Annotated in this window: 96 protein-coding genes, 1 tRNA gene, 1 riboswitch and 4 other annotated features (1 of these 102 only partly in view); of the genes, 88 read left to right on the forward strand and 9 right to left on the reverse strand. The window is 34.5% G+C overall.

What is annotated here, in order from left to right; genetic code table 11:
• Positions 1 to 471: 471 nt before the first annotated feature.
• The 21 genes from LC076_RS06505 (at position 472) to LC076_RS06605 (ending at position 24,384) form a co-directional block, all read left to right on the forward strand.
• Positions 472 to 1,197 carry a response regulator transcription factor gene (locus LC076_RS06505; protein ID WP_226667072.1) on the forward strand — a complete coding sequence of 242 codons (726 nt, stop codon included), beginning with the start codon at positions 472 to 474 and terminating at the stop codon, positions 1,195 to 1,197.
• A complete protein-coding gene (pnpS, locus tag LC076_RS06510) occupies positions 1,190 to 2,944 on the forward strand; it encodes a two-component system histidine kinase PnpS (RefSeq protein ID WP_226667073.1) in 1,755 nt (584 codons plus the stop codon). Before LC076_RS06505 ends, pnpS begins: the two co-directional genes overlap by 8 nt.
• 390 nt (positions 2,945 to 3,334) lie before the next feature.
• Complete coding sequence (hflK, locus tag LC076_RS06515) at positions 3,335 to 4,315, forward strand: FtsH protease activity modulator HflK (protein ID WP_226667074.1); 981 nt, start codon at positions 3,335 to 3,337, stop codon at positions 4,313 to 4,315.
• Complete coding sequence (gene hflC, locus LC076_RS06520) at positions 4,305 to 5,234, forward strand: protease modulator HflC (protein ID WP_226667075.1); 930 nt, start codon at positions 4,305 to 4,307, stop codon at positions 5,232 to 5,234. The genes hflK and hflC overlap by 11 nt, the downstream gene beginning before the upstream one ends.
• 272 nt (positions 5,235 to 5,506) lie before the next feature.
• Positions 5,507 to 8,137 carry a DNA polymerase I gene (gene polA, locus LC076_RS06525; protein WP_226667077.1) on the forward strand — a complete coding sequence of 877 codons (2,631 nt, stop codon included), beginning with the start codon at positions 5,507 to 5,509 and terminating at the stop codon, positions 8,135 to 8,137.
• Between the two features lie 224 nt (positions 8,138 to 8,361).
• Positions 8,362 to 9,186: a DNA-formamidopyrimidine glycosylase gene (mutM, locus tag LC076_RS06530; protein ID WP_226667078.1), complete on the forward strand. Its 825-nt coding sequence runs from the start codon at positions 8,362 to 8,364 to the stop codon at positions 9,184 to 9,186.
• Positions 9,187 to 9,708: 522 nt separating this feature from the next.
• Entirely contained in the window at positions 9,709 to 10,353 is a 645-nt protein-coding gene (ytaF, locus tag LC076_RS06535) for a sporulation membrane protein YtaF (RefSeq protein WP_226667080.1), read from the forward strand.
• 22 nt (positions 10,354 to 10,375) lie between these two features.
• Positions 10,376 to 10,978: a dephospho-CoA kinase gene (gene coaE / locus LC076_RS06540; protein WP_226667081.1), complete on the forward strand. Its 603-nt coding sequence runs from the start codon at positions 10,376 to 10,378 to the stop codon at positions 10,976 to 10,978.
• A 560-nt stretch (positions 10,979 to 11,538) separates the two neighbouring features.
• Positions 11,539 to 12,567, forward strand: coding sequence for a glyceraldehyde-3-phosphate dehydrogenase (locus tag LC076_RS06545; protein WP_226667082.1), 1,029 nt, complete (start codon positions 11,539 to 11,541; stop codon positions 12,565 to 12,567).
• Positions 12,568 to 13,025: 458 nt separating this feature from the next.
• Complete coding sequence (gene speD, locus LC076_RS06550) at positions 13,026 to 13,406, forward strand: adenosylmethionine decarboxylase (RefSeq protein WP_226667083.1); 381 nt, start codon at positions 13,026 to 13,028, stop codon at positions 13,404 to 13,406.
• 145 nt (positions 13,407 to 13,551) lie between these two features.
• Positions 13,552 to 13,950, forward strand: coding sequence for a cytosolic protein (locus LC076_RS06555; protein ID WP_226667085.1), 399 nt, complete (start codon positions 13,552 to 13,554; stop codon positions 13,948 to 13,950).
• Positions 13,951 to 14,230: 280 nt separating this feature from the next.
• Positions 14,231 to 14,689, forward strand: coding sequence for a transcriptional regulator NrdR (gene nrdR / locus LC076_RS06560; RefSeq protein ID WP_226667086.1), 459 nt, complete (start codon positions 14,231 to 14,233; stop codon positions 14,687 to 14,689).
• A 247-nt stretch (positions 14,690 to 14,936) separates the two neighbouring features.
• Complete coding sequence (locus tag LC076_RS06565; protein ID WP_226667087.1) at positions 14,937 to 16,385, forward strand: replication initiation and membrane attachment family protein; 1,449 nt, start codon at positions 14,937 to 14,939, stop codon at positions 16,383 to 16,385.
• Positions 16,386 to 16,409: 24 nt separating this feature from the next.
• Positions 16,410 to 17,348 carry a primosomal protein DnaI gene (gene dnaI, locus LC076_RS06570; protein ID WP_226667088.1) on the forward strand — a complete coding sequence of 313 codons (939 nt, stop codon included), beginning with the start codon at positions 16,410 to 16,412 and terminating at the stop codon, positions 17,346 to 17,348.
• A gap of 355 nt (positions 17,349 to 17,703) precedes the next feature.
• Positions 17,704 to 18,528 carry a putative sporulation protein YtxC gene (ytxC, locus tag LC076_RS06575; RefSeq protein ID WP_226667090.1) on the forward strand — a complete coding sequence of 275 codons (825 nt, stop codon included), beginning with the start codon at positions 17,704 to 17,706 and terminating at the stop codon, positions 18,526 to 18,528.
• A 937-nt stretch (positions 18,529 to 19,465) separates the two neighbouring features.
• Positions 19,466 to 21,403, forward strand: a complete 1,938-nt coding sequence (gene thrS / locus LC076_RS06580; protein WP_226667091.1) for a threonine--tRNA ligase — start codon at positions 19,466 to 19,468, stop codon at positions 21,401 to 21,403.
• A gap of 177 nt (positions 21,404 to 21,580) precedes the next feature.
• Positions 21,581 to 21,704, forward strand: a sequence feature (ribosomal protein L20 leader region).
• 83 nt (positions 21,705 to 21,787) lie between these two features.
• Positions 21,788 to 22,309 carry a translation initiation factor IF-3 gene (gene infC / locus LC076_RS06585; protein WP_168714488.1) on the forward strand — a complete coding sequence of 174 codons (522 nt, stop codon included), beginning with the start codon at positions 21,788 to 21,790 and terminating at the stop codon, positions 22,307 to 22,309.
• 20 nt (positions 22,310 to 22,329) lie between these two features.
• The gene (gene rpmI / locus LC076_RS06590; protein WP_098795055.1) at positions 22,330 to 22,530 is read left to right on the forward strand and encodes a 50S ribosomal protein L35; all 201 of its coding nucleotides are present in this window, start codon (positions 22,330 to 22,332) and stop codon (positions 22,528 to 22,530) included.
• Positions 22,531 to 22,561: 31 nt separating this feature from the next.
• Positions 22,562 to 22,921: a 50S ribosomal protein L20 gene (rplT, locus tag LC076_RS06595; RefSeq protein ID WP_226667092.1), complete on the forward strand. Its 360-nt coding sequence runs from the start codon at positions 22,562 to 22,564 to the stop codon at positions 22,919 to 22,921.
• Between the two features lie 104 nt (positions 22,922 to 23,025).
• Positions 23,026 to 23,292, forward strand: coding sequence for a DUF1294 domain-containing protein (locus LC076_RS06600; RefSeq protein ID WP_226667094.1), 267 nt, complete (start codon positions 23,026 to 23,028; stop codon positions 23,290 to 23,292).
• A gap of 495 nt (positions 23,293 to 23,787) precedes the next feature.
• Entirely contained in the window at positions 23,788 to 24,384 is a 597-nt protein-coding gene (locus LC076_RS06605; protein WP_226667095.1) for a TVP38/TMEM64 family protein, read from the forward strand.
• Positions 24,385 to 24,400: 16 nt separating this feature from the next.
• Here LC076_RS06605 and LC076_RS06610 read toward each other — a convergent pair whose 3' ends face one another.
• Positions 24,401 to 24,796, reverse strand: coding sequence for a sigma-w pathway protein ysdB (locus tag LC076_RS06610; RefSeq protein WP_226667096.1), 396 nt, complete (start codon positions 24,794 to 24,796; stop codon positions 24,401 to 24,403).
• A 344-nt stretch (positions 24,797 to 25,140) separates the two neighbouring features.
• On the opposite strand from LC076_RS06610, the gene dut reads away from it, so the two are divergent.
• Positions 25,141 to 25,578, forward strand: a complete 438-nt coding sequence (gene dut, locus LC076_RS06615) for a dUTP diphosphatase (RefSeq protein ID WP_226667097.1) — start codon at positions 25,141 to 25,143, stop codon at positions 25,576 to 25,578.
• A 191-nt stretch (positions 25,579 to 25,769) separates the two neighbouring features.
• Positions 25,770 to 26,855 carry a M42 family metallopeptidase gene (locus LC076_RS06620; RefSeq protein ID WP_226667098.1) on the forward strand — a complete coding sequence of 362 codons (1,086 nt, stop codon included), beginning with the start codon at positions 25,770 to 25,772 and terminating at the stop codon, positions 26,853 to 26,855.
• Positions 26,856 to 27,055: 200 nt separating this feature from the next.
• Here the strand turns inward: LC076_RS06620 and sspI are convergent, their stop codons facing one another.
• Positions 27,056 to 27,265 (reverse strand): small acid-soluble spore protein SspI, encoded by a 210-nt coding sequence (gene sspI / locus LC076_RS06625; protein WP_146949257.1) that lies wholly within the window; start codon positions 27,263 to 27,265, stop codon positions 27,056 to 27,058.
• 116 nt (positions 27,266 to 27,381) lie between these two features.
• On the opposite strand from sspI, the gene LC076_RS06630 reads away from it, so the two are divergent.
• From LC076_RS06630 to pheT, 3 genes are all read left to right on the forward strand, one after another.
• Complete coding sequence (locus tag LC076_RS06630) at positions 27,382 to 28,134, forward strand: TrmH family RNA methyltransferase (RefSeq protein WP_226667100.1); 753 nt, start codon at positions 27,382 to 27,384, stop codon at positions 28,132 to 28,134.
• A 50-nt stretch (positions 28,135 to 28,184) separates the two neighbouring features.
• Positions 28,185 to 28,425: a binding site (T-box leader), on the forward strand.
• Positions 28,426 to 28,539: 114 nt separating this feature from the next.
• On the forward strand, positions 28,540 to 29,574 hold the full coding sequence (pheS, locus tag LC076_RS06635; RefSeq protein ID WP_146949253.1) for a phenylalanine--tRNA ligase subunit alpha: 1,035 nt from the start codon (positions 28,540 to 28,542) through the stop codon (positions 29,572 to 29,574).
• A 16-nt stretch (positions 29,575 to 29,590) separates the two neighbouring features.
• Positions 29,591 to 32,005, forward strand: a complete 2,415-nt coding sequence (gene pheT / locus LC076_RS06640; protein ID WP_226667101.1) for a phenylalanine--tRNA ligase subunit beta — start codon at positions 29,591 to 29,593, stop codon at positions 32,003 to 32,005.
• 269 nt (positions 32,006 to 32,274) lie between these two features.
• Here the strand turns inward: pheT and rnhC are convergent, their stop codons facing one another.
• A complete protein-coding gene (rnhC, locus tag LC076_RS06645; protein WP_226667102.1) occupies positions 32,275 to 33,207 on the reverse strand; it encodes a ribonuclease HIII in 933 nt (310 codons plus the stop codon).
• 120 nt (positions 33,208 to 33,327) lie between these two features.
• Here rnhC and zapA point away from each other — a divergent pair, with 120 nt between their 5' ends.
• The 13 genes from zapA to LC076_RS06710 all read left to right on the forward strand — a co-directional run bounded on the left by zapA (position 33,328) and on the right by LC076_RS06710 (position 49,764).
• Positions 33,328 to 33,585, forward strand: coding sequence for a cell division protein ZapA (gene zapA, locus LC076_RS06650; RefSeq protein ID WP_204955418.1), 258 nt, complete (start codon positions 33,328 to 33,330; stop codon positions 33,583 to 33,585).
• Between the two features lie 9 nt (positions 33,586 to 33,594).
• Complete coding sequence (locus tag LC076_RS06655; RefSeq protein ID WP_226667103.1) at positions 33,595 to 34,137, forward strand: CvpA family protein; 543 nt, start codon at positions 33,595 to 33,597, stop codon at positions 34,135 to 34,137.
• A gap of 551 nt (positions 34,138 to 34,688) precedes the next feature.
• Positions 34,689 to 36,407 carry a DNA polymerase/3'-5' exonuclease PolX gene (gene polX / locus LC076_RS06660; RefSeq protein WP_226667105.1) on the forward strand — a complete coding sequence of 573 codons (1,719 nt, stop codon included), beginning with the start codon at positions 34,689 to 34,691 and terminating at the stop codon, positions 36,405 to 36,407.
• A 135-nt stretch (positions 36,408 to 36,542) separates the two neighbouring features.
• Positions 36,543 to 38,903, forward strand: a complete 2,361-nt coding sequence (locus LC076_RS06665) for an endonuclease MutS2 (RefSeq protein ID WP_226667106.1) — start codon at positions 36,543 to 36,545, stop codon at positions 38,901 to 38,903.
• A 14-nt stretch (positions 38,904 to 38,917) separates the two neighbouring features.
• Positions 38,918 to 39,322 (forward strand): DUF350 domain-containing protein, encoded by a 405-nt coding sequence (locus LC076_RS06670; protein WP_226667107.1) that lies wholly within the window; start codon positions 38,918 to 38,920, stop codon positions 39,320 to 39,322.
• A gap of 450 nt (positions 39,323 to 39,772) precedes the next feature.
• On the forward strand, positions 39,773 to 41,464 hold the full coding sequence (locus LC076_RS06675; RefSeq protein ID WP_226667109.1) for an AMP-binding protein: 1,692 nt from the start codon (positions 39,773 to 39,775) through the stop codon (positions 41,462 to 41,464).
• A gap of 204 nt (positions 41,465 to 41,668) precedes the next feature.
• Complete coding sequence (locus LC076_RS06680; protein ID WP_226667110.1) at positions 41,669 to 42,256, forward strand: TetR/AcrR family transcriptional regulator; 588 nt, start codon at positions 41,669 to 41,671, stop codon at positions 42,254 to 42,256.
• Between the two features lie 319 nt (positions 42,257 to 42,575).
• Entirely contained in the window at positions 42,576 to 43,349 is a 774-nt protein-coding gene (locus tag LC076_RS06685) for an enoyl-CoA hydratase (protein WP_226667112.1), read from the forward strand.
• A 109-nt stretch (positions 43,350 to 43,458) separates the two neighbouring features.
• Positions 43,459 to 44,232, forward strand: coding sequence for an electron transfer flavoprotein subunit beta/FixA family protein (locus tag LC076_RS06690; RefSeq protein WP_226667113.1), 774 nt, complete (start codon positions 43,459 to 43,461; stop codon positions 44,230 to 44,232).
• Positions 44,233 to 44,294: 62 nt separating this feature from the next.
• Positions 44,295 to 45,272, forward strand: coding sequence for an electron transfer flavoprotein subunit alpha/FixB family protein (locus tag LC076_RS06695; RefSeq protein WP_226667114.1), 978 nt, complete (start codon positions 44,295 to 44,297; stop codon positions 45,270 to 45,272).
• A gap of 279 nt (positions 45,273 to 45,551) precedes the next feature.
• Positions 45,552 to 45,866 (forward strand): thioredoxin, encoded by a 315-nt coding sequence (trxA, locus tag LC076_RS06700; RefSeq protein WP_226667115.1) that lies wholly within the window; start codon positions 45,552 to 45,554, stop codon positions 45,864 to 45,866.
• A 419-nt stretch (positions 45,867 to 46,285) separates the two neighbouring features.
• On the forward strand, positions 46,286 to 48,058 hold the full coding sequence (gene uvrC / locus LC076_RS06705) for an excinuclease ABC subunit UvrC (protein WP_226667122.1): 1,773 nt from the start codon (positions 46,286 to 46,288) through the stop codon (positions 48,056 to 48,058).
• 96 nt (positions 48,059 to 48,154) lie between these two features.
• Positions 48,155 to 48,337, forward strand: a riboswitch (Lysine riboswitch).
• A 197-nt stretch (positions 48,338 to 48,534) separates the two neighbouring features.
• Positions 48,535 to 49,764 (forward strand): aspartate kinase, encoded by a 1,230-nt coding sequence (locus LC076_RS06710; RefSeq protein WP_226667123.1) that lies wholly within the window; start codon positions 48,535 to 48,537, stop codon positions 49,762 to 49,764.
• Between the two features lie 424 nt (positions 49,765 to 50,188).
• Here LC076_RS06710 and LC076_RS06715 read toward each other — a convergent pair whose 3' ends face one another.
• On the reverse strand, positions 50,189 to 50,683 hold the full coding sequence (locus LC076_RS06715; protein ID WP_226667125.1) for a YslB family protein: 495 nt from the start codon (positions 50,681 to 50,683) through the stop codon (positions 50,189 to 50,191).
• Between the two features lie 534 nt (positions 50,684 to 51,217).
• On the opposite strand from LC076_RS06715, the gene LC076_RS06720 reads away from it, so the two are divergent.
• The 25 genes from LC076_RS06720 to yihA all read left to right on the forward strand — a co-directional run bounded on the left by LC076_RS06720 (position 51,218) and on the right by yihA (position 81,182).
• Positions 51,218 to 51,826 carry a succinate dehydrogenase cytochrome b558 subunit gene (locus tag LC076_RS06720; RefSeq protein WP_226667127.1) on the forward strand — a complete coding sequence of 203 codons (609 nt, stop codon included), beginning with the start codon at positions 51,218 to 51,220 and terminating at the stop codon, positions 51,824 to 51,826.
• Between the two features lie 32 nt (positions 51,827 to 51,858).
• Complete coding sequence (gene sdhA, locus LC076_RS06725) at positions 51,859 to 53,622, forward strand: succinate dehydrogenase flavoprotein subunit (RefSeq protein ID WP_226667130.1); 1,764 nt, start codon at positions 51,859 to 51,861, stop codon at positions 53,620 to 53,622.
• A gap of 2 nt (positions 53,623 to 53,624) precedes the next feature.
• Complete coding sequence (sdhB, locus tag LC076_RS06730; RefSeq protein ID WP_226667131.1) at positions 53,625 to 54,386, forward strand: succinate dehydrogenase iron-sulfur subunit; 762 nt, start codon at positions 53,625 to 53,627, stop codon at positions 54,384 to 54,386.
• 435 nt (positions 54,387 to 54,821) lie between these two features.
• Complete coding sequence (gene gerE / locus LC076_RS06735) at positions 54,822 to 55,046, forward strand: spore germination transcription factor GerE (RefSeq protein ID WP_003184172.1); 225 nt, start codon at positions 54,822 to 54,824, stop codon at positions 55,044 to 55,046.
• Positions 55,047 to 55,188: 142 nt separating this feature from the next.
• Positions 55,189 to 55,641 (forward strand): MarR family winged helix-turn-helix transcriptional regulator, encoded by a 453-nt coding sequence (locus tag LC076_RS06740; protein ID WP_413465955.1) that lies wholly within the window; start codon positions 55,189 to 55,191, stop codon positions 55,639 to 55,641.
• A 9-nt stretch (positions 55,642 to 55,650) separates the two neighbouring features.
• Positions 55,651 to 56,466, forward strand: coding sequence for a glutamate racemase (gene racE / locus LC076_RS06745; protein ID WP_226667133.1), 816 nt, complete (start codon positions 55,651 to 55,653; stop codon positions 56,464 to 56,466).
• A 285-nt stretch (positions 56,467 to 56,751) separates the two neighbouring features.
• The gene (locus LC076_RS06750) at positions 56,752 to 57,831 is read left to right on the forward strand and encodes a GerMN domain-containing protein (RefSeq protein WP_226667135.1); all 1,080 of its coding nucleotides are present in this window, start codon (positions 56,752 to 56,754) and stop codon (positions 57,829 to 57,831) included.
• Between the two features lie 210 nt (positions 57,832 to 58,041).
• Positions 58,042 to 58,809: a ribonuclease PH gene (gene rph / locus LC076_RS06755; protein ID WP_226667136.1), complete on the forward strand. Its 768-nt coding sequence runs from the start codon at positions 58,042 to 58,044 to the stop codon at positions 58,807 to 58,809.
• Positions 58,806 to 59,405 carry an XTP/dITP diphosphatase gene (locus LC076_RS06760; RefSeq protein WP_226667138.1) on the forward strand — a complete coding sequence of 200 codons (600 nt, stop codon included), beginning with the start codon at positions 58,806 to 58,808 and terminating at the stop codon, positions 59,403 to 59,405. The genes rph and LC076_RS06760 overlap by 4 nt, the downstream gene beginning before the upstream one ends.
• A 13-nt stretch (positions 59,406 to 59,418) precedes the next feature.
• Positions 59,419 to 59,928, forward strand: coding sequence for a metallophosphoesterase family protein (locus tag LC076_RS06765; RefSeq protein WP_226667140.1), 510 nt, complete (start codon positions 59,419 to 59,421; stop codon positions 59,926 to 59,928).
• A 266-nt stretch (positions 59,929 to 60,194) separates the two neighbouring features.
• Positions 60,195 to 60,268: transfer RNA gene (locus tag LC076_RS06770), tRNA-Arg, on the forward strand.
• 715 nt (positions 60,269 to 60,983) lie between these two features.
• The gene (gene ilvE, locus LC076_RS06775; RefSeq protein ID WP_226667141.1) at positions 60,984 to 61,889 is read left to right on the forward strand and encodes a branched-chain-amino-acid transaminase; all 906 of its coding nucleotides are present in this window, start codon (positions 60,984 to 60,986) and stop codon (positions 61,887 to 61,889) included.
• A gap of 12 nt (positions 61,890 to 61,901) precedes the next feature.
• Positions 61,902 to 62,156: a binding site (T-box leader), on the forward strand.
• 113 nt (positions 62,157 to 62,269) lie between these two features.
• Positions 62,270 to 63,988: an acetolactate synthase large subunit gene (ilvB, locus tag LC076_RS06780; protein ID WP_226667143.1), complete on the forward strand. Its 1,719-nt coding sequence runs from the start codon at positions 62,270 to 62,272 to the stop codon at positions 63,986 to 63,988.
• Positions 63,985 to 64,500, forward strand: coding sequence for an acetolactate synthase small subunit (ilvN, locus tag LC076_RS06785; protein WP_226667147.1), 516 nt, complete (start codon positions 63,985 to 63,987; stop codon positions 64,498 to 64,500). Before ilvB ends, ilvN begins: the two co-directional genes overlap by 4 nt.
• 101 nt (positions 64,501 to 64,601) lie before the next feature.
• A complete protein-coding gene (gene ilvC, locus LC076_RS06790) occupies positions 64,602 to 65,633 on the forward strand; it encodes a ketol-acid reductoisomerase (protein ID WP_226667148.1) in 1,032 nt (343 codons plus the stop codon).
• A complete protein-coding gene (locus LC076_RS06795) occupies positions 65,620 to 67,170 on the forward strand; it encodes a 2-isopropylmalate synthase (RefSeq protein WP_226667150.1) in 1,551 nt (516 codons plus the stop codon). Before ilvC ends, LC076_RS06795 begins: the two co-directional genes overlap by 14 nt.
• 22 nt (positions 67,171 to 67,192) lie before the next feature.
• Positions 67,193 to 68,305: a 3-isopropylmalate dehydrogenase gene (leuB, locus tag LC076_RS06800; protein ID WP_226667151.1), complete on the forward strand. Its 1,113-nt coding sequence runs from the start codon at positions 67,193 to 67,195 to the stop codon at positions 68,303 to 68,305.
• Positions 68,306 to 68,461: 156 nt separating this feature from the next.
• The gene (gene leuC, locus LC076_RS06805) at positions 68,462 to 69,889 is read left to right on the forward strand and encodes a 3-isopropylmalate dehydratase large subunit (protein ID WP_226667419.1); all 1,428 of its coding nucleotides are present in this window, start codon (positions 68,462 to 68,464) and stop codon (positions 69,887 to 69,889) included.
• 164 nt (positions 69,890 to 70,053) lie between these two features.
• Positions 70,054 to 70,650, forward strand: coding sequence for a 3-isopropylmalate dehydratase small subunit (leuD, locus tag LC076_RS06810; RefSeq protein ID WP_226667152.1), 597 nt, complete (start codon positions 70,054 to 70,056; stop codon positions 70,648 to 70,650).
• Between the two features lie 464 nt (positions 70,651 to 71,114).
• Positions 71,115 to 72,125, forward strand: coding sequence for a tetratricopeptide repeat protein (locus LC076_RS06815; protein WP_226667155.1), 1,011 nt, complete (start codon positions 71,115 to 71,117; stop codon positions 72,123 to 72,125).
• Positions 72,126 to 72,395: 270 nt separating this feature from the next.
• Positions 72,396 to 73,685 (forward strand): trigger factor, encoded by a 1,290-nt coding sequence (gene tig, locus LC076_RS06820; RefSeq protein WP_226667156.1) that lies wholly within the window; start codon positions 72,396 to 72,398, stop codon positions 73,683 to 73,685.
• Between the two features lie 607 nt (positions 73,686 to 74,292).
• A complete protein-coding gene (clpX, locus tag LC076_RS06825; RefSeq protein ID WP_226667157.1) occupies positions 74,293 to 75,558 on the forward strand; it encodes an ATP-dependent protease ATP-binding subunit ClpX in 1,266 nt (421 codons plus the stop codon).
• Positions 75,559 to 76,080: 522 nt separating this feature from the next.
• Positions 76,081 to 77,760: an ATP-dependent protease LonB gene (gene lonB, locus LC076_RS06830; protein WP_226667158.1), complete on the forward strand. Its 1,680-nt coding sequence runs from the start codon at positions 76,081 to 76,083 to the stop codon at positions 77,758 to 77,760.
• Between the two features lie 516 nt (positions 77,761 to 78,276).
• Complete coding sequence (gene lon / locus LC076_RS06835) at positions 78,277 to 80,598, forward strand: endopeptidase La (protein ID WP_226667159.1); 2,322 nt, start codon at positions 78,277 to 78,279, stop codon at positions 80,596 to 80,598.
• Entirely contained in the window at positions 80,598 to 81,182 is a 585-nt protein-coding gene (gene yihA, locus LC076_RS06840) for a ribosome biogenesis GTP-binding protein YihA/YsxC (protein ID WP_226667160.1), read from the forward strand. Before lon ends, yihA begins: the two co-directional genes overlap by 1 nt.
• 410 nt (positions 81,183 to 81,592) lie before the next feature.
• Here yihA and LC076_RS06845 read toward each other — a convergent pair whose 3' ends face one another.
• On the reverse strand, positions 81,593 to 82,084 hold the full coding sequence (locus LC076_RS06845) for a LiaI-LiaF-like domain-containing protein (RefSeq protein ID WP_226667162.1): 492 nt from the start codon (positions 82,082 to 82,084) through the stop codon (positions 81,593 to 81,595).
• 289 nt (positions 82,085 to 82,373) lie between these two features.
• Here LC076_RS06845 and hemA point away from each other — a divergent pair, with 289 nt between their 5' ends.
• The 8 genes from hemA to ysxE all read left to right on the forward strand — a co-directional run bounded on the left by hemA (position 82,374) and on the right by ysxE (position 91,710).
• Entirely contained in the window at positions 82,374 to 83,732 is a 1,359-nt protein-coding gene (gene hemA / locus LC076_RS06850) for a glutamyl-tRNA reductase (RefSeq protein WP_226667163.1), read from the forward strand.
• A gap of 15 nt (positions 83,733 to 83,747) precedes the next feature.
• Positions 83,748 to 84,581: an inner membrane protein YpjD gene (locus tag LC076_RS06855; protein WP_226667420.1), complete on the forward strand. Its 834-nt coding sequence runs from the start codon at positions 83,748 to 83,750 to the stop codon at positions 84,579 to 84,581.
• Positions 84,582 to 84,611: 30 nt separating this feature from the next.
• The gene (hemC, locus tag LC076_RS06860; RefSeq protein WP_226667164.1) at positions 84,612 to 85,544 is read left to right on the forward strand and encodes a hydroxymethylbilane synthase; all 933 of its coding nucleotides are present in this window, start codon (positions 84,612 to 84,614) and stop codon (positions 85,542 to 85,544) included.
• Positions 85,544 to 86,329, forward strand: a complete 786-nt coding sequence (locus LC076_RS06865; RefSeq protein ID WP_226667165.1) for a uroporphyrinogen-III synthase — start codon at positions 85,544 to 85,546, stop codon at positions 86,327 to 86,329. Before hemC ends, LC076_RS06865 begins: the two co-directional genes overlap by 1 nt.
• A 13-nt stretch (positions 86,330 to 86,342) precedes the next feature.
• Positions 86,343 to 87,326, forward strand: a complete 984-nt coding sequence (hemB, locus tag LC076_RS06870; RefSeq protein ID WP_226667167.1) for a porphobilinogen synthase — start codon at positions 86,343 to 86,345, stop codon at positions 87,324 to 87,326.
• Between the two features lie 37 nt (positions 87,327 to 87,363).
• Positions 87,364 to 88,650, forward strand: coding sequence for a glutamate-1-semialdehyde 2,1-aminomutase (gene hemL / locus LC076_RS06875; RefSeq protein WP_226667168.1), 1,287 nt, complete (start codon positions 87,364 to 87,366; stop codon positions 88,648 to 88,650).
• A 750-nt stretch (positions 88,651 to 89,400) separates the two neighbouring features.
• A complete protein-coding gene (gene spoVID, locus LC076_RS06880) occupies positions 89,401 to 90,597 on the forward strand; it encodes a stage VI sporulation protein D (RefSeq protein WP_226667169.1) in 1,197 nt (398 codons plus the stop codon).
• A gap of 81 nt (positions 90,598 to 90,678) precedes the next feature.
• Positions 90,679 to 91,710 carry a spore coat protein YsxE gene (ysxE, locus tag LC076_RS06885; RefSeq protein ID WP_226667170.1) on the forward strand — a complete coding sequence of 344 codons (1,032 nt, stop codon included), beginning with the start codon at positions 90,679 to 90,681 and terminating at the stop codon, positions 91,708 to 91,710.
• A 174-nt stretch (positions 91,711 to 91,884) separates the two neighbouring features.
• Here the strand turns inward: ysxE and LC076_RS06890 are convergent, their stop codons facing one another.
• Positions 91,885 to 92,076: a hypothetical protein gene (locus tag LC076_RS06890; RefSeq protein ID WP_226667172.1), complete on the reverse strand. Its 192-nt coding sequence runs from the start codon at positions 92,074 to 92,076 to the stop codon at positions 91,885 to 91,887.
• 208 nt (positions 92,077 to 92,284) lie between these two features.
• Positions 92,285 to 92,534, forward strand: a binding site (T-box leader).
• A 148-nt stretch (positions 92,535 to 92,682) separates the two neighbouring features.
• On the opposite strand from LC076_RS06890, the gene LC076_RS06895 reads away from it, so the two are divergent.
• The 4 genes from LC076_RS06895 to LC076_RS06910 all read left to right on the forward strand — a co-directional run bounded on the left by LC076_RS06895 (position 92,683) and on the right by LC076_RS06910 (position 100,490).
• Entirely contained in the window at positions 92,683 to 95,331 is a 2,649-nt protein-coding gene (locus tag LC076_RS06895) for a valine--tRNA ligase (protein ID WP_226667175.1), read from the forward strand.
• 108 nt (positions 95,332 to 95,439) lie between these two features.
• Positions 95,440 to 96,741, forward strand: a complete 1,302-nt coding sequence (locus tag LC076_RS06900; RefSeq protein ID WP_226667176.1) for a bifunctional folylpolyglutamate synthase/dihydrofolate synthase — start codon at positions 95,440 to 95,442, stop codon at positions 96,739 to 96,741.
• A gap of 108 nt (positions 96,742 to 96,849) precedes the next feature.
• Positions 96,850 to 98,559 (forward strand): sensor domain-containing diguanylate cyclase, encoded by a 1,710-nt coding sequence (locus tag LC076_RS06905; protein WP_226667178.1) that lies wholly within the window; start codon positions 96,850 to 96,852, stop codon positions 98,557 to 98,559.
• Positions 98,560 to 98,750: 191 nt separating this feature from the next.
• On the forward strand, positions 98,751 to 100,490 hold the full coding sequence (locus tag LC076_RS06910; protein ID WP_226667180.1) for a vWA domain-containing protein: 1,740 nt from the start codon (positions 98,751 to 98,753) through the stop codon (positions 100,488 to 100,490).
• Between the two features lie 67 nt (positions 100,491 to 100,557).
• On the opposite strand, the gene LC076_RS06915 is transcribed toward LC076_RS06910, so the two are convergent.
• From LC076_RS06915 to LC076_RS06925, 3 genes are read right to left on the reverse strand one after another with little or no spacing between them, the layout of a single operon-like run.
• The gene (locus LC076_RS06915; RefSeq protein ID WP_226667181.1) at positions 100,558 to 102,318 is read right to left on the reverse strand and encodes a hypothetical protein; all 1,761 of its coding nucleotides are present in this window, start codon (positions 102,316 to 102,318) and stop codon (positions 100,558 to 100,560) included.
• Between the two features lie 14 nt (positions 102,319 to 102,332).
• The gene (locus LC076_RS06920) at positions 102,333 to 102,968 is read right to left on the reverse strand and encodes a PilW family protein (RefSeq protein ID WP_226667182.1); all 636 of its coding nucleotides are present in this window, start codon (positions 102,966 to 102,968) and stop codon (positions 102,333 to 102,335) included.
• A complete protein-coding gene (locus LC076_RS06925) occupies positions 102,952 to 103,473 on the reverse strand; it encodes a prepilin-type N-terminal cleavage/methylation domain-containing protein (protein ID WP_226667183.1) in 522 nt (173 codons plus the stop codon). Before LC076_RS06925 ends, LC076_RS06920 begins: the two co-directional genes overlap by 17 nt.
• A 138-nt stretch (positions 103,474 to 103,611) precedes the next feature.
• Between LC076_RS06925 and LC076_RS06930 the strand changes: the two genes are divergently transcribed.
• The 12 genes from LC076_RS06930 to LC076_RS06985 form a co-directional block, all read left to right on the forward strand.
• The gene (locus tag LC076_RS06930) at positions 103,612 to 104,946 is read left to right on the forward strand and encodes a hypothetical protein (protein WP_226667185.1); all 1,335 of its coding nucleotides are present in this window, start codon (positions 103,612 to 103,614) and stop codon (positions 104,944 to 104,946) included.
• A gap of 37 nt (positions 104,947 to 104,983) precedes the next feature.
• Positions 104,984 to 105,769: a PRC-barrel domain-containing protein gene (locus LC076_RS06935; RefSeq protein WP_226667186.1), complete on the forward strand. Its 786-nt coding sequence runs from the start codon at positions 104,984 to 104,986 to the stop codon at positions 105,767 to 105,769.
• Positions 105,770 to 105,781: 12 nt separating this feature from the next.
• Positions 105,782 to 107,131: a VanW family protein gene (locus tag LC076_RS06940; protein ID WP_226667187.1), complete on the forward strand. Its 1,350-nt coding sequence runs from the start codon at positions 105,782 to 105,784 to the stop codon at positions 107,129 to 107,131.
• Between the two features lie 24 nt (positions 107,132 to 107,155).
• Positions 107,156 to 108,817, forward strand: a complete 1,662-nt coding sequence (locus LC076_RS06945) for a GspE/PulE family protein (RefSeq protein ID WP_226667189.1) — start codon at positions 107,156 to 107,158, stop codon at positions 108,815 to 108,817.
• An 8-nt stretch (positions 108,818 to 108,825) separates the two neighbouring features.
• Positions 108,826 to 109,866 (forward strand): type IV pilus twitching motility protein PilT, encoded by a 1,041-nt coding sequence (locus tag LC076_RS06950; protein WP_226667190.1) that lies wholly within the window; start codon positions 108,826 to 108,828, stop codon positions 109,864 to 109,866.
• Entirely contained in the window at positions 109,866 to 111,074 is a 1,209-nt protein-coding gene (locus LC076_RS06955) for a type II secretion system F family protein (protein WP_226667191.1), read from the forward strand. The genes LC076_RS06950 and LC076_RS06955 overlap by 1 nt, the downstream gene beginning before the upstream one ends.
• 94 nt (positions 111,075 to 111,168) lie before the next feature.
• The gene (locus LC076_RS06960; RefSeq protein ID WP_226667192.1) at positions 111,169 to 111,621 is read left to right on the forward strand and encodes a prepilin-type N-terminal cleavage/methylation domain-containing protein; all 453 of its coding nucleotides are present in this window, start codon (positions 111,169 to 111,171) and stop codon (positions 111,619 to 111,621) included.
• Between the two features lie 67 nt (positions 111,622 to 111,688).
• Positions 111,689 to 112,462 carry a prepilin peptidase gene (locus LC076_RS06965; RefSeq protein WP_226667194.1) on the forward strand — a complete coding sequence of 258 codons (774 nt, stop codon included), beginning with the start codon at positions 111,689 to 111,691 and terminating at the stop codon, positions 112,460 to 112,462.
• A 15-nt stretch (positions 112,463 to 112,477) separates the two neighbouring features.
• A complete protein-coding gene (pilM, locus tag LC076_RS06970; protein WP_226667195.1) occupies positions 112,478 to 113,473 on the forward strand; it encodes a type IV pilus biogenesis protein PilM in 996 nt (331 codons plus the stop codon).
• A gap of 4 nt (positions 113,474 to 113,477) precedes the next feature.
• A complete protein-coding gene (locus LC076_RS06975; RefSeq protein WP_226667196.1) occupies positions 113,478 to 114,059 on the forward strand; it encodes a hypothetical protein in 582 nt (193 codons plus the stop codon).
• Entirely contained in the window at positions 114,056 to 114,820 is a 765-nt protein-coding gene (locus tag LC076_RS06980; protein ID WP_226667199.1) for a hypothetical protein, read from the forward strand. Before LC076_RS06975 ends, LC076_RS06980 begins: the two co-directional genes overlap by 4 nt.
• A 119-nt stretch (positions 114,821 to 114,939) precedes the next feature.
• Positions 114,940 to 115,343, forward strand: partial view of a hypothetical protein gene (locus LC076_RS06985; RefSeq protein WP_226667201.1) — the 5' end (the start) only. 634 nt of this gene lie beyond the right edge of the window; 404 of the gene's 1,038 nt are visible here — the first part of the coding sequence; the start codon lies at positions 114,940 to 114,942; its stop codon lies off the right edge, out of view.

A 115,343-nucleotide genomic window follows, 5' to 3' on the forward strand; every position in this document is an offset into this window, starting at 1 on the left:
TTTCAGAGAATATTTTATATATCAAACTGACTCACATTGAGCCAGTTTTTTTATTTTCCTAAACTTTGTTGTTAAAATACTGATGAAAACAACTCTGAATAAATTTCTAGTGATATTTTTCTAAAGATCCCACCTTGTTTGTATGAGATAGAATCGCAGATTTTAATAGATAAAGCTGACAATTAGCAACAATACTTCAGAAAAGAGCATTTCCTAATTTTAATTTATTTATTTAACTGGAATATCTTGTGATTTCTGTTTAGCTTCAAATTTCCTTAAGTTGGTTCTATAGGAATGAACATTGTACTTTGTCATATTGGAAGAAAAAATCTATGTTTCTATTTTTTTGAAACCAATAGTTGCTCTTTTTCACTAAAATTCGCTAGAATAGATATAACACTACACATAGAGAGAAAAAAACATGAACTAACTTGGATCATTCGAAGGGAAATACATTCTTTGGAGGCTTATATGAGTAAGAAAATATTAGTAGTAGATGATGAACAATCTATTTCAACATTGCTAAAGTATAATCTAGAACAAGCAGGTTATAGTGTGACAACAGCGATGGACGGTGAGGAAGGGCTGAATAAGTGTATAGATGAAGATCCTGATTTACTTGTATTAGATTTAATGCTACCAAAAATGGACGGAATAGAAGTCTGTAAGCAGCTTCGTCAAAGAAAGATTATGGTCCCAATATTAATGCTTACTGCTAAAGACGATGAATTTGATAAAGTACTTGGACTAGAATTGGGTGCTGATGATTATATGACAAAGCCATTTAGCCCAAGGGAAGTGGTTGCACGTATAAAAGCTATTCTAAGGAGAAGTCAAGCTCTGATCGAACCATTGGAATCGAAAGAGGCGGATGAGGAAGAAAATCAAGTGGTTATAGGAGATTTAAAGGTTTTACCTGATCATTATGAAGCTTATTATGCTAAGGAACGTCTAGATCTTACACCTAAAGAGTTTGAATTATTAATTTATTTAGCGAAACATAAGGGACGAGTTCTTACGCGAGATCAATTATTGAGTGCTGTATGGAATTATGATTTTGCTGGTGACACTAGAATTGTTGATGTACATATAAGTCATTTGCGTGAAAAGATTGAACGAAACACCAAAAAACCATTATATATAAAAACAATTAGAGGACTAGGGTATAAATTAGAGGAGCCTAAGATGAATGAGTAGGTTTCGCTCAAGGTTTTTATTTGCTCTAACGACTTTAATCATTGCAGTGTTGGTTGGTTTGGGTTTATTATTGGGGCAAATTTTTGACAGTTATTATTTGAATTCATTTAAACAAGAGTTGAAAAAAGAAGCGTTGTTAGCAAAATCAATTTATTTAGATGATGGGTTAACAATGGATGAAAAGGCTAAACTTGTTATTGATCTTAGTAAAAATTTCGGATCACATATTACAATAATTGGTTCTAATGACCAAGTTATTCTAGATGAGGGGAATGACTTTGATCACGATCATAACTATTTGTTAGATGAAATACTTCCTAAGATTAAAGCTGAGGGCAAGAATTTTTATTATACTGATAAAAGCGACAATTTGGCTTATTATAGTGTCCCACTAAAAAAAGAGGCTGTTGACGAAGGTTTTGTGGTCATAAATTCATCAACCAATTCCTTAATAAAGGTCAACCAACAAATGTGGGTTATTTTATGCGGAAGTTTAGGATTAGCATTTATTATTATTTTATTATTAGGTATTAGAATCACAGCACAATTTACACGACCGATTGAATCTGCTACACAAGTAGCAATGGAACTTGCTAAAGGAAATTATAAAGCACGCACATACGAAGACCATTTAGATGAAACTGGAATGCTAAGTCAGTCAATTAATATTCTAGCAAGAAATTTACAAGATATGACTAGGGCTCAAGAAATGCAACAAGATCGCCTTCAAACATTGATAGAAAACATGGGCAGTGGACTTATTTTAATAGATGGTAGAGGATATATAAACTTAGTTAATCTTGCATATAAAGAACTATTTGATGTAGATTCTGCAAAATTCCTTTACCAATTGTATCATGATGCTTTTACACATCACGAAATAATCGAGATTGTAGAAGAAATTTTTATGACTGAGGTAAAGGTAAGGAAACAACTTCATTTACCTATGGGAATAGAAAGAAGGCACTTTGAGGTATACGGAGCTCCTATTATTGGCACGAATGATGAATGGAAGGGTATTGTTCTTGTTTTCCATGATATTACAGAATTAAAGAAACTTGAACAAATGAGAAAAGATTTCGTTGCAAATGTATCTCATGAATTAAAAACTCCTATTACTTCAATAAAAGGTTTTAGTGAAACACTTTTAGATGGTGCTCTTAGTGATCAACAAACAGCAGAATATTTTTTATCTATCATCTTAAAAGAAAGTGATCGTTTACAAACGCTTATACAGGATCTTTTAGACTTATCTAAAATTGAGCAACAAGGATTTGAACTTTCAATTCAGAATTGTGATTTAAAAGAGGTTATTGAGGATATATCAATCATGTTAAGCGGTAAAGCAAAAGAAAAAGAGGTTGAACTATCAGTGTTCTACCCAGAGGGTTTATTATTTATTGAAGGTGATATCTATCGTTTAAAACAAATTTTTATCAATTTAATAAATAATGCACTAACTTATACGTCTAAAGGTGGATCTGTTAAAGTACACATAGAGAAACACAATGAATATGTGAATATTACAGTTTCTGACACGGGAATCGGGATAAGTACAGAAGAAATTCCACGGATATTTGAACGTTTCTACCGTGTAGACCGAGCGAGAAGTCGTAACTCTGGAGGAACAGGACTTGGGTTAGCGATAGTTAAGCATTTAGTAGAAGCACACAAAGGGCAAATAAGTGTTCAAAGTAAAGTAGGAGAGGGAACAACTTTCTCCGTGAAATTATTTAAACAAATTTAAGAAGCTTGGCCTCTATAGAATGAAATTAGTATGAAAATGGCTGAAGATGGTTATTTCGACATAATTTACAATTAATTTACACGAAGTTTATTATAGCTTAATATTTAGTTGGTATGATACAAAGTGAAAACCCCTTCATCCAAGGAGCCAATCTTTTGGACATGAGCATTATGCTCATGTCCCTTTTTTATTGCTCTTTTGAAGCAAAATGTTGTTTCGAAAAACTAAGTTAAAGTAGTCGTACATTTTAAATGAGTGTATAGAATGATAGTAAGAGGAGAATTTAGTGAATTTGTTATAAAACATGAAACTTTTATGATGTATGTTCGTATTAATGGTATGTAAATGAACATCTTAATACATAGATGAAGAGAAAAGGGTGGGGATAAGATGTTAAGTGTAAAAAGAATTTATAGCATAATCGGTTTTACCTTTTTAATTGCTATTTTAGCAGTTATTGCTTTTACTTCATGGTATACCGTTGATGAATCAGAACAAGCTGTCATGATTACGTTAGGAGAAGTTGAAGAGGGAGTTAGTGAACCTGGACTTCACTTTAAATATCCTTGGCCGATCCAATCTGTTGAAGTTCTCTCAAAGGAAACATTCAGTTTACAATTCGGGTATGAAGAATCAGAAGATGGTGAAGTAAAAGATTTTCCTAAAGAAACCAAAATGATCACAGGTGATGAGAATATAGTTTTAGCAGATATGGTTGTTCAGTGGAAAATCACAGAACCTGGAAAATACCTATTTAATGCTGAAAATCCAAAAGAAATGCTTGAAGATGCCACTTCTGCAAGCTTAAGAAGTATTATTGGTAGCTCTACCATAGATAATGCCTTAACATCAGGTAAAGTGGAAATAGAAAAGCAAGTACAAGAATTATTATCAACACTTGTTAATGATTACGATATTGGAATCACTGTTTTGGCTGTGAAGCTACAGGATGTAGATTTACCAAATGAAGAAGTAAGAAAAGCATTTACAAATGTTACTGATGCTCGTGAAACGATGAACACGAGAAAAAATGAAGCAAACAAATATAGAAATAAGCGTACTGAGGAAGCCCTTGGTGAAAAAGATGCAATTATATCCGCTGCACAAGGTGATAAGGCTGCACGTATGCAAGAAGCTCGTGGAGATGTAGCACAATTTAATGCGATTTATAATGAGTACAAAGGTGCAAAAGACATTACACGAAAACGTTTAGTATTAGAAACGATCGATCAAGTATTACCAAATGCTGAGGTTTATATTATGGAGGATAACGGAAATACAATGAAGTACTTGCCGATAAAGAATCCAACATCAACATCAACGCCTGTAGCACCTGTTGAACAGGAAGGAAGTGAAAAGAATGGACAATGATAACGTAGTAAATATGGACGAAAAAAAGCCAGCATTCTCTTTTAAAGGATATCTCCGTGGAGGTATTACTTTACTAATTATTTTATTAATTCTTATCATAACCTTAACAAATTTATATATCGTAAAAGAAAATGAGTATAAAGTTGTTCGTCAATTCGGAGAGGTAGTAAGAATAATTGAAGAACCTGGTTTAAATTATAAAATTCCATTCATACAATCAGTCACAACTCTACCAAAATATCAAATGACTTATAACGTACAAGAAGCAGAGATTAATACGAAAGATAAAAAGCGGCTAATTATCGATAACTATACGGTTTGGCATATTGAAGATCCTAAACAAATGATTTCTAATGCACGAACAATCGTAAACGCGGAAACAAAAATGGCAGAGTTTGTTTTTTCTACAGTTCGATCTGAGCTAGGTCAATTAGATTACGATCAAATTATCAATGATGAAAAGTCATCAAGAGGTAGCTTAAATGATAAAGTGACTGATATTGTAAATGAATTATTAGAAAAAGATGGTTATGGTATAGAAGTTACCGATGTAAGAATGAAACGAACTGATTTACCAGCAGAAAATGAACAATCAGTATTCACTCGAATGATCTCAGAACGCGAATCAACGGCACAAGGCTATTTATCTAAAGGTGATGCCGAAAAGAATAGAATCATTGCTAATACTGACAAAGAAGTAAAAGAAATGTTGGCGGAGGCTAAGGCAGAAGCTGAAATCATCCGAAGTGAAGGGGAAAGTGAAGCTGCGAAACAATATAACACAGCATATTCAAAAGACCCGGAATTTTATGAGTTATTTAGAACTCTCCAATCATATAAACAAACAATTAATGATGAAACAGTATTGATCATACCATTTGATTCTCCATATGCTAACTTACTTAAGGGTAGCGAATAATAACATTTGAGAACCACTGTTTTCCTTTCTATTTAGACTCATGATAAAATAGAGAGGGAAGCTTATGGTTCTTTTTTATTGATTGACTCATCAACATAGTTGTACTTATTTCAAATCTGCTTCTCATTTCCCAAGTGATGATCATACAGTATAACCAAAAAATTTCTATAAGGTATAAAGACTTGACTTGGTAGTAGATTTTTTCCAAGTGAATTTTATCGACAAACTATATTTTTAACATCTTATTACCCTAGTTATTGGAGGATTAAAAATTGACGAAAAAGAAAATTGTTTTAATTGATGGTAACAGTATTGCTTATAGAGCGTTCTTTGCTCTTCCGTTATTGAATAATGATAAAGGTGTACATACGAATGCAATTTATGGATTCACGATGATTCTTATGAAAATTCTTGAGGATGAAAAACCATCACATATGCTTGTTGCTTTTGATGCAGGTAAAACTACATTTAGACACAAAACGTTTCAAGAATATAAAGGTGGACGACAAAAGACTCCTCCTGAATTATCAGAGCAATTTCCATTTATTCGAGAATTATTGGATGCTTATCAAGTGTCACGTTATGAGCTTGAAAATTATGAAGCTGATGATATTATTGGTACGCTTTCTAGACAAGCGGAAAAGGAAGATTATGAAGTTAAAGTGATATCAGGAGACAAGGATTTAACACAATTAGTAACAAATAAGATAACGGTTGATATTACACGTAAAGGAATTACTGATGTTGATTCGTACACTCCTGATTTTGTTCAAGAGAAATATGGATTAACTCCTGACCAAATAATAGACATGAAAGGCTTAATGGGTGATACCTCAGATAATATTCCTGGTGTGCCAGGTGTGGGTGAAAAAACAGCGATTAAGCTTTTAAAGGAATTTTCTACATTAGAAAATGTGTTGAATTCTGTTGAACAAGTGAGCGGTAAAAAATTAAAAGAAAAGCTTGAGGAAAATAAAGAGCAAGCATTGATGAGTAAAGAGCTTGCCACAATTGATTGTGATGCGCCAATTTCGATTGGATTAAGTGAATTAGAATATGAAGGATTTGATCAACAAAAGGTAGCGAATATCTTTAAAGAACTAGGCTTTAATTCATTATTAGATAAAGTTGGCGAAGAAGCAGAGCAAGAAGTAGCGGTAGATGAAATTAGTTTTAGCCATGTGACAGATTTTACGGATGAAGTGTTAACAGAGGAATGCGTACTTTTTGTTGAAGTACTTGAAGAAAGCTACCATCAAGCTGATATTATAGGACTATCCATCGTAAATAAAAATGGTTTATTTTATGTACCTGCCGATAGTGCATTATCATCTGAAACGTTTAAAAATTGGGCTGAAGATGAGTCAAATAAGAAAATTGTTTATGATGGAAAGAAAACAACTGTTGCATTAAAATGGAAAGATATTTCATTAAAAGGAATTACTTTTGATGTACTCATCGCTGCTTATTTACTTAATCCTTCAGCAACTTTTGAAGATGTTTCAAGTGTTGCAAAGACAAACGGATTAACAATAGTTGGATCAGATGAAAGTGTTTATGGCAAAGGAGCAAAACGATCGATTCCTAGTGTTGAGAATTTAAGTGAGCACATTGTTAGAAAAGGACAAGCACTTTTTGATTTGAAAGAAAAGTTAGAAGAACAATTAGCTGACAATGATCAATCTTCATTGCTTTATGACTTAGAAATGCCACTATCTCTTATTCTTGCTGAAATGGAAGCAACAGGCGTGAAGGTAGATGTAGAACAGTTAAAAGCTATGGGGAAAAATCTTGCTGAAAAATTAACATCGCTTGAAGAAAAAATATTTGAGCATGCTGGTGAATCTTTTAATATTAATTCTCCAAAGCAATTAGGTGTTGTCTTATTTGAAAAATTAGGTTTACCTGCAATGAAGAAAACAAAAACAGGGTACTCAACTTCAGCAGATGTTTTGGAGAAACTTGAAGAAAAACATGAAATTGTAAAAGAAATTCTTCACTATCGTCAACTAGGTAAGTTGCAATCAACTTATATTGAAGGATTATTAAAGGTTGTTCATGAAGATACCCATAAAATTCATACACGCTTTAACCAAGTGCTAACAACAACAGGAAGACTAAGTTCAATCGATCCAAATCTTCAAAATATTCCTATTCGCCTTGAAGAGGGGCGTAAGATAAGGCAAGCGTTTGTTCCATCAAATAAGGATTGGGTTATCTTTGCTGCAGACTATTCTCAAATTGAATTAAGAGTTTTAGCTCATATAGCTAATGATCAAAATCTTGTGGATGCTTTTAGAAATGATCTAGATATTCATACAAAAACAGCGATGGATGTATTTCATGTGGAGCAGGAAGAAGTGACTTCTAACATGAGAAGGCAAGCCAAAGCAGTCAACTTCGGAATAGTTTATGGAATTAGTGATTATGGACTTTCGCAAAATCTTGGAATTACCCGTAAGGAAGCAGGAGAGTTTATTAAAAGGTATTTAGAAACTTTTGTTGGTGTTCAAGAATATATGGATGATATTGTTGCAGATGCAAGAGGGAAGGGCTATGTTAAAACTTTACTACACAGAAGAAGGTATATTCCAGAACTCACAAGTCGGAATTTTAATATTAGAAGCTTTGCTGAAAGAACGGCTATGAATACGCCAATTCAAGGTAGTGCAGCTGATATTATTAAAAAGGCTATGATTGATATGGCGGATCGGCTTAAAGTAGAAAAACTTCAAACGAAATTATTACTACAAGTACATGATGAATTAATCTTTGAAGCTCCAAAGAATGAAATAGCCATTCTTGAAAAAATCGTTCCAGAAGTAATGGAGAATGCTGTGGAGTTAAATGTTCCATTAAAGGTCGATTATTCATTTGGTGATTCTTGGTATGATGCTAAATAATTGAATGTAATCAATGATAAGGGGGGCTGTATTTCTGGAATAAAAACGATATCCCCCCTTGGTGAGTTCTCTTTTTTTACGATGGTGAATCAAATGGCGTCATCACAGGAGACCTCACAGTAAGCATCTCATCACGTTCTTTGTACGTCTTAAGTAGAGAAGACTTAACTTGAGAAGAAATCAACAGGTGCTTATAACAGAGCTTAATAAAAGGATGTGTTTCTATGCCAGAGCTACCAGAGGTTGAAACTGTTCGACGAACCTTACTTCAGCTTGTTAAAGGAAAAACAATTAAAAAAGTTACATTACATTGGCCGAAGATGATTAAAAAGCCAGAAGATCCAGAACAATTTGTTGATGCTTTAATTGGACAAACGATCCATGATGTTAATCGTAGAGGGAAATTCTTAAAGTTTATTTTAGACGATTATGTACTTGTTTCTCATTTGCGCATGGAAGGTAGATACGGATTGTATGAACAGAATGAAGAGTATGATAAGCATACACATGCTATCTTTTCATTTACTGATAAAACAGAACTACGATATCGAGATGTACGTAAATTCGGAACCATGCACTTATTTAAAAAGGGCTTAGAAGAAAAAGAACTACCACTATCGCAGTTAGGACCAGAACCATTTTCAGAAATATTTACATCTACCTATTTGGAAGAAAGATTAAAGAAAACAACAAGAAAAGTTAAATCAGCTTTGTTGGATCAAATAATCGTTGTGGGACTTGGGAATATCTATGTTGATGAGGCTCTATTTCGATCAGGGATACATCCAGAACGAATAGCAAATACATTAACGAAAAAAGAGTATAAACTTTTACATAAAGAAATTATTTTAACCTTAGAAGAAGCTGTTGCACAAGGTGGAAGCACCGTACGCTCCTATGTTAATACACAGGGTGAAATCGGTATGTTTCAATTACAACTATTTGTATATGGCAGAACAAATGAGCCTTGTAAAAGGTGCGAAACACCACTTACAAAAACTGTAGTAGGTGGAAGAGGTACTCATTTTTGTAGCAAGTGTCAGAGCTAAATAACTAATTTTAGGAAGGTAAGAGGCATTTTTGTGCTTTTTACCTTTTTTATTTTGGAACTAATCAGAAGACACTAGATTTCTTAGGGTGTTTGAGCAGGATCATGAAGTTACAGAAACTTAAGGAATTTGTTAGATGAAATCTTTTATCAGGAGCGTTATGGTACAACTTCCTTCCTAACAACTTATAAAATTCATTAAAGCTGTTTTCTCAAATCTTGTTTTTTTAATACTTGAAGGAAACGGTACTTTATAAAAACTAGTGGCATCTGAATAGTACCTTTTATGCGGTGAAAACACAGTTTATAACAGAGAATTAGGTCATTTAGCAACAATTTTTCAGAAAGGAGTCTTACATAAAGACAGTTGTCGATTTAATGATGATTTTTTTAGTTACTATTTAAACAAAGTTGAGCATAAAGATATCCATAAACTTCTTCAATGAAAATAAAACCTTCTTTAACATTATATAGGCTATTATCATACACTATGTTAGCAATTAGAAGGAAGGGGCTAGGCTTTATGGTTCAGTATGTATCATTATTGTTGTTAGCATTTGCAGTAAGCTTAGATAGCTTTTCAGTAGGGTTTACGTATGGCATGAGAAAAATGAGGATTCCATTTAAATCAATTATCGTGATTGCCTGTTGTTCTGCAGCAACCATGCTTGGAGCAATGTTAGTTGGTGATTTACTAACAAAGATTTTTCCTGTTTATATAACAGAACGGCTTGGCGGACTTATTTTAGTCCTTATCGGTGCTTGGGTTTTATATCAATTTTTTCGGCCCGCAAAAGATTGTTCAGGAGAAGAAGAAGGAAATGAAGAAAAAACATTAATTAACTTTGAGATAAAAACACTTGGAATTGTAATAAATATTCTAAGAAAGCCGATGTCTGCAGACATTGATAAATCTGGAACAATAACTGGTATTGAGGCCTTCTTACTAGGTTTTGCTTTATCCTTAGATGCATTAGGAGCTGGTATAGGTGCATCTTTATTAGGATATTCTCCAATTATAATGAGCATCCTTGTCGCTTGTATGAGTTCATTGTTTGTTTCCATAGGTATTCGATCAGGAAATATCTTATCAAGATTTAGTTGGATGGACAAATTTTCTTGCCTCCCGGGTATCATTCTCATTATGATAGGGATATGGAAAATTTAAGTACGTACTGGAGGAAAAGTCTGTGACGATTGTTATTGGTTTAACTGGTGGAATTGCAAGTGGAAAAAGTACAGTGTCTAGCATGCTAAGAGAAAAGAGAATTTGTGTCATTGATGCTGATCACATTGCAAGATTTGTTGTAGAGGTTGGAGCACCTGCGTATAACCAAATTGTCCAAGAGTTTGGTGAAGGTATCTTAAAAGAAGATAAAACAATAAACCGTGAAAAGCTTGGAGAAATTATTTTTTCAGATAATAAGCAACGTGAAAAATTAAATAAGATTGTACATCCAGCAGTTAGGAAAGAAATGTTAACACAAGTTGAAGAAGAAAAAAGGAAGCAAGCTCATGCTGTGGTATTAGATATCCCTTTATTATTTGAAAGTAAACTAACCTATATGGTCGATACTATTTTACTTGTTTATGTTGATCGAAAAACACAGATTAAACGATTAATGGAGCGTAACGATTACACTGAGAAAGAGGCTGAAATGAGAATCAAATCACAATTGCCTCTAGATGATAAACGTAAACTTGCCGATCATATTATTGATAATAATGGAACTTTAGAAGAAACAACCCTTCAGTTAAATAAGTTATTGAACAAAGTGCTTTCAACCAGGTGATGATTGTCATAAATGATGTTATGTATTTTGGGACCTGTTACATGCTACATATGCAAGTGAATAGCACGTCCCTTGTTAATCGATAATTAACAACAAGTTATGTTAAGAGGTTGGAACATAAGTATGTAAGTTAATGATAAACCCGAATTATTAGGTGATATGTCAAGTAAACATTCGCCTAATAGTTCGGGTTTTTATTTGCCGTCTTCAATAGCTTTGTGATTTTAAATACTATTTTTAAGAACTTAGTGGAATGGAGCGGAAGACACTAGGGCACCTACGGGAAATGAGGAAAGGCTGAGACCCCGCAGGCTTGCCGAGGAGGCGCAGATTCCTCCCCGTGGAAAGCGAGTGTCTGCAGCGCAATGGAACGAACCTGTTTCTTTCAGCTTAACTGATTTAGATTTATTCATCTTTATGTATGTTTTCTTAAATTGTGTCCCAGACTCATTTTTTTGAATATAAACAAGAAAATCATCGCATATCTCGATATATGTGTTATACTTAATAAGAAAATAATTGTTAATAGTATAACGTATATAAGTGAGAGGGGTAATATGATGAGAGCCAATATTGCAATAAATGGTTTTGGTCGTATTGGGAGAATGGTCTTTCGTAATGCAATGATGCAAGGTTTGAATATAAAAGTAATAAATGCAAGTTATCCACCAGAAACACTTGCACATTTAATTAAGTATGACACAAATCATGGAAGATTTGATGGCAGTGTACTTGTAGAAAATAATCACTTAATTGTAAACGGTAACAAAGTGACTCTTATTAATGAAAGAAATCCTGAAAATCTCCCTTGGGAAAAATTAGGTATTGATATTGTAATCGAAGCTACAGGGAAATTTAATCATAGAGAAAAAGCAATTCTTCATATTTCAGCTGGTGCAAAAAAGGTGATTTTAACTGCACCGGGTAAGAAAGAAGATTTAACTGTCGTTATGGGGGTAAATGAAGATATCTATAATGCAGATCATCATCATATTATTTCTAATGCATCATGTACCACTAATTGCTTAGCTCCTGTAATGAAAGTACTCGATGAAAATTTTAAAGTAAAAAATGGATTGATGACAACTGTTCACGCTTATACAAATGATCAAAACAATATTGATAACCCTCATAAAGATTTGAGGAGAGCAAGAGCCTGTGGGCAATCAATTATTCCTACAACAACAGGAGCTGCAAAAGCACTAGAATTGGTGTTACCTCATCTAAAGGGAAAGCTACATGGAATGGCATTACGGGTTCCTACACCAAATGTATCATTAGTTGATTTAGTCGTCGATGTAGAAAGAGCAGTTTCAGTTGAAGAGGTAAATAGTGTTTTTCAACATGCGGCAAAAGGTGATCTAAAAGGGATTATCGAGTTTACAACTGAACCATTAGTGTCAATTGATTTTAATACAAATCCCAATTCAGCAATAATTGATGGTCTCTCTACAATGGTAATGGAAAAGCATAAAATTAAAGTTTTAGCTTGGTACGATAATGAATGGGGCTATTCATGCAGAGTAACTGATCTTACACAAATGATTGAGAATAAAATGAGTCATATGTTGGAAATTTCAAGAAGATAATTTATTACATCCTTTTAGTGTGGTACTGCTGCTTCGATCAGAGACTATTATGCTCCGCAAGCTGTATCACCATTTGAAAAGGACGCCTCATGCTGTAACGATGGATGAGTGACTAAGTTTATAGTGTAATCCGCACACCTAGTGATGAGAAAATCACAACGTTGTGCGGTTTTTTATTGTGGTTTTATCATGGAATATTATATAAGGAAATGAGGAAAATATAAAAGGAATTCCCCTTGACCTTTTACGAATAACAAATTTTTTTGAAAAAGTTTGTTGCAAAACATATATAAACAAAGTATACTATTTTTCGTGAACTTCTTATGAAAAGCCAAGGTGTTAAAGGCTACTTAAAGGGTTAGGACCTCTCTGGACTAACTTTCCCCCGTGGTAGTTACACATATACCATTAAGCAGAGAATTCATGTAAAAAAATAGTTAAAGGGGGATCCATTAAATATGGAAACAATGGGTAGACACGTTATCTCAGAATTATGGGGTTGCGATTTTGATAAGTTAAATGATATGGATTACATTGAAAAAACATTTGTGAATGCGGCTTTAAAGTCTGGTGCAGAAATTAGAGAGGTTGCTTTTCATAAGTTTGCTCCACAGGGAGTGAGCGGAGTAGTTATTATTTCTGAATCTCACCTAACAATTCACAGCTTTCCTGAGCATGGTTATGCAAGTATTGATGTTTATACATGTGGAGATTTAAATCCTAATATTGCTGCAGATCATATTGCTGAATCTTTAGGTGCTCAAACTCGTGAGAATATCGAGATTCCTAGAGGAATGGGGCCTGTTCAAATTAAGCAAGCTCAAGCAAAAGTTCTTTAATTTTCGATTGAAATTGAACAATTCGTTAAGAGGTGTGGATTATTTAATCCCCACCTCTTTTTATTATTGCAAAATTTCAGTATGATAGTAGATAGAATAACTTTCGACACTAAAAGTAAAATATAAGCTAAAGGGGATAAAAATAATGAGTTTTGTTAATAAACTAAAAGACATTTTTAGTACACACCAAGAAACGCGAGAAAATCATTATAATCCAGATTTGAAAAGTCATTATTATAAAACAACCTATAAAAATGCGTTGCAATCTGTTAAATCTATTATTGAAGAAACAAAAGGTATGACGATAACGTCTGTATCAGAAGATCGCGGGGAAATGAGTGTTAACATCGACCGTCCGAAGAAGGGATTTCTAATTGTAACAATTATATCTGTCCGACCATATGAAACAGCAGTTGATTTTACAGCTACAACAAACACTGTGTTACCGACCGATTTTGGGTATAGTAAAAAGGTGATACTAGAGCTTTATAAAAAGCTTGATAAAAAAGAAAATTTTATAGGAACAGGTAAAAGTGGTAAATAACAAAGGCTGTTTTCGCAAACTTTGTTGATTTTAAATACCTGAAGCAATCAGCACTATATTAAATCTAGTGGCATCTTTTCTTCATACGATAGAACCCTTATAGTGAAATTACACTGTTTTCACTATAAATTTTGGTTACATAGCAACAATCGTTCAGGAAAGAGCCATAACAAAAGTGCCTTTGCATTATTCTAGTACATAGTAAAAGTATTTCGTTATTCCAATGAATGGCAAATAAATAGTTAAATCATATTTGAGATTTTGATTGGAGTTGGATTTTATGAAATGCCCTTCATGTCAACACAATGGGACAAGAGTGTTAGATTCTAGACCTGTAGATGAAAGTAAGTCTATTAGACGTCGACGTGAATGTGAAGAATGTCAATATCGTTTTACGACGTTCGAGAAAGTTGAAGAAATACCTTTGATTGTGGTAAAAAAAGAAGGAACACGTGAAGAATTTAGCAGAGAAAAAATCTTAAGAGGGCTAATTAAAGCATGTGAAAAAAGACCAGTTCCATTGCAAGTATTAGAAGATCTTGTCCATGATATAGAAAAGGAATTAAGAAACCAAGGTGTATCAGAAATAAATAGTGAACATGTCGGGGAGATGGTGATGAGTCGTCTAGCAACAATTGATGAAGTTGCATATGTACGGTTTGCATCAGTATACCGACAATTTAAAGATATAAATGTTTTTATTGATGAATTAACAGATTTAATCAAAAAAGTAAGATAAAAGAGAAAGAGCTAGTAAAGAATATATTCTTATAGCTCTTTTTTCAGTGAATATGAGAACAATTTGCAAACAACCTGACTAGAAAAAGAAATCACGCCCCATTCAGGGAGTTTATATCAGCTTAGGATATGTCTTGATCACTGAGGTGGCAGGATTCGAACATGAATCAACTTTAGAACGTGTAACAGAAGCTTCTCGTTAATGATAATAGAAAGAAAACAATTATGTCATGAAAGGTTTGAAGGGGATGGATCAGCATCATTGGAAAGAAATTCTTGCAATAGATCGTTATAAAGTGAAAAGTAATTCAGTTCTTAACGATCTTGATCGTAAGATTTTAACACTATTATATCAGCCTTTAATTGGATCAAAATGTTTTAGTCTTTACATGACACTTTGGGGAGAGCTTGAACAAAGTCGAATTTGGAGTGGTGAAAAAACACACCACACGTTGATGACGATTATGCAAAGTAATCTTCGTGATATTTATCATGAACGTATAAAACTAGAGGGATTAGGCTTATTGAAAACTTATGTGAATGAATTAGATGATTCAAAACGATACATTTATGAACTTCATGCTCCTTTAAAGCCAAATGAGTTTTTCCAAGATGGTGTGTTAAATGTTTATTTGTATAATCGGGTTGGCAAGAATACATTTCTACACTTGAAGAATTTTTTCTCAGATGATCGAATTGAATTAGAAATGGATGAAATCACAAAATCCTTTGATGAAGTATTTGATTCTGGCCAATCTGCAGGTATGATCGCTAAAATAAATAATGAGACGATGGAAGATTTAACATTACAATTAGATAAAGAATATATGCAAACTGGTAACCATGCGTCAATGGAAGTATCCGATGATGCCTTTGATTTCGATTTGTTTTTATCAGGTCTTTCTACTGCCATTATCCCTTCAAAATCAATTACAGCAGCTGTTAAAGATGTTATCAAAAAACTTTCATATTTATACGGGATCAGTGCAATTGATATGAAAAATGTTGTCATGAACAGTATTGATCAAAATGATCATATAGATCTTGAGCTTTTACGTAGATCTGCACGTGATTGGTATCAATTTCAATACGGAGATGAGCTTCCGGGATTGGTAGATAAATATCAACCTCTGCCGTTAAGGTCAGAAATCAAAAGTAAAAACTTGTCCAAAGAAGAAGAGTTAATTTTACAATTGGAATCTATCTCACCAAGGAAATTTTTAATTGATGTTTCTGGAGGTGTAGCACCTACTGCTAGTGATTTGAAAATCATTGAAGATGTTATGATTAATCAAAAGTTACACCCAGGAGTTATAAACGTATTAATCTATTATGTGATGTTAAAAACAGATATGAAGCTTACTAAAGGATATGTAGAGAAAATCGCTAGTCATTGGAAACGTAAAGAAATTATGACAGTGAAAGCAGCGATGGAATTAGCGAAAAACGAGCATCGCCAATATCAACAGTGGGCAGAAGAAAATGCAACTAAGAAGAAAACAAATTATAAAAAAGCGCCAGTTCGAAAAGAATTGTTACCTTCCTGGCTTGATCAAGACCAAGAGAATTCAACTAAAAAAGTTGAAACAACAAAAGCGGATGAAAAAACAGATCTTGAACGTGAGCAATTTGAACGTGAAAAGAAGAGATTATTTGATCGAATAAAAAACTACAAAGATAATAAAACAAAAGATTAGTAAAAGAACAGAGGTGAAAAAAGAATGGAGCATATGAGTAAATCCCTAAAAAAGTTACAAAGTAGACCAGATTTTAAGGATCGTTATAATGATTTAAGAAAACAAGTACTGAATGATCCGGATGTACAAGCTTTTATCACAAATCATTCCGCTGACATTGAAAGTGGAATGATCGATAGAAGTATAGGTAAACTATTTGAATTCACCAATCAAAGTAAAAATTGTAAGAAATGTCCTTCTTTATCACAATGTAAAAATTTATTACAAGGTTATCACCCAAGATTAAAAATTGTAGGAAGAATGATTGATGTTCAATATGACAAATGTCCAACAAAGGAAACACATGATGAGCGAAAGAAACATGAATCGCTGATAAAAAGTATGTATATTCCTAAAGATATTTTGGAAGCTCAATTTCATAATATTGATGTAGATGTAGAGGAAACAAGTAGATTAAAAGCAATAAGTATCGCCCAAGACTTCGTAGAAGAATATAATAACGGAAAACGCCCAAAAGGATTATATTTATATGGCTCCTTTGGAATCGGTAAAACCTATATATTAGGAGCTATTGCAAATGAATTAGCTTCACATCGAGTATCATCGATGTTAGTTTATGTTCCGGAATTCATGAGAGAGTTAAAAGGATCGTTCCAGGATTCATCATTAGATGAAAAGTTAGACGCGGTAAAGAAAATACCTGTTTTAATGTTAGACGACATAGGTGCTGAATCTGTATCAAGTTGGATGCGTGATGAAATTTTAGGAACCATCTTACAATATCGGATGCTAGAAAATTTACCAACATTCTTTTCTTCTAACTTTGATTTAAAACAACTACAACATCATTTAGCTGTATCACAACGTGGTGAAGAAGAACCAGTTAAGGCAGCAAGAATTTTAGAACGAATCAAACATATGTCAATTCCAATTGAGCTGATTGGGAAAAATCGAAGAGGGTAATGACTCTTATAAGAGAAGCTTCAATAAAGTGAAAAGCTGCGACCATACAGGATTAGTTGCTGTTTCCTTGGAGTTGTAAAAAGCAACAAAGTTTACGAAAAAGCCTAAATAAATAAGATATCAATGAGAAGGCCAGTCAGTGGAGATTGGTCTTTTTGATGCTGAATGGTTATCACAAGAAAGCTAAAGATTATTTGCTTTCTGATGAGATCTAACGTTATTCATAATTTTCATAACTCTTTAACTTTCCAGTATCGACTTATGACTAATTTTGTTTAAAATCTTTCTTTACTTCTATTTTTAAAAGTTCCCCCATATACATAGAACCAGGTATTGGCAAATAGGGGGGACAAACATGCTTGAGATTTTATTTGCGTCTCCGAAAGAGGCAAGAACGATCTACACGATATTTCGTTCAATTCGTAAAGAATTCCTTTCAGAACTACAGCTTATTAATGACGAACTTATAAAAATTAGCCCTAAATCTTGGGATGTATCATTAGAGCAATTCGTAATACCAGGGATGATTGAGTTTATTCTGGAATACAAAGAACATCAACTTATGGTTTCGATGCTTAAAGAAGATTATTATTTTGTTGAAGAAATTGAGCAACAACAGATACTCCAAATTGCCAGCTCAATTATTGAAGGTGAAAGGACAGATATTCCAAACATTCAGGGGTTACGACATCGTGACGAGGTACTTAAGGAAACTCTATGGCAATTCCTAAGGCCCAACTTGAATTTTTCTTTTTCTTCCTTTCAAAAATTCCGCCTGCATCAATACAATGCAAGATTAAGAGAGTATGTCGAAGTGGCTATCGAGGAGTACAAGCTAGAGCAAGAATATCAAACCTTCATTCAAAGTTTACGAGATTATCATAATGAACAGAAAAGTAAATTAGAGGTGGTTTCAATTGTTCATAAAGAAGGATATGTTGTTTATGATGCAGATGAAAAAAGAATAAGTGAAGATCAATTAAAAAATTATGTTGATAAAAGCTTTATTCATCAACATACAATGTACGTTGATTCTAATTTGTTAGCTCCCTTAGTATCCATTTCACCAAAGACAATTTTAGTTTATACAAATAACTCATTAGATGGTATGATCCAAACGATTCAAAATATTTTTCAAGAAAAAGTGTCAATACATAGCTTAGCTGAATTTACATATTGATCATCGATTTTCCTAACAACAAGGTTAAGAAAGCCCCCATTCTGATGACTAATAGCTAATTAACCTAATTTCCTAATAGTAACCAGGTTTTTATCACTATTAGATAGTATTCTAAGAAGAAAAGATGCCACTAGACTTTATTCATGTTGTTTTCTTCATATGGAAAAATAGTCTTAAGAAATTTAGCTATGTTAAAGCATAATGTTGATTTTTAGCACTTTGTTGATTGGAGTGAAGGGCATGAGACTCCTGCGGGAGAAGCGTGTCAAAGGGAGACCCCACAGGCGCTTGCGCCGAGGAGGCTCCCGGACCGCCCGCGGAAAGCGAATGCCTGTAACGGAAATCAACAATAAAATTTAGCAGAGCCAAGAAAAAAAAGTCAGCTTGATTTTAAAGTCGAAACAATTTATAATACGAATTAATTGAAAAATTATCAGTATTGATAAGGACATGAGCTTGTTTGTACGGTTCCCAGAGAGGGAAGGAATTGCTGAAATCTTCCTAACACGATAAACAATCTTACCACCTTTAAACTTCAGCTGTGAACACGTTGTATAGTAATAGCTGACGGTCTTCCCGTTATCGATTTTAAGCCATATCTATTTTTACGTTTACTTACGAACGTAAAATTCATGAGTTAATTAGATATTGGGAATAAGGGTGGAACCACGATCCATTGACTAGAGTATAACTCGTCCCTTTTTTAGGGGCGAGTTTTATTTGTTTTCAGGGATTTTTGATAAATATATGTGATAACAATTGGCATTGATATGCTATATGAATGATCCTACACTGCATTTGAAATGTAATGAATATGAGCCACTTATAAATAGAATGTAAAGATGTTGTTACTTTCCTTTCTATTTATAAGTGTCTTATACTAACGGATCAAATCAAGAGGCACAACTAATTATAGGTAATAGAGGAGTGAACAAGGATGTCAGACGTTATAAAAATTGCGTTTCCAGACGGAGCTGTTAAGGAGTTTGAAAAAGGTACAACAACTGAAGATATTGCGGCATCCATTAGCCCTGGTCTAAAAAAGAAATCTTTAGCTGGAAAGTTAGATGGACAAATCATTGATTTACGTACACCTATACAACATGATGGTGCAATTGAAATTGTTACACAAGATAGTGGTGAAGCACTTGAAATCATGCGACATTCTACTGCCCATTTAATGGCCCAAGCGATTAAAAGAATCTATAAAGATGAATCTGTTAAGCTTGGCATTGGTCCTGTAATTGAAAATGGTTTTTACTATGACATTGACATGGAGCATGCCATAACACCTGAAGATTTACCAGTGATTGAAAAAGAAATGAAGAAAATTGTAAATGAAAACTTAGATATTACGAGAATTGAAGTAACTCGTGAAGAAGCTAAGCGTCGATATGAAGAATTAGAAGATCCTTTAAAACTTGAGCTACTAGATGTGATTCCTGAAGGTGAAGCAGTATCGATTTATGAGCAAGGTGAATTTTTTGACTTATGTCGTGGAGTGCATCTTCCTTCAACAGGCAAAATCAAAGAATTTAAATTACTTAGTGTTGCTGGTGCATATTGGCGTGGAGATAGTAATAATAAAATGTTACAACGTATTTATGGAACTGCTTTTTTTAAGAAAGCTGATTTAGATGAACATCTACGTATTCTTGAAGAAGCAAAAGAACGTGATCATCGTAAACTTGGTAAAGAACTAGGTTTATTTACTACATCTCAAAAAGTTGGACAAGGTTTACCATTATGGTTGCCAAAAGGTGCAACAATTCGCAGGATCGTTGAGCGTTATATTGTAGATAAAGAAGAGCGATTAGGCTATCAGCATGTATATACTCCAGTTCTAGGTAGTGTTGAGCTTTATAAAACATCAGGACACTGGGAGCATTACCAAGAAGATATGTTTCCGAAAATGGAGATGGATAATGAAGATCTAGTCCTTCGCCCGATGAATTGTCCTCATCATATGATGATTTATAAAAATGATATTCATAGCTATCGTGAATTACCTATTAGAATTGCTGAATTAGGTATGATGCATAGATACGAAATGTCAGGTGCTTTAACAGGTTTACAACGTGTTAGAGGAATGACATTAAATGATGCACATATCTTTGTTCGTCCAGACCAAATCAAAGACGAGTTTATCCGTGTTGTTCGTCTAATCGAAGCGGTTTATAAAGATTTTGGTATCGAAAAATATTCATTCAGATTGTCTTATCGTGATCCAGAGGATAAAGAAAAATACTTTGATGATGATAGCATGTGGGAAAAAGCACAGAGTATGTTAAAAGGTGCAATGGATGAGTTAGGTCATGATTATTTTGAGGCTGAGGGTGAAGCTGCATTTTATGGTCCTAAGCTTGATGTTCAAGTAAGAACAGCACTTGGTAAAGATGAAACTCTTTCAACTGTTCAACTAGACTTTTTACTGCCAGAGCGCTTTGATTTAACTTATGTAGGTGAAGATGGTAAGCAGCATCGACCAGTAGTTATTCATCGTGGAGTTGTATCAACAATGGAACGTTTTGTTGCCTTCCTAATTGAAGAATACAAAGGAGCTTTTCCAACTTGGCTTGCTCCGACTCAAGTTCAAGTCATTCCAGTGTCTCCTAGTATCCACCTTGATTATGCAAAACAAGTACAGGAAGAGCTTCAAGAAGCTGGCTTACGTGTTGAATTAGACGCTCGTGATGAAAAAATCGGATATAAAATCCGTGAATCACAAATGCAAAAAATTCCTTACATGCTTGTTGTTGGTGATAACGAAATTGCAGAAAAAGCTGTTAATGTTCGTAAATATGGTGAGCAAAAATCAGAAACAATTGCGTTTACTGAGTTTCTAAAGAACATTAAGAATGAAGTGAAAAGATAAGAAATACAGAGTTAAGTTTCTTGGCATTTCTCACCAATCTAAACAAAGATATAATAAAAATGTTGCAGAATGATTCTTGGTCTGATAGAATAACATATGTTGTTAAACATATAGTACCAACTTGCAATATCTTTGGATTGGTGTTATAATGTTCAAGGTAATTGAATAGTCTTTCATAAATACAAGTAGAAGCACCCGCTTCTCACCTGATTGACACATCCGTTTGTAGTTGACAGGTTGCGATGAATTTTTATATACAATCGTAGTGTGGGTGTTTATACATCCGCACTTTTTTATTTTACAAATAAAAAAACCAAGATCTATCTACAATTAAACGGATTTGAAAAACTACTATTCAGTTTGATAAAACCTTGGAGGTGGCTAATTATTAGCAAAGATATGATGGTAAATGACGGAATCCGCGCACGTGAGGTTCGTCTGATCGGTGCCAATGGAGATCAGCTTGGAATTAAATCTCGTCAAGAGGCGTTAGAAATTGCTACTAGAGCTAACTTAGATTTAGTTTTAGTTGCACCAAATGCAAAGCCTCCTGTATGTCGCATCATGGATTACGGAAAATTCCGTTTTGAACAGCAAAAGAAAGACAAAGAGGCGCGTAAAAATCAAAAAATCATCAACTTAAAAGAGGTTCGTTTGAGCCCAACAATTGATGAGCATGACTTTAACACTAAGCTTCGAAATGCACGTAAGTTCTTAGAAAAAGGCGATAAAGTAAAAGCTTCTATCCGTTTCAAAGGGCGTGCCATTACACATAAAGGAATTGGTCAAAAGGTGCTTGATCGATTCTCAAGCGAATGTGCAGACTTAAGTACAATTGAGTCTCATCCAAAAATGGACGGACGTAGCATGTTCTTAGTATTAGCACCGAAAAACGAAAAGCAATAATTCTTAAGGAGGAATCCCTTATGCCAAAAATGAAAACACACCGTGGAGCTGCGAAACGTTTCAAAAAGACCGGATCTGGTAAACTTAAACGTTCACATGCTTACACTAGTCACTTATTTGCTAACAAATCTACAAAAGCTAAACGTAAACTACGTAAATCAACTGTAGTAAGCAAAGGCGATTTCAAACGCATTCGTCACTTATTAGACAATCTTAAATAATCGGAACATCGTAATATAGGAGGGAATTTACATGCCAAGAGTAAAAGGCGGTATCGTTTCACGTAAACGTCGTAAAAAAGTATTAAAATTAGCTAAAGGTTATTTCGGTTCTAAACATACATTATACAAAGTTGCTAACCAACAAGTAATGAAATCATTAATGTATGCTTACCGTGACCGTCGTCAGAAAAAACGTGACTTCCGTAAGCTTTGGATTACACGTATCAACGCAGCTGCACGTATGAATGGTCTTTCTTATAGCCGTTTAATGCATGGCTTAAAGCTTGCTGGTATCGAAGTAAACCGTAAAATGCTTGCTGACTTAGCTGTAACAGATGAGAAAGCATTTGCTCAATTAGCAGACGCTGCAAAATCTCAACTAAGCAAATAATAGATAAACAAAAAAGAGTTGATTCCATAGTGGATCAGCTCTTTTTTTGCCTACATAAGGGGAATTCTAATGATAATATATAGAGAGGAAGGGAGAGATAGTAAATGATCTATTTATTCTTATACTACATAATCATAAATGTTATTGGTTTAGTTTTAATGGCAAAAGATAAAAGGAGAGCCAAACGCCAGGAATGGAGAATCAAAGAATCTACCTTGTGGTCTGTATCATTAATAGGTGGTGCACTTGGAAGTTATATTGGAATGAGGTTATATCGTCATAAAACAAAGCATACTTCGTTTAAGGTTGGCTTGCCTTTGCTAACTTCTTTGCATTTTGGTCTAGTTTTATATCTAGCTGTATTTTGGTGACTTGATTTGATAATCTGAGCAATTTTCATGGTGCGGGAGTGACTTCCCGACCAGGTTTGGAAGATCTTACACTCAAAAAAGCTGTAATAGTATGTGAAGCAACAAGGAAGGTTGAGTACTATCTTTGGAAAACGTGTTCATCTATGTTTTTTAGCGAACATATGGGGGGTTTTTGGCTAACTAGAGTTATAGAAAAAAATTTATCGGCGATTTTTTGAATTTATCAGCGATTTTCTCGATTTATCGGCGATTCTGCAAATTTATCAGCGATTTTTCGGATTTATCGACGATTATACATTTTTCGACAAAATCCGCATCAGTTGAGAAAAATCCCATTTACAAAGAAAGCCACGACATCCTTCGATTGCCACCTTCTGCAAACTGATCTCAAACACACAAGAAGTTATTCATCCAATGAATTAGCATAAATCACAAAAAATTATCGTAAAATGTATAAACACTACTAACCTGCCAGAAATGCCAAATAAGAAAGTGGTGATTAAAATCGAGCTTGCGACCTCTACTGTTTTAACTGTTATTAAAACTACAGGATTATTTGCACCGCTGTTCTTTATTTTATTTCATATCATTAGACAATTTTTGTTTATTCCAGTTGCTGTTGTTTGTGTTGCTGGTGGTATCTTATTTGGTACTGAATTAGGATCGTTATATTCAGTTATTGGCCTTACTTGTGCAAGTATCACCTTTTATTTGTTTTCAAGGATTTTCCCTAACTTGATACATCGATTTGTGAAGATGAAAGAAAAATGGATAGGTGCGTACACCTATTTTTCAACGGGGCAAATTATGATTTTACGCCTGATTCCACTTGTAAACTTTTCACTTATCTCTCTTTGCATTTTAGAGAAGACAAAAGGATTTATGAGATATGTAAGACTTTCATTTATCACCCATATACCTTCATCACTGTGTTTCACTTTTCTAGGGGCATCACTTCAAAAATTATCACCAATATTAGTAGCCGCTCTATTATTAACCTTGCTATTTCTTATCTATTTTCTAAGAGAGAAACAAGTATTTATCAAATGGGAAGATTTCTTTTTAAAAGAAAAAGGTACAGCTCGACAATGAACTGTACCTTGGTATCTTATTTTTCTCGTTTTTTTACTAGCAGCTCTTTAATTGGACTTTTCCAATCAATCTTCGCATGTGGATAACGTTTTTTTATTTGGTCCTCTACATATGAAAAATCCTCTAATGTTAATCCTTGTAGTGAACTTGTAGCTTTTGCCCATATGAAAATGGAGACAACCTCAAACGAATGTGTTGTTGTGCCTAAGTATTTTTCCCCTTCAAATAATACACCTTTGTAGGTTAATAAGAAATTTTTACGGACATTTTCTTTATCATCTAAGAAATGAAATTGCTTTTGTTCATGAGCTAATTCAAGTTTACGCTTTGGATTAAATAAATATTTGAATCCGGAATAGATAAGAAATAGAATGAAAATGATTAAGAGCAGCCTTAATAATATGACAAACATGTTTAACCCCTCCTGAGGGTATTTTTCCTTATTTACGAATAAAGAACCTAAAAGGTTTCAAGTTTTTTTCAATTTGTTATAATTTTTTTGTAGGATTATTTTAATTAGGGACAAAATTGATGGATTTATCAAGTTTAGTTCAAATGCAAAAACAATTAGATCTAAGAAATGAAACCACAGCATTAGTTAGAATAGGTAAAACAATGGAGTGAAAATACTGATGCTAATAATTTCAAAACTTTAATCATTAATGAAAAAATGATAGATCAATAATAAGAGTCAGGAATATTTTCCTCAAAAACAGAAGTGATTAAAGAAATACGAAATTAAAGGAGAGCTAAAAATTGAAATATAAATTGAAGGTAAAGTTATTAAATAAAGATGCTTTATTACCGCTTCAAGCTAATGAAGGAGATGCTGGGTTAGATTTGTATTCTAATGAAGAAAAAGTAATTATGCCTGGGGAGGCTGAGTTGATAAGTACGGGTATTAGTATAGAGCTTCCTGAAGGAACTGAAGCACAAGTTAGACCTAGAAGTGGTTTAGCATTAAAGCATTCAGTAACAGTATTGAACAGTCCTGGAACAATTGATGAGGGCTATCGAGGAGAAATGAAAGTGATCTTAATAAACCATGGGAAAAATGAGTTTAAAGTAGAAAAGCACGCAAGAATTGCACAAATGGTTATTGCTCCAGTTCCGAAAGTTGAATTAGTTCAAGTTGAAGAATTATCTAGCTCTGTAAGAGGTGAAGGGGGATTTGGTTCATCTGGATTGAAGTAAATGTATTCAGGTATTACCGGGCTGAATAAATTATGTCACCTCAGGAAGTAGAAGAAGCGTATGTTTCTAAAAATGAAGTAAATCATATAAGAAATAACATGATTAATTAAGGCAAGCAAATCAGAAGTTCGTAAAGGTAAAGTGCTTTCATGTATAATAAAGATGATTGTTAATTAAGGAGGATATACATAATGACTAAACTAGATGAAACGTTAACAATGCTTAAAGATTTAACAGATGCAAAAGGAATTCCTGGAAACGAACGTGAAGTTCGTGATGTAATGAAAAAATACATATCGAGTTATTCTGATGAAGTTTACACAGATCATCTTGGTAGCTTAATTGCTAAAAAAGTAGGTCAAGAAAACGGACCTAAAATAATGATTGCAGGTCATTTAGATGAAGTTGGATTTATGATTACTCAAATTGATGACAAAGGGTTTCTACGTTTTCAAACGGTAGGTGGCTGGTGGTCACAAGTTATGCTTGCACAACGAGTGACGATTGTTACAAATAAAGGTGATGTAACGGGAATTATTGGTTCAAAGCCACCACATATTTTACCTCCCGAAGCTCGTAAAAAACCAGTTGATATTAAAGACATGTTTATTGATATTGGGGCATCAAGTAAAGAGGAAGCCATTGAATTTGGTATAAAACCAGGAGATCAAGTTGTTCCATATTTTGAATTTACGGTTATGCAAAATGAGAAGATGCTTCTTGCTAAAGCATGGGATAATCGCATTGGGTGTGCAATCGCAATCGATGTTCTTAAAAACCTTAAAGCAACTGATCATCCTAATGTTGTTTACGGTGTTGGAACCGTACAAGAAGAAGTAGGGCTACGTGGAGCTCGTACATCTGCAAACCTTATTCAGCCAGACATTGCATTTGGTGTTGATGTTGGAATTGCTGGAGACACACCAGGAATATCTGAAAAAGAAGCGGCAAGCAAAATGGGGAAAGGTCCACAAATCATCCTTTATGATGCGTCAATGGTTTCTCATAAAGGGTTACGTGATTTAGTAACAGATACAGCTGATGAATTAGATATACCTTATCAATTTGATGCGATTGCTGGTGGGGGAACTGATTCAGGTGCGATTCACATTTCAGCTAATGGTGTGCCAGCTTTATCAATCACAATAGCTACACGCTATATTCACTCACATGCTGCAATGCTTCATCGTGATGATTATGAACATGCTGTAAAATTAATTACTGAAGTTGTAAAACGTTTAGATCGAGATACTGTGAATAAAATTACATTTGAATAATAAAGGCTGTTTTCGTTTACTTTGCTTTTAACAACTCCAAGTAAACAGCACGGTATCAAGCAAAGTGGTGTCTTTTCTTCATAGATAAGTACCTATTATGTAATAAAAACAATGTTTTAACTGAATTATCAACAACACTTCAGAAAAGAGCCATAAAAAAATGCTGGGACATAACTGCCCAGCATTTTTTTAGTTTCGTATTATTTTTTTAATCCTTGTTCTAAAGTTGCCAACATTTCTTGTTTATCCTGATCATTTGCATTTTGCCAAATAACCTCAAAAAGTACCCCTAAACCTGGTAGCATTTTTTCCTCACCACTTTGAATGGCATCAACAATTGTATCTTGTAGCTGGCCTTGATCGTTTCCAGAAACATTTGAAATCACAGCATGACGAAGATTTAAATTCATTCATATCAACTCCTTTGCAGAAATGTTACTACTTATCCTATAGCATTTGTTAAACGATAAAATATTATGTATGATGAGAAAGAGAAATTGTAAATGCACTTAAAAGGAGTATGAATGTGGACCGAATTGAATCAGTAAAAAACTCTAAAGTAAAACAATGGCGTAAGTTGCACACAAAAAAAGAACGTGAAGCAACAGGCACATATATTATAGAAGGATTACATTTAGTTGAAGAAGCATTAAAAACGAAAGATATCATTAAGGATTTAATTGTATGTGAAGATATCACGATGCCAACACATTGGAATGTAGATGGATTAAATATCATTTTAGTGACAAATGAGGTCATGAAGGCTATAAGTGATACTGAAGCTCCACAAGGTGTAGCGGCAATTTGTGAATTTCAAAATCAGTATACACCAAACACATGGAAGAAAATTCTTTTAGTTGATAGTGTTCAAGATCCGGGTAATCTGGGTACAATTATTCGTACAGCTGATGCTGCTGGAATTGATGGTGTTATTTTAGGAGAAGGAACAGTTGATCATTATAATTCAAAGGTTATACGATCTAGTCAAGGTTCCATTTTTCATATGCCAGTTGTAAAAGCAAATTTGGTAGATAAGGTAATGGATTATAAGGAACGGCAAATTCCTGTTTACGGAACTTCCTTACAAAATGCGATAAGTTATCAAGAAGTAGATTCAAGTGAGCAGTTTTGCTTAATTATTGGTAATGAAGGTAGTGGTGTAAACACTGATTTACTTGAGAAAACGGATAAAAACTTATTCATTCCAATATATGGTGGTGCTGAATCATTAAATGTAGCTATCGCAACAGGAATTCTTCTATATCATTTACGTGGGTAGCCTTGCAGTAACATTTTGTTTTGATTATAATAAGATAGAAATTACATATGAAACAAACGATGACAGAGCATAGTAATTTATCATTCGTTCATTCAGGGATAAAGTGCCTTAGACTGAAAGCACTTTTATGATAGAGATAAATGAATTCACCTCTCGAGTTGACACTTAGACCATATAATAAATATGTAAAGGTGTTCCGGTTTTTACCGTTATGGAAATGAAGTGAGTCGTATGAGTTTTTCTATGTACGATTAACAAGGGTGGTAACGCGAATTCAAACTCGTCCCTTTCTGGGATGGGTTTTTTATTTTGCAAAAAAAAGACTACTTTTAGTTTTTAAAATGGCTTTGCTAACTCAATAAGTTAAGTTTAAACAAAAAGCCTAAAAATAAGGAGGAAAAAATGATGCAGGAGCAATTAAAACAGCTGCAACAAGAGGCGCTTGAAAAGATTGAACAAGCGCAGGAACTAAAAGCGTTGAATGATATACGTGTTGCATACTTAGGAAAGAAAGGCCCTATTACAGAAGTGTTACGTGGAATGGGGAAATTATCTGCTGAAGAACGACCAGTAATGGGAGCTCTAGCAAATGAAGTTCGTGAAGTGATTGCAAATGCTATTTCAGGTAAACAAGAGCATTTAGAACAGCTAGCAGTAGAAGAAAGACTAGCAAACGAAACAATTGATGTTACTTTACCGGGGAGACCTGTAAGAGTAGGAAATCATCACCCAATAACAGCAGTTGTAGAAGAAATAGAGGACCTGTTCCTTGGCATGGGGTATCAAATTGCAGAAGGACCTGAAGTTGAAACAGATTATTTCAACTTTGAAGCATTAAATCTTCCAAAAGGTCATCCAGCTCGCGATATGCAGGATTCCTTTTATATAACTGAAGAATTGCTTTTACGTACACATACTTCTCCAGTACAAGCTAGAACAATGCAAAAACATGAAGGTCAGGGACCCGTGAAAATCATTTGTCCTGGTAAGGTGTATCGTCGGGATAATGATGATGCAACACATTCACATCAATTTACACAAATCGAAGGACTTGTTGTTGATGAAAACATTAGCATGAGTGACCTTAAAGGTACTCTTGAAGTGTTTGCGAAGAAAATGTTTGGTGAAGAACGTGAAATTCGCCTACGTCCAAGCTTCTTCCCATTTACAGAGCCTTCAGTTGAAGTGGATGTGTCTTGCTTCTCATGTGGAGGAAAAGGCTGTAATGTATGTAAAAAAACTGGCTGGATCGAGATTTTAGGAGCAGGAATGGTTCATCCTAATGTTCTAGAAATGGCAGGCTTTGATTCTAAGAAATACAGTGGTTTTGCATTTGGAATGGGTCCTGAGAGAATCGCAATGTTAAAATATGGTATTGATGATATTAGACATTTCTACACAGATGATGTGCGTTTCTTAAAACAATTTAAACGAGCGTAAAGAGGAGGATTTAAACATGTTTGTTTCATATAAATGGTTAGCTGAATATGTTGATTTATCAGGCATAACTCCAGATGAATTAGCAGAAAAAATTACACGTAGCGGAATTGAAGTTGAAGGTGTAGATGTCTTAAATGAAGGCATGAAGGGTGTAGTGATCGGGCATGTTGTCGAAAAAGAACAACATCCGGATGCAGATAAACTGAATAAATGTCAGGTTGATCTCGGTGATGGTGAGCTTGTGCAAATTATTTGTGGAGCAAAAAACGTTGATAAAGGTCAAAAGGTAGCTGTTGCAACAGTTGGGGCTGTCTTACCTGGCAACTTTAAAATAAAAAAAGCTAAGCTTCGTGGTGAGGTTTCTAATGGAATGATTTGTTCACTACAAGAACTTGGTATTGAGTCAAAATTAGTTGCAAAAGAATATTCTGAAGGTATTTTTGTTTTTCCTAGTGATGTTGAAGTTGGAAAAGATGCATTAGCAGAATTAAACCTTGATGATGCGGTTCTTGAGCTAGGATTAACGCCTAATCGTTCAGATGCATTAAGCATGTTAGGTGTTGCTCATGAAGTGGCAGCCATTTTAAGTCGTGAAGTTAAATACCCTGAGATTTCTTATGACAAATCTTCAGTAAAAGCTTCATCTGAAGTAAGTGTTAAAGTTGATGCAACAGAAGATAACCCATTATACATTGCTAAAGTCATTAAAAATGTAACAGTTGCTCCATCTCCACTATGGATGCAAACTCAATTAATGGCAGCAGGAATTCGTCCACACAATAATGTTGTCGACATCACAAATTTTGTTCTTTTAGAATACGGTCAACCACTACATGCGTTCGATTATGATCGTTTTGGTTCAAAAGAAGTACTTGTTCGTCGAGCTAATGATGGTGAAAAAATCGTTACATTAGATGATCAAGAACGTACATTAATAACTGACCATTTAGTGATAACAAATGGAACAGAACCAGTAGCTTTAGCTGGTGTGATGGGTGGAGCAAATTCAGAGGTTCAAAATGATACAAAAACCATTTTATTAGAATCTGCATTATTCAACGGACAACGAATTCGAACAGCTTCAAAAGATCATGGTTTAAGAAGTGAAGCTAGTGCTCGCTATGAAAAAGGTGTAGATCCGAATCGTGTTCAAGCTGCAGCAGAGCGTGCAGCACAACTGATCTCTTTATATGCAGGTGGAGACGTTTTAGAAGGGTCTGTAGAAGTTCAGTCAGCTTCTTTTGAACCTGCTGTTGTGAAAACGACAGTTGAAAAGGTAAATAGAATTTTAGGAATGAATATTTCTGCTGAAGAAATGAAATCTATCTTTGACCGTCTTCAATTTGGTGTTGAGCTTGATGGATCTACATTGACTGTAACTGTTCCAACTCGCCGCGGAGATATAACAATTGAAGAGGATTTAGTTGAGGAAGTAGCAAGACTATATGGTTATGACAATATTCCAACTACATTACCAGTAGGTCAAGCGATTCCAGGTAAATTAACTTCTTATCAAGAAAAACGTCGTAAAGTACGTCGTTATCTAGAAGGAACTGGTTTATATCAAGCAATCACCTATTCACTAACAAGTGAAGAAAAAGCTGCTAAATATGCATTAGAATCAGCAGAATTAACAAAGCTTTCATTGCCAATGAGTGAAGAACGAAGTGTTCTACGTTTAAGCCTTCTTCCTCATTTATTAGATGCATTAAGATATAATGTAGCAAGACAAACTGATCAAGTTGCTTTATATGAAGTGAGTTCTGTTTTTCTATCACAAGGAAAAGATACTCAACCACTTGAAAAAGAAAGATTATCAGCTGCAATAACAGGATTATGGCACTCACATTCATGGCAAGGTGAGAAGAAGCCAGTTGATTTTTATGTTGCTAAAGGAATCGTTGATGGACTTGTTTCATTATTAGGCTTAACAAATCAAATTGAGTATAAACAAGCAAAGCGTGAAGGCATGCACCCTGGACGAACAGCAGAGGTATATTTAGCTGATAAACTTGTAGGCTTTGTAGGTCAAATTCACCCTACTGTTCAAAAAGAATTAGATTTAAATGAAACATATGTGTTTGAATTATCTTTAGAAGATTTATTAACTTTCGAAGTTGAAGAAACACGCTTTGAGGTTATTCCACGTCATCCATCTATCACAAGAGATATCGCTCTTGTTGTAGATAAAAATGTTATCGCAGGTGATATTGAGAAGGTGATCACTGAAGCTGGTGGAAAAATGTTAAAAGGTGTGTCTGTTTTTGATTTATATGAAGGAGATCGTCTTGAAGAAGGTAAAAAGTCAGTTGCTTTCTCATTACGTTATTTCGATCCTGAAAGAACATTAACAGATGAAGATGTGACAAAAGTTCATGATAAAGTGCTAAAAGCTGTTGAAGAAAAAGTGAATGCTTCTTTACGTGGATAAAGGTAATTAAAAAGAGGAATCATCTCAATTATAGAGATGATTCCTTTTTGTAAACTTGCTTTATTATATAGCTATGATTTGTCGAATTTTGAAGAATCGAAGATAAATATCAAAAATCGATGATAAATTCTGATAATCGAAGATAAATGTGAAAAATCGTCGATAAATCTTAAAAATCGAAGATATGCTGGACCAACCCTTTTAGATGGCTGAAAATTAGCCTCTATTTCGTGATTGCACCCTTATAAAGACCTCACAAGGTATTATTTTTACCTTTTAGCAATCTTTAGTGCTTTTTCCGTATTAGCAAAATGCTTTTTCGTAATCGATTCTAAAAAGTCCCTACCGTTTCTTTTTAAAATCTTCGCAGCTGCTAGATCGACCTGGGCACCTGCCCCTTTTGGTATCTTCAAACCAGCAATTTCTGATAACCGATCAAACTCTTTTACAAATGAATACCTTGCGATAATGGAAGCTGCTGCAACTGCTAAATGTATGCCTTCAGCTTTTGTTGAGAAATAGGTTTTTTCATTAGGCAGTTTCTTTCCCGTTAGATGTTTAAAGTAAATATTGGGATCAACAAATTGATCAATTAATAATCCGTCAGGTTTTTGTGGGGCAATTTTACTTAATAAATGATTAATTGCTTGATTATGTAGTAAAGCTTTCATTTTTCCTTGTGACATACCTTGTTGTTGAAGTTCATTATATTTTTCATTATGTAATACAAGAAGACTATAAGGAATTGTGTTAATAAGATCCTTGGCGATTTCAATAATTTGAGGATCTTTTAGATTTTTTGAGTCTTTTACCCCAAGTTCTTTAAGTAAAGGAATTTGTTCTTTCTTCACATATGCAGCAACAACTGTTATAGGACCGAAAAAATCTCCTGTTCCTACCTCATCTGAACCAATAATTGATAAATCGGCAATATTTGCAGGTGGTTGATAAGTTGCAGGAGTTTTATTAGATGAAGCTGGCTTATCTTTTTGCTCTAATTTCCTTCCCCATTTTGTTGATTCCGCTTCTGCAGATCCACCTTGAAATAAAACCTTACCCGATTTATAAGCAGTAATGGTACATCCATCTATTTTCGCAGAGAATACAGCACCAGGAGGAGTTTTCCCTGTTTTATAAGCGGAGTAATGAGTATTCATTTGATCTATAATAGATTGATTTACTTTAATAACTGAGTTTGCCAATAGAGACATCCTTTCAGATAAGAAATTTACTCATTTAAGAGTCTATTGAACTTCTTCCCATATCATAAAGCTTCGTGTTATGATAAGGAATAGGATTTGCAGGAAATGGAGGATTTATCGTTGTCAAATCGCCCTAAATCGAAAACAACAGTAGATATATATGGACACCAATATTCAATTATCGGTTCAGAAAGTACAAGCCATATTCGAGCTGTTGCTTCAATTGTTGATGATAAAATGCGAGAGATTAATAGTAAAAACCCTTCTCTTGATATAAATAAGCTAGCTGTGTTAACAGCGGTAAATGTTGTGCATGACTATCTGAAACTAAAAGAAGACTACGAAAAATTAGAGAAACAATTAATAGAAAAGGATTGAAGCCAAGAAATGCTAGATTTCGTATTATTTATTATTTTAATGTTTGGGATACTAGTCGGCTTAAAACGCGGATTTATCCTTCAATTTATCCATTTAACTGGGTTTGTTGTTGCCTATATAGTAGCATACCAGTATTTTGATGATCTTGCACCGAAATTAAAGCTCTGGATTCCATACCCTGTAACAAGTGAGGGACCAGCAATACTCTCATTATTAAATGGTGACGACCTTGAGGGTGCTTTTTATCGTGCCGTAGCGTTCGTTATACTATTTATTGGGACAAAGATTGTCATGCAAATTATTGGCTCCATGCTAGATTTTGTAGCATTACTTCCAATTTTAAAGCAATTAAATAGATGGGCAGGATCCATTTTAGGTTTTCTGGAATCATATTTAGTTTTATTCATTCTCCTATTTATAGGTGCATTATTACCTATTGAACAAATTCAACTTGCTTTAGATCAGTCGGTATTAGCAAACTTAATCGTGAATCATACTCCATATTTCTCTGATAAAGTAAATGAGCTTTGGATACAGTACATATCTTCATAAGAGGCTGACTTAATGAAACAATGCTTCCTCATAATCAATGATGATTTAGTTTTTACTAATCATTCATTTTTGGTATATGTAGGAAATGTTTTTCTTAGTCAACCTCTTTTTTCTAGTAGTAACAACTATTGCTAAGAAATAGCTAGAATACATAACATATCAAATAGTAGATCAACCTCAAAAAGTGGATTTGGTCTGCTTTTATCGTTTAAATTAAGGCTCTTTACTAAGAACTGCTTCTATATATCATTACCTGTTAAAGAAGTGTTGACATAAAAGATAATGGTTATTCTATGATAAAATAGATGCAAAGTTTGTAAAGGATTTGTTTCTTTATATAGCCTGTTTACTAAAGATTTGTTAGCAATTGCGCATATACTATAAAGTTTTGCTTTATAAAAGTTAATGTTCATCATTTTAATATATTCGTCATTAAAAATTAACATAATAGTTTTAAGAATTTTATCTTAAAAATAAAGATAGGAAATTGTACATTTTCATTATTTATTTGTATCATTTTTATTAATAAGTAACATATAGAGGTGAATGAAATGGAGTTACATAAAAAAGACGTTATTCGTTTATTAGAAAAAATTGCGGTACTAATGGAATTAAAAGGAGATAATCCCTTTAAAATATCAGCGTTTAGAAAAGCTGCAAATGCCCTTGAAACAGATGACAGAAGTTTATCGCAAATAGATGATTTCACTAAAATTGCAGGAATTGGTAAAGGGACATCTGCTGTGATTATAGAGTTTGTTGAATCAGGGGAATCTGAAGTTCTAAAGCAATTGGAGGAAGAAGTTCCATCAGGTTTATTACCGTTGTTAAAACTGCCAGGTTTGGGTGGTAAAAAGATTGCCAAGTTATACAAAGAACTAAACATAGATAGTGTAGATACATTAAAACAAGCATGTGAAGAAAATAAAATTCAATCATTAGCTGGTTTTGGAAAAAAATCAGAAGAAAAGATACTAGCGGCAATTGCTGAAATGGGCAACAGACCAGAGCGGTTACCATTAGCATTTATGTTACCGATAGCAGAGCATATTGAAGAATATTTAGAGCAATGCCAAGGGATAGAAAAGTTCTCTAAAGCAGGAAGTATCAGAAGAATGAGAGAAACCATTAAAGACTTGGATTTTATTATCGCAACAAACGAGCCAGAACAAGTAAGGAATCAATTATTAGCTATTCCTAATCTTTCTGAAATTATCGCAAGTGGAGATACGAAGGTTTCGATTCAGCTCAGCTATGAATATGAGGTAAGTGTTGATTTTAGATTAGTAAAGCCGCTTGAATATGCCACAACTCTACATCACTTCACTGGATCTAAAGATCATAATGTAAGAATGAGGCAACTTGCAAAAGAACGTGGAGAGAAAATTAGTGAATATGGTGTTGAAAATATTGAAACTAGTGAAGTGAAAAACTTCGAGTCAGAAGCCGATTTTTATCAATATTTTCAATTACCACATATTCCGCCTGAGTTAAGAGAAGATGGAACTGAGGTTGAATTATTTCAACATGAATCAAAGGTCATTACATTAGAACATGTGAGAGGTGATCTTCATATGCACTCTACATGGAGTGATGGTGCTTTCACAATTAGAGAGATGGTTGAGGCATGCCGGAAAAAAGGCTATAAATATATTGCGATTACAGATCATTCACAATATTTAAAGGTAGCAAATGGATTAACATCAGAACGATTAAGAGCTCAACGTAAAGAAATCGATCTTTTAAACGAAGAGTATAGTGATATCACTATTTTAGCTGGTGTAGAAATGGATATTTTGCCAGATGCTACGCTAGATTATGATGATGAATTGTTACAAGAGATGGATCTTGTTATTGCTTCGATTCATTCAAGTTTTTCACAATCACAGGACGTGATTATGGACCGCTTGAAAACAGCACTGAAAAATAATCATGTTGACATAATCGCCCATCCAACAGGCAGAATTATCGGTAAAAGAAAAGGTTATGACGTAGATATTGATATGCTTCTTGAGCTAGCAAAGGAAACAGATACAGCACTAGAGTTAAATGCCAATCCAAATCGATTAGACTTAAGTGCAGAATATGTGAAAAAAGCTCAAGAAGCTGGAGTTAAGCTCGTTATTAATACTGATGCTCATAATATAGATATGCTTGAACATATGACAATAGGTGTTTCTACTGCAGTGAAAGGCTGGATCAAAAGTGAAAACGTCATTAATACGTGGGATGTTGATCAATTAAAAGCATTTTTAAATAGACATCATTAATAGGATTAGTTTATTAAATATTGGTTTTAGCCTTCATCATACATTAAATGTTGAAGAAATGAACGAAAAGATAAGGTAAATAGTGCTAGCACAATCGTTAAAGTGCTTTACGCATTTTATAGGAGGTTTATTGTTTTGCAGCAAAAAGTACTTCACGTGTTAGAATTTGAAAAAGTAAAAGATCAACTTGTTCAGCATGCCGCTTCTTCCTTAGGAAAAGAAAAAGCAAAAGCGTTAGTACCTTCAACTAGTTTTCAAGAAGTTGTCATTGCTCAAGAACAAACAGATGAAGCTGCTAAAGTATATCGTTTAAAGGGAAATATTCCACTTGGTGGACTTGTAGATATACGAACAACAATTAAAAGAGCAAAAATAGGCGGTATTTTGAATGCTGTAGAACTAAATGAAGTTTCTGGAACATTGTATGCAGCTAGACAAATGAAGAGATTTATCGAAAAAATGGTTGAAGATGAAATCGAGCTTCATCATCTTCCTATATTTGCAGAAAAAATTGTTGTACTACATGATATTGAAAGAAAAATTTCTGAGTGTATTGATGATAATGGGTATGTCCTAGATAGTGCAAGCGTTACATTGAAAGGCATTCGTCAACAATTACGAACAACAGAAGCGAGAGTTAGAGATAAATTAGAATCAATGATTCGTTCGTCATCAGCAACAAAAATGCTTTCAGACGCGATTATTACGATTAGAAATGATCGATTTGTTTTACCAGTCAAACAGGAATATCGTGCTTCATATGGCGGAATCGTGCATGATCAGTCGAGCTCTGGAGCTACTTTATTTATTGAGCCACAAGTTATTGTTGATTTAAACAATACACTTCAACAAGCAAAGGTAAAAGAGAAAGTTGAAATAGATCGAATTTTAACGATTTTATCTAGTGAAGTGGCTGAGTATAGTGATGAAATTTTACAAAATGTCTATTGTCTTGCAGAAATGGATTTTATGTTTACAAAAGCTAAATATGCTAAAAAAATGAAGGGAACAAGACCAGCGGTGAACGAGAATGGCATTGTAAGGTTAGTAAAAGCACGCCATCCGTTGTTAGCTGAAAACGAAGTTGTTCCAAATGATATCGAACTTGGTACTGATTTTACGACTATTGTCATAACAGGACCTAACACAGGTGGTAAAACGGTAGCGTTAAAAACACTAGGACTTTGTACAATTATGGCGCAAGCTGGATTGCAAATACCTGCTTTGGATGGATCTGAAATCGCTGTGTTTCAAGCTGTTTACGCTGATATTGGGGATGAGCAATCAATTGAGCAAAGCTTAAGTACCTTCTCATCACATATGGTGAACATTGTTGATATTCTTCATAAGGTTGATCATAAAAGTCTAGTTCTTTTTGATGAGCTTGGAGCAGGTACAGATCCTCAAGAAGGAGCGGCGCTTGCCATTTCCATTTTAGATGAAGTGTATAACAGAGGAGCACGTGTTGTAGCAACGACTCATTATCCAGAGCTTAAAGCTTATGGTTATAATCGCAGTGGTGTTGTGAATGCCAGTGTTGAATTTGATATTGCAACATTAAGTCCAACGTATAAATTACTAATAGGTGTACCAGGGCGAAGTAATGCCTTTGAAATATCTAAACGGTTAGGTTTACAAGAAAAAGTCATAAATATGGCAAAAGCTCAAATGAGTGAAGAACATAATGAAGTAGATACAATGATTGCTTCGTTAGAGACAAGCAAAAAAACCGCGGATTATGAATTACTAGAAGCGGAAAAGATCCGTAAAGAAGCTGAGCAGCTTCATAAAGAGCTCCAAAAACAAATTATAGAATTTAATGCTCAACGAGATGTTTTATACGAAAAAGCAGAACGTAAAGCACAAGAAAAGGTTGAGGAAGCGACACAAGAAGCTCAGAAAATCATTCATGATTTACGTAAGTTGAGAAAAGAGCAGCATGCACAGGTGAAAGAGCATGAACTTATCGATGCGAAAAAACGTTTAGAAGATGCTTTACCTCAATTTGAAAAAAGTAAGAATGTAGTTAAAAATCAGCCTGTTAAGCAATCCTTATTACCAGGTGATGAGGTAAAAGTGATAAGTTTTGATCAAAAGGGCCATTTAATTGAAAAAGTAAGTGATAATGAGTGGCAGGTACAAATGGGTATTATGAAAATGAAGGTCAAGGAAAAAGATCTTCAATATATAAAAAGACCAAAACAGGAAATACAAGAAAAACCTTTAGCAACAGTAAAGGGCAAGGATTATCATGTATCATTAGAACTTGATTTACGTGGTGAGCGTTTTGAAAATGCCTTGTTAAGAGTTGAAAAATACTTGGATGATGCTGTATTAGCGGGTTATCCTAGAGTGTCAATCATTCATGGTAAAGGAACTGGAGCCCTTAGAACGGGTGTGAAAGAGCTGCTTAAAAATCATCGGAGTGTTAAGAGTACACGATTCGGAGAAGCTGGTGAAGGTGGTTCTGGTGTAACAGTTGTTGAACTCAAATAGCGGGGAGAAGAGGAATGAATACATTTTGGGAAAATGACTTAGTTCAAACGGCTGCTTATTACAGTGTTGTTGTTTTGTGTATAATCGTATTCTTAACAATATTTGAGCTAGTGACTAAATACAAAAACTGGGAAGAAATTCAAAAAGGTAACCTAGCAGTAGCTATGGCTACAGGTGGGAAAATTTTTGGGATAGCTAATATCTTTCGATTTTCCATTAATCAACATGACAGTGTGTTGGAAATGATGGGATCAGGCTTATTTGGGTTTATTTTATTATTATTAGGCTATTTTATTTATGAATTTATGACACCTAAATTTAAAATCGATGACGAAATCAAAAAAGATAACCGTGCTGTCGGGTTTATTTCACTTGTTATATCCATAGGGTTATCTTTTGTTATAGGAGCAAGTCTTTAAGGAGAGTGTAATGTGGAAACATTGGCTAAAATAATGTTTGGGCTATGTGGAGTATTTATTTTAATCGGTATTGTATTTTTAGTTTTTTTCTAAGAACCTGCTGAATTGTTGTGATTGTGAAAAGGGTATTCGCTTGGAGCCCTCCTCAGCCCTAGCATCTGGATCTCTAGAATACACTTTTCCTACGGAAGTTTCATAAATGATTCATTCACAAAGTGTAATAAATAACCTAGATTGCCTTTTCTAAAATAATAATTTTATGATTGTTATCAATAGCAAAGTTTATACATTAAGGCCTGGCCCATATAAGGGTCAGGCCCTTGTACTATTTAAAAATATTTATATTTCTGAAAATAAAAAAATCTGCTATACTTTTACAAAGGGGAGATAACAGAATTTCATTTTGTTATCAATAGTTAAAGAATTAAATGATCTCAAGGGGGAGATAAGATGGAAATTCAAAAACCTTGGTTAAATCTATATCCTGATGAAATTCCTCACGAATTAATGCTTGATGATGGAAAGTCTCTACAAGATTACCTAAAGCAATCTGCACTAGAATTCCCTACCAAAACCGCTATTCACTTTCTAGGAAAAGATCTCACTTATTCAGAAGTTTATAATCAATCATTAAAATTGGCTAACTACTTTCAATCTCTGGGTTTAAAAAAGGATGAACGTGTTTCCATTATGTTACCGAACTGTCCACAAGCAGTCATTGCATATTATGGAGTTTTATTAGCTGGTGGGATTGTTGTTCAGACTAATCCACTTTATATGGAACGAGAGCTAGAATACCAATTAAAAGATAGCGAGTCCACATTTATTATTACGCTAGATTTATTATATCCTAGAGTCTCTAAAATGAAAGCGTTAACAAATTTAAAACACATCGTTGTAACGAGTATTAAGGACTATTTACCTTTTCCTAAAAATCTTTTATATCCTTTTGTTCAAAAAAAGCAAAATCAATTGGTTGTAAAAGTTGAGCATGAAGGAACAACACATTTGTTCAGTAAGATTATGGAGGTAGCACAACCTGATATTGACGTGCATGAATGTGACACCATGAATGATATTGCACTTTTACAATATACAGGTGGAACAACTGGGTTTCCAAAAGGAGTGATGTTAACACATCACAATGTGGCATCTAATACGAAAATGTGCTCAACATGGATGTATAAATGTAAAAAAGGAGAAGAATCTATATTAGGTATTATTCCATTTTTTCATGTATATGGCATGACTACGGTAATGAATCTCTCGGTCATGCAAGGTTATAAGATGATTCTTTTACCCAAGTTTGATGCGAAGGAAGCATTAAAGACAATCGGTAAATTAAAACCTACATTATTCCCAGGTGCACCAACTATTTATATAGCTTTATTAAATCATCCGGATATTCAGAAATATGATTTATCCTCAATCAAATGTTGTATTAGCGGATCAGCACCACTTCCTGTTGAGGTCCAAGAGAAATTTGAAAAAGTGACTGGTGGTCGACTTGTTGAAGGTTATGGATTATCTGAAACCTCTCCTGTTACACATTCGAATTTTATTTGGGGTGAAAGAAAAAAAGGTAGTATTGGTGTTCCATGGCCTAATACAGAAGCAATCGTCTATTCATATGAAACGGGTGGGGTGGCAGAACCCAACGAACTTGGAGAATTAGCTATTCGAGGCCCTCAAGTAATGAAAGGTTATTGGAATAAAAAAGAAGAAACAGATGCAACCTTTAAAGATGGTTGGTTACTTACTGGAGATATTGGTTATATGGATGAAGAAGGTTATTTTTATATCGTTGATCGGAAAAAAGATATGATTTTAGCTGGTGGTTATAATATCTACCCACGTGAAATTGAAGAAATCCTTTACGAACATGAAAAAGTACAAGAAGTTGTTGTTGCAGGTGTACCTGATCCTTATCGAGGAGAAACTGTTAAGGCTTATATTGTTTTAAAAGACAGCCAGGTTGCAACAACGGAAGAATTTAATGAATATTCTCGAAAACATTTAGCGGCCTACAAAGTCCCGAGAATTTATGAATTTAGGGATGAACTACCGAAAACTGCTGTTGGTAAAATCCTTAGACGTGCATTAGTAGATGAAGAAAAGGAAAAAATGAAAAACGCGAACTAAATAAAAAGAAGTTTAGCATGATTCATTTTCAAATCCTTTGGATCTGTATCATGCTAAGTTTGTTTCAATCTTAAGGTCAAATTAATAGGTAGGAATGTAATCTATTTAATGTTTTTTTATTAAATTGTCTTGACAGAATTGAAAGGAATAACTATGATTAATTTATGAATGATGATTCATTCATTTAAAAAGGAGCGTTCAAGATTGAAACAGAAAAAACCAAAATACAAACAAATAATTGATGCAGCAGTCATTGTCATTGCTGAAAATGGATATCATCAAGCACAGGTCTCAAAAATTGCCAAGCAGGCAGGTGTAGCTGACGGAACCATATACCTATATTTTAAAAACAAAGAAGATATACTCGTTTCACTTTTTCAAGAAAAAATGGGAATTTTCATTGAAAAAATTGAAGAAGAAATCGAATTAAAGCAAACAGCTGCGGAAAAGCTTCACTCTCTTATAGAAAAGCATTTTTCTTTATTAGCAGAAGATCATCATTTAGCCATTGTAACACAGCTGGAGCTTAGACAATCAAATAAAGAATTAAGATTAAGAATCAATGAAGTGTTAAAAGGTTATTTAAATGTAGTAGATAAAATTATCGATGCTGGAAAAGAAACAGGAGAATTTAGAGAAGAGCTAGATAAAAGAATCGCAAGACAAATGATTTTTGGAACAATTGACGAAACAGTTACTACTTGGGTTATGAATGAACAAAAATATAATTTACTAACACAAGCACCAAAAGTGCATAGCTTGTTTATCAACGGTTTAGCAAATAAAGGATAAAAACACGTTTATCTTTAGGAGTATATTTTTGTACTTCTGAAGATACAGTGTTTTAAATAGGCTATGTTAAAGCTTATGGTTGATTTTTAGCACTTGGTTGATTGGAGTGAAAGGCATGAGACTCCTGCGGGAGAAGCGTGTCGAAGGGAGACCCCACAGGCGCTTGCGCCGAGGAGGCTTCCGGACCGCCCGCGGAAAGCGAATGCCTGTAACGGAAATCAACCACAAAGTTTAACAGAGCCTTTAAATATAGTCATTTTCCTACTTGATAAAAAATATAGTAAAAGGAATGATACTAGTTATAGGAGGAAAGACGTAAATGGGATACCTAAAGGTAGATATATCTAATTTTCTTGCAGTTGTTACAATTGACAATGCTCCTGCAAATGCTTTAGCTTCAGGAGTTTTGAAAGAGCTTTCAAAACTATTAGATGAATTTGAGAACGATGAATCCGTTCGAGTGATCATTTTACACGGCGAAGGTAGATTCTTCTCAGCGGGTGCAGATATTAAAGAATTTGTACAAGTATCATCTGAAACTGAGTTTTCAAAGTTAGCTTCAAATGGTCAGGAGTTATTTGAACGAGTTGAAAATTACGGTAAGCCTATAATTGCTGCAATTCATGGAGCTGCACTAGGCGGTGGATTAGAACTTGCCATGTCATGTCATCTCAGACTTGTGACAGAGGACGCCAAGTTAGGGTTACCAGAATTACAACTAGGTATAATACCTGGTTTTGGCGGTACCCAAAGGTTACCAAAATACGTTGGTACAGGTCGTGCATTAGAAATGATGCTAACAAGTGAACCGATATTAGGCTTAGAGGCTGTAAAGCTAGGGCTGGCAAATCATGCATTTCCTCAAGAAAAACTATTAGAAGAAACAAAAGCATTAGCAACTAAATTTGCTCAAAAAAGTCCAAAATCAATCAAAGCTGTTATCGAGCTTTTAAATAGTCCCAAATCGGTTACCTATCAAAATGGAATGAGAAAAGAAGCAGAATTATTTGGTGAATTATTTGGTAGTGATGACGCAAAAGAAGGTATTTCAGCTTTCATCGAAAAAAGAAAACCGAACTTTACTGGGAAATAATTGTTGATTATACCTTCGTTCTAAGATCGCTAGAATACTTATTATAAAAAAACAGTTGCATCTAGCATTTACCTTTTTAAAACTACTTAATAACATGGGGGAATGGGAAATGAATATTTTTGTCATGATGAAAAGAACGTTTGATACAGAGGAAAAAATCGCTGTGCAAAATGGACAAATAAGTGAGGATGGTGCTGAATTCATCATTAATCCTTACGATGAATATGCAATAGAAGAAGCAATTCAAGTTCGTGATGCAAATGGTGGAGAAGTTACGGTTGTTACAATTGGTGGAGAAGAGTCTGAAAAAGAATTAAGAACAGCATTAGCAATGGGGTGTGATAAGGCTGTTTTAATTAATATTGAAGATGATCTTGATGAAGGTGATCAATATACAACTTCAAGAATTCTAGCAGAATTTTTGAAAGATAAAGATGCTGATCTTATCTTAGGAGGAAATGTTGCAATTGATGGTGGTTCAGGTCAAGTTGGACCACGTTTAGCAGAATTACTTAACATCTCATATGTAACAACGATAACAAAGCTTGAAATTGATGGAAACAAAGCAACTGTTACTCGTGATGTTGAGGGTGATTCTGAAGTGATTGAAACAACATTACCATTACTTGTAACGGCACAACAAGGATTAAATGAGCCACGTTACCCTTCATTACCTGGGATTATGAAAGCTAAGAAAAAACCACTAGATGAACTAGAACTAGATGATCTTGATTTAGATGAAGATGATGTAGAACAAAAAACAAAAACAATTGAAATTTATTTACCGCCGAAAAAAGAAGCTGGCAAAGTGTTACAAGGTGAACTTGAAGACCAAGTAAAAGAGCTTGTCACATTACTTCGTAACGAAGCAAAGGTTGTTTAATCATAGATTAGAAGAATGGTAGGGAGAACAAATTATTACTATTTGAACAGGGGGAAATAATCATGGCAAGAAAAGTACTTGTATTAGGTGAAGCTCGTGATCAATCTTTAAGAAATGTTTCTTTTGAGGCAATTGCAGCAGGAAAAACTATTTCAGAAGGTGGAGAAGTAGTCGCTGTCTTAGTGGGTGACCAGGTTGAATCACTAGGTATGGAGTTAATACACTATGGAGCAGATCGTGTGATAGTAGTTGAAGATACAAAACTTAGCACCTATACTCCTGATGGTTATTCTCAAGCAGTATTAGCTGTAATTAAAGAGGAAAACCCTGAGGGAATTGTGTTTGGACATACAGCATTAGGTAAAGATTTATCACCTAAAGTTGCAGCAAAACTAAACTCAGGGCTAATATCTGATGCAACCTCCATTGAAGTTGCTGGTGGAAATGTCGTGTTCACTCGTCCAATCTATTCAGGTAAAGCTTTTGAAAAGAAAATCGTAACAGATGGAATCATTTTTGCTACAATACGTCCAAATAATATTAGCTCATTAGAAAAAGATGAATCAAGAACAGGTGATGTTCGTTCTTTATCTGTTGAGATTAAGGATTTGCGTACAATAGTTAAAGAAGTCGTCCGAAAAGCTACAGAAGGTGTAGATTTATCAGAAGCAAAGGTAGTCATTGCTGGTGGTCGTGGAGTGAAAAGTGAGGATGGTTTTGAACCATTAAAAGAATTAGCTGATGTTCTCGGCGGTGCTATTGGTGCTTCACGTGGTGCTTGTGATGCGGAATATTGTGACTATTCCTTACAAATTGGTCAAACAGGAAAGGTAGTAACACCTGACTTGTATATTGCTTGTGGAATTTCTGGTGCAATTCAGCATTTAGCAGGTATGTCCAATTCAAAAGTTATTGTGGCCATTAATAAAGACTCAGAAGCAAATATATTCAAAGTTGCAGATTACGGAATCGTTGGAGATCTTTTTGAAGTCGTCCCATTATTAACAGAAGAGTTTAAAAAATTAAAAGTTAATGCATAAAAAGGTAAAAGCACGCTTAAAGTGTGCTTTTACCTTTTTTGTTTGATGATTAAATAAGATGTGAATGGTTAATAAGCGCGGGAGTAAGGTCGACAAACTCATTTTAATGGACTGCAAGTATATCAAAACTAATACGTATCCTAAAATAATCTACAGAAAAAACTATGTTTTAATCGTGATTCATAGGGGAAAGTAATAAAGAAGCAAAATGTTCGCTAACTTTTTATGTGAGTGCTATAATTTAAACATATTTTAACAAACATTTTAGGAGGAATTTCAATGGCTATAACAAATGTAACAGATCAAACGTTTTCTGGTGAAACAAATGAAGGAGTTGTACTAGTAGATTTTTGGGCACCGTGGTGTGGGCCTTGTAAAATGATCGCTCCAGTTCTTGAAGAACTTGATACAGATATGGGAGAAAAAGTGAAAATTGTTAAAGTTGACGTTGATGAAAACCAAGAAACAGCAGGTAAATTCGGCGTAATGAGTATCCCTACTTTACTAGTATTGAAAGATGGCGAAGTTGTTGATAAAGCTGTTGGATATCAACCTAAAGAAGCGCTTGCTGAAGTTTTAAACAAGCACCTATAAGATATCAAGGTTCTGCCTTACTTTATATATGCTTAAAAGGATTGACATATGTCAGTCCTTTTTTGTGAGGCAAGAAAGGATATGTCTTAATCTATATTCAATCAAGCTATGCTCTGAGGTCTATTATTAATTTGATGCTTGTGGTCAGAATATGGCTCTCCAATTTCTGGCTAATCATTTCTTAGGAAATAATTGTATACGTTTCGACAATTTAACATAAGACGTATGATAGGTAGTCGTGATAAAATAGGGAATTAGTAGGCAGTAATGTGTCATTTTTAATAAAATGGTAGATTACTGCCTATCTCGATAAAAGAGCTTAATTCGTATACTTTTTAGAGCTGTAAATAGAGTGAAAGATAATTTAATTTCGTTCTTTTCGAAAAGAACTTTCAAATAAATAGTGAGGAGTGTTTGCTATGAGAGAACAATTTAAGGAAAAGCTCGCACTTCTTCCTGATCAACCAGGTTGTTATATTATGAAGGATAGACAAGGTACAGTTATTTATGTTGGTAAGGCAAAGGTTCTTAAGAATCGTGTGAAATCGTATTTTACAGGTTCACATGATGGTAAAACATTACGTCTTGTCAATGAAATTGTTGATTTTGAATATATCATAACGTCTTCCAATCTAGAAGCACTAATTTTAGAATTAAATTTAATAAAGAAATATGATCCTAAGTATAATGTGATGCTCAAGGATGATAAAACATACCCTTTTATTAAAATTACTAATGAACGTCACCCACGTTTACTTGTGACAAGGCAAGTGAAGAAGGATAAAGCGAAATATTTTGGTCCTTATCCTAATGTACAGTCTGCACGTGAAACGATTAAGTTATTAGATCGACTATATCCCTTACGCAAGTGTTCGACATTTCCTGATCGAGCTTGTTTGTATTATCATATGGGTCAATGTTTAGCTCCTTGTATTAAAGATGTTTCAGTAGAAACAAATCGTCAGATGGTAGAAGAAATTGCTAAATTTTTAAATGGTGGCTTTAAGAAAATTAAAGAAGAACTGTCTGAAAAAATGGTAAATGCTTCTGAGGAATTAGATTTTGAACGAGCGAAAGAATATCGTGATCAAATTCTCCATATAGAAGCCATCATGGAAAAACAAAAAATGACAATGAATGATTTTGTTGATCGAGATGTATTTGGATATGCTTATGACAAAGGGTGGATGTGTGTTCAAGTATTTTTCATACGTCAAGGAAAGCTGATTGAGCGAGATGTATCATTGTTTCCGATCTATGATCATCCTGAGCAGGAATTTTTAACTTTTCTCGGACAGTTTTATTCAAAATCGAGTCACTTTATTCCAAAAGAGATTGTTTTGCCAGATAGCATTGAGGTTGATGTTGTTGAGAAACTATTGGATGTAGCAACACTCCAACCTAAAAGAGGGAAGAAGAAGGATTTAATTTTGCTTGCACATAAAAATGCAAAAAATGCACTTGTTGAAAAATTTGCTTTAATAGAAAGAGATGAAGAAAGAACAATTAAAGCAGTTGAAAATCTTGGAGATATTTTAGGGATAGCCACTCCACATCGTATTGAAGCTTTTGATAATTCCAATATTCAAGGAACAGATCCTGTATCAGCAATGATCGTGTTTGAAGATGGTAAACCAGCGAAAAAGCATTACCGTAAATATAAAATTAAGGGTGTTGAAGGTCCTGATGATTATGAATCAATGAGAGAGGTTGTAAGAAGGCGTTATAGTCGTGTTTTAAAGGAAGAACTACCTTTGCCAGACTTAATAATCATCGATGGAGGAAAAGGACATTTAGCAGTAGCACAAGATGTTCTAATAAATGAATTAACACTCGATATTCCTGTAGTAGGACTTGTTAAAGATGACAAACATCGTACGTCAGAGCTTTTAATAGGATCTCCTCCTGAATTTATTCAGTTAGAGAGAAATAGTCAGGAATTCTATCTTCTCCAAAGAATACAGGATGAGGTTCATCGATTTGCTATAACATTTCATAGACAGCTTAGAGGGAAAGCTTCTTTTCAATCAGTTTTAGATGATATACCAGGTGTTGGAGCTCAACGAAAGAAGATATTATTAAAACATTTTGGTTCCTTAAAAAAGATGAAGGAAGCAAGTATTGATGATTTTATTGAAGCAGGGATGCCTAATAATCTTGCGAAGACTATATATACACATTTACAAGAGTAAATGAAACAAGAGTTGATCAAGCAAATTTGTGCTTGCAAGCATTTTAAAAGTCTGTTAGTGTAATAAGTAATTTGATACTTGGTCGTTAGTTTGTTAAATGAGGGTAGAGGTGCGAACATTATTAGTACCCAGCTTGAGGAGAAATGGTTTCCGATGAAAGCTGGTGAAAGGAATATTCGCCGAAGTGATTAAAGCACCATTTGTTTTAATTGCTGGTTTTACATTTAAAAGATGTAAAATTGTCAAGAGTTTTTATATTCTTGGAGAGCTATCTCATTGTAAAAGACGAATTTTTTCGTTTTAAAAGCAATGGGATGTTTTTTATCTCATTGCTTTTTTTATTGCATTTATAAGCTCCTAAACGCTCTGAAAATCCATAACAATTAATCTTATAGGGCATTATTTGTGATAACTTGTGGCGCTACCTTTAGCAGACGATGATCGATTATTAAAACAATTGAAGGGTGAGATTACTTTTGGGAATAATCGTTCAAAAATTTGGTGGAACTTCTGTTGGTTCAGTAGAAAGAATTTTAAATGTAGCAAATCGAGTGATCCAAGAAAAAGAGAATGGTAATGATGTAGTTGTTGTTGTTTCAGCAATGGGAAAATCGACGGATCAGCTAGTTGATTTAGCCAATCAAATTACAACAAAACCTAGCAAACGAGAAATGGATATGCTATTAACAACTGGTGAACAAGTAACGATTTCATTATTAACAATGGCTTTAATAGAAAAAGGGTATGAGGCTGTATCTTGCACAGGGTGGCAGGCAGGAATAGAAACGGAAGCGACTCATGGTAATGCGAGGATTACAAATATTAACACTGATTCTATAAAAAGCGAAATAAATGAGGGGAAAATTGTCGTTGTTGCTGGATTTCAAGGTCTTTCAACAGGTCAACAAATTACGACATTAGGTCGTGGCGGTTCAGACACTACTGCTGTAGCGTTAGCTGCTGCTCTTAAAGCAGATAAATGTGATATATATACAGATGTTACAGGTGTTTATACAACTGATCCGAGATTCGTTAAACAAGCTAGAAAATTAGATGCTATTTCATATGATGAAATGCTAGAATTGGCAAATTTAGGGGCAGGTGTTTTACATCCGCGTGCAGTAGAATTTGCAAAAAATTATAATGTACCTTTAGAAGTTCGTTCAAGTATGGTTAACGAGCGAGGAACAATTATTGAGGAGGAAACAAAAATGGAGCAAAACTTAGTTGTAAGAGGAATTGCCTTTGAAGATCAAGTTACAAGAGTATCAGTTCTTGGTTTACCAAATGAGTTATCAACATTATCTACAATCTTTTCAACTTTAGCTAAAAATGGACTGAATGTGGATATCATCATACAGAACACAACAAGTGATGAAAAAACATCCATTTCTTTTTCTATTAAAACGAGTGATTTAGAAGATACATTAACGATTTTAGAACAACATCAATCTGTATTACAATACGAGAAGGTTGAATCCGAAACAGGATTAGCAAAAGTGTCGATTGTGGGATCTGGTATGGTTTCAAACCCAGGAGTTGCTGCTGAAATGTTTGACGTATTAGCAAGTGAAGGTATTTCAGTGAAAATGGTAAGTACGTCTGAGATTAAAGTATCAACTGTGATTGATCAGGTGCATATGGTGAGTGCTGTGGATATTCTTCACAATGCTTTTGAATTATCAAAATCCGCTGCTATCGTTTAAAGAAACATTCTATTATAAGAGCGGTTTTTCGAAATTTTAGAATCCCGATGGAAATATTTCTGTATAAAGTCTAGTGGATCTTTTCTTTTACAGCTCCTATCTTTTATGCGATAAATCACTGGTTCTAACTGGTCAAGGCGTCAATTAGCAATAGTCTTTCAGAAAGGCTGATTTTGCAAACTTTGTTGCTTTAAGGTCCCTGAAGCAATCAGCACTGTATTAAGTCTAGTGGCATCTTTTCTTCAAAAAATAGTACCCTTATAGTGAAAAAAACTGTTTTCACTATAAATTTTGGTTGCATAGCAACAATCGTTCATAAAAGAGCCTTTTTAAAAGGTTGGAGCTGGTTGAGGATGATATGAAAAACACAAGCACATATTAAAAAGGGGCATTTGAACAGCCCCTTTTGATAATAAAATTGTCATTAAAGTTTTCGGTCACTTCTTTTACCAATTGAATTTTCTTCATCTTCGAGTGGATCTTTTTGATCCCACTTTACGGTGAAAACGACTTTATTCGCTCGTTTCTTCACTTGTTCATACGTTTCTGTTATTTGATTGTTTAAAGATTGAAGTTGTTCAGCAATAAAACCAGCTTCCATTTGAAAGGTATGCTCATTTGATTTTTTGAAACGAATGGAAATCAGTTCGCCACTTAACTCGAATTCCATTTCACTTTTTTTATTATGTACAAGACTCAAGTTGCCCCATCCGGCTTTTTGAAAAAATGCTGATAATTCTTCAAGTGAATCAACAGGAAATTTACGTGCTAATCCTTTTCCTGCCCAATAAAGCATTTGAGGATGGTCTTGTCCTAGGATATCAGGAATGAGCACTTCTCTTAATAATTCAAAGCCAAATGCAGGAACATTTATATCCTGTAGTTCTTCTAAGTTAATTATTGCAGATTGTTTATTCACGATATTCCCCTCTTTCTTTCGTATATTATATAACAACATCCATGCTGAAAAACATGTAATATTAAGTAAAAAGATGAGAAGATATTTTTTTGAGTGATTTTTGAACACACTGTTTGCTTGAAGAATAGGGTTTAACACTTAGCAAGTGGCTGAAATAAAGCATGGTGAGCGGTGATGGGAATGTATGGTGATTGAGGAAAAAAGGACTTTATAAACTTGCGATGATTTTAAGTATACTGATAAAATAAATTTATAAGCATTATATATTTGCTTAAAAATATGTAATTTATGAACGCGTTTTCTTGACGCTATTTCTTTATGGGAGTAAAATGTATTTGTCACAAATTTATCTCAAATAAACATACAGGGTAGAATTTTAATAGTCTGTTAGTTTTAAATCTAATTTTCGAATCCTAAATCAATCGCTGGTGACCATCAGCACTAAAGTAAATTTTATTAGGAAAAGAATATTGGGTAGAGAATTGCATTTATTTTAAATCGTGAGCGCATTATTGATACTAGGGGGTAAGTACAATGGCTGGAAACCGAGAGTTTATGAATCGTAGACTGCATTCATTATTAGGAGTAATTCCGGTAGGGATCTTTTTGATTCAGCATTTAGTTGTCAATCACTTTGCAACAAGAGGTCCTGAAGCATTTAATGAAGCTGCACATTTTATGGAAATGCTTCCATTTAGGTATGTATTAGAAATTGTCATTATTTTTCTACCACTTCTATACCATGCTATTTATGGAGTTTACATTGCATTTACTGCTAAAAACAATGTGAGTAACTATAGTTACTTACGTAATTGGTTGTTTATGCTACAACGTGTGTCAGGGGTTGTTACATTTATCTTTATTGCATGGCATGTTTGGGAAACAAGAATAGCAGCTGCATTAGGATCGGAAGTAAACTATGATATGATGGCTTCCATTTTAAGTAGCCCATTTATGTTAGCATTCTATTTAATTGGAGTTATTTCTACTATATTCCATTTTGCTAATGGTTTATGGTCATTTGCAGTAAGCTGGGGAATTACTGTTACTCCTCGCTCACAAGTTATTTCCACATATGTTACTTTAGCGATCTTTGTTGCTCTTTCATATGTTGGTATTCGCGCAATATTCGCATTCGTTTAATCCAGAAATAGCTATAAAAGGGAGTGGGGTTAATGAGTAAAAGTAAAATTATCGTTGTTGGTGGCGGTTTAGCTGGTTTAATGGCAACAATTAAAGCTGCTGAAGCAGGTGTTCAAGTAGATTTATTTTCATTAGTACCTGTAAAAAGATCTCACTCAGTGTGTGCACAGGGTGGAATTAATGGTGCTGTAAATACAAAGGGTGAAGGAGATTCACCTTGGGAACATTTTGATGATACAGTTTATGGTGGAGACTTCTTAGCAAATCAACCACCAGTTAAAGCAATGACAGAAGCTGCGCCTTCAATCATTCACCTATTAGACCGAATGGGTGTAATGTTTAACCGTACACCAGAAGGATTACTTGATTTTAGACGTTTTGGTGGAACACAGCATCATCGTACAGCATTTGCTGGTGCAACAACTGGACAGCAATTACTTTATGCCTTAGATGAGCAAGTGAGACGCTATGAAGTTGCTGGCCTTGTAACAAAATATGAAGGCTGGGAATTCTTAGGAGCAGTAATCGATGATGATAATGTTTGTCGTGGTATTACTTCTCAAAACTTAACATCTATGAAAATAGAATCTTTCCGTGCTGATGCTGTTATTATGGCAACAGGAGGACCTGGTATTATATTTGGGAAATCAACAAATTCTGTGATAAATACAGGATCTGCAGCATCTATTGTTTACCAACAAGGTGTTTATTATGCAAATGGTGAATTTATTCAAATCCATCCAACTGCCATTCCAGGAGATGACAAGCTTCGTTTAATGAGTGAATCAGCTCGTGGGGAAGGTGGGCGAGTATGGACTTATAAAGATGGAAAGCCTTGGTACTTCCTAGAGGAGAAATATCCTGCTTATGGTAACCTTGTGCCTCGTGATATAGCTACACGTGAAATTTTTGATGTTTGTGTAGAACAAAAGCTAGGTATTAACGGTGAAAACATGGTCTACCTAGATCTTTCACATAAAGATCCAAAAGAGCTTGATATTAAACTAGGTGGTATTATTGAAATTTATGAAAAATTCATGGGTGATGATCCGCGTAAAGTTCCAATGAAAATCTTCCCTGCTGTTCACTATTCTATGGGTGGATTATGGGTAGATTATGACCAAATGACAAACATCCCTGGTTTATTCGCAGCTGGTGAGTGTGATTATTCTATGCACGGAGCGAATCGTCTAGGTGCTAACTCTCTTCTATCTGCAATCTACGGTGGAATGGTTGCTGGACCAAATGCTGTGAAGTATATAAATGGTCTTGAAAAGAGTGCTGAAGACTTATCTGCTTCTGTATTTGATGGTCATGTGAAACAGGAAGAAGAAAAATGGAACAATATTATGAATTTAGATGGTAAAGAAAATGCATATGTTCTCCACAAGGAATTAGGAGAATGGATGACTGATAACGTAACAGTTGTTAGACATAATGATAAGCTTTTAAAAACGGATGAGAAGATTCAAGAGTTAATTGAAAGATTTGACCATATAAACATCAATGATACGGCGAAGTGGAGTAACCAAGGTGCTGCATTTACTCGTCAATTAAAAAATATGCTTCAGTTATCACGTGTTGTAACACTCGGTGCTTATAATCGTAATGAAAGCCGTGGAGCACATTATAAACCAGATTTCCCTGAGAGAAATGATGAGGAATGGTTAAAAACAACTATGGCTAAATATACAGGAGATCGAACAGCTCCAGAATTCACATATGATGATGTTGATGTTTCATTAATAAAGCCACGTAAGCGAGATTATTCTAAAAGCAAAAAGGGGGATAAATAATAATGAGCGAGAATAAAGTAGTTCAGTTTATTATTACCCGTCAAGATTCACCTGAAGCTGCTCCTTATGATGAGAAATTTGAAATTCCTTACCGACCTAATATGAATGTTATTTCAGCTTTAATGGAAATTCGTCGTAATCCTGTCAATTCGGCTGGTAAAGAAACAACACCTATCAACTGGGATATGAACTGTCTTGAGGAAGTATGTGGGGCATGTTCAATGGTGATTAACGGTAAACCACGCCAATCATGTACAGCTCTAGTTGATCAGCTTGAACAACCTATTCGTCTTGAGCCAATGCGTACTTTTCCAGTTGTTCGTGATTTACAGGTTGATCGTAAGAGAATGTTTGATTCTCTTAAGAAAGTTAAAGCATGGGTTCCAATTGATGGTACGTATGATTTAGGACCTGGACCTCGTATGCCTGAGAAAAAACGTCAATGGGCTTATGAGTTATCAAAATGTATGACATGTGGTGTATGTTTAGAAGCATGTCCTAATGTTAATAGTAAATCTAACTTCATTGGGCCTGCTCCATTATCTCAAGTTCGTTTATTCAATGCTCATCCAACAGGAGAGATGAATAAATCTGAGCGATTAGAATCAATCATGGGTGATGGTGGGTTAGCGAATTGTGGTAACTCACAAAACTGTGTGCAATCTTGTCCAAAAGGAATTCCTTTAACAACTTCAATTGCTGCACTAAACCGTGATACTGCAATTCAATCATTCCGTAATTTCTTTGGTAGTGACCAAGGGTAATTGAATATGAAATAGCAAAGAGGTTAACCTTGATATTTGGGTTAACCTCTTTTGCATGGTATGACTTATTTTTTGGCCGTATTTTTTCTTTTAGTAATCTGATGTTTTGAAAGCATACAATTCTTACCTATAACAAAGTGGATATATGAACATTATTCTTATTGTTTCATACTTTAAAACAAAAGGATAACTCATTATTCTTGGAATTATGGTGTAGATATTAAGAATAACTGGAAGGTGTTTCTGTAATAGGTGGATTTTGTTTTTACTTTACAAGGTGATTTTGTACTTAGTAAATAATTTAGACGAAGTAAAACAACTTTTCCTTTAGTATTCTGTCACAGTGGTACTCATTAGAACATAGTATATGTTGACTAAATATATAATGCCCATCTGTTAGATCAGCTCTCACCTTAGCAAGGAGGGTTACAATACTTGAAAGAGAAAGAGTTTCAATCAAAACCACTACTCACGAAAAGAGAGAGAGAAGTTTTCGAATTGTTAGTTCAAGATAAGACAACTAAGGAAATTGCTAGTGAGCTCTTTATAAGTGAAAAAACGGTTCGAAATCACATCTCGAATGCGATGCAAAAGCTTGGTGTTAAGGGACGTTCTCAAGCGGTTGTTGAGCTCCTTCGAATGGGTGAACTAGAGCTCTAAACAAAACCGGCTATCCTTTTTACGAAGGAAGCCGGTTTATACTTATTTTATATAAATATATGTAACTTGCATTTTTTATAAAAAAAAGGGAAAATAACTAGTGAAATGGTATGTATAAGTAAAATGTTAGTGAGGGTTTTAAGTGACAATAAAACGTGCAGGTGTTACGAACCAAACAGTAGCTGATCTTGAAAAGTCTCTACGTCATATATCAGCTATTATCAAACAAAAGGGTCGAGAAATATTAAACGACTATAGCATTACACCACCGCAATTTATTGCCTTACAATGGCTTTGGGAAAATGGTGACTTAACAATTGGTGAGCTTTCGAATAAAATGTTTTTAGCTTGTAGTACAACAACAGATTTAGTTGATAGAATGGAAAAAAATCAATTAGTTGTTCGAGTGAAAGACCCTGTTGATCGAAGAGTGGTCCAAATACATTTATTAAAAGAAGGCGAACGTATCATAGAAGAAGTAATTAACAAACGACAAAATTATTTAAGAGATAAGCTTGTTAATTTCGATGAGGAAGAAATTGTTTTTCTTGAAAAGTCATTAATAAAGCTACAGCATGATATGAGAGAAGAATGAGGCGATATTTTGAAAAGACCGATTGGTGTCATTGATTCAGGAGTGGGTGGTTTAACTGTCGCAAAAGAAATCATGAGACAATTACCCAAAGAAGAGATTATTTATTTAGGTGATACAGCTCGTTGTCCTTATGGACCAAGACCAGCTGATGAGGTTCTTCGTTTTACATGGGAAATGACGAATTACTTACTCGAACATCATCATATTAAAATGTTAGTCATAGCTTGTAACACAGCAACAGCTATTGCACTCCAGGAAATTCAAGACAGCATAAATATACCTGTGATAGGAGTCATCTTTCCGGGTGCAAGAACAGCTGTGAAAGTAACGAAGAATGACCATATTGGCGTTATTGGAACGGTCAATACAATAAAGAGTGCAGCTTATGAAATAGCTCTTAAAACATTAAATAGTGAATTGAATGTTGATAGTATGGCTTGCCCGAAATTTGTGCCTCTTGTGGAGAGTGGTGACTTTGAAGGTCAACAAGCACAGGATACTGTTGAGGAATCTTTGGTGAGTTTTAAAGAAAGTAAGATTGATACACTTATTTTAGGATGCACACATTATCCAATTTTACAAAAGCAAATAGAAGAGTATATGGGACAAGCAGTTAAAATTATTTGTTCTGGTGATGAAACGGCTAGAGAAGTTAGTACGATTTTATCGTTTGAAAAGATACTAAATCAAGATGCCGGAGAAAAAAAACACATTTTTCTCACAACAGGACCAAAGCAATTATTTGAAAAGATCGCATCTAAATTATTTGAACAACCCATACTTCATGTGAAATCTATTTCATTAGAATCTTCTAAGAATTATTAAAACAAAAAGAAAAGGCACGGTGCATAAGGCATTGTGCTTTTTTGCAATGATAGGACGAATATTTTTTTCTTCATTCTTGTGTCCAGCTTTAGGAACAACTGGCTCTAGAGTCTATTCTTATTCTCACGAAGCTTGTCGTCTTAGTCTGAACACCTTTTGCTTATCTTAATGAGTTGAAAAAAGAGTCTATTTTTATCCATCTCTAAAAGTTTGTACAAAAAATCGGTCTATTTTTAATAATAGCTCGTATACATATTAGTACAAACTGCCTTTGGAGGGATTTGAATGTCTAAATACAACAAACAGATTGCTGTTACAGTTCTTGCTTCATCTATGTTACTGTCTGGTTGTGGTTTATTTGATGCAGATAAAGCAACAAAGGAAATTGATCCACCACAAGATGTAACCTTTACAGAAGATGGAGAACTAATCGAAGGTGAAGGTACAGCTGTCGAAAAAGATGCAAAAGGTGATGCTGCAGTAGAAACAATTTCTAGTCAGCTATTTTTATTTGATAAAAGTGGTTTTGTTGTTCCATATACAATGAACTTGCCTAAAACAGACAGCATTGCCAAACAATCTTTAGAATATTTGGTAGAAGGTGGTCCTGTTTCTAATGTACTTCCTAATGGATTTAAAGCAGTGTTACCTCAAGATACAATAGTACTTGGTGTAAATATTAAAGAAGATGGAACAGCAATCGCAGACTTTTCAAAAGAATTCAAGAATTATAAAAAAGAAGATGAAGCGAAAATTCTTCAAGCGATCACATGGACGCTTACACAATTTGAATCTGTTAAAAAAGTGAAAATTTGGGTGAATGGACATGAGCAGAAGGAAATGCCGGTAAATAGTACACCTATAAATGATGGTGTAAGTAGAGCTGATGGTATTAATCATGATTCAAGTGATATTGTTGATATTACAAATACACATCCACTGACTGTTTATTACATGTCAGAATCTGATGGGCAACAGTATTATGTACCTGTAACTAAACGTGTAAGCAACGATAAAACAGATCCAATTGTATCAGCAGTTGAAGAGCTTGTTAAAGGGCCATCAGGTTCATTAGGATTAATGAGCGATTTCCAAGATGGTGTTGAACTATTAAGTGCACCTAAATATGCAGATGGAAAAGTGACTTTAGATTTTAATGAATCTATTTATGGTAGTCATGATGAAGAACAAAAAATTGTTTCTTCTGAAGTTATCCAATCACTTGTATTAACTTTAACAGAACAACAAGGCATTGAAAGTGTTGCGGTTACAGTGAATGGAAAAGCAGAATTGATTAATGAAAATGGAGAAAAACTAACTGAGCCTGTGACAAGGCCTTCGAAAGTAAATACAGGTAGTTTTTAATTTCATTGTTTTTGATATACTATAAATAGGGTAAAGAGAGGTATGCTTATTAAAAAGCTACCTCTTATTTAATTTTTTTTGGCTTAAAAAACTTCTCTGCTGGTTTAATCTTCCTTAATTTATTGACAAAACCAACAATAGTTTTTAACAAAGCCTGTATGGATAAATACATAAAATGATCAGAAGATGAATTTTTTGGAGGGATATAATGTGAGAAATGATGGTAGAAGTGTAGATGAATTAAGGAAAGTAGATATCAAAAAGGATTTTGTAATTCATCCTGAAGGATCAGTATTAATTTCTATAGGTGAAACGAAGGTAATATGTAATGCAAGTGTAGAAGATAGAGTTCCTCCATTTATGCGTGGTGAAGGAAAAGGATGGATTACTGCTGAATATTCTATGCTTCCTAGAGCCACAGAACAACGAACAATTAGAGAATCATCAAAGGGTAAGATCACAGGTCGTACGATGGAAATACAGCGGCTGATTGGTAGGGTATTACGTTCAGTAGTGAACTTAAAAGAACTCGGTGAAAGAACAATTTGGATTGACTGTGATGTGATTCAAGCTGACGGAGGAACAAGAACAGCGTCAATTACAGGTGCATATGTTGCTATGACCATTGCGCTTGGAAAATTACTTGATGAAGGCAAATTAAAATCCTTGCCAATCACAGACTATCTTGCTGCAGTTTCTGTTGGTGTAGACCGTGAACATGGTGAAGTTTTAGATCTGAATTATAAAGAAGATTCTAAAGCTGAAGTGGATATGAACATTATTATGACTTCTCAAGGAGAACTAGTAGAAGTACAGGGAACTGGTGAAGAAGCAACATTTACACGTCAACAATTAAATAGTATGCTCGATCTAGCTGAAAGTGGTGTTAAGTCACTAATAGAAATTCAAAAACAAGCATTAGGTGATCTTTCCCTTATTGTTGAAGAAAATATTAAAAAGCAGGTTGAAGCAAAGTGAAAAAAATCATAATAGCTACTAAAAATAATGGAAAAGTAAAGGAATTTAATGCATTGCTAACTCCTTTAGGTTATGAAGTACAATCACTCTTGGATTATGAAAATGCAATAGATGTAGAAGAAACAGGTAGTACTTTTGAAGCTAATGCCATATTAAAAGCAGAAGCAATTTCAAATCAATATCAACTGTTAACAATAGCAGATGATTCAGGTTTGGAAGTGGACTATTTAGAGGGGAAGCCTGGTGTTTATTCGGCGCGATATGCTGGCCCTGATAAAAGTGATCAAGCTAATATGGATAAGGTTCTTGATGAGTTAAACTCTGTCACTGATATGGAAGAGCGTTCTGCAAGGTTTGTTTGTGCTTTAGCATTATCTACGCCAGGACAAGAAGTTCAAACAGTTAAAGGAACATGTGAGGGTTACATAGCTAATTCTCCAATAGGTGTAAATGGCTTTGGTTATGATCCGATTTTTATCTTGAAACATACAAATAAGACAATGGCACAGTTGTCTAAGGAAGAAAAAAACCAAATTAGCCACCGGTCAGAAGCACTTAGAAAACTTCTTCAACTGATGGCTAATACTGAACGATAAGGTAGGGGATTTCATGAAGGTTTTACTTATAAGTGATAGCCATGGTTTAACTTCAGAAGTTGATATGATTAAAGATAGGCATGAAGAAGAAGTTGAATTAATGCTACATTGTGGAGATTCTGAATTATTAGATACAAACAAAGAATTAAGTTCCTTCAGAGGAGTAAAAGGAAATTGTGATTTTGGTTCGGACTTACCTAATGAAATTATTGAAGATATAAATGGTAAAACACTTTATATGACACATGGACATTTATATAATGTAAAAATGACTTTAATGAGCTTGAAATATCGTGCAGAAGAAGTAAATGCGAAGATTGTTTGTTATGGACACTCTCATATAGCGGCTGCAGAACTTATTGATGGAATTTTATTCATTAACCCTGGGAGCATAAGGCTACCTCTACAACGTAGACAGAAAACCTATGCAATTGTTGAAGTGAATGCTTCACATACAAAAGTTATCTTTTACGATGTGAACGGAGAAGAAATTCAAGAATTATCAAATGAGTTTATGATATAATTTAATAGTTCTTTTTTCTCGCACGAACGAGTGCTTGTAATGGAAATGAACAATAATACATAACAGCCATTAGACTTTATACAGAGTTATTTCTATCAGGATTTAAAACAACAAGCTATACGTCAATAGCCAATATCATTTAGGGAGAGAGATTATATTCTCTCTTTCCTATAAAAAAAATAATAAACAACTATTGACTTTTAGTGTTAAAGAAAATATAATAATAAATGTCGCTGATAATTAATTTTGAATCAGCAAAATATTAAGTCCCAGTAGCTCAGCTGGATAGAGCAACGCCCTTCTAAGGCGTCGGTCGGGAGTTCGAATCTCTCCTGGGACGTCATACAAAAAAAGCCTTCTATTCTGAATAGAAGGCTTTTTTTGTTGTTTGTTTTCTGAAGATTGCTTTACATCTTTGTTTGGAAATTTATTAAGAGTATTCATGAACCGTAAATCCGTTATGTAATTGGGATAAATTCGTGAGTTACAAATTTCACAAAGTAATGTTTGATCTTCAGGGGTCGAGATTTTGGGGATATTAAGAAAAAATAAAGAAACCCATACCATTTGAAAGATTGATACTTCAACAAGAACAAAGTTTTACGAAGTAACAATATTCCCTTGGAAAAATTATATGTGAGATTTACTGCCAAAAACATTTTCATCTAGATTAATTAGCTGTAAGATATGATCAAGATCCTACTATTTATAAGTTTAATACTTACTCCACTAAAAAACTCCAATCAAAACATTCACTCAGATCATCTCCATGTTTGCGGATTTTCAAAATTTCTTAAATTTTTTTAAAATTAAGCTCTTCCAATCATACCAACAATGAAAGCGGATACAGAATAATTAATAAATCTAAATAGTCAAATAATTCTCAAAACACTGTTGACACTTGGATTTATAGAGCGTAATATAAGTTCAAATAAAGTTACACGAACATTTGAAAAAGTGTAGAAAATTCTATACAATTTTTGAAATTTTCTCTTTACAGTCATAATGTTCAGTGATCTAACAGATTCAACTTATGTAAAGAAAGGCGTGCTCTTATGGGTGATCAGTGGATTTTTTTAAACGATGATTTTGTAAAGAAAGAAGATGCAAAAATATCAGTTTATGATCACGGTTTTTTATATGGTGATGGTGTATTTGAAGGAATTAGAGTTTACAGCGGAAATATTTTTCGAATGAAGGAACATATGGATCGATTATATCAATCAGCTAAATCGATTATGTTAACCATTCCATATACACAAGATGAACTAACAGAATTAGTCGTTAAAACTGTTGAAAAAAATGGTTTAAGCGATGCGTATATTCGATTAGTGGTCTCTCGTGGAACTGGAGATTTAGGTTTAGATCCTTATAACTGTAAACGAGCAAATACGGTAATTATCGTTGAGCCACTTTCAATTTTTCCTAAACATCTATATGAAACTGGGATTGACATTGTGACAGTTGCGACAAGGAGAAACAGACCAGATGTTTTAAGTCCAAAGGTCAAGTCTCTAAACTATCTAAACAACGTATTGGTGAAAATTGAAGCACATTTAGCAAATGTTAGTGAAGCATTGATGCTAAATGATCAAGGTTATGTTGCAGAGGGATCTGCTGATAACGTCTTTATTTTTAAAAACGGGAGGTTATTAACACCCCCTGGATATATAGGTGCTCTTGAAGGAATTACACGTAATGCCATTATAGATATTGCAAAAGAGATGGATTACGAAGTAAGTGAAGAGCCATTTACTCGACATGATGTTTATACAGCTGAGGAAGTTTTCTTAACAGGAACAGCAGCAGAGGTTATTGCGGTTGTGAAGGTTGATGGTCGCATAATTGGTGAAGGAAAACCAGGCGATCAAACAAAGATGCTTTTGGAAGCTTTTCGTAAAAAAGTTGTTGAAGAAGGCGTGAAAGTGGAAAATATTCCACAAAATCTTCATGTCAGCTAACAACAAACATATAGGAAAACGATGAAGAGGATAAGTAGTCTTTGGTAAAGTATCTACAGAGAGCCGGTAAAGGTGGAAGCCGGTGATACTCCCATTGGTGAACTCGCCTCTGAGTGTTAACCCGAATCATTAGTAGGGTTGACCGAGTCCCATTCTTCGGTACTCGTTACAAAAGGGAACAGTTTTATCTGTTCGTAAGGTGGTCATGACTTGGCCATGAAGAAGGGTGGTACCGCGAAAAAGTTTATTAACCTTTTTGCCCCTTTGGCACACAATTATTTGTGGAGTCTTATGAGGGGTGGGAAGGTTTTTTATATGCAGTTAATATTTGGAATAACAAAAAACAAAGGCTATAAGAGCCTGCTAAGGGAGGAAAGAAAATGGGTACAAATGTACAGTTGAATAACTCAGCTGCCAAATGTACAAAAATGTCGGGGTCTTTGATGTTAATTGAAGCACTTAAGCAGGAAAAGGTAGAGGTAATTTTCGGATATCCTGGTGGTGCTGTTTTACCTATCTATAATAGTCTTTATGATTCAGGAGTATTTCACGTTTTATCCCGACATGAGCAAGGAAGTATACATGCTGCGGAAGGTTATGCACGCGTTTCTGGTAAGCCTGGTGTTGTTATCGCAACAAGTGGACCAGGTGCAACAAACCTAGTGACTGGCTTAACAGATGCAATGATTGATTCACTACCTTTAGTTGTTTTTACAGGTCAAGTTGCAACATCTGTCATTGGATCAGATGCTTTCCAAGAAGCTGACATACTTGGTATTACAACTCCTATTACAAAACATAACTATCAAGTTCGTGAAGTAAGTGAATTACCTAGAATTATAAAAGAAGCATTTCATATTGCTACTACAGGCAGACCAGGTCCTGTACTAATAGATATTCCTAAAGACATTGCTGTTTTTGAAGGTGAATTTAGCTATGATATGCCTGTTAATCTACCAGGATATCAACCGAATAGTGAACCTAACTATTTGCAAATTCGAAAATTAGTAGAAGCGATAAGTAGAGCAAAAAAACCAGTCATATTAGCTGGTGCTGGTGTTTTACATGCGAATGCATCTGAAGAGCTTAGAAAATTTGCTGAACAACAGCAGATTCCTGTTGCTAACACCCTTTTAGGATTAGGCGGCTTTCCATCTGACCACCCATTATTCTTAGGAATGGCTGGAATGCATGGAACGTATTCATCCAACATGGCACTTTATGACTGTGACTTATTAATCAGTGTAGGCGCAAGGTTTGATGATCGTGTAACAGGAAATTTAGAGCATTTTGCCCAAAAAGCAACTATAGCTCATATTGACATTGATCCTGCTGAAATCGGAAAAAATGTACCAACTGCTATCCCGATTGTAGGCGATGCTAAACTTGCTTTAGAACAATTAATAAAGCAAGACGGAAAACAAGGTGATAATAAAGAATGGAATGAACTTGTTTCTTCTAATAAAAAAGAATTTCCATTGGTTTATAAAGAAAGTGATACAGAGTTAAAGCCACAATATATTTTAGAGCTGATTCACAAATGGACAAATGGCGAAGCGATCGTTACTACTGATGTAGGTCAGCATCAAATGTGGGCAGCACAATATTATAACTTTAAGAACCCTAACAAATGGGTAACATCAGGTGGATTAGGAACGATGGGATTCGGCTTACCTTCTGCAATTGGTGCACAACTAGCTGATAGAGAAACACCGGTAATTGCCATTTTAGGTGATGGTGGATTCCAAATGACTCTGCAAGAATTATCTGTCATCCATGAGTTAAACTTACCAATTAAGATTGTTATTTTAAATAACGAAGCATTGGGAATGGTTAGACAATGGCAAGAATTATTTTACGATGAGCGTTACTCACATTCCAAATTTGTTACACAACCAAATTTCGTAAAAATATCAGAAGCTTATGGAATAACTGGTGTTCGCATTGAAAATAGTGAAGGTTGGGAAGACAAATTAAAGCAAGCCATCACTTCTAATGAACCAGTATTGCTAGACATTCATGTGAGCAAAGATGAAAACGTCTATCCTATGGTTGCTTCTGGCAAAGGGTTACATGAAATGGTAGGTGTGAAGTTATGAAAAGAATTCTCTCATTAACAGTTTTAAATCAAACTGGTGTTTTAAATAGAATTACAGGGTTATTTACGAAAAGACATTACAATATTGAAAGTATCACAGTTGGTCATGCCGAAACAGAAGGTGTGTCAAGAATGACAGTTGTTGTAAATGCCCAAGAGGAAAAAGAAGTTGAACAAATTACGAAACAACTTAATAAACAAATAGATGTTTTAAAAGTAACTGATATTACTGCACAATCAATTGTTTCTAGAGAACTTGCTTTAATAAAAGTAATGTCAACAGCTGCTACAAGAATGGAGCTTCAAGGTCTCATACAACCATTTAGAGCTTCAGTCATTGATGTAAGTCGAGAAAGTGTAGTTGTTCAAGTCACAGGAGAACCTGAAAAAATTGAAGTTCTTATTGATTTATTAAAACCTTATGGCATTAAAGAAATTGCTAGAACAGGTACAACTGCATTTACTAGAGGAACTCAAAGACCAATAAAAGAAGTACCCATTTCAATTGTATAAATAAGTGAGTAATCTTGCCTGAAAAACCAGGTTTAAAGATTCATATATAGCAAAAGATCTACTATTAAACTTAAAAACTTATATTAAGGGAGAGATTATACATGACAACAGTATATTATAACGGAGACGTAAACGAAGCAGCATTACAAGGGAAAAAGGTAGCAATCATTGGTTATGGTTCACAAGGTCATGCACATGCATTAAATTTAAAAGAAAGTGGAGTAGACGTAGTAGTTGGTGTTCGTCAAGGTGGTTCTTTTAATAAAGCAGTTGAAGATGGTCATCATGTTGTTTCAGTAGCTGAAGCTGCAGAACTTGGAGATTTAGTAATGGTATTACTTCCAGATGAGCAACAAGCAAAAGTTTACGAAGCTGAAATTAAGCCAGGTTTAGAAGCTGGTAATTCATTAGTATTTGCTCATGGTTTTAATGTTCATTTCAGCCAAATCGTGCCACCAGCTGATGTTGATGTATTCTTAGTAGCTCCAAAAGGTCCAGGACACTTAGTAAGAAGAACATATGAGCAAGGTGCTGGAGTTCCTGCATTATTCGCTATCTACCAAGATGTTACTGGAAATGCAAAAGATAAAGCATTAGCTTATGCAAAAGGTGTGGGCTCAGCTCGTGCAGGTGTACTTGAAACGACATTTAAAGAAGAAACAGAAACTGATTTATTCGGTGAGCAAGCAGTACTTTGTGGTGGTTTAACTTCATTAGTAAAAGCAGGATTCGAAACATTAGTTGAAGCTGGGTACCAACCAGAAGTTGCCTATTTCGAATGTTTACATGAATTAAAATTAATCGTTGATTTAATGTATGAAGATGGTATGGCTGGAATGAGATATTCAATTTCTGATACTGCACAATGGGGTGACTTTGTTTCAGGACCAAGAGTTGTAGACGGACGTTCTAAAGAAGCAATGAAAGAAGTATTAAAAGATATTCAAAATGGTAAATTTGCTAAAGATTGGATCTTAGAAAACCAAGCAAATCGCCCACAATTCAATGCAATTAATAACAATGAAAATGAACATCAAATCGAAGTTGTTGGTAAAAAACTACGTGCAATGATGCCATTTGTAAAATCTAACCAAAAACAGAAAGAAGCGGTGAGTGTGAGTGCGAAAAATTAACCTATTTGATACAACGCTCCGTGATGGTGAACAATCTCCAGGTGTTAATCTTAATGTAAAAGAAAAACTGGAGATTGCGAAACAGCTAGAAAAACTCGGAATGGACGTTATTGAAGCAGGATTTCCTGCTACATCAAAAGGTGATTTATTAGCCGTTCAAGAAATCGCGAAAACTGTAAAAAATAGTTCTGTAACAGGTCTTGCTCGTTCTGTTAAAGGAGATATTGATGCAGCGTGGGAAGCATTAAAATATGCAGAAGAACCTCGACTTCATGTGTTCTTAGCAACTTCTCCAATTCATAGAGAGTTTAAGCTAAAGAAAACGAAGGAACAAGTCATTCAAACAGCAGTTGAGTCTGTAAAATATGCTGCACAATTATTCCCGATCATTCAATGGTCAGCAGAGGATGCTTGTCGAACAGAATTACCTTACCTAGCTGAAATTGTTGAAAAGGTGATTGAAGCAGGAGCACATGTCATCAATATTCCTGATACAGTGGGCTATATTACACCAAAAGAATACGGAGAGATTTTCACTTATCTACGTGAAAATGTTAAAGGAATTGATTCTATTATTCTATCAGCACACTGCCATGATGATTTAGGTATGGCAGTTGCTAACTCTCTCTCAGCAATTGAGCATGGTGCTGGTCAAATTGAGGGGACAATTAATGGAATTGGTGAAAGAGCAGGTAATGCAGCTTTAGAAGAAGTTGCAGTTGCTCTTCATATTAGAAGTGATTATTATCAAGCAAAAACAGGACTTTATTTGAAAGAAACAAAACGTTCAAGTGATCTTATTAGTAGTTTAACTGGAATGGTGGTTCCTGGAAATAAAGCTGTTGTTGGTAAAAATGCTTTTGCTCATGAATCAGGAATCCATCAAGATGGTGTACTAAAAGAGAAAACAACTTATGAAATTATCTCACCAGACCTTGTAGGAGTATCAACAAATTCAATGGTGATGGGTAAACACTCAGGACGTCATGCGTTTAAAAATAGATTACAAGAACTAGGCTATGAGATCTCTGACGAAGAAGTAAATAAATTATTCATTTCTTTTAAAGAATTAACAGAGAAGAAAAAAGAAATATCTGACGATGATCTTAAAGCATTGTTAATTGAGGAGAAAGTCTCAAGTAAAGAAGCTGCCTACGAATTGAAATCACTACAAGTTCAATATGGAACAGCACAGATTCCTACTGCAACAATCACGTTATTGAATGCTGATAATGAAATAATCCAAGAAGCAGCTACAGGAGCGGGAAGTGTAGAGGCGATCTATAACACATTAGAACGTTGTATTGGTCAGTCAATCAACTTAGTTGATTATCGTATTCAATCGAACAGTGGTGGAAGAGATGCACTTGCACAGGTTTATGTAAAAATGCAAATCGGTGAACATGAAGCAAGTGGTAGAGGAATGGCACATGATGTACTAGAAGCTTCAGCTAAAGCCTATATCAATGCTGTAAATCGTATTTCAATGCTGTCTGAAATACCAAATAAGTTATTAGAAGCAAGTCTACTAAAATAAATTGCTCGGAGGGGGTTAGAACATGAAGAAAAGAATTGCATTATTACCGGGTGATGGAATAGGCAAAGAGGTAGTGGACGTAACCGTTGAAGTATTAAAAACAGTAGCAGAACATTTCCACCATCAATTTCAGTTTGATTATGGACTTATCGGTGGAGATGCTATTGATCAAAAGGGAAATCCATTGCCAGAAGAAACAATCGCTATTTGCAAGCAGGCAGACGCAATTATTCTAGGTGCTGTTGGTGGACCAAAATGGGATCAAAATCCAATGGAGCTCCGTCCAGAACGTGGACTATTAGCACTTAGAAAAGAGCTTGATTTATTCGCGAATCTTCGCCCGATTACAACGTTCGATAGCTTACTAGATTCTTCCCCTTTAAAGAAGGAGTATGTTAATGGAGTAGATTTTGTTATCGTACGAGAACTTACAGGTGGGCTGTATTTTGGAAAGCCAAGTGAGCGCATAACACATGAAGGTCAAGAAGCTGTTGTTGATACACTTCTTTATAAACGCTCTGAAATAGAGAGAATTATTGAATCAGCATTTGAAATTGCTTCAAAACGACGACGAAAACATATTACATCTGTTGATAAAGCAAATGTATTAGAATCTAGTCGTGTTTGGAGAGAAGTAGCTGAGGAGGTAGCAAAACGCTACCCTGAAGTTACACTTGAACATATGTTAGTTGATAATGCAGCAATGCAATTAATACGTTCACCAAAACAGTTTGATGTTATTGTGACTGAAAATATGTTCGGAGATATTTTAAGTGATGAGGCGTCAATGATTACTGGTTCACTTGGTATGTTAGCATCTGCAAGTCTTTCTTCCACCGGATTACATTTATACGAACCAATACATGGTTCAGCTCCTGATATTGCTGGGAAAAACATAGCAAATCCTGTAGCGACTATTCTGTCTGCAGCAATGATGCTTCGCCAATCATTTGGGTTAGAGGAAGAAGCAAAAGCCATTGAAAAAGCTGTTGATAATGTATTGAATTCTGGTACTCGTACAGCAGATCTTGCTCAAGGAAATAAAGCTGCCTCAACAAAACAAATGGCTGAAGAAATTAAAAATGCACTTGCAGATGACCATGCTATATTAAACATTATGGAAGCTTATTCGTAAACGAAGAGGTTAATAGTGGATGATCTGTTATGATTATCCGAAACGATCGTAAGTAATATAGTGTTTTTATAAAACCTATTTTGTATGAGGGGCCTGACACTTACTTAGTCAGCCCCTCATTTTTCAATCAAAGAGGGGGGTTTGAAGACCATGACCGTGAAACCAAGAACAATCATCGAAAAAATTTATGATGAGCATATTGTTCAACAAGAACAAGGAAAGCCAGATCTTATATATATAGATTTACATTTAATCCATGAAGTTACATCACCACAAGCATTTGAAGGATTACGAGAAAAAAACCGTCAAGTAAGAAGACCAGATCGAACGTTTGCGACAATGGATCATAATGTTCCAACTGTTAATCGTTTTGTTATAGAAGACGAGGTGGCCAAAAATCAAATTAGTGCATTAGAGAGAAACTGTAAAGAATTTGGTATTCGCTTAGCAGACTTAACAAGTGAAGATCAAGGAATTGTTCATGTAATAGGGCCAGAGCTTGGGTTAACATTACCTGGAAAAACAATTGTTTGTGGTGATAGTCATACATCTACACATGGAGCATTTGGTTCAATTGCTTTCGGTATCGGAACGAGTGAAGTAGAACATGTGTTAGCTACACAAACATTATGGAGACAGCGTCCAAAAACACTTAATATTCACGTGCCTGGTAAGCTTCAAAAAGGAGTGACAGCAAAGGATGTTATTTTAGCTGTTATTGGAAAATATGGTGTTCGCTTTGGGACAGGATTTATTATTGAGTATACTGGTGAAGTTATAGAGAATCTTTCAATGGATGAGCGTATGACTATATGTAATATGTCAATTGAAGCGGGAGCTAGAGCTGGCTTAATTGCACCTGATGAAACAACATATTCTTATATTAAAGGTAGAAAATATGCACCTAAAGGTGAAGAATTTGATAAAGCAGTAGAGTATTGGCAAACGCTGAAAACTGATGAAGGTGCAGAGTATGATGAAGTTATAACATTAAATGGTGAAGATATAGCTCCTATGGTAACTTGGGGAACAAATCCTGGAATGTCAGTTGGTGTTGATGAGAAAACTCCAGATCTTGCTAGCTTTACTAATGAAGAAGAAGTTGATGAAGCTAAGCGTGCATACAGCTACATGGGACTTGAGCCTAACACTCAAATAGAAAAAATTACAGTTGAGCATGTATTTATTGGATCTTGTACAAATTCACGTATTACAGATTTAAGGCAAGCAACTGAAGTGATCAAAAGTCTAAAAGGATTAAAAGTACCTTCAACAGTTCGTGCAATGGTTGTTCCAGGGTCACAAAAAGTTAAAAAAGCAGCTGAAGAAGAAGGACTTGATATAATTTTTAAGGAAGCTGGCTTTGAATGGCGTGAATCGGGCTGTAGTATGTGTTTAAGTATGAATAATGATGTTGTACCTGATGGAGAGCGCTGTGCCTCAACATCGAATCGGAACTTCGAAGGAAGACAAGGTAAAGGTGCTAGAACTCATTTAGTAAGTCCTGCAATGGCAGCAGCGGCAGCTCTACACGGTAGATTTGTTGATGTTCGTCATATTCAAGAAGGAGCAATGTCATTTTAATTTTAGGCTATGTTAAAGCTTCATGTTGATTTTTAGCACTTGTTAATTGGAGCGAATGCTGTAACGGAAATCAACAACAATGAGGAAAGAGCCTAATTTTGAATAAATTCCTTTTACTAACGAGAATTACGAGAAATTGATTATTGAACTATAGGAGGGGAAAGATGAAACCTTTTACTACACATACAGGTAAAGTCGCTGTATTAAATCGCGCAAATGTGGACACAGATCAAATCATACCTAAGCAATTTTTAAAGCGAATTGAAAAGACAGGATATGGTAGATTCGCCTTTTTTGACTGGAGATACCTTCCAGATGGAAGTGAAAACCCTGATTTTGAATTAAATCACGAAAATAATAAAGGTGCTTCAATTCTGCTTGCTGGTGAAAATTTCGGTTGTGGATCATCTCGTGAGCATGCACCTTGGGCTCTATCAGATTATGGCTTTCAAGTGATTCTAGCACCTTCTTATGCTGATATCTTTCATCAAAACTGTTTAAAAAATGGAATTTTACCTATAGCACTAGATCAATCTGTATTAGATTTGATCCGTCAAAAATCTTTTGTTGAAGGATACGAATTGAAAATTGATTTACAAAAACAAAAGATTTTAGACAATGAGGGTTTATCACAAGATTTTTCGGTTGATCCTTATTGGAAAGATATGCTTTTACACGGTAAAGATGAAATCGATTTAACGTTAAATTACGGCGAAAATATTTCAAAATATGAAGACACTAGAAAAGCAACATTTCTATAAGCGTAAAGTTACTATAATAGAATATATTCATTAATTGTTGAGCTTCTCTTTAAAATGAAGCTCATTTTTTTTGGTTTATGACTCGTTATAGGCATTTGGTTTGCGCTGTGATATACAATAAGCTCAATTCTACTTTCTCTTACTCAATGGAATTTTCTTATTGAATATTGTGTTTTTTGCACACACTATAGTGGGATGGAGCGGAAGACACATGACTTCACCGGGTTTATAAGAAATGTCGTGACCACACAAGAGAAACTCAAAGAGAAGCTTAGGGTGTTTGACATACTCCCCCTGCGCATCTTGTTTCAAGAGCGAAATGGAAAGAACTTGTTAGTAGTAAAAAAGTTGTAAGTAGCATGATTAAAATTAAGTTAAATATACTGTTAGAACTTGCGCTTGTTTTCCAAGTCTTGGATTGATACACTTGTATGCAAACAAAGGTTGCTGGAGTTGACCAACATATGAATGAAAAAAATCGATCAAAGGTTATTCCTTTTCCGAATTTAAAAGAACGATTTTTGGATAAAGGAATGGCCCTATTAAAGGAAAAGAAATACAATGAAGCACTTGGAATGTTTTCAGAGGCGAAAGCATTAAATGAAGACAAGGCAGAAATCTATTTAGGTATGGCCATTTGTTTAATGGAGCTTGGCGAGTTAAGAGAAGCAAAAGACATATGTAAAAAAATGCTTTTAGAGGATATAGGACATTATTTTACTGTATTACAAATCTACTTGACCATCCTTATCCAATTAAGAGAATATCAAGAAGTGCAAAACACAATAGAAGCCGTATTAGAAGAAAATCATCTGCCGGCTGAAAGTGCTGAGCATTTTTATAAATTATTAGAATTCAGTAGGAAGATGACGCAAAACCAAGATGATATCGTTGAGGATTTAGAAGAAGAAAAAGAACAAACGATGTACATAGAAGATCTTCTCGAAGATGTTTCCAAGCAAATGTCCTATGTTGAGTCATTAAGAGATCGAAATATTAATAAGCACTTTTCCTCATTAAAATTATTGTTGGAAAATCCAATGACCCATCCTATGGTTAAAACAATGATTTTACATTTGATGATTGAAAATGAGATTAGCAAAGAAGTAACAGTAACGAAGTTTGGAGAAACAATGAGTGTAAAACCTTCTGAGCTAAATGACATTTCAGATCACCTATTTACAAAAAAAGTACTGAATATTTTAGATGATACACTTGGCATAGAAAATCCAACTCTTTATGAAGCTGTAAAAGAAATATGGATAAGGCATTTATATGTTCTTTATCCTTTTTTACCTCAACCTACCGAAGCAAAACTATGGGCTGCTGCACTTCAAGTGGTTGGTTATGAAATGCATGGAATATCATTAGAAATCGAAGAAATAGCAGTATTATATGAAAAGTCAATTTCTCATCTAGAGGAAGCTTGTCAAAAAATATATCAAATAGAAGAAATTTCTTATATGCAAATATAAGCTAAATGTTGAAAGGTATATATTCTATGTTATAATTAAATGGTTGCAAAATAGTGATCATCGTAAATTAGGTCTTTTTATTGTGGGCAAAATAGGCCATCTTTTTTATTACGAAATCCTGAGCATGGTTAGTATCCGGTTATTGTTTACCGTACATAAAAACAGGTATATGATCTAGGTAGTTTGTTCAAACTGGACAAGGGACAAGCAACCATAAATTACCTATCACTTATTCGCACAATCATTATAGATCTTTGGAGGGAACAACATATGTCAGTAAAATTTGAAAAACTAGAGGGGAACGAAGGCGTTCTTACGGTTGAAGTATCTGCAGAGGACTTCACACAAGCACTTGATGAAGCATTTAAAAAAGTAGTAAAGCAAGTATCTATCCCAGGATTCCGTAAAGGGAAAATCCCACGTGGTATGTTTGAACAACGTTTTGGTGTAGAGTCACTTTACCAAGATGCATTAGATATTATTTTACCTAAAGCATATCCTAATGCAGTAGATGAAGCTGGAATTGATCCTGTAGATCGTCCAGAAATCGATGTTGAGCAAATTGAAAAAGGTAAGAACTTAATTTTCACAGCTAAAGTAACAGTAAAACCTGAAGTGAAATTAGGTGAATATAAAGGTCTAGAAGTTGAGAAAATTGACGATACTGTAACTGATGAAGATATTGAAAACGAACTTAAACAACTTCAAGAGCGCAATGCTGAGTTAGTTGTAAAAGAAGAAGGTTCAATAGAAAACGGTGATACTACTGTTATCGATTTTGACGGATATGTTGATGGTGAAGCATTTGAAGGCGGCGCAGCTGAAAACTATTCATTAGAAATTGGATCAGGATCATTTATTCCTGGTTTTGAAGAACAATTAATTGGTTTAGAAACAGGCGCTGAGAAAGAAGTAGAAGTAACTTTCCCAGAAGAATATCATGCAGAAAATCTTGCAGGTAAGCCAGCCGTATTTAAAGTGAAAATCCATGAAATCAAAACAAAAGAGCTTCCAGCTTTAGATGATGAATTTGCTAAAGATGTTAACGAAGAAGTTGAAACTCTTGAAGAGCTAAAAGCACAAACTAGAGCACGTCTTGAAGAAACGAAAAAGACAGAAGCTGAAAATCAATTACGTGATGCGTTAGTTGAAAAAGCTGCTGCAAGTGTTGAAGTTGACATTCCAAATGCATTAGTTGAAAATGAAATTTCACGTATGATGCAAGAATTTGAACAACGTCTTCAAATGCAGGGAATGAATTTAGAGCTTTACTTCCAATTCTCTGGTCAAGATGAAGAAGCATTAAAAGCACAAATGAAAGATGACGCTGAAAAACGCGTTAAATATAACTTAACTCTTGAAGCGATTGTAAAAGCAGAAAACATCGATGTTTCTGATGAAGATGTAGAAGCAGAAATCGCAAAAATGGCTGAAATGTACAACATGCCTGTTGAAAACGTTAAACAAGCATTAGGTGGATCAGCTGATGGACTTAAGGAAGATTTAAAAGTTCGTAAAGCGATTGACTTCCTTGTAGAAAATAGCAAAGTTGTTGCATAATACAATTATAGAACAAGGCGCGAGTAGATCGTGCCTTGTTTTGTACAAATAAGCAGTGTTATTATGAAGAGATTACTTCTCGTAAAGAGTTCTTTTAAAAGAAATTGTAGCTTACCAAATAGTACAATGAACTATTTTAAAGAGATAAATTATCCTTATAAAGGATCTTTTTGCTTAATACATACATATCTTTATACGAAGTAATTGTCGAACTTTCATTTTAACAAATATGTTTTAATTATATTCCTTTGGGAATGATATAAGAAAGCCATTACATACATAATATGAAGTAACAGGTATCATCGTTTTTATTAAGTGACCTATGTATAAAGTTTTTTTGATTGTTATATAGGCTAGGCTTTCAGCCATAAAAAGAGAAGAACATTAGTAGGAATAATAAAGAGACTGTTGTTCCTTCAGTAATATCTTCATCAATGTAACCTTTTTCAATGACGAGAGTAGTATCACTACCTCTCATTGCTATACTTATGGTAAAATGCAATACATACCTGTTTTACAATTTCTATTTGAGGAACAACTACCTACATGAAAGAAGAATGAAAAGGTAGCTCGGATTGATTGAGATAAAGATATAAGGGGTGAAACAATGTTTAAATTTAACGACGAAAAAGGACAACTAAAATGTTCGTTTTGTGGTAAAACTCAAGATCAGGTTCGAAAATTAGTAGCTGGACCTGGAGTATATATATGTGATGAGTGTATTGAACTTTGCACAGAGATCGTAGAAGAAGAGCTTGGTACAGAAGAAGAAGTAGAATTTAAAGATGTTCCAAAACCAAAGGAAATCAATGATATTCTTGATGAATATGTTATCGGTCAAGATAATGCTAAGAAATCTTTAGCAGTTGCTGTTTACAATCATTATAAAAGAATAAATTCTAATAGCAAAATTGATGATGTTGAGTTATCAAAAAGTAATATCTCTATGATCGGGCCAACTGGTAGTGGTAAAACATTACTTGCTCAAACGTTAGCTCGTATATTAAATGTACCGTTTGCTATTGCAGATGCAACTTCTTTAACTGAAGCAGGTTATGTTGGTGAAGATGTAGAAAACATTTTACTGAAGTTAATTCAAGCTGCTGACTATGATGTTGAAAAAGCTGAAAAAGGTATTATATACATCGATGAAATCGATAAAGTTGCACGTAAATCAGAGAACCCTTCCATCACACGTGATGTTTCAGGTGAAGGGGTTCAGCAAGCTTTATTGAAAATTCTTGAGGGTACTGTTGCAAGTGTTCCACCTCAAGGTGGAAGAAAACATCCACATCAAGAATTTATTCAAATTGATACAACAAACATTTTATTTATCTGTGGTGGAGCATTTGATGGAATTGAACAAATCATCAAACGTCGCCTAGGCAGAAAAGTAATAGGTTTTGGATCTGAGAACAAAAATGCAGATTTAGATAAAAAAGCGCTTCTTTCTCAGGTATTACCTGAAGACTTATTAAAGTTTGGTCTAATTCCAGAGTTTATCGGGCGTTTACCTGTTATTGCAAGCTTAGAACCACTAGATGAAGAGGCTTTAGTTGAAATTTTAACAAAGCCAAAAAATGCTCTAGTTAAGCAATATCAAAAAATGCTTGATTTAGATGGTGTGGAACTAGAATTTGAAGATGGTGCATTATTAGAAATTGCTAAAAAAGCAATTGAGAGAAAAACAGGTGCTCGTGGTCTTCGATCCATCATTGAAGGAATCATGCTTGATATGATGTTCGATTTACCATCAAGAGATGATATTGTTAAGACAATCATCACTGACGAAGCAGTAAAAGGCGAAATGCCACCTAAACTTGTCTTAAATGATGGAACTGTCATTCAAGAAGATAAGAAAACATCTGCTTAAGATGAATACATAAAAAGGAAGCTGAAAATATCAGCTTCCTTTTTTGTGTTTAAATGGAGTGGGAGTTAGGAAATGAAATTTTCAACATTTAACAATTTATGTTAAAACCGATATGAAATTCAGAGTATATCCTTAAATAGAATCCGTAAAAGATGTTTAATCCTTCCATAGCTAGGAGATACTAGCTATAAATAACCGCTTGAATATAATTTTGTACTTGACAAAGTTTCACTTGTCTTTTGTCAGCTTTTGAATTCTTTATCAACTTCATAAACATTTTTATATTTTGAATTGAACACATGAAGTATGAGTCTATTAGATCTTACGTACTGAATTTTTAGGGTTGATAAAAAGAAATGACCTTTTTTGTAACGTAAATTAACCTTTTCTGGAAATTTTCTTTGCTACATAGTTTACGAAAAGAGCCTTTTAAAAGATTTTTTTTATAAGCGAAGTTTTATGTAAAGTTGATTTTTTTATTCACCTTAGCGGTAATTAGACATCTTAGTAGGAGGGACGACAATGAGTTGGACAAGTATTGCTTTGTTTATTCAATTGTTTTTTGGGATTATTATAGGGATGTATTTTTGGAACTTATTAAAAAATCAGCGGACTCAAAAAGTCTCGATCGATCGTGAGTCAAAAAAGGAAATGGAACAGCTGAGAAAGATGAGAGCAATAAAGCTAACAGAACCTTTAGCTGAGAAAGTAAGACCCAATAGTTTTGACGATATTGTTGGGCAACAAGATGGTATACGATCGTTACAAGCAGCCCTATGTAGCGCAAATCCACAGCACGTTATAGTGTATGGACCACCAGGTGTAGGTAAAACGGCTGCTGCCAGACTTGTATTAGAAGAAGCGAAAAGAAATCAACGATCACCATTTAAGAATAATGCTGTTTTTGTGGAGTTAGATGCCACAACTGCAAGATTTGATGAAAGAGGAATTGCTGACCCGCTTATTGGCTCGGTACATGATCCAATTTATCAAGGAGCAGGTGCAATGGGGCAGGCAGGTATTCCTCAACCAAAGCAAGGTGCAGTAACTCATGCACACGGTGGTGTACTATTCATTGATGAAATTGGTGAACTTCATCCTATACAAATGAATAAGCTGTTAAAGGTTTTAGAAGATCGCAAAGTTTTTCTTGAAAGTGCTTATTATAATGAAGAAAACACTCAAATCCCAACACATATTCATGATATTTTTAAAAATGGCTTACCTGCAGATTTTAGGTTGATTGGTGCAACAACAAGAACTCCAAATGAAATTCCACCAGCTATTCGGTCAAGATGTCTAGAAGTATTTTTTAGGGAACTAGAGCAAGATGAACTAAAAATAATTGCAAAAAAAGCGGCTGATAAGGTGGAAATGAATGTATCTGATGAGGGTATTGATTTATTAACATCATATGTACGAAATGGAAGAGAAGTTGTGAACTTAATGCAAATTGCAACAGGTATAGCATTATCAGAAGATCGTGCCAGTATTTCAGTTGAAGATATTGAATGGGTTATCAATTCAAGTCAGCTTACGCCTAGATATGATCGGAAAATAAATGAAAAAGCAAAGGTTGGCTTAGTTAATGGTCTCGCAGTTTATGGACCAAATACAGGAGCGTTGCTTGAAATCGAGGTAACGGTTATCAATGCAGAAAAGGATAAAGGTACAATTAACATTACCGGAATTGTAGAGGAAGAAAGTATCGGTGACCGTTCAAAGTCGATCAGAAGAAAAAGCATGGCAAAAGGTTCAATTGAAAATGTAATAACTGTATTGCGTTCAATGGGAATTAATGCTAGTGATTTTGATATCCATGTTAACTTTCCAGGTGGAACACCGATTGATGGGCCTTCAGCAGGAATTGCAATGGCAACAGGGATCTTTTCTGCCATACATCGAATTGCCATCAATAATAAAGTGGCAATGACAGGAGAAATAAGTATCCATGGAAATGTAAAGCCAATCGGCGGAGTTATTCCTAAAATTAAGGCGGCAAAAAAGGCTGGAGTCGAAACAGTTATCATTCCTCAAGAAAACATGCAATCGATTTTGAAAGAAATTCAAGGAATTAACATTATTCCAGTCACTAATTTACAAGAAGTGTTTGATATCGCACTTGTTAATCCACCAACAGAAAAAGTGGAACCGATTATTCAAAAAAACACTCCAGATTATCCGAAACAGGAATCTGTGTGATGTATGAAAAAAACCTACTCGAGTTTAATAAGAGTAGGTTTTTTGGTTGTTTTTAGTGAAGAATGCTGATAATTAATCGGATTTATCTGCTTTTGCAAATCTCTTAAGATAAATATGAACAGAAAAGTTAAAGGAACACTAAACAAAGTCAAATATAGGATTAAAGAAGTTGAAAAAAATCTGCTGATTAGATGATTATTTTAAAAGGTTCTTTTTTGAAAAATGCTTATCGACACTTTTATCTGTTGTAACTAATGGTTTATCGCATAAAAAGTACAATCTTTAGAAGAAAAGATGCCTTTAGACTTTAGTTGTCTCTAATAGGATTCTTAAAGCAACAATGTTAACGACAAACTGCTTATTTTAAAAATGATTTTTACATTTCCTTTTTCAAATGTGAGGAATAGGGTATACTACGTATGGAATTGATTGAAAAGTTGTTACAAATAGACACTTGAAATAGAATAGGATAGAATTGAACAATAACTAATTAATATGTCATGGAGGTGTAAACGCATGGCGAAATCAACTACTCAAATCGTCCCACTTCTTCCGTTAAGAGGCTTATTAGTCTATCCGACGATGGTATTGCATCTTGATGTAGGGAGAGATAAGTCTGTACAGGCGTTAGAAAAAGCGATGATGGAAGATCATATAATCTTTTTAACGACACAAAAAGAGATTTCGATAGATGAGCCACAAGAAGATGATATCTATGAAATAGGTACATTAACGAAGATTAAGCAAATGCTTAAATTACCTAATGGGACAATCCGAGTTTTAGTAGAAGGAATTGAACGTGGAGAAATAGAGCGTTTTGTCGAAGAAGAGAACCACTATTCTGTAGAAATAACCATGCATAAAGATCCTGAGGAAAAAGGTGTCGAAGAAGAAGCTTTAATGAGAACAATGTTGGAATACTTTGAACAATACATAAAGCTTTCGAAAAAGGTATCTGCAGAAACATATGCAACTGTTTCAGATATTAATGAACCAGGTCGTATGGCAGATATCATTTCTTCTCACTTACCTCTTAAGCTTAAAGAAAAGCAAGAGGTTTTAGAAACACTTGATGTAAAAGAAAGATTGAATAAAGTGATCTCAATTATTCATAATGAAAAAGAAGTTCTTCAGCTTGAAAAAAAGATTGGTCAGCGTGTGAAGCGTTCAATGGAACGAACACAAAAAGAATACTATTTGCGTGAGCAAATGAAAGCTATTCAAAAAGAACTTGGTGAAAAGGAAGGGAAACTTGGAGAAGTTTCTACACTTTCAGAAAAAATTGAAGAAGCTGGGATGCCAGACCATGTAAAAGCGCTTGCTTTAAAAGAGCTTGATCGTTATGAAAAAGTTCCATCAAGCTCTGCTGAAAGTGCGGTAATTCGCAATTATATAGAATGGCTACTTTCCCTACCATGGACTAACGCAACAGAAGACCGTCTTGATGTTAATATTGCAGAGAATATTCTTAATGAAGATCACTATGGGTTAGAAAAAGTAAAAGATCGCGTGATTGAGTATTTAGCTGTTCAACAGCTTACAAATTCACTAAAAGGTCCTATTCTATGTTTAGCAGGACCTCCTGGGGTTGGTAAAACATCTCTAGCACGATCAATTGCGAAATCATTAAATCGTAACTTCGTCAGAATTTCTCTAGGTGGAGTAAGAGATGAATCTGAAATCCGCGGACACCGTCGAACATATGTCGGAGCCATGCCTGGAAGAATTATTCAAGGAATGAAAAAAGCTGGAACCATTAATCCAGTATTCCTTTTAGATGAAATTGATAAAATGTCGAGTGATTTTAGAGGAGATCCTTCTTCAGCATTACTTGAGGTGTTAGATCCTGAACAAAACCATAATTTCAGTGATCACTATATAGAAGAAACATATGATCTTTCAAAAGTGATGTTTATTGCAACAGCCAATAATTTAGCGACAATACCAGGTCCTTTGCGTGATCGAATGGAAATTATTAATATCGCAGGTTACACAGAGCTAGAAAAAGTTCATATAGCGAAAGACCATCTTCTTCCAAGACAATTAGAAGATCATGGACTAAAAAAATCTAATTTACAAATACGCGAAGATGCGATCCAAAGTATGATTCGTTATTTTACAAGAGAAGCAGGAGTTCGAGGGTTAGAGCGTAAATTAGCAGCTGTTTGTCGAAAAGCGGCAAAACTCGTAGTAAAACAAGAGCGAAAGAAGATTGTTGTTACTGACAAAAACATCGAGGACTTTCTTGGTAAAAAACAATTTAGATATGGACAAGCTGAACTTGAAGACCAAATCGGTGTGGCTACAGGATTAGCATATACAACTGTCGGGGGAGACACTTTATCAATAGAAGTGTCAGTTTCACCTGGTAAAGGGAAATTGATTTTGACTGGTAAGCTCGGTGATGTAATGAAAGAATCAGCACAAGCCGCTTTTAGTTATATTCGATCTCGTGCAGAAGAGCTTCATATTGACCGTGATTTTCATGAGAAAAATGATATCCATGTTCATGTTCCAGAAGGTGCGGTTCCAAAAGATGGTCCATCAGCCGGGATAACAATGGCCACAGCTCTTATTTCAGCATTAACAGGTAGACCTGTTCGAAAAGAAGTAGGAATGACAGGGGAAATAACGTTACGTGGAAGAGTTCTTCCAATTGGCGGATTAAAGGAAAAAACGCTAAGCGCACATCGTGCAGGGTTAACAAAAATTATTGCACCAAAGGATAATGAGAAAGATTTAGATGACATTCCTGAAAGTGTACGTAATGAACTAACCTTTGTACTTGTGTCACATTTAGATGAAGTGTTAAAACATGCGTTGGCAGAGGAGAAATAATGAAGGTTACAAGTTCAGAAATTGTTATTAGTGCTGTAAAACCAGCTCAGTATCCGGCTGAAAATATCCCGGAAATTGCATTAGCAGGTCGATCAAATGTTGGGAAATCATCTTTTATCAATAAGATTCTTGCGAGGAAAAATCTTGCTAGAACATCATCTAAACCTGGTAAAACACAAACATTGAATTTTTATATCATAAATGAAATTCTCCATTTTGTTGATGTTCCTGGTTATGGATATGCAAAGGTAAGTAAAACAGAGCGTGAAGCATGGGGGAAAATGATTGAAACCTATATTACGACACGAGAGCAGCTTAGAGCTGTTGTGCTCTTAATAGATGTTCGACATCCACCATCAAAAGATGATGTATTAATGTATCATTTCTTAAAGCAGTATGAGATTCCAACAATCATTGTTGCAACAAAAGCAGATAAAATACCTAAAGGCAAATGGCAAAAACATGCTAAAGTTATTAAAGAAACTCTAGACATGGATAAGTCAGATTCATTTGTATTGTTTTCATCTGAAACTGGTCAAGGTAAAGCTGAGGTTTGGAAAATTATTGAACATTATATTTCATAGAGGTTGGGACATAAGTATTTAAGCTAAAGATAAACCCGAATTATTAGGTGATATGTCAATTAAACATACGCCTAATAGTTCGGGTTTTATTTGCCTTCTTCAATAGTTTTTTTGATTTTTTATACTATTTTTAAGAACTAGAGTGGAATGTAGCGGAAGACACTCGGGCACCTACTTAGAATTGAGGAAAGGCTGAGACCCCACAGGCGCTTCGCGTCGAGGAGGCTCAGCTTCCTCCCCGGCGAATGGAGTGTCTGCAGCGCAATGGAACGAACTTGTTTCTTTCAGCTTAATTGAATTAAGATTTATGCGTCTTTTTGTATGACTCTTTAATTATGTCCCAGCCTCATTTGTATAAAGTGCATGTGTCTAGCTCCAAAATAGGCACATGCACTTTTTCTTATTTTGCACTATCTCTTACGTTTTTTCATTAATAATAAGTAAGCACCAATGAGGATAAATAAAAGTGGCCAATACTTCTCAATAAAAGAGTCAAAATTTTGGATGAATGTAATTGACTCTATTATTTTTTGGAAGAAATGGAGAAACAGGCCAATTGCCAACAAGGTTACTCCTTGAACATAACCAGTTTTCCCTTTTATTGATGTTAAGATTATTCCTAAAGCTAATATAAACAAAAATGCTGCCGGGTGATCTGGCCATGAAGAGAGCTTGTTATAATAGATGAAATGAACTCCAAGTCCTGTTAAAATAACTGCTGGTAAGATTACGGTATAATCTTGAGAGAAATGCCCACTGATGAAGAATGCTAAGCCTAGTAAAATTAATAATATTTGCCAGCTATTTTGGAAATTAAACAAATGGATATTAAAATTTTGGATAGAATAAAAAATACCAATTGCGAAAAGAATGATTGCTGGTAACAAAGTTTGATTTTTCATAGAACACCTCAAGGAAAATGATTAGGTTAAAAATAAGATTAACTGAAATATTGATCCGAGCCATTAGCTTGATTAATACGTTAATTTTTGTTATTGTACTCTTTGAGAAGTATGAGGAATTTGTCTTAGTTTGTAGAAAGTATAATAAGAATGTTCTATCTACAACTTTTAAATAACAAACATATTTTATCATATAGTTTCAAACACTGTTCACATTTTTTAACAGAGTTTAAAGCATAAGATGTTATACTATTAATAGAGATCCTTGTATGTGGGGGTGTAAAAGGGAATGCATATACTTGTTGTCGGGTTAAACTATAAAACTGCCCCTGTTGAAATTCGCGAGAAGCTTAATTTTCAACCAGATGAGCTTGCAGTTGCGATGAAACAGTTAAAGAAGCAAAAAAGTGTACTTGAAAATGTGATTGTTTCTACATGTAATCGAACGGAGCTATATGCTGTAGTTGATCAGCTACACACTGGTCGTTACTATATTAAGGCATTCTTAGCTGATTGGTTCGGTATAGATAAAGATGAGATTACACCATATCTAACGATTTTTGAACAAGATGGTGCACTAGATCACTTATGTAAAGTTGCTTGTGGGTTAGATTCCATGATTCTAGGTGAAACACAAATACTAGGACAGGTAAGATCTAGCTTTTTACTAGCACAAGAACATCAAACAGTCGGTACAATTTTCAACCAATTATTCAAGCAAGTTATTACGTTAGCTAAACGTTCTCACTCAGAAACTGATATAGGAGCAAATGCAGTATCTGTTAGCTATGCAGCTGTTGAGTTAGCAAAGAAAATCTTTGGTGATTTACGTTCTAAGCATGTCTTGATTTTAGGTGCAGGAAAAATGGGCGAGCTAGCTGCTCAAAATTTACATGGTAGCGGTGTTGGAAAAGTAACCGTTATGAATAGGACGTTACAAAAAGCTGAAGAGCTTGCGAATCGTTTTGACGGAAACGCAAAAAGCATGAATGAACTACAATGTGGTTTGATTGAAGCGGACATTCTTATCAGTTCAACAGGAGCAAAGGACTTTGTGATTACAAAGGAAATGGTGACTCATGTTGAGAAAATGAGAAAAGGCAAACCATTATTTATGGTTGATATTGCTGTACCAAGGGATTTAGATCCAAAGTTAGCAGAATTAGATAGTGTTTTCCTTTATGATATTGATGACCTTCAAGGAATTGTTGAAGCAAATCTTCAAGAACGTAAAGTAGCTGCAGAGAAAATAGAGCTAATGATTGAGGAAGAAATTGTTCAATTTAAACAATGGATAAACACATTAGGTGTTGTTCCAGTTATTGCAGCTCTTCGTAATAAAGCACTTAGCGTTCAAGCAGAAACAATGGAAAGCATTGAACGTAAAATGCCAAACTTAACTGATCGTGAAAGAAAAGTGCTGAATAAGCATACGAAAAGCATCATCAATCAATTGCTTAAAGATCCTATTGTGAAAGTAAAGGAACTTTCTGCTGAACCAAACGCTCAAGAATCATTGGAACTTTTCAAAAAGATATTTAACATTGAAGAGGATGTTGAAGAACAAACGGCTAAAGAAAGATTGGAAAAGCAATCATTAAGATCTAATGAGCAGATGATCGATTATCGTGCTTCACTTCAATCGTAAGTGAAAGGACCTTTCATTATGGAAATGAGTTTGACTAGAATTAATGAAGTTACCATCATTCTTTATGCATTATGTGTACTTTTATATTTTATAGATTTTCTAAATAATAACCGGAAGGCGAATCGTGCTGCCTTCTGGTTACTTTCTATTGTTTGGCTTTTGCAAACAATTTTTTTATTTGCTCGTATGTTTGAAACAGGAAGATTTCCAGTTCTAAATATGTTTGAAGGGCTATATTTTTACACCTGGGTCCTTGTCACCCTTTCTGTTGTATTAAACAAATTTCTTCGAGCTGAATTTATTATCTTTTTTACAAATATCATTGGATTTATCATGATGGCTATACACACTTTTGCACCAGCTCAATATGAGTCTGCAGCAGTATCTAGTCAGTTAGTGTCAGAGTTACTATTAATACATATCACCATGGCCATTCTATCTTATGGAGCTTTTTCTCTGTCTTTTGTTTTTTCTATTTTATATACAATTCAATATGATTTATTAAAAAAGAAAAAATGGGGAAAACGTCTTCTTCGTATTGAGGATTTATCAAAGCTTGATCATATGTCATATGTATTAAATGTCATTGGAGTACCGATGCTCTTATTAAGCCTGATTTTAGGCATTATCTGGGCGTATATCAAAGTGGTAAACTTCCATTGGTACGATGCAAAAATACTTGGTTCCTTTATGGTGTTACTTACTTATAGCGCTTACTTATATATTCGAATTGTTAGAGAATTACAAGGTAGATCAGTAGCGTTAATGAATATAGCGGCTTTTCTTGTGTTATTAATTAATTTTTTCTTATTTGGTAGTTTATCAAGATTTCACATTTGGAATTCATAAAGATATCTTCGGATAAAGTAGGAGGAAAACATGCGTAAAATTGTCATTGGTTCTAGACGTAGTAAATTAGCTTTAACGCAAACAAATTGGGTAATTAATCAATTAAAAGCATTTGGTTTACCTTTTGAGTTTGAAATCAAGGAAATCGTGACAAAGGGTGATCGAATCTTAGATGTCACTTTATCAAAGGTCGGTGGAAAAGGTTTATTTGTAAAAGAAATTGAGCAGGCAATGATTGATGGTGATATTGATATGGCCGTTCATAGTATGAAAGATATGCCTGGAATTCTTCCAGATGGTTTAACAATTGGTTGTATTCCAAAAAGAGAAGATCACCGTGATGTATTGATTTCAAAAAATCATCAAAAGCTATCAGATCTTCCTTCAGGTGCAATTATCGGAACGAGTAGCTTAAGACGAAGTGCGCAACTATTGATCGAGCGACCTGACCTGGAAATTAAGTGGATTCGTGGAAATATAGATACACGACTTGATAAGTTAAAAACAGAAGATTATGATGCAATTATTTTGGCGGCAGCTGGTTTATCTAGAATGGGTTGGAGTAAAGATGTTGTCACAGAATTTCTTGAGCCTGAGACATGTTTACCTGCAGTAGGTCAAGGGGCACTAGCAATTGAGTGTCGTGAAAATGACGAAGAGTTATTGAACTTATTAGGAAAGTTAACGGATCATCAAACAAAGCTAGCTGTAACGGCAGAGAGAACCTTCTTAACTAAAATGGAAGGTGGATGTCAAGTACCGATTGCAGGCTACGCAACTGTGAAAGAAAATGATGAAGTTTCCTTTACTGGTTTAATTGCTTCACCAGATGGAAAAGAGTTATATAAGCAACATATTGCAGGTGCAAATCCTGAAGAACTGGGCAAGCAAGTTGCTGAAGCTTTGACAAAGCAAGGTGCAAAAGAATTAATTGACCGAGTAAAAGAGGAGCTAGATCAATAATGAAAAGTGTAGATCCTTTACAAGGGAAGCGAGTATTAATTACACGAGCAAAGTCTCAAGTTGAAGGATTTATTAAAAAAATTGAAGAATCGGGTGGAGTAGCTATTTCTGCCCCTCTTCTTCAAATAGAAGCAAACGATGAGAATGAAGTTGATATCTCACAAACACTTGATAATATTAAGGATTATGACTGTATTGTATTTACCAGTGCAAATGGTGTCACTTTTTTCAAAGGGTATCTGGATAAATTCGATATGTCTTATGATCAACTAAGTCATTTAACTGCTGCTTCAGTTGGTAGAAAAACAAGTGAGCAAATGAAAAAAATAGGTTTATCTGTCTCTATCGTTCCAGAGGAATTTGTTGCAGAGAAATTAGCAGAAAGTCTATCTACGAACCTTCCTAACAGTTCTAACATACTTGTGATACGTGGAAACTTAGCTCGACCCACTCTTGTATCAGAGTTAACAAGAAAAGGTTTTAAAGTGACAGATTTAGTTGTTTATAAAACATTACATAATGAAACAGAAGCACATAAACTACAACATTTTTTATCAAATGATGAACTGGATTATATCACGTTTACAAGTTCTTCAACGGTTGATAGTTTTATGAAGGTACTTAATCAAGAAGAATTACTTACCCATTTAAAAAAACTAACCTTTATATGTATTGGACCTATTACGAATGAAACACTTAAAGGGTATGGTTTTAAAGGTTATATGCCTGATTCTTATACAACAGATGATATGGTAAAGCTAATGATACAACTTGAAGATAAATAAGGGAGGATTTCAAATGAATATCGAATTTACAAGACATCGCCGTTTACGTAATAGTGATAGTATGAGATCAATTCTAAGAGAAACACATCTAAGAGCAGAGGATTTTATATATCCGATCTTTGTTATTGAAGGTGAAAGTAAGAAAAAGGAAGTACCTTCAATGCCAGGTGTTTACCATTTATCACTAGATTTATTGAATGCAGAGATAGAAGACATTGTTTCATTAGGAATTAAATCAATTATCTTGTTTGGTGTTCCTGACGAAAAAGATGAAGTCGGCACACAAGCATATCATGATAATGGAATTGTTCAACGTGCAACAAGACAGGTAAAGGATGCCTTTCCAGAACTGGTAGTTGTTGCTGATACGTGTTTATGTCAATATACAGACCATGGACATTGTGGGATTGTGGAGAATGGAAAAATATTAAATGACCCTACTTTGGATTTGTTAGCTCGAACAGCAGTTAGTCAAGCAAAAGCGGGTGCTGATATTATTGCACCTTCAAATATGATGGACGGCTTTGTGGCAGCAATTCGTTATGGATTAGATGAAGCAGGTTTTGAGCATATTCCAATTATGTCGTACGCTGTTAAATATGCGAGTGCATTTTATGGTCCTTTCCGTGATGCAGCACATAGTACCCCTCAATTTGGTGATCGTAAAACATATCAAATGGATCCTGCCAATCGTGAGGAAGCTTTAAGAGAAGCACAATCAGATCTTGAAGAAGGTGCAGATTTCTTAATTGTTAAACCAGCTTTAGCTTATTTAGATATCATTCGTGATGTGAAAAATAACTTTAATGCACCTGTTGTTGCTTATAACGTAAGTGGAGAATATTCAATGATAAAAGCAGCAGCTCAAAATGGCTGGGTAGACGAAAAAGCCATCGTTATGGAAATGCTAATCGGGATGAAGCGTGCAGGTGTAGATTTAGTAATTACTTATTTTGCAAAAGATGTAGCACGTTGGTTAAAAGAAGATCAATTGTAAACGTTGAAACATTCAGATGTAAGAAAGGGGAAGTCTAATGAGAAGTTATGCGAATAGCGAAAAGGCGTTTAAAGAGGCTCAAGCATTAATGCCTGGAGGCGTAAATAGTCCTGTGCGAGCTTTCAAATCAGTAGGTATGAATCCTATTTTTATGGAGCGTGGAAAAGGGTCAAAAATCTTTGATATTGATGGTAATGAATATATCGATTATGTATTATCATGGGGACCACTTATTCATGGACATTCTAATGATACTGTTGTAGAAGCCATTAAAAAAATTGTTGAGTCAGGTACAAGCTTTGGTGCACCAACGTTAATTGAAAATGAATTAGCCAAGCTTGTTATAGATCGCGTACCATCGATTGAAGTCGTTCGTATGGTAAGCTCTGGTACAGAGGCAACAATGAGCGCCTTACGCTTAGCAAGAGGATTTACTGGGAGAAATAAAATCATCAAGTTTGAAGGTTGTTATCATGGTCATGGTGACTCTTTATTAATTAAAGCCGGTTCAGGAGTTGCAACATTAGGATTACCTGATAGTCCTGGTGTTCCAGAAGGTATTGCCAAAAATACGATTACTGTACCTTACAATGATCTTGAAAGCATTCGCTATGCTTTTGAACAATTCGGTGAAGATATTGCGGGTGTAATTGTAGAACCTGTTGCTGGTAATATGGGGGTTGTTCCTCCACAGCCAGGCTTTTTAGAAGGCTTACGTTCAGTGACAGAAGAATATGGTTCCTTGTTAATCTTTGATGAAGTAATGACAGGCTTTAGAGTTGATTATGGTTGTGCTCAAGGTTTTTACGGTGTTACACCTGACATCACTTGCCTTGGGAAAGTTATTGGTGGTGGCTTACCTGTAGGTGCCTACGGTGGTAAAGCTGAAATCATGCAACAAATTGCTCCAAGTGGTCCAATTTATCAAGCAGGAACTTTATCAGGCAATCCACTAGCGATGACAGCAGGATATGAAACATTAAAGCTGTTAACGAAAGATTCATACAAAGAGTTTCAACGGAAAGCAGATCTTCTAGAAAAAGGACTATCACAAGCTGCTGCTGAATACGAGATTCCACATACGATTAATCGTGCTGGATCAATGATAGGCTTTTTCTTTACAAATGAAGACGTAACAAATTATGAAAAAGCTAAAACAGCAAATCTAGACTATTTTGCCCAATATTATCGAAGTATGGCTAACGAAGGTGTTTTCCTTCCTCCATCTCAATTTGAAGGTTTATTTCTTTCAACAGTACATACTGATGAAGATATTCAAAACACAATTGAAGCCGCTAGAAAATCATTTGCTTCTCTTAAATAAAGGCTCTTTTCTGAACGATTGTTGCTATGTAACCAAAATTCGGAGTGAAGACAGTGTTTTTTCACTATAAGGGTACTAATTTATGAAGAAAAGATGCCACTAGACTTTATATAGTGCTGTTTCCAGCAAGTATTAAAAAGCAACAAAGTTTATGGAAACAGCCTAAAGAAAAATATTGCGTGGATCCTTATTAGAGGGATTCACGCTTTTTGTTTTGGTTTTATATACATATGCCGGGACTTAAGAGCGAGTTTGGAAAAAGAGGGGGTATTTATTATGGTGTGCATAGAATTGATTTGGTGAGATTTGATTTAGCGCATAAGGAATGGGTAGGAGGTCAAAGGTTAAAGGGCGTAATAGTGTTGATGAAGCCCATAAGGAAAGGAACATGCAAGCTTAATGGTCGTCATAGCGTTGATGAGGACCATAAGGAAGTGGAAAGTGAAGACTAAAGGTTGTCATCCAATTCATGAAGCTCAAAAGGTGGTCGAGTCCTAACGAAATAAAGAATTAGTCAATCATATAAAAAATCAGGCTCACAAAAATAAAGTAACAAATAAAAATAGTTGGTATCAGTTACTCATCTAACTCATATTATTCTCCTAATAGCATGCCACAACAATCTTCTTTATCTAAAAATGTAGTTACTAATCAATAATTGCATAATAAATCAATCATATTTTTCTGTTTTCATACATACATCTGTATTGTCATAGTAATTTACTAGGCTATTTGAAAGGAGGAATTCTTTTGTCACAGGAACAGCAGCTACGTTTCTCTGTAGAAGAATCAGTTTGGTTTCAAAAAGGACAGGAAGTATCTGAACTTTTATCGATTTCATTAGATCCTGATATTTCAATTCATGAACATGATCAGTACATTTCAATTCGAGGTGCCTTGCAACTTACGGGAGAATACAAAATAGATAATGACGCGAGTACGAAGGAGCAATTTGAATATGCAAATGTTCGGTATGTGAATGAGGTATCAACACGCGAAGATGGAGTGAGTGTTTTAAACCATCGATTCCCTGTTGATATTACAATTCCTAGAAATCGGATTGAACAATTAGAAGAGGTGTATGTCTCAATCGAATCCTTTGATTATGAATTACCAGAATACAAATGTTTGAAGCTGGTTGCCGATTTATCAATAAGTGGAATTTCAGATGGGCAAATAGAGCAAATTTCTAATGAAGTCGAAAGACCAGAAGAAGAGGAAGCATTTGAAGCTTTATACAGAGGGCAACAACCACCACCTCCAAATTTTGCTGTAGAAACAACAACGCAACAAGTAAATGAAGAAGAGAGTGTATCTCCATTTTCATCATTTTATAAAGAATCAACAAGTGAACAAGACTTGGACAAATTCTCTACACTTCAACTAGAAGAAACAGAGGTGAAAGAAGACCGAGTTCTTGAAGAAGTTCATACTGAAGTTGAACAACTTAGTTCACCTAAAGATGAAGATACTAGTGATGCTGAAGAGATCACATTAGCTGTTGAGAATGCTGAGCAAGAGGAAGAAATGAATGGTAACGAAGATCAAGAAGAACAACAAGAGGACCTTTATGATCCGTTTGTAGTAGAAGTTAGAAAAGAAGCTCAAGAGGAAGAAGAAGAGCCGAAAGAGGTACAATATTCATTCTTTTCTAAAACAGAAGACGCTTCATTAGAATCAAAAAATGAAGAAGATGATGAAGGAAGAGATGAGACAAATCCGAAAGATGCCCATTATTTAACGAGTTTATTTGCGAGAGATGATGAAGAGGAAGATTTCTCACGAGTGAAAATGTGCATTGTGCAACAAGGTGATACCATTGAGCTCATAAGTAAACGCTATGATATTACGGTGCAGCAAATTTTAAGAGTAAATGAATTTCGTGCAGATCAAGATGTTTATGAAGGACAAATCCTTTATATTCCCGCTTATTCCACTAGTAAATAAATCGAAGAAACAGCATGGGGCAAATACTACCTCAGCTGTTTTTTTCATTAATCAATTGAGTTGATTGGAGGTGCTATAGAGTTGCCTATACAAGTTGAAGGAATCGCTCCGTTACTAAAACAATATGATCTAAATTTAGAGTATTCGAAAGAAATCAGTAAAAGAGCGGTTAAAGTTTATACAGATAATGGATCATATGTTTTAAAGAAATTATCAAAAAATATAAATCCTTACTTTCTTGAATCATTTTCCATTTTGGATCAACAAAAATATTCTAAATATGTACCATTAGTCAAAAATCGCTCAAATCAATCAATTTCTCAAATGAATGGTGATTATTATTACCTAATGCCATGGTTAACGAATGAAACGGAAGAAGAACGAGATGCAAGGCATCAATATTTATTCAAAGAAGTTGCTGAACTTCATAGACGAACAGAAAAGGAAATAAAACTATCTAATGAGGCCGCAGCAGGGCATTTTGAATCCTTTGAAAAACATCTCGATGAAACGAAGCTTTATTATGAATCATTTGTTGAAGAGTGTGAACAGAAATTATATCTCTCACCTTTTGAATTACAAGCAGTCACATATTTTATTGAAGTGAGTAGAGCGATTGATTTCTCGAAGAAAAAGCTTACAGAATGGTATGAAAAGATGCAAGAAAAAGATTCTTCTAGAATGGTTTTAACACATGGGAAAATCTCGGCACGCCATTTTCTATATGATGGTGAGGGAAATGGATACTTAACAAATTTTGAGAATTCCAAATATGCAGCACCAATTGATGATTTTCTGTTTTTCATCAATAGAACAGCAAAAACGTATCCCATACCAAGTGATGATTGTGTGAACTGGTTTTATACGTATCAAAAAAGTTATCCTTATACAGATGAAGAAATGCTTCTCTTTTTAAGTTATTTATCTTATCCAGAGCGCATTTGTCGTCTTATTAAATCCTACTCTCCAAAAAGTAAATCAACTGAGTTAGAACATAATAAACAATTGGTTAGATCGTACTGGCAATTCAAAAACATTGAGTATTTCGTGATGAAGGTTTCTGAAATAGAGGAAAAGCGTAAATTAGAAGCTGAACAAACTCAAGAACAGTAGTTTACTATAAATTGTTTTTAATTCTATTTATAAGTATTCGCTTAACATAAGCAGTAAGAGAAAAATACTAGTGACACATCTAAGTGAACGTTTCACGTAAAATGCATGAACAGTACTAAAGAAAGCAGAGGTTTACTCTTTTAAATGAGTAAGCCTCTATGTTAAATGTATTTCTTATAGCCACTCGTATCGAAGAGCAATAGCCAAAACAATTAATAAACCTAATAGTAGTACATCAAATGACGTTGGAAAGAAAACTGTACGAATACCTTGAAAGATCGTTAAAGGAATAATAATCTGAACACCTACTCCTCTTACTTGCCTTACCCATGGTGGAAGTGTGTAAGGATTAAAACGTCGCTTCATTCAACCCCTCCTCATTACAAAAGCCTCAATTTATAGAAATAACCGCTCACTCTTAAAAATGATAAGTAAGATCACAAATATAAACTTAAGATAAATTATGCATCATAATCGTGACATGTGCCTGTATGAAAAAAGATAAAAATGGCAAAGATATTGACGAAAAAAAGGAATGTTTAGTAATATATAAAGTGAAGAATAATTACATATTGAATAAACGAAGATTGGGAAGAGTACAGTCACCATAACTTTACAGAGAGAGAAATCATTTGCTGGAAGATTTCTTAAGATTAGGTATTGGAATGTCGCCCAGGAGTTGTTTCTTTGAAATCATAGTAGAAGAAGCCGGTAAGAACCGTTATTTTGTTGAGTGTATAGACTATGGAAAAGACCCTAGTTTTATTTGGTTATAGTCTGTAAAAAAAGGTGGTACCACGAAAATATTCTCCTTCGTCCTTTTATGGATGGAAGGAGTTTTTATTTTTTCTGCTACTGTTTAAAACTGACTGTTGATCCTATGGGAATCTATATTCTAAAGAGGTCAACAATAAGTGATAACAGTGTCAAATATCGTACATAAATAATACTCAGTTATAAGGAGGAAACAAAATGGAGAACAATGAACAACAATTATCACTGCCAACAAAGTATGATCCAAATGCTATAGAAAAAAATCGCTATTCGTTTTGGTTAGAAGGTAAATATTTCGAAGCAACAGGTGATGAAACGAAAAAGCCTTATACAGTTGTGATTCCACCACCAAACGTAACAGGCAAGCTTCATCTAGGGCATGCGTGGGATACGACGCTACAAGATATTGTGACACGCATGAAAAGAATGCAAGGCTATGATGTGTTATGGCTTCCAGGAATGGATCATGCGGGGATTGCAACTCAAGCCAAGGTAGAAGCTAAGCTTCGTGAAGAAGGTGTTTCACGTTATGATTTAGGACGTGAGAAATTCATTGAAGAAACGTGGAAGTGGAAAGAAGAATATGCTGGACATATTCGTGAGCAATGGTCAAAGGTTGGTCTTGGCTTAGATTATTCACGTGAAAGATTTACTTTAGATGAAGGATTATCAAAAGCTGTCCGTGAGGTTTTCGTTAATTTATATAAGAAAGATCTTATTTATCGCGGAGAATATATAATCAACTGGGATCCACAAACGAAAACAGCACTTTCTGATATTGAAGTTATTTATAAAGATGTTCAAGGTGCCTTTTACCATATGCGTTATCCGTTAGCAGATGGAACAGGCTCTATTGAAATTGCGACAACACGTCCTGAGACAATGCTTGGTGATACGGCTGTAGCGGTTCACCCTGAAGACGAACGTTACAAGCATTTAATAGGTAAAAAAGTACTGTTACCAATCGTAGGAAGAGAAATTCCAATCGTTGGTGATGATTATGTAGATATGGAATTTGGATCAGGAGCTGTTAAAATTACTCCTGCACATGATCCGAATGATTTTGAAATTGGAAATCGCCATAATCTAGAGCGTGTTCTTGTAATGAATGAAGATGGCTCAATGAACGATAAAGCAGGGATATATAAAGGGCTAGACCGTTTTGAGTGTCGCAAAAAAATTGTGAAAGATCTTCAAAAGCAAGAAGTGTTATTTAAAATTGAAGAGCATATGCATTCTGTTGGTCATAGTGAACGAAGTGGTGCAGTTGTTGAACCTTATCTTTCAACACAATGGTTTGTTAAAATGCAGCCATTAGCAGATAAAGCAATAAACCTTCAAAAAGAGGAAGATAAAGTTAATTTTGTTCCAGATCGTTTTGAAAAAACATATTTACGCTGGATGGAAAATATCCGCGATTGGTGTATATCACGTCAACTATGGTGGGGTCACCGTATTCCAGCTTGGTATCATAAAGAAACAGGAGAAGTGTATGTAAATCAAGAACCACCAGCAGATATTGAAAACTGGGATCAAGATAATGATGTATTAGACACATGGTTCAGTTCAGCTTTATGGCCTTTTTCAACAATGGGTTGGCCTGATGTTGAATCTGCTGATTTCAAGCGCTATTATCCAACTGATGTGTTAGTAACAGGGTACGATATTATTTTCTTCTGGGTATCTCGTATGATTTTCCAAGGACTAGAATTTACAGAACAACGTCCTTTTAAAGATGTATTAATTCATGGTCTTGTGCGTGATGAGCAAGGACGTAAAATGAGTAAATCATTAGGCAATGGTGTTGATCCAATGGAAGTAATTGATCAGTATGGAGCAGACTCTCTTCGCTTCTTCTTATCAACAGGAAGCTCTCCAGGTCAGGATCTACGATTTAGCTATGAAAAAGTAGAATCAACGTGGAACTTTGCCAATAAAATCTGGAATGCATCTCGTTTTGCACTTATGAATATGAATGGTTTAACATTTGAAGAAATTGATTTAACAGGCAAAAAATCGGTTGCAGATAAATGGATTTTAACTCGTCTGAACGAGACGATTGAAAATGTAACAAAGCTTGCTGATCGATACGAGTTTGGAGAAATCGGTCGTTTACTTTATAACTTCATTTGGGATGACTTCTGTGATTGGTACATTGAGATGGCAAAGCTTTCATTATACGGAGAAGATGAAGGTGCGAAAAAGACAACTCGATCTGTATTGGCTTATGTTCTAGATTCTACGATGAGATTGCTTCACCCATTCATGCCATTTATTACTGAGGAAATTTGGCAATCACTACCACATGAAGGTGAATCAATAACTGTAGCATCATGGCCAACAGTTAATAGCGAACTCTCAGATGATAAATCAATCGTTGAAATGAAGCTTTTAGTTGAAGTAATTCGAGCAGTTCGTAATATTCGTGCTGAAGTGAATACACCAATGAGTAAACAAATTCCAATGAAAATTAAAGCAAAAGATAATAGTGTAGTAACACAGCTTGAAGATAATCGTGCTTATGTAGAAAGATTCTGTAACACAAGCTCATTGGATATTGCTACAGATATTTCAACAAGTGAAAAATCAATGTCAGCTGTTGTGACAGGTGCAGAGATTATTTTACCGATAGAAGGATTAATAAATATTGAAGAAGAAATTAAACGTTTAGAAAAAGAACGTGAAAAGCTTGATAAAGAAGTAGAACGAGTTCAGAAAAAATTAGGTAACGAGGGCTTTTTAAAGAAAGCTCCTGATAAAGTTATAGAGGAAGAAAAAGCTAAAGAAAATGATTATATTGAAAAACGAGAAATTGTTTTATCAAGGATTAAAGAGTTAAAAGGATAAATGAGTTACTCGGGTTGTGCTTAGCACACCCGAGTTTTTAAGTAAGAGAGAATAATTAAATCTTTACGTAGAACTGCTACCCAAGCTCAAGTTGAAGGAGATATACTTATGTTTACTACTTATCAAGAAGCATTGAATTGGATTCATGGTCGCTTGAAATTTGGTGTGAAGCCAGGATTGAAAAGAATGGAATGGCTTCTTGAGAAAATGGATTTTCCAGAAAAAAACATTCCGATCATCCATGTTGCAGGTACAAATGGTAAAGGTTCAACAATCTCTTATATGCTGCACATGCTAACAGAAGCAGGCTATGATGTTGGTACCTTTACATCACCTTATATTGAAACATTTAATGAAAGAATTAGTGTGAATGGCAAACCAATTTCAGATCAAGAAATGCTACAACTTGCAAATGATGTTAAGCCTTTTGTTGATCAAGCAGAAGAAACAGATCTTGGTGGTCCTACGGAATTTGAAATTATTACAACAATGATGTTTCTATATTTTGGAAAATATCATCAACCTGACTTTTTGTTGCTTGAAACGGGATTAGGTGGAAGATTAGATTCTACCAATATAGTGACGCCAATTTTATCGATTATTACTAATGTTGGTTATGATCATATGAATATACTTGGCAGTACGATCTCTGAGATTGCTGCTGAAAAAGCAGGGATAATTAAACAGGGAATCCCTGTTTTAACTGGAGCAGAAAACGAGGAAGTACTTGCTGTGTTAACAAAAACTGCTGAAGAAAAACAAGCTCCTTTGTTAAAAATTGGACAAGATTTTCAAATTTTAAGTAGTGCTCATCATGAAAAAGGTGAATTGTTCACAATGAAAACAGCTCATAAAAAATATGATCACCTTTCAATTATGATGAAAGGGCAGCATCAAATAAAAAATGCGGCATTGGCCATTGCTGCTGTTGATTATTTAAATCATCAAGAAAAAACCTCACTAAATGCTGAGCAAATATCTAAAGGGATAGGTAAGGCATTTTGGATGGGGAGATTTGAACAAATTTATAATAATCCTAAAGTGATCATTGATGGGGCTCACAATAAAGAAGGGATCGAATCATTAATTAACACTGTTAAAAGACACTATCCTAATCAAAAAATCCACATCCTTTACAGTGCACTTAAAGATAAAGAGTATGCTGAGATGATTAATAGATTAACAAGTATTGCAACGTCCATTTGCTTTACAACCTTTGATTTTCCTAGAGCGGCTTCTTCTGAAGAACTTTTTTCAGTATGTGATTTTAATGAAAAAAGTAACTCTGCTTCATGGAGCCAAGCGATAGAGAAAATGCTAGATGTTTATAAAAATAAAGAAGATCTAATTTTAATAACCGGATCTCTATACTTTATCTCTAGCATACGTGAGTACATGAAGAAAAAGTGATTTTGTATCACAAAATAACTAAAATAACAATATGACAAAAGTTAGAAAATTTGCTAAAATAAAGGAATATGATATTGAAATAGAATTATAGAACTAGGAGGCGTCACTTTGAACAAGAAAATACAGGTAGCACTATGGTTATGCTGGATTACTATTACTCCTGTTTTGTTATGGATTGCTTATCAACTTGCGCCTCCAACATTTAACGGTTTAGAAATTGATATATTATCATTTTTACTATTGATGTGTCTTGTTTCGTTTTGGCCGATCATCATCAATGAAACACCTGTATTTTATGTACAAGGTGTTTCATTAGTGGTTTTTCTTTACTTTGGTGTGTTTATCGAAATGATTTTAACTCAAATTGCTGTCATTGTGTTACTTCTTAAAGTACGCATAAGTGTTAAGGATTTGTTTCGATACCCTCTAAACTCATTGTTATTTTCTTTTGTTTCAATAGGTGGAGCAATTGTTTACTACATGGTAGGTGGATCACATGGACGAATAATATTTAGTGATTCCTTCCTCTCAGCCATTATTTCCTACGAATTAACTGTATTTCTATTAAATCAATTATTATTAAACATTTTGCAATTTTTAATCTATAAAAAGAAATTCAATATTTTAACTAGAAGCTTTTTATGGGAATTCTTCACCTCACTGATCATTTTCCCAATCGGGATAGCCCTTTATTTTCTGTATCTTGAAGTGGGTATTGAAGCGATAATCTTTATTGGAACTCCATTATTAGCGTTATCTATTATTTTAACTCTTTATTATAAAACACAACAAATCAACCATTATTTGCAACGTGCAAGTGAAATTGGACACCAATTAACAGGCCGATTAAATATTAAAAATGTCCTTGATATCTTTATGGATAGAGTCACTGCAATGATACCTTTAGATGCAGCTTATATTATAGATGTTAATGAAAACGATAAAATAAAAATAGTGAGAAAATATGAAAATGGGGCAATAGATATAAATGTTGAAGAACCAAAATCACCTGATCGAGGACTTTCTGGACATGTCTATGTCATGAGGCAAAGCGTATTATTTCATACTCGGAAACAATGGAGGCATATTCAACAATCTCAATTACCTCATTCAGTAGAAAGCGTAATTGCTGTCCCTGTTATGAGAAATCAAGAGTTAATTGGGATCGTGATATTAGCATCAAATAAGAAATATGCATTTGACAAGGCTCAGCTTATGATCATTGATTTATTATCAGCCTACTTAGGAGTAGCGGTTGAAAACGCGAAGAATTATCAAGAAACAAAAAGACAAAGTGAGCATTGCTCATTAACAGGTCTTTATAATTATCGTTATTTAGAAGCAACACTTGAACAAAACTTTATTGAACTTAAGCAACAGAAAATGCAAACACTGTCACTGATTTTATTAGATATCGATCATTTTAAAGCAGTGAATGATACATATGGACATCATGCAGGGAATGAAGTACTTATTCAGCTATCACATCGTCTTTTAAAAGCCTTTCGACATAAAGGAACAATTGCAAGATATGGTGGTGAAGAATTTGTGATCTTATTAAAAGATCATGATAAGAAACAAACCATGAATATTGCAGAAGAAGTGAGATTGTTGATTGCGAACACTCCCTTTGACATTGAACAAACATTACAAAGTACAAATTCAACAATTTCTGTATTTATAACTGCGAGCATTGGTGTGGCAATGGCTCCTTATGATGCAGAAGACGCTATATCACTCGTACGACATGCAGATCGTGCTATGTATACTGGAGCCAAAAGAGCAGGTAGAAATAAAGTAGCTGAATATGTTAGTTAAGGTAGTCATTTCTACCAAGTAGTGAATAGGGAATATTTCCTGCGCAATAATTGACTGATTTTGTAGTGTTTGTGTAAATTATTATTTTAACCACTATTTAATTTTGTTCATTTTGGTATAATAGAACTATCTAAAATTATTAATATACTAATTTTTTAGGTCAATTATATGTCGTGGGAGGTATTGTAATTATGTATAAGCATTTATTTACAATATTTCTAGTGTCTTTGCTTATGATACAAGCCTTAATACCTATTAACGAAGCTGCAGCTGTGGATGGCCTCTCAATTAATGCGACAGTTAATGGTACACAGTCACTAGAAATTGGCGATGATGGGAAAGTAACTACAACAGTGAATTTTAATCTTTTACCTGAAGGTACAGCAACATCAAATGAGAGGAAGCCTATGGATGTTGTGATTGTTTTTGATAAGTCAGGTTCTATGGCTGAGGAAGTAAGTGGAAGTAATTCAAAGTTAGCCCTCGCTAAAGAAGCTGTTCAAAAAGCTGTTGATACATTCAAAGTGAATTCAAAAAATAGTGCAGATCGTTATGGTCTCGTATCTTTTGATTCAGGAGTAAACTCAAACTATACAATAACGACTCTTCAATCAGATCCTAATAGAATTACAGATAAAATAAAATATGTTCCAGCTAAAGGTGGAACGAATTATACAGATGCACTAAAAATTGCTCGAAATATACTATTAAACTCAACGAATAGAAGCACTCGTGATCAATATATTATTTTTATGACAGACGGAAAACCAACAAATTCAATGAAATCTGAATATGTTAATGGGAACTATTATAAATTAATAGAAAGCAATGATTATTACAATATGTACGGATACTGGGCTTACTATAATAAGTACTATAATGGACAGCAAGTCTCTGTAGGAGAAACATCATATATTATCTCCGATTCCAGAGCAACAATTAATGGAACGAAAACGGTTTATTATGATTCAAATGGTGACAGAAATGTCAAAGTCATTGAACATAATAATGCTTTATATTTTCACTCCAAATATAACTCAGCTGTACCAAATGACATCAAAGATCATGCAAGAGAACAAGCACAAAATATCGCTAATAGCGATATTACATTGTTATCAATTGGATTTGGAGATCAAAGTCAATTAGATATGAATTTATTAACAGAATTATCAAGTAAATCCAATGGAAAAGCAGAACGAGCAACAGGTGATAATATCGTAAAAATATTCAATGATATTTCAGACAATATCTCAGCAGAATACCCATCATTGTCTAATGGGTTTATAAGATTTGTTTTACCATCTGGTGTGACAGTGCAACAAAACGACCAAGTTACGATTATAAAAGAAATGGTTGATGGGAAAAATCAAGATGTTGTTTATATGAATTTAAGAGATATTAAATTCAATCCAAGACCACCTCAAGCAGGAGATCAGTCTTTACAATATGATTTGCCTTTAATATTTACTTCACCTGGACAATACAATTTTTCATTTGATGTTCTTTATAATTCAGGTAAGGTTTCTAAACGAGGTTTGAAATATGATGTAAATGTTGTCGTCCCACTAAAGAAAATAGATTTTAGGCAAAAAACAAAAACGATTCTTTTAGGCGAAAGAATCAAGGTAGAAGATTACTTATCATTTACTCCTTTAAATGCAACTAATAAGACAATTAAGGAAGTGCTTAATATTGGAGACACTTCACCAATTTCTATAGAGAAAGTTAATGGTGAATGGTATGTAACAGGTGAAAATATTGGGTATACTCAGATCAGAGCAGTTGCTGATTATAAGTATCCAACAATCACTGATGAAATGACGATTGTCACAAAGAAAAAAGATAGCAGTACTGGTGAAACAGATCCAGAAACAAACCCAGAAGATGGTGGAGAATCTGAAGATGGTTCAGATTCCTATGGTAAATGGTAAAAAATAAAAAACTCGATTGATCTTAGAGATCAATCGAGTTTTTTATTGAAACGAATAGTAAATAATTTTACCCTCCACTTGGATCTTCATAAGATGTATTTTCAATAACAGGTTGATCTAGCAAAATTTGAAATCGATCTACTTTTGGTAATGAATCTATTTGATCTGCTAATACTTTTAAGTCTTGCTCAACTTGAAATCTTGATTGTTCACTTTTTTGGAAATTGACAGGTTTGATACTTAAGGAAAGGTCGAGTTTACCGGGATCCGAACCGAATTTTTTCTCGATTTCATTTTGTCGTATGGCATTCACAGTAAGGTTATCTCTTGCAAAGATTCCGCCCTTAATTAAAAACAGTGAGCCTACACCGTATAATTCAGCACTTTTTTGAGTATAGAAGAATGCATCTAACTTCTCTATATCATCTGTGATATTCTTAAATTCATTGATTCTATTAATCAAAATATCTTCTTGTGAAAGGAGGACGAGTTGTTTGTCATCTAGTCCTTTAATGTTTGTGTTTGTGATATCTGATTTTCCAAGAACGTAAATTGTTGAATCTACTTGAAGATGATCATTTTCGTTTTCTGTACCTTCTTCGTTATTACCTTCTATAATTAAGTTGCCTGTCACTAAAATATTTCCCTGTAAATTTATTGTCTTATCTTTAGTGAAGATAACAAGATCACCATGAACAACAAGCCAGCTATCGTCATGCATCCGTACATCCTTCGTAATATATAAAGGTGGGTAATCGTTAGATGTAGGGTTGATCAACTTACCTGGAGAAGAAGTATCAGGACTAGAATATACATATGTTCTTGGATTACTAGAGTTTATTTTACCTGTCAAAGCATCAAAATCTATTTGCTCATTTAAAGAAAAGCTTAAAAGTTGTATATCATTTTCACACGGCTCTGTTTGAGTAGAAAGAAATGAAGATGATGGAATAAGTTGATTTCCACAGCTTTTTAACAATTGCTCAACAGCAAGATGAACGTTGGCACGATTAGAAAACATATCATCTGTAAATCCATATGAAAGCTCATTAAACAATTGAGCCATTGTATTTCCAAAATTCACATCAATAAACTCAGAAGTATCTTTTGTAACGGTCAAAATAGACTCTGGATCAAATGACTGGTCATATTCTTCTTTTGTACTTGGGAAAACTGATGAATTATTAAACTTGTTTTTCAAAAATACATTTCCGTTTATCCTAGGAAATAACGTGTCTTTTTGTGATGGATTATTTAGTGAAGAATTAGCATCCTCAAAAAAAGCGGTATCATCAGTGTTTAAGTCTCCCGAAAATAAATCACCTTTAATATCAGCAGCACCGTTTAATGTGACGAGACCATCTGGACCAGATCCAATTGCATAGTTTAAAAAGCTTGGTGTCGGTGATAAATAAACGGTTCTTGTGATTTTTTTTGCGATTTTTGCTCCATCCGTATTTTTGTTTATATATGAAAACTCAAAAATACGCGTAAAGTACTTACTTTTATCAATTTGAAATTTTTCTTCTGAGACATCAGTTACACTAAAATTATCATTTTCTAACTCGTTAATTATTGAAATAAACTTATCATCAAACGTCATAATATCTCTTTCCTGTAATTGAAATCCACTAACTTCATTTGTAAATTTAGCGATACCTTCACTCAATATTTTGGTTGCCTCTGTTGTTAATTCTATTTCATCAATTCTTACCCCAGTTCGTTGGTTACTATTTATCGAGGCTGCAACAATTGTTAATCCTAAAACAGTAAAAATTAAAGAAACAAGCAAAACCGTAATCAATGTTTGTCCTTTTTCATTTCTCATTATTTGCACCTCACTTAAAACCCAAACTGACTTTCTAGCTTGATGGGTTTAACCGATATTAATTGATCTTCAGTGAATTGATTATGCTGAAGCTCTAATACAACTTCAATAAGTCCTCTTTCACAGCCTGCTTTTTCATCTTCATTTATACATTGCAATAAATTGATTCTTGAAGCAATTTCTTCACCATCTGGATTTTGTTTAAAAACTAAAGAATAATCACTCGTTAATATATTTTTAGAAATAGGTTCAGATTCACCGACGGTTGTTAACAGTTCAACTGAGTTTGCGGATAAAGTCACATCTTGTTTCTCTATTGCAGTAATATCAACTGTTTCTTCTGTTATTAAAGAAGGAAAATCTTGATCAACGACAAAAGATTGATCTTGGACTATTCTCAAACAATTATTACCACATTCTTCTACAGAGTTAATAGGAGTTTCATAGAGAGTTTGTAGAATAGATGAAACAATATGATCTGCTTCATCACGTAATTGCATTTCAATACCAACTTTTTCATAGGTTTTAATCCCCATCATAAACACATTATAAACAACAACTAGAATAATTGATGAAATAACAATGGTAGCCATTACTTCAATTAAAGTGATTCCATTTTCATTGTGAAATTTTTTAACGAAGCTTTTCATTCGTTATAAACCCCTCTAATATAGTTTCGTTATTTTCTTCCCAATTTACTGTTACTTTAGTCGGGATTAATGAATCTTGTAATGAAGTATCGTCATGCTTCTTTAGTTCTACATCGATTTGAAATTGTCGATTATTAATAAAAGGTTCAAAGGTAGATTCACATAACTCTCGCTTTTTTATTTCTAACTCACTATTCCCTGGATGCCACTCAGTACAAATGTCACGAGTGAAAACAAAGGTAGATCCATCTCCTTCATCTGTTAATGACTCTACATAGTTAGTTTTCATTTCTTGAAAGTCTTTTTGCTCAATAAAGTTGAGCATATTTCTAGCAGCGTAAACACCAATGGTATCGTTCTCACTTTTTTGTGTGTAAGTCATTGCTTGTGAAAACAGAGTTAGCATACCTAGTGTTAATATACTAAAAATGACAATTGATAGCATGACTTCGATTAAAGTGAACCCTTTGTTATGGGTGAAAAGTTTTGCCAATTTGAATTTCATTCCAATCCCTTCTTTCAAATAGGTCAAGTTTATTATACAATAAGTTATGGTCGATTTTTGTCTTTTTTTAGTTCTTTTATAGGATAATTGTTAGAGAAATAGGAAAAAAATTACTTAATCATCAAGTGGGGTGAGTTCTTGCACTTATATTTGTTTACCATAATAGGTTTCCTGATATTAGTTCCTATCTTACTTATTGTTCCAATTGGGATAAATAAGAAAGGAAAACTGATTATTTCGGGTGTTGCATTGTTGTGTGCAGCAATGTTTACTTTTACGACTCAAGTTATTCCTGTATGGCAATCAGCACTAGCCATTTTTGCATTAATTGCTGCTGTTGCATACTTACTAAGGGATAAACTAGCCCTCTTTGAAACTGAAGCTCAAGATGAAGATGAGGAAGAATTGGTTTGGCAAGATGAAAATGAGAATGACCTCATCGTAGAACCTAATTTGAATGATAATCACAATGAAAAACAAGAAGATTTTGCAGAATTGGATAGAGAACCTTTAAATGAAACGTCGTACGAGGAAATCGATTCAGTTGTTGTCGCAGATTCAGAGGTAGATACTGTAACGACTATTCAAACAGAAAAAGATGATTCTTCTAATGAGCAAGAACAAAATTTCTTAGAAGATTTCTTTGATACATTAGATTCAAGAGGAGAAGCTCCTCACCAAGAGATCGTTAATAAAGAAGATGAAAGTGAAATATATAAAGAAACAGCAGCAACAATAGAACCTTCAGAAGAAAAAGAAGAAGAAATAAACCAAAGTTCTGATGATTTTTTAACAGAGTTATTTGAGGGACGTAATCAAGTTGAACAAGAAAATGATGATCATGAACATACTTATCCTGTTTATGAAACACCAAAGAATTCACTTGACATTACGGAAGATGCTACTTTAAATGATGATCTTTTTGAAAGCTTGTTAGTTGAAGATTTACAAGATGTGAAGGAAGAAGATTCATTACATACTTCAGTAGAGTATGTTGAGCAACAGGTTGAAGAAGAATTACTTTCAATTGAAAATGATCATTTTGAGTTCGTTGATGGTAAAAATTTAGATTCTGAAGGAAACATTGACAACTCTCCACTATCTGAAATAGTTGAGGTCAACTCGACTCAAGCCGAAGATATGGATCTTACTGTTGAAAACAATGAAGAAATGGAAAAAGACACTGTGACAACTGATCTCCTTCCAAATGATGTTTTGGACATGTTGCTGAGTCAATTTAAATTATATAAAAAATCACTTACTAGTGAAAAATATGAACATGTTCTAAAGTTAGCCATTGCAGAAGCGAAATCCCCAAAAGATCAATTTTTATTTTCGAAAGAATTACTTTTGCATTATCAGGAGAGCTCTAAATATGTAGAATATGATGTATTTCTTTCTGAGATGCGTGAAAAACTAGAGCACTATCCACTTCTAGTTGAGCAATTAACATGGATTAAACAATCAAATTAAGTTTTGTGAAAATATAAAGAATAGGTGTGTGAAGTTAATGAAAAAAAGTACTGAAGTTGTAGGTTTACCGATTATTAGTATTTCAGCTGGTTTAGAGCTTGGGAACGTAAAGTCTCTTGTTGTTAATCCTGAAAAAGGAACGGTGGATTTCTTAACAGTTGAGCATGAAGATTGGCAAGTAAGTGTAAAAGCAATTCCATTTAGTAAAGTTATTGGAATTGGTGAATTTGCTGTAACAATTGATTCAGATACTGTCATTATTGATTTGAATGAAATTCCAATTGCTAATCAGCTAGTGAACAAACGTATCAAAATTACCGATACAAGAGTGATCACTCGTAAAGGCCAGCTACTTGGTGATGCAAAGGAGTATTTTCTTGATGAAGACAATGGAGTCATTATTGGTCTTCAATTACTTGTGAATGAGCAAGACGTTTTTATAAAATCAGAGAATGTCTTAACTTTTGGAAAAGATATTTTAGTTGTAAGTGAAGAAACAGCAAACTTCTTATTAAAATCAGAAAATGATCTTGTGGGAGAACAGGCAGCTCCTGAACATGATCAACTAGCTGAAGAATTAATTGAGGACTTGACACCTAAAGCTAATGATCAGTTTGAAGATTTAGATAATCAGCAAATTGAAGTGATTAAAGAAAAGCAAATTAAACTTTTAGAAGGTAAAGTTGTGATAAAAGATATACTAGGATCTGACAATACAGTGTTAATCTCAAAAAATACAATTTTAACAAAGGAAGATATTCAAAAAGCACAAAATGAGGGTCCTAGTACGTTTGTAGAGCTTTCGATGAATACAGAAATGTAAAAGGGGCAATGAATGGTGAATGTAAACAAAGGTGTAAAGCTTTTTGTTGTACTGCTCTTTTCAGTGATCTATTTAATTAGCTTTTCACAAATAGGTGTAAAAGCATATGATTTTTTTGCAAACAAAGGGTCCTTTGAACCAGGAACACAAATTGCCTCTGTTAATATAGAGAATTTAACAAGTGATCAAGCGAAGAATGAACTTGATAATCAGCTTGCATCTTGGTTTAAAGGTAAGTATTTGCAGATCTCAATAAATGAACAAAACATTGTGATTGATCAAGACTATTTCAATATTGATAGTTCCAATACGATCGCAGCTGTAGTTAATGGGAAAACTAATCCAATTGTAGCTTCTATTAATCAAGAAGTTTATGAAACCAATTTAAAAAGTGAATTAGGAGACCGCTATGCTACGATTGATCATACTGAGCTCCAGTCAGTGTTTTTAAATGCGTTAAGTAAACTAACAACAGAACAACAGTTTTTCTTGATTCAAGCATTTGTAAAAGCTGATTTGAATACAATTGCAGCCGAAAATTTTGTTTCAGTACCATCAGACAATGAACAAGTAAAAGAGATACTTGATTCGATTGGGACAATCACTGTACCTGCACAATCTCAAGTATCATTTCTTGAGTTAACGAAGGATACAACAAAGCCCACGCAGCAAGGATTATCGATTATTGCTTCAGCACTTTATCAAACAATGTTACTAACAAACTTTGAAATTGTTGAACGGCATACAAGTTTAAATTTGCCAAAAATGATTGAGTTGGGATTTGAGGCAAATATTGTTCAAAAGAAAGCAGATTTAAAGTGGTTTAACCCGAATAAAACTGACTACACAATTGATTTACAGTTAACAACTTCAGGACTTAATGTGACAATCAATGGAGCGCCTTTTTTGTATAAATATGAAATGAAATTGTCAGAACAAACTTCTTATCCACCTAAGCAAATTATTCGCTATACTAGTTTACTAGATGAAAATGATGAAAAAGTTGTTGAAGAAGGAAAAGAAGGTCTTTATATCATCGTGACGAGAAATATTTTTGATTTAGATGGTGGATTACTTGAATCAGAACAAGTATCAGAGGATTTTTATCCACCCACTCATAAGATTATTGAAACAGGCTTAGTGAATAGTTTAAGTAATGAGAACTCAGGAGAAACGCTAGACAGTAACATTGAAAATGGCGAGAGTTCTGTTGTTGATCAAAATGAGGAAGGTTCTACTTCTGATCTTGATTCAAATGAAGAGGTTAGTGAAGATTCAATGAATCAAGAAAATGAAGAAGTGGAAAACAATGATGAAGATAAAGTCATTTGGGAAAATCCTAGTAAAGTGGTTGAAAAATAATATCTGCTAAAGAAGGGATCTTTAATGAACGATACTCGAAAAAGATTAGGGGATTTATTAGTAGAATCAGGACTGATTTCTGAGGAACAATTAAATGCTGCTTTAGCAGAGAAACCAAAAGGTCAAAAACTAGGTGACGCTCTCCTTGAAAGAGGTTCGATTACAGAGCAGCAGTTAATTGAAGTCCTGGAATTTCAGTTAGGCATTCCACATGTCAGTCTTTACCGTTTTCCGTTTGACCAGAAGCTTGTTAAGCTCGTGCCAAAGGAAATGGTCAAACGTAATTTGTTAATTCCGATTAAAATTGAAGGTGACAAGTTATTTGTGGCAATGGCAGATCCAATGGATTTCTATGCGATTGATGATCTTAGACTTGCAACAGGCTTTCAAATTGAAACAGCGATTGCTTCTAAAGATGATATTTTAAGAGCGATTAATAAATATTATGAAATTGATGACAGTATGTCTGACATTATGAATGAGTTGAATGTTCAAGATGATGTTCAAGAAGAGAAGATTACTAGTGAAGATTCACCGGTTGTTCGCCTTGTTAATCAAATTTTGCAAAATGCGGTTCAACAAAAAGCAAGTGATATTCATATCGATCCACAAGAAACAAAGGTTTTGATACGTTATCGTGTTGATGGTGTGTTAAAAAATGAACGAACTTTTCCAAAACATATGCAAAGTGTCATGATTGCACGATTGAAAATTATGGCAAATTTAGATATTACAGAACACCGTGTTCCACAAGATGGCCGAATTAAAATGCATATCGATTTTCACCCAATTGATCTTCGTGTTTCAACATTACCGACTGTATATGGCGAAAAGATTGTTATGCGTATTTTAGACCTTGGAAGCACGCTAAATGATTTGAACAAATTAGGCTTTAATAGCTTAAACTTAAAACGCTTTGTTAAGTTGATTGAAAATCCAACAGGTATCGTTTTAATCACTGGCCCAACAGGTTCTGGGAAATCATCTACATTATATGCAGCATTAAATCATTTGAATTCTGAGGAAGTTAATATCATTACGATAGAAGATCCGGTTGAGTATCAGCTTGAGGGGATCAATCAAATTCAAGTGAATGCAAATGTTGGGATGACATTTGCCAAAGGACTACGGTCTATTTTACGTCAAGATCCGAATATCATCATGGTTGGGGAAATACGTGATAGAGAAACGGCTGATACATCTGTTCGAGCGTCATTAACAGGTCACTTAGTATTAAGTACACTTCATACAAATGATTCTCTAGGAACCATCACTCGCTTAATTGATATGGGTGTTGAGCCCTTTTTAGTTGCTTCTTCATTAACAGGTGTTGTTGCACAACGTCTTGTACGAAAAGTATGTCGTGATTGCGCCACAGAGCAAGCACCAACTAAAAGGGAAATGGAAATATTCGCTAAACGTGGGTTATCCATTGATAAAATAGTTCGGGGTAAGGGCTGTGGAACATGTAATATGACAGGATATAAAGGTCGTATTGCCATTCATGAATTACTAGAGTTAAATGATGAAATGAAACGTGTGATCATGAATAATGAATCTTTTAGTAAATTGAGAGAGTTAGCGATTAAAAATAAAACAATCTTTTTAATTGATGATGGATTATTAAAAGTAAAGCAAGGATTAACAACAACGGAAGAAATCTTGCGGGTAGCAGTCGCAGAGTAGGTGATATGATGAAGAACAAAATTGATGCCATTTTAAAGCTAGCATTTGAAAAAAATGCATCAGATATTCATTTATCTGTAGGTGTTCCCCCGATCATGAGGGTCAATGGCGACTTAGTTAAGATTGGTGAAGATTTTTTGATGCCTGCTGATACGGAGGGAATGGCCAAGGCCATGATTTCCCAAGCAAAATGGCCGATGCTTGAAGAAAAAGGAGATCTTGACTTTTCCTATGGTATTCCTGGAATTTCGCGTTTTAGGGTAAATGCATTTCGCCAACGTTCATGTATTTCGCTTGCTATTCGGATTGTTCCAAGAAATATTCCTTCTTTAGAAGAGTTGCATTTGCCTGTTATATTGAAGAATATTGTTGAAAAGCCTCATGGACTTGTGTTAGTAACAGGTCCTACTGGAAGTGGTAAATCAACTACACTCGCATCTATGATTAACTATATGAATATGTCAATGAAGCGTCATATTATTACTTTAGAAGATCCGATTGAATATTTGCATAAACACCAGCAATGTGTTGTTGATCAACGCGAAGTGGGCTTTGATACAATGAGCTTTGCTTCAGGCTTGAAATCTGCGCTTCGCCAAGATCCAGATGTTATTTTAGTTGGTGAGATGCGAGACTTAGAAACCATTCATACAGCTATAACTGCCGCTGAAACTGGTCATCTTGTTTTAGGAACACTGCATACATCTTCTGCAGCATCAACGATTGATCGAATGATTGATGTATTTCCAGCCAATCAGCAGCCACAAATTCGTTTACAGCTGGCATCTGTTTTAGTTGGAGTCATTTCTCAAAGACTGTTTCCGACAGCTGATAAAAAAGGTCGACGAGCAGTAATTGAAATACTTTTAAACAATTCAGCTGTTTCAAGTTTGATCCGAAACGAAAAAACGTATCAAATTCCGAGTGTGATTCAAACAAGTCGAGCACAAGGTATGCAGTCGTTTGAAAGTAGTTTAACAGAATATGTGAAAAACGGAATTATTTCTGCTGAAGCTGCGTTACCTTATAAGCAAAGGACATCAGAATAATGCCAAAGTTTAAATATGAAGGCCGTGAACGATCTGGAAAAAAATCAGGCAGAGTAACAGCAAGCTCTAAGCGTGAAGCTGTATTAAAGTTAAGTGAATTAGGAATTCGCATAACAAGTATTGAGGAAATTCCTGAAACGCTTTTAACAAAGGATATTTCCATAGGTAATCCTGTAAAGCTTCAAGAATTTGTTATTTATTTAAGACAATTTGCTACATTGCTACGAGCAGGTGTCACAATTGTTGATGCAACAAATATTCTTGCTCAACAAACAAGCAGTAAAGCACTTCGAAATGCGTTAGAGCAAATGGAAGACGACTTAAAATCTGGACAATCACTATCAGCAACAGCTGCTAAGCATAAAAAAATCTTTTCATCGATGTTTGTGAATATGATCAAAGCTGGTGAAGCAAGCGGTAGTATGGAAGAAACACTTGAAAGATTGGCGATTCAATATGAAAAACAAAATCGCACAAAACAAAAAATACAATCTGCATTAGCGTATCCAATGGCTGTTGCTATTGTTGCAGTTGTTGTAGTCATTTTCTTATTAGTGTCTGTTGTACCAACATTTGTTTCTATGTTCGAAGGCTTTGGAGCCCAACTACCAGCTATAACGTTATTTGTCTTAAATTCTAGTATTTTCATGCAAAAATACTGGTATATTGTTATTACATTCTTTGTTGCTGTTTTTGCGACATTTTATGCGCTCAGAAAAAATAAACAAACAAAATACTACTTGGATGTTGCCGCACTAAGAATGCCGATTTTTGGTAGCATGATCCAAAAAGCTGTTCTTGCTAGAATGACAAGAACTCTAAGCTCGCTGTTTTCAAGCTCAGTACCGATACTACAATCATTGATGATTGTTGAGAAAATTGTTGAAAATGAAGTGATTGCAAAGGTTATTGCTAGTTCGAGATCATCACTAGAAAATGGTCGTTCTTTAACAGAGCCGATGAAAAAACATTGGGCATTTCCGCCATTAGTCACACAAATGATTGCAATTGGAGAGGAAACAGGATCATTAGATGAAATGCTCGGAAAAGTAGCCGATTTCTACGAAGAAGAAGTAGAAAACAGTACAGATCGGCTCAAGTCACTTATTGAGCCACTTATGATTGTTTTGCTTGCAGGTATCGTTGGAACAATCGTTATCGCGATCATCGTTCCAATGTTCGACATCTTCAATCATGTTCAAATGTAAATTTACAATATTTTTATATTCATAGTGATGATTACTCATGTATAATAGATAATAGGTTTAGGGAATTAGAACTAATATATTAGGAGGAAACAAAATGTTTAAAAAACTAGTAAAAAATGAGCGCGGCTTAACTCTTATTGAGCTTTTAGCAGTAGTTGTTATCTTAGGGATTATTGCTGCGATTGCAATTCCGGCTATTGGTGGGATGATTAATAACTCACGAATAGATGCCCATATAGGGAATGCAAAGACAATTGCTAATGCAGCAAGATTGTCTGTAGCAGCTGAAGCTACACCGATTCCTGATGATGGAGTGACTATTTCACTTGAAGACTTAATAGAAGATAATTTACTTGAGGCAATTGAAGATCCAAGTACAGATGGAGATTACACCGCCGCTGATACTGAAGTGACTGTTACTCAAGGAGAAAATGAAGTTATTTATCAAGTTCAACTTGTAACTGGTGATCACTCTTACGTTGTTGTTGAAAGTGGAGATATTCCTAATGCAGATGATCTTGAGAGAGAGAACATAGATTTACCATAATAACTAATCAAGATAGATAGTCTTCCATAGAAGACTATCTATCTTACTATTCAAAGGAGCCCAAACAATGCCAACAACCATCATCCTATACACATACATCTTCATCCTTGGCGCAGTTCTTGGCTCCTTTAATAATGTTGTAGGAATGCGTATTCCATTAAAACAATCAATTGCATATCCTGGCTCTGCTTGTCCTATTTGCAATAAAAAACTATCAGCTCTAGAACTAATTCCAATTTTCTCCTTCCTGCTTCAAAATGGTAAATGCAAAAACTGTAAAATATCGATTTCTCCTCTATATCCAACTATTGAACTAGTAACGGCAATTCTTTTTACGATTTCACCGATGTTGGTGGGATGGTCAAAGGAATTGATTTTAGCATGGTCACTTATATCTCTATGCATGATTGTGACCGTTTCAGATTTGAAATATATGATTATTCCAGATAAAGTTAATTTGTTTTTTCTTGTTCTTTTTACAGTGGAAAGAGTGTTTATTTCAGCAGAGTCTTGGTATGATCCAATTGCTGGCTTTCTTGTTGGTGGTCTAGTTCCGCTTGTTGTTATCCTAGTTAGTCGTGGCGGCATGGGCGGAGGAGATATGAAGCTACTTGCTGTTTTTGGGATCATTTTAGGATGGAAGCTTGTTCTTTTAAGCTTCTTTCTAGCTACTTTGGTAGGAACGATTGTTGGATTCCTTGGGATGATGACAGGCTCTGTTAAGAAGGGCAAGCCTTTTCCATTTGGTCCATTTTTAGTTGTTGGTGCTTTACTTTCTTATTTCTTTGGAAATGAATTAATTCACCTCTATTTATCGTACTTCTTTTCTTACTTTTATTAAGAAGGGGTTTTTATAATGGCATTCTCGCTATTTCGTCAAAATCATCAAATTGTGAACTTATATATATCAAATTACTCGATACAACTGCTTGAATTAAAAAGTAGTGATCCACTTGTGGTTAGTCGCTTTGTTGAAAACTATCTTCCAGAAGGTGTTGTTGTTGATGGAAGTATTAAGGATTTTGAGAAGCTTTCGATGATTCTTGAACAAAGCATAAGCGATTGGGGAATAAAAGGGAAAAAGGTTCGTTTTATAACACCTGATTCTGCTGTGAGTGTTCGTAAAGTGAAGGTACCTTTAGAATTGAGTGAAGATGAAATAAAAGGCTATCTTTATTTAGAGCTTGGAAATAACATTCATTTACCTTTTGAAGAGCCTGTATTTGATTTTGTTTTATTAAAGGAAACTGAACATGATAAAGAGATTCTTTTATTTGCTGCACCTGAAACAATGATAAAAGAATACACTGAACTCTTTGACAATGTGAAGCTTTCAGCAAGTGTTGCTGATTTGTCATCATTAAGCATGTACCGTTATTTATATAAAATGCAAAAAGTAACATCTAAGGAAAATACATTATTAATTGAAGTAAAACTTGATAGCATTAACTTTAGTATATTTGAAAATTTTAGACCTATTTTTACTAGACATATGCAACTTGAAGGTGAAATGCGTGACTGGAATTATCAAATAGATTCTGAGACACAGTGTTACTATAAATATGAATTAAAAAATAAAGAACCACTGATCATCCAATTTCAAGATGTGGCAAAGGAAATTGAAAAAATCATAAATTTTTATCGTTTCAGTATTCATCAAGGAGATCAACAAATTAACCAAATCATTTTAGTTGGAGACAATCCATATATTGATGAATTACAAACAATATTAACAAATGCGATCACGACGATTTCAATCACTCATTATCAAAATCGAGTGTATACCTATAAAAATTTAGCTGTTCCGAGTAAGTTTCAAACTGTTCTTGGCTTAGCATTAAAAGAGGTGTAGATCAATGTTAGCTGAAATTAATTTACTACCTCAGAAGCAAAAACGTGATTACACCAATCTTATCATTGCTATTTTACTACTAGTGATTATCATTACAGCAGTAACGATTATTTTATCTTTAGGAAATCAAAAGAATAAAGAAATTAGTGCACTAGAACAAGAATATACATTAGTTCAAAAACAGACAGAAGTTCTTCAGCAACAAGCGAATCAAAGTAATGAAAACTCAGCAGTTGATGAATTAGAAAAAGCAATTATCTGGTCTGAAAAATATCCAGTGAATTTTGTTCCGATTTTAAATGAATTAACAAAAATTCTACCTGAAAAAGGGTATTTTTATGGTTTAGATTATGCTGACAGTTCTTCATTAGAATTACTTATTCAATTTGAGAGCTCACGAGAAGCAGCATTTTATTTAAGTCGATTAAAAGAATTAGATATACTGGAAACTGTAAAACTGACGAAAGTCGAAACAGTGCCACTACAAGATGAAGATGAAACAGTTCCACGTTATTTAGCAACATATCAGCTTTTAATTGATCGTACTGTCCTTAAAGCGATTCAAGAGGAGGACAATGAGAAATGATTGAATGGAGAAAAAAACATACGATAATTATTGTTCTCGCTCTTTTGGTAGCCTCTTTAGTTTGTTATTTTTCATATGTGTTTTTTGTGAAGCCCAAAAACGTAGAGCTTACTAGCTTGCAAAATCAAATTGAAACAGAAAACAAATTAATCGATTCATTGCAGAAATCAACTGGTTCTTCAACAGACGATGCATTATTATCTGCAGTTGAATTACAAAAGATCTTGCCTGTTAGTCCATTTGAAGAGCAGTTTCTTTTAGAGCTAGAAAAGGCTGAAACAATGTCTAGCAGCGAAATTACATCTATTTCTTTTCAAGATGGTGGAACGGTTGAACCAGAAGATCAGGGTGATGAAATGGTTGAAGCTTATGATGAAAAGCTAGATCCTGATAGTAAAGATAATACTGAAGCAGAGCAAAAGGAATCTGTTAACACGGAAGCAATTCCAGAAGGCTTAGAGAAGCTAACAGTTGAGCTAGATGTGAAATCTCCTAGCTACTACGAATTAGAGGACTTTATCAAGATACTAGAAAATACGAATCGAATTACACAAATCGAATCATTACAGGTAGAAGGTTTTCCTGAGCTTATTCAAATTGTTGAGGATCCTGATACAACGTATGAATATAAAGTAATTGTTTCCACTTACTATTTTCCAACACTTGATGATCTACGTGAAGAGCTTCCACCATTCTCAGTTCCTTCACCTAGTGAAAAGGAAAATCCGTTTACAGATTTAATTAAAGAAGATGAAGAATAAAAAAAATGACGAAAAATATTAAGGATGAGACGACAAATGTCTTGTTCTTTTTTTTTGTTCTTCTGATAGCATTATAGCCAAGCTGTGTGAACGGAATTGAAAGGAAAGGTGGTAGGCATATGGACAAGCATACGTCTGAGACGATCAAAATTAAAATAAATGGTGAGGATCGTCCAGTGTCACAATTTGAAGAACCATCAAAGGACATTGCATTTTCAACATGGGAGGAAAAAGTGAAAGCTGAAAAAGAGATGGCTTCTGCTAAGCAACCTGTTAATGAAGAAGATGATTTTCCTTGGTTGTTACCTGATGAAGGGGATGCTGATTTTACAGACGATCCGAAAGTTGTGACACCAGCTAAAAAGAAAAAATCATACTCAAATTCAACCGTTGCACCTTATCTTTACTCGAAAAAAAGTGATCGTAAGGTTCCTCATATTGCTTTTCCATTTAAACAAATAATAACAATCGTTTTATTAGCAATTGGAGTAGGAACAGGGTTTGGTTATATCGCACTGAATTT

Source organism: Metabacillus litoralis (assembly GCF_020524045.1).
GTDB classification, from domain to species: Bacteria; Bacillota; Bacilli; order Bacillales; family Bacillaceae; genus Metabacillus; species Metabacillus litoralis_C.

Coding starts and splice junctions, on each gene's coding strand:
- LC076_RS06505 (WP_226667072.1), top strand. CDS start 472: ATGAGTAAGAAAATATTAGTAGTAGATGATGAACAATCTATTTCAACA.
- pnpS (WP_226667073.1), top strand. CDS start 1,190: ATGAGTAGGTTTCGCTCAAGGTTTTTATTTGCTCTAACGACTTTAATC.
- hflK (WP_226667074.1), top strand. CDS start 3,335: ATGTTAAGTGTAAAAAGAATTTATAGCATAATCGGTTTTACCTTTTTA.
- hflC (WP_226667075.1), top strand. CDS start 4,305: ATGGACAATGATAACGTAGTAAATATGGACGAAAAAAAGCCAGCATTC.
- mutM (WP_226667078.1), top strand. CDS start 8,362: ATGCCAGAGCTACCAGAGGTTGAAACTGTTCGACGAACCTTACTTCAG.
- ytaF (WP_226667080.1), top strand. CDS start 9,709: ATGGTTCAGTATGTATCATTATTGTTGTTAGCATTTGCAGTAAGCTTA.
- LC076_RS06545 (WP_226667082.1), top strand. CDS start 11,539: ATGAGAGCCAATATTGCAATAAATGGTTTTGGTCGTATTGGGAGAATG.
- speD (WP_226667083.1), top strand. CDS start 13,026: ATGGAAACAATGGGTAGACACGTTATCTCAGAATTATGGGGTTGCGAT.
- LC076_RS06555 (WP_226667085.1), top strand. CDS start 13,552: ATGAGTTTTGTTAATAAACTAAAAGACATTTTTAGTACACACCAAGAA.
- nrdR (WP_226667086.1), top strand. CDS start 14,231: ATGAAATGCCCTTCATGTCAACACAATGGGACAAGAGTGTTAGATTCT.
- LC076_RS06565 (WP_226667087.1), top strand. CDS start 14,937: ATGGATCAGCATCATTGGAAAGAAATTCTTGCAATAGATCGTTATAAA.
- dnaI (WP_226667088.1), top strand. CDS start 16,410: ATGGAGCATATGAGTAAATCCCTAAAAAAGTTACAAAGTAGACCAGAT.
- ytxC (WP_226667090.1), top strand. CDS start 17,704: ATGCTTGAGATTTTATTTGCGTCTCCGAAAGAGGCAAGAACGATCTAC.
- thrS (WP_226667091.1), top strand. CDS start 19,466: ATGTCAGACGTTATAAAAATTGCGTTTCCAGACGGAGCTGTTAAGGAG.
- rpmI (WP_098795055.1), top strand. CDS start 22,330: ATGCCAAAAATGAAAACACACCGTGGAGCTGCGAAACGTTTCAAAAAG.
- rplT (WP_226667092.1), top strand. CDS start 22,562: ATGCCAAGAGTAAAAGGCGGTATCGTTTCACGTAAACGTCGTAAAAAA.
- LC076_RS06600 (WP_226667094.1), top strand. CDS start 23,026: ATGATCTATTTATTCTTATACTACATAATCATAAATGTTATTGGTTTA.
- LC076_RS06610 (WP_226667096.1), bottom strand. CDS start 24,796: ATGTTTGTCATATTATTAAGGCTGCTCTTAATCATTTTCATTCTATTT.
- LC076_RS06620 (WP_226667098.1), top strand. CDS start 25,770: ATGACTAAACTAGATGAAACGTTAACAATGCTTAAAGATTTAACAGAT.
- sspI (WP_146949257.1), bottom strand. CDS start 27,265: ATGAATTTAAATCTTCGTCATGCTGTGATTTCAAATGTTTCTGGAAAC.
- pheS (WP_146949253.1), top strand. CDS start 28,540: ATGCAGGAGCAATTAAAACAGCTGCAACAAGAGGCGCTTGAAAAGATT.
- pheT (WP_226667101.1), top strand. CDS start 29,591: ATGTTTGTTTCATATAAATGGTTAGCTGAATATGTTGATTTATCAGGC.
- LC076_RS06655 (WP_226667103.1), top strand. CDS start 33,595: ATGCTAGATTTCGTATTATTTATTATTTTAATGTTTGGGATACTAGTC.
- polX (WP_226667105.1), top strand. CDS start 34,689: ATGGAGTTACATAAAAAAGACGTTATTCGTTTATTAGAAAAAATTGCG.
- LC076_RS06670 (WP_226667107.1), top strand. CDS start 38,918: ATGAATACATTTTGGGAAAATGACTTAGTTCAAACGGCTGCTTATTAC.
- LC076_RS06675 (WP_226667109.1), top strand. CDS start 39,773: ATGGAAATTCAAAAACCTTGGTTAAATCTATATCCTGATGAAATTCCT.
- LC076_RS06685 (WP_226667112.1), top strand. CDS start 42,576: ATGGGATACCTAAAGGTAGATATATCTAATTTTCTTGCAGTTGTTACA.
- LC076_RS06690 (WP_226667113.1), top strand. CDS start 43,459: ATGAATATTTTTGTCATGATGAAAAGAACGTTTGATACAGAGGAAAAA.
- LC076_RS06695 (WP_226667114.1), top strand. CDS start 44,295: ATGGCAAGAAAAGTACTTGTATTAGGTGAAGCTCGTGATCAATCTTTA.
- trxA (WP_226667115.1), top strand. CDS start 45,552: ATGGCTATAACAAATGTAACAGATCAAACGTTTTCTGGTGAAACAAAT.
- uvrC (WP_226667122.1), top strand. CDS start 46,286: ATGAGAGAACAATTTAAGGAAAAGCTCGCACTTCTTCCTGATCAACCA.
- LC076_RS06720 (WP_226667127.1), top strand. CDS start 51,218: ATGGCTGGAAACCGAGAGTTTATGAATCGTAGACTGCATTCATTATTA.
- sdhA (WP_226667130.1), top strand. CDS start 51,859: ATGAGTAAAAGTAAAATTATCGTTGTTGGTGGCGGTTTAGCTGGTTTA.
- sdhB (WP_226667131.1), top strand. CDS start 53,625: ATGAGCGAGAATAAAGTAGTTCAGTTTATTATTACCCGTCAAGATTCA.
- LC076_RS06750 (WP_226667135.1), top strand. CDS start 56,752: ATGTCTAAATACAACAAACAGATTGCTGTTACAGTTCTTGCTTCATCT.
- LC076_RS06765 (WP_226667140.1), top strand. CDS start 59,419: ATGAAGGTTTTACTTATAAGTGATAGCCATGGTTTAACTTCAGAAGTT.
- ilvE (WP_226667141.1), top strand. CDS start 60,984: ATGGGTGATCAGTGGATTTTTTTAAACGATGATTTTGTAAAGAAAGAA.
- ilvB (WP_226667143.1), top strand. CDS start 62,270: ATGGGTACAAATGTACAGTTGAATAACTCAGCTGCCAAATGTACAAAA.
- ilvN (WP_226667147.1), top strand. CDS start 63,985: ATGAAAAGAATTCTCTCATTAACAGTTTTAAATCAAACTGGTGTTTTA.
- ilvC (WP_226667148.1), top strand. CDS start 64,602: ATGACAACAGTATATTATAACGGAGACGTAAACGAAGCAGCATTACAA.
- leuB (WP_226667151.1), top strand. CDS start 67,193: ATGAAGAAAAGAATTGCATTATTACCGGGTGATGGAATAGGCAAAGAG.
- leuD (WP_226667152.1), top strand. CDS start 70,054: ATGAAACCTTTTACTACACATACAGGTAAAGTCGCTGTATTAAATCGC.
- LC076_RS06815 (WP_226667155.1), top strand. CDS start 71,115: ATGAATGAAAAAAATCGATCAAAGGTTATTCCTTTTCCGAATTTAAAA.
- tig (WP_226667156.1), top strand. CDS start 72,396: ATGTCAGTAAAATTTGAAAAACTAGAGGGGAACGAAGGCGTTCTTACG.
- clpX (WP_226667157.1), top strand. CDS start 74,293: ATGTTTAAATTTAACGACGAAAAAGGACAACTAAAATGTTCGTTTTGT.
- lonB (WP_226667158.1), top strand. CDS start 76,081: ATGAGTTGGACAAGTATTGCTTTGTTTATTCAATTGTTTTTTGGGATT.
- lon (WP_226667159.1), top strand. CDS start 78,277: ATGGCGAAATCAACTACTCAAATCGTCCCACTTCTTCCGTTAAGAGGC.
- yihA (WP_226667160.1), top strand. CDS start 80,598: ATGAAGGTTACAAGTTCAGAAATTGTTATTAGTGCTGTAAAACCAGCT.
- LC076_RS06845 (WP_226667162.1), bottom strand. CDS start 82,084: ATGAAAAATCAAACTTTGTTACCAGCAATCATTCTTTTCGCAATTGGT.
- hemA (WP_226667163.1), top strand. CDS start 82,374: ATGCATATACTTGTTGTCGGGTTAAACTATAAAACTGCCCCTGTTGAA.
- hemC (WP_226667164.1), top strand. CDS start 84,612: ATGCGTAAAATTGTCATTGGTTCTAGACGTAGTAAATTAGCTTTAACG.
- LC076_RS06865 (WP_226667165.1), top strand. CDS start 85,544: ATGAAAAGTGTAGATCCTTTACAAGGGAAGCGAGTATTAATTACACGA.
- hemB (WP_226667167.1), top strand. CDS start 86,343: ATGAATATCGAATTTACAAGACATCGCCGTTTACGTAATAGTGATAGT.
- hemL (WP_226667168.1), top strand. CDS start 87,364: ATGAGAAGTTATGCGAATAGCGAAAAGGCGTTTAAAGAGGCTCAAGCA.
- LC076_RS06890 (WP_226667172.1), bottom strand. CDS start 92,076: ATGAAGCGACGTTTTAATCCTTACACACTTCCACCATGGGTAAGGCAA.
- LC076_RS06895 (WP_226667175.1), top strand. CDS start 92,683: ATGGAGAACAATGAACAACAATTATCACTGCCAACAAAGTATGATCCA.
- LC076_RS06900 (WP_226667176.1), top strand. CDS start 95,440: ATGTTTACTACTTATCAAGAAGCATTGAATTGGATTCATGGTCGCTTG.
- LC076_RS06910 (WP_226667180.1), top strand. CDS start 98,751: ATGTATAAGCATTTATTTACAATATTTCTAGTGTCTTTGCTTATGATA.
- LC076_RS06915 (WP_226667181.1), bottom strand. CDS start 102,318: ATGAGAAATGAAAAAGGACAAACATTGATTACGGTTTTGCTTGTTTCT.
- LC076_RS06920 (WP_226667182.1), bottom strand. CDS start 102,968: ATGAAAAGCTTCGTTAAAAAATTTCACAATGAAAATGGAATCACTTTA.
- LC076_RS06925 (WP_226667183.1), bottom strand. CDS start 103,473: ATGAAATTCAAATTGGCAAAACTTTTCACCCATAACAAAGGGTTCACT.
- LC076_RS06935 (WP_226667186.1), top strand. CDS start 104,984: ATGAAAAAAAGTACTGAAGTTGTAGGTTTACCGATTATTAGTATTTCA.
- LC076_RS06940 (WP_226667187.1), top strand. CDS start 105,782: ATGGTGAATGTAAACAAAGGTGTAAAGCTTTTTGTTGTACTGCTCTTT.
- LC076_RS06945 (WP_226667189.1), top strand. CDS start 107,156: ATGAACGATACTCGAAAAAGATTAGGGGATTTATTAGTAGAATCAGGA.
- LC076_RS06950 (WP_226667190.1), top strand. CDS start 108,826: ATGAAGAACAAAATTGATGCCATTTTAAAGCTAGCATTTGAAAAAAAT.
- LC076_RS06955 (WP_226667191.1), top strand. CDS start 109,866: ATGCCAAAGTTTAAATATGAAGGCCGTGAACGATCTGGAAAAAAATCA.
- LC076_RS06960 (WP_226667192.1), top strand. CDS start 111,169: ATGTTTAAAAAACTAGTAAAAAATGAGCGCGGCTTAACTCTTATTGAG.
- LC076_RS06965 (WP_226667194.1), top strand. CDS start 111,689: ATGCCAACAACCATCATCCTATACACATACATCTTCATCCTTGGCGCA.
- pilM (WP_226667195.1), top strand. CDS start 112,478: ATGGCATTCTCGCTATTTCGTCAAAATCATCAAATTGTGAACTTATAT.
- LC076_RS06975 (WP_226667196.1), top strand. CDS start 113,478: ATGTTAGCTGAAATTAATTTACTACCTCAGAAGCAAAAACGTGATTAC.
- LC076_RS06980 (WP_226667199.1), top strand. CDS start 114,056: ATGATTGAATGGAGAAAAAAACATACGATAATTATTGTTCTCGCTCTT.